Here is a 115,343-nt window from a genome sequence, read left to right as displayed (position 1 = left end):
CCATTTGCCTGCTCAGCATTGTCGGTCCAACCAAGCCCAGCATCAAACGAAGGCGTCAGGCGCAGCGATCCTAGCTGAATACCAACAGGTCGGTCCTGAACAGTCTCACCATCAAAGATGCCTTCATCAGCATTCCCACCTCCACCAACCGGTCGTGAAAGACGCGAGACAGCTGCGACTCTCTCCGAAAACTTGGCCGCCCTACTACTGCGACTAGCACCAGTGAGTTGCTGGTTAACAGTAGAAACGGGAGGCTGAGTTGCGGTGTGTGATCGCCCTTCTTCAATCAATTGTTCAAAGGGCGCAGCATCCGTTTCAGAAGGATTTTCAAAGTCCGCATTCGATTCATTCTCAAAAGCGAGACTATCCCTGAACTCCAGATCAATGGTTTGCGCAACTGCAGAACACCAAGGAAATGCACCCAGCATCAAAATACAGATCAGAATTGACCTGTTTTGAATACTCTTCAAAACGTCAGGGCACAACCACATAAAATATTCCAGCAATCCACCTTCAAATGAAGGAAATTCAACAAGCCCCACACTCGCCGAACATGGTTAACGTTTCCTTGCAAAGAGGTACTCTACTTCTGATTGTTTTCTCGACTAAGATTTGGTAGAGGGGAAACCAAGTCTTGCCCCAGAGTGTTCACAATGCACTCTTATCTAGTGCAGGAATCTTGCTGCAAAAGCGTCATTGTGCTCCCGAGAGCAAAGCTAAGAAGTAGTGCCAAATGCATATGCCATCATTTCTAACGCATGAAGACCGTCCTCTGCGTCCGGCTGAAGAGTGGATACACTCTGCTACAAAGACGATCGAAACTGAGGTTGCTGCGCTCAATGCGTTACAGGCAAGTCTTTCCAACGGCTTGGCAGAACCTTTCACAAAAGCCGTAGAGACAATCGCTCACTCAAAAGGCCGCGTAATCGTCTCTGGAATTGGCAAGAGCGGTATCATTGGTACCAAACTGGCTGCGACGCTAGCATCCACCGGGACACCCGCTTTCTTCGTACACGCAAGCGAAGCAAGCCACGGTGACCTTGGCATGATCACCGAAGATGATGTGGTCATTGCACTGTCTTGGTCTGGCGAAACCCAGGAACTTGCAAGTCTGCTCGGCTTCACACGCCGCTTTAAGGTTCCGTTGATTGCTCTCACCCGCAACGCAGCTAGCGCACTTGGTCAAGCCTCTGATATCTGCCTGACATTGCCTAAAGTACCAGAAGCCTGTCCTCATGGATTGGCTCCGACATCCAGCACGTTGATTCAGCTGGCCCTCGGAGATGCGCTCGCCATTGCTCTTTTAGAAGCAAAAGGCTTTACGGCTCAAGACTTTAAGGTATATCATCCGGGTGGCAAACTAGGTGCGAGCCTGATGCATGTAAAAGATGTCATGCACACGGGGGATCATTTGCCAGTTGCTCAAAACGGTATGCTCATGAAAGAAGCTCTCGTCTTGATGACCCAAAAAGGGTTTGGCGTTCTTGGCATCACCAATAATGACGGAGTACTCATTGGCGTCATCACGGATGGTGACTTACGCCGTCATATCAGCCCGAACTTTCTCGATATGAAAGTTGAGGATGTCATGACACATAATCCAAAAACAATCGAAGAAACGCTTTTGGCTCCGTCAGCACTGGAAGTGATGAACTCACTCAAGATCAGCTCGCTCTTCATTGTCAGCAATGGCAAGCCGGTTGGGATCATACGCACACTCGACCTTCTGAAAATCGGCGCGGCCTGATTCGTTCTTAGAACAAACTCTTCAATGCCCGAGAGATCCCCATCCTCGGGCATTTTGTTTCTCAAGGCCATCGTTGGTTCACATCTTCCAACAGCCCCACCCTATTTTTCCCATTTATTAGGATTTGGTTAGCCTTAATACCCCAAATTAACACTAGTTAAATTGCCTCATCATAGGCGCACATTCGGGTAAGCTAAATGGATCTAGCCACGATAATCGGAGTTATCGCTGCTTGCGTAACTGTGCTGATAGCTATCTTTCTGGGTGGAAGCTTCAGTCAGTTCGTTGACCTTCCTTCCATCTTGATCGTGGTTGGTGGCGGTCTCGCAGCCACACTCGTCAGATTCCCTCTAAATGGGTTGCTCAGTGCTTTTGGTATGGGAGCAAAACTCGCTTTCACCCATAAGAAAATTGAACCTCGCGAGCTTGTCGAGAATATCGCTCATCTTGCAGAAACGGCTCGTAAGGAAGGTCCTCTCGGTCTGGAAAATGTCGAGATTGAGGAACCGACCCTCGCCAAAGGCATGCAATATGTGGCTGATGGTTACGACTACAATCTCATTCGCGACTCCATGGAGAAAGAGCGAGACCTCTACCTGACCCGCTTGAATGAAGGCGCACGCGTATACCGCGCGCTTGGCGACTCAGCTCCTGCCTTTGGCATGATCGGGACACTTGTCGGTCTGGTACAGATGCTTGCGACTATGGATGATCCATCCACAATCGGCCCCTCCATGGCAATTGCGCTTCTGACAACGCTGTACGGCTCACTCATCGCAAACGTTGTGTGCATCCCGGTTGCCGATAAACTGGACTCCAAATTTGAGCAGGAAGAGCTAAACCAAACCCTCGTCATCGACGGCGTTTTGCAGATTCGTGAAAGCAAAAGCCCATCGCTGATCCGCGAAATGTTGCTCGCTTACATCCCAGAAAAAGGCCGCAGCGATATGATCGAAGCGGCAGCTTAGTCCTTCGGGCAAGGGAGAAACACAATGGCAGGCAGAAAAAAATCAGCTCCCGCAGGCGCACCCGCATGGATGCTTACGTTTGCTGACTTGATGTCTCTTCTTGTGTGCTTCTTTGTTTTGATTATCTCGTTTTCCGTACAGGACAAGCAGAAACTACAAGTCGTTGCAGGTTCTATCAAAGACGCATTCGGCATCAAACAGGTGACCAAACGCGCAGGCGTTCTTGAAATCGAAGGCGTACCACTACGCGATTTCATGAAAGACATCACCTACGAGAAGCAAATTACAGACGCTGATTTTGCAACTGAGAGCCATCCGGAAAAACGCAAACAAGGCCCGGAAGCAAACACTCACACCACCAAGAAGGCAGATATCGAAAAGCCGAGGCAGTTTGCAACCGCAGTTGTTTCACTCCGTCAGGCATTTCAGGAGATGCCCGAGATCACAGAGATCTCTAACAACATCATTCTTGAGGAAACTGACGAAGGCCTTAACATTCTGATCGTGGATCAGGAAGGCCGTTCAATGTATCCGGAAGGGTCGAAATACCCTTATGAGATCACAAGACGCCTTCTCGCTAAAATGGCGCCTGTCCTGGCAAAAATGCCAAACCGTGTCCGCATTACCGGGCACACAACAACTGGACAGCTCATCACAGCTCCAAGTGAAACCGGCTGGGAGTTGTCAGCAGATCGCGCAAACACAGCGCGACAGATTCTCTCCGAGTATGGCCTGCCTTCAAACAACATTCATTCTGTCGTGGGAAAAGCTGATTCTGAGCCCCTCTTCCCAAATGATCCATATCTTGCAGCAAACCGTCGCATATCAGTTCTGCTGATGGCAGAAGAGCCGCCGCTGCCACCAGATTTCAACCCATACCAATAGATCTTAAGCTTCTTCACCTTCAGAAGCAGCTTCCACGATGAGTGTTGTGCCGTCTTGGCCGACAACTTTCACATGGGCACCTGCCGGTAAATCCGGGCCGTTTACACGCCATATGGAATCACCGATCTCAAGTGTGCCTTTGCCATGAGCGAGTGCTTGCTTCAATACAAACACACGCCCTTGATATCGGCTCCCTCTTTTATTGAGATGCGGATCACCTTCTTTGTCATCGTCTTTAACAGTCAAACGACGACCGATAAGGAGGAAGCTGACGGACAAGACGCCCCACAGCACAAGCTGCCAACGCCAGTCCATATCAAAGTATGCAACCAAAGCACCAACAACGAGAGCCGCTGCCCCAAACCAGATCAGAAATGAGCCTGGAACAGCCAACTCAAGCCCAATAAGAACAAGCCCGGAAGCAAACCAAACCCAAGGTTCGATACTGTTTTGGAACAGCTCAATCAGCATATCGATCAGCCCTCTGAATTACCGGTGTTTGGAATGCGGCTGGAACGTCGGTGTTCGTTGTCCCTCAGTACTTCTTTGCTTATTTCAGCAATACCGGCGAGGCTTCCAATCATCCCAGTTGCTTCCATAGGCAGAATGAGAGTTTTCTGGTTTGGAGACTTTGCAAGTTCACCAAACGCTTCAACATATTTGTTTGCAACAAAGTAGTTGATCGCGCCCATGTCACCTTTGGCAATCGCCTCAGAAACCATCATGGTAGCCTTAGCTTCAGCTTGTGCCAGACGCTCACGCGCTTCAGCATCGCGCATAGCAGCTTGCTGGCGGCCTTCCGCTTCCAAAATGAGTGACTGCTTCACACCTTCAGCCTTTGCGATCTCAGCCTGCCGAGCGCCTTCTGCTTCCAGGATAGAAGCACGCTTTTCACGCTCAGCTTTCATCTGACGACCCATCGCATTAACCAGATCATTTGGAGGGTTAATGTCTTTGATCTCAATGCGGGTGATCTTCACGCCCCAAGGCTCACAGGCTGCATCAACAACACGCAGCAAACGAGCATTAATTTCATCACGATTGGAGAGCAGTTCATCCAGGTCCATCGAACCCATAACACTACGAATGTTGGTCATGGTCAGATTTAGAATCGCATTCTGTAGACCAAGAACTTCGTAGGCTGCCTGAGAGGCGCTCAACACCTGATAGAAGGTCACACCATCAGCAGTAATCGTTGCGTTGTCTTTGGTGATCACTTCCTGTGCAGGAACATCAAGCACCTGCTCCATCATATTCAATTTGTGACCAATCTGGTCAATAAATGGGATGATGATGTTCAGACCCGGGTGCAGTGTCTTCCTGTATTTTCCAAAGCGTTCAACCGTGTAGTTATAGCCTTGTGGGACCATCTTCGCGCCGGCAAATACAACAAAAATGATCACGGCCACTAAAATGAGGACGGTAATCGAACTACCTGTCAAAATATCCATATCTATTAGTCCTTTGGAGGAATTTGCCTAAACTATCGTAGCTTTGTCCCATTAAAACCAGAGAAAACTGCACGAATAAATGCCAAAGAGCACCGCTTCCCAAAAGAAACGAGTGCTCTTCTTTACATAGTAAATTAAAACTTAATTTCTAGATCCAGCCCTGAAGCTCACGGCGAACCACATTCTCCAGCACGGCCATACCTTCAGGAGCATCATTGAGACATGGAATATGCGTAAACTGCTCCCCTCCATGTTCCTCAAAGATCTCCGCTGCTTCACCAGCGATTTCTTCCAGAGTTTCAAGGCAGTCAGCAACGAAACCTGGGGTCAAAACAGCAATCCGTTTGACACCTTCTTTTGCCAGTTTCTCAACTGTCTTGTCGGTGTAAGGCTGTAACCATTCTTCCGGTCCAAAACGAGATTGGAAGGTGATCTGAAGCTTCGTCGCATCCCACCCCAACTTCTCTTGCAACAAGCGAGTCGTTTTCTGACAATGGCAGTGGTACGGATCGCCCTTATCGAAGTAACTCTGCGGAATACCGTGGAAAGACGCCAGAACCATCTCCGGCTCTTCATCCAGCTCACTGATCTTGTTCTTGATCGAAGCAGCAAGCGAGTCGATGTAGGTCTCATCATCATGATAAGGCGGTACAATCCGGATGGTCGGCTGCCAGCGCATTTTCAAAAGCGCGCGGAAAACCTCATCATTTACGGTCGCTGTCGTCGAAGCTGAGTATTGCGGGTAAAGCGGGAAGACGAGAATACGATCGCATCCCTTTGCCTTTAGCGCATCAAGACGGCTCGCAATGGATGGATTGCCATAACGCATGGCCCAATCGACAACAACATTTTCGCCCAGACCCGAGAGCATCTCAGAAAGCTTGTCCGACTGGCCACGCGTAATGGTGCGCAGAGGGCTTTCATCCAGCTCGTTGTTCCAGATCTCTTTGTAAGCCGCACCAGATTTCTGCGGGCGCTTACTTAACACGATACCATGGAGAATTGGCAGCCAGAGAAAGCGCGACCATTCAATGACGCGGCGGTCCGAAAGGAACTCTGCCAGATAGCGACGCATGGACCAGTAATCTGTCCCGTCTGGTGTCCCAAGATTGACGAGAAGCACACCCACTTTCCCGAAGGAGACCGGAGGGTGGTTTTCTTGCTTTGTTGCGTTACCGCTTGTGCTCTGGTTCATGAGACCCCTATGCGCATCAGATCCAATCCAATTGCTAAATAGAGTTTCCCAATGCTCGCGCCAAGGTCAAACCCTATGATTTTCTGATTATTACCGTGAAACTACCCAAAATAGAAAAATGCCAGCCCACATACGCAGACTGGCATTCTCAAAATCGATCAAATCAAAAGCTGCTATGCAGTCACTTCACGTTCGTCAGAAATCACTTTACCATCGTTTGGCAAGGTATTTGGAGCAACCAGCTCCACATCACCATTCAAGCCAGTGTGCTCTTTCAGAGACTTTTTCAGGGCTGCGATAAAATCGTCACTCGCAGCTTCAGTCTCCACCTTCAGGATCATGTGGTCCTGCTCACCCTGACGCACGACTGAGAGGCGTGCACGCCCTGCTTCATCGCCAGCATTTTTGCGAAGGCGCTCAATCTGTGCCGGGTCAACAAACATACCCTTCACTTTGGTGCGCTGATCTGCTCGTCCCATCCACCCTTTCAGGCGCATGTTCGTACGACCACACGGCGAAATACCCGGCAACACTGCAGACAAGTCACCCGTTGCAAAACGAATAAGCGGATAGGTTGGCGAGAATGTCGTCACGACCAACTCACCAACCTCACCCGGCGCAACAGGCTCTCCTGTTCCTGGACGAACGATTTCAATAATGAAATCTTCGTTGGCAATCAGGCCTTCCATGGCTTCACTTTCATAAGCCACGATACCTAGATCAGCCGTCGCATAGGCTTGCAGAACCTTCACGCCGCGATTTGCGTATTCCTCACGCAAGCTCGGATAAAGGGCGCCACCGGAAACAAGACCATGCTTGATGGAGCTTACATCCGCCCCCAACTCGGCAGCACGGTCTAGAATAACCTTCAGATAGTCCGGAGTACCGGCATAAGCCGTTGGGCGCAGGCTCGAGATCGCAGAAACCTGCATATCCGTATTACCGATACCAGCAGGAAACACCACACAACCATATGCACGTGCACCCTGATCCAGAATGAACCCACCCGGTGTCATGTGATAGGACAGCGCATTGTGAACGATATCGCCCGGACGAATTCCAGTCGCATGGAACGCGCGAGCTGATTTCCATGGATCAGCTTCAGATCCCTGCGGTTCCCAGATTGGTCCCGGAGACATAAAGATGCGTTTGTATGTAGAGAAATCGCCAGCAGCAAACCCGCCAAGTGGGGGCTCTTCAGCCTGAGCAGCAAGAAGGTCCGACTTTCGGAGAACAGGGAGCTTAGCCAAAGCTTCACGGCTCGTGACTTCAGCTGGATCAACATCTGCCAGATGTTTCGCCCAACCAGATGCCTCACTCTTTGCCATGGCAATCTGCCCTGGCAACCGAGCCATCAAATCGGCTTCACGTTCCTCTGGAGACCGGATCTCCAATTCGTCAAAATATTGGTGTCCCATAGAAGCCCTCCCATGGCCTCAAACATTTTCCCAGCAGGAGACGAAAGCCTCCCGCGAATTTATTGGACAGGTACTCTAGTTAAACCCGACAGGATCAACACGGCCCTGACAATCAGATTGCACTGGCTTCGCGGCCAACAGTAACTCACTCATCGGGGTATCCGGCTCAATTCGGCCCTTTAGATTGATAAAGAGCTCGGTAATTAAGCCACCCTTGCAACGCACCTGAACGCGGTTCCCTGCGCCCGCACCAAACGTTTCATCAAACGCCGCACGCACCTGCGCTGTGGTCAGAACCTCACCGATATTGGCAGCAAACAGATCACGGACAGCTGAGCTATTCAATTGCTCCATGAGGTCGAGAGATTCAGCGTAATACTCTTCTGGACTATCGCTGTAACAAGTGCCGTGTTTGACCCATTCATAACGATCCAGATAGGACTGCGCCCCTGGCATGACTTTGTTCAGTTCTGCTCTCGTCTGATCGCTTAAGCGGATTGAGTTCAACCGATGACGATTTTCACGGTCCGTCAGGTTTTTCTGGGCTTCAGTAACCCCACACCAGAAATTCCCCCGCGGCTGCGGCCACAGCCCGTGAAGAGCAAAATGGTCCGCGTCATAACGCTCACCGGTCTGGTTGATACATTCCGGCAGATTTTGGTGTGTCTGACAAAAAGCAGGCTGCCAGCTCGCGGCAAGCAGGAATTCCGCATCCGCAGAAGGCCCCTGTACAGCTGGGCGAATAACTTTCGATCCCGAAGAATCGTCAGAGCCGTTGTCAGCACCTTGTCCGCTACCATCGACTTCGACCATATGCAGACCACAGGAAACATCCACCCAACGCTCAGTCGGATTTACGCCATTCATGCGAATGAAGTAATGAGATGCCTGCAACTTGTTCTTCCCAAGCAATTCATAGGCACGCATGCGCTCCACATAAACACTTCCCGGATTTGTCTGCTTACGGAAGGATTGAAACGCTGGACAGGCCTCCTCGGCAAGAAAGAAGCCCTCCAGTTTCACCTGAGAAGCAGCAGGCAAAACAGAGGCCGCGCTCAAAAACGCAGCCCCGACAATCACTTTAGAAAGAAAATGCATGTGGTCCTCCAAAATACCTTTTGCAGCAATAAGCAGCATGCAGATTATTCAAAACCAGATACATTGACTTCCTGTGACAGTTCACCCCCATGTTTTGAGGGGCAAGTTCTCAATTAATGTAGATTACGCCAACCACCGTTTGCGGCGTTTGTAGTGTTTGCCATCACGGAAGGATTTACGCCCTTCTCCGCCGACACCTAGATAGAACTCTTTCACGTCTTCGTTTTCACGCAGAGAATCTGCATCACCATCCAGCACAATACGGCCAGCTTCCATAATGTACCCATAGGTCGCGTATTTAAGCGCAACGTTGGTATTCTGCTCAGCAAGTAGGAAGGACACACCTTCATTCTTGTTCAGCTTCTTCACAATCTCAAAGATTTCTTCCTGCAACTGAGGAGCAAGGCCCATGCTTGGCTCATCCAGCAAAATCATGTCCGGGCGGCTCATCAAGGCACGACCCACTGCACACATCTGCTGCTCACCACCAGAGGTGTAACCTGCTTGGGAGCCCCGACGCTCACGCAAACGCGGGAAGTAGTCATACACCATTTCCAGATCGCGCTTGATCTCGGCATTACCATCTTTGCGGGTGTAAGCGCCTGTCATCAGGTTGTCTTCAATGGAAAGGTGACCAAAACAACGACGGCCTTCCATGACCTGAATGCATCCGCGCTGAACCAGTTCGTTCGGAGAAAGCGCCTGAACTTGCTTTCCTTGAAAAACAATATTGCCCTTCGTCACTTCTCCACGTTCTGCTTGCAGCAGGTTGGAGATTGCTTTCAGGGTCGTTGTCTTACCGGCACCGTTCGCACCCAGCAGAGCAACAATACCACCCTTAGGCACGGTCAAAGAAACACCTTTGAGAACCAGAACCACGTGGTCGTAAATGACTTCGATGTTGTTGATAGACAAAATGTCTTCGGCAACCTGCAGGTTAGCGGCTGGTGCCTTGGATTTTGATGTCTGTTCTGCAATTGCGTTCATGAGATCAGCCTTAACCTGCGAACATTCCGATTGTTTGAATTAGATAGGTTGGTCGGGCACCACCGCGCCCAACCAAAAACAACAAGGCTTAGTTACAAGCAAGGTCGCCACGACCTGGCCAAGGAGCATTGTTTTTCGCGTAGTCAGCAGCTTTTTCCAGCTCAAGCGGCTTGATCAGTTCACGGTTTGGAGTCAGCAGGTCACTTGCCTGTACAAACTCTTCGCCGTTCCACTCAAGCATCCATGCACCGGAGTGACCAGTGTGGTTGTCACAAGCCATCTTCAATGGAGGTGTCATGCCCTTCATGCCCAGCTCTTCAAGGCGAGCCGCAGTGATGTCCAGATTTTCAAGGCCCCAGCGCAGCTGTTCAGCATTGATATTCTTTTCACCAAAGTTGTCCTGAGCAGTTTTCGCTGCTTCAGCAAGGATCATGGAGATGATGATACCGCGCTGATAGAAGATGGTGTCCATGTCAGCTTCAGATTTGATTTCTGAGTTGCCTTTGGAAACAACATGCTTACGGATGTCTTCAAGCACCGGGAAGTTACCTGGAGCGTTAAAGCTGACAGACTTGTAACCCTTCGCTTTTGCACCAACGTTCTGCAGGTCAGCATCAGAGCCAGACCACCAGATGCCAATGAAGTTTTCCATCGGGTAACGTGTCTTAACCGCTTCGGTGATCGCACCGGCGTTCATAGCACCCCAACCCCACATAACGACGTTGTCTGGACGCTCACGACGGATCTGCAGCCACTGTGCAGACTGGTTCTGCATTTCTTTCAGACCAACCGGGATCGGAACCAGCTTGAAGTCATGCATTTCAGCAAGCTTTTCCAGAAGCGGAATTGGCTCTTTTCCGAACGGGTGGTCAAGGTGAAGAAGAACGATCTTCTTACCTTTCAGCGAAGACATGTCACCACTAGCAATGTAGTCGAGGATCATGTACGCGCCGTCCCAGTAAGACACTGGTGGGTTAAACGCCCAGGCAAATGTATCACCGTCTGACATTGGCGAGAAACCGTAACCAGGTGCCAGAATTGGAATACGGTCCACGTTCGTACGCGGCATAACCTGCAAAGTGATACCGGTTGACCATGGCTGTGTTACGAGAGCTTCTCCCTTAGTCTTCTCGTAGCACTCAACGCCTTTGTTGGTGTTGTAACCGGTTTCACACTCGATGTAATCGATTGGCACACCACCGATACCGCCATCACGCTCGTTCAGCATAAGCATATAGTCACGCTGGCCGTTCATGATTGGCGTACCAGTACCCGCAAATGGGCCGGTACGGTATGTCAGGTTTGGAAAGTTAAGGCCGTCTGCTGCCATTGCAGCAGTGCTCATGGCAACTGCAAGGGCACCAGCTGCAACAGCCTTACCTAAGTTCGTAAAGTGTTTCATATTTTCCTCCGCGTTTGCGGCTCCCGCCGCGGACCATTTCCTCTATTCCCCAGCTGCTCCCGCAGTTCTTTATTAGTGAGGGAATGGCCAAATGATGAGCTTTTCACGAATAAGCGCCCAGAACCGCGCAAGACCGTGAGGCTCGACAATCAAGAACATGATAATGAGAGAACCAACCACCATAACGTTGACGTGTTCCATGGTGGCAGAACCAATGCTCAGACCAAGCATTTCTGGCAGCAGGTTCAGCACAACCGGCAGCGCCACAATCAGGATCGCTCCAAGGAAGTTCCCCATCACACTGCCAAGGCCACCAATGATCGCGATAAAGACGATCTGGAAACTCATTGGAATATCAAAGAGATTTGGCTCAGCAGCACCTTTCCAGAAAAACACCATCAGCGCGCCGGCAATACCCACGATATAGGAGCTGACAGCAAAGGCAGAAAGCTTTGCACGCATCAAGTTGATGCCCACCAGTTCCGCAGCGATATCCATGTCGCGAACAGCCTTCCACGTACGGCCATAACGACCACGTGTCAGGTTGATCATCGCAAAGGTCACGACGGAAACAATGCCAAGAACAAAGTAGTACTGAACCATAGGTGACGCATTCGGGCCTGTTACAACAAGACCGAAGATGTCCATGGTGCGCACTTCAATCGCGCCGGATGCATTGTAGTTGTAAAGCCACGCCCACTTCTCAAAGAGCCACACCAGGAAGAACTGCGAAGCAAGCGTCGCAATCGCAAGGTAGAAACCTTTAATGCGCAGCGACGGCAAACCAAACGCAACCCCAACCGCAGCAGAGAAGAAGCCAGAAAGGAACAACGCAACAATGATGTTCATTTCTGGGAAGATCGTAGTGATCTTGTAGCAAGCATAAGCGCCAACGCCCATGAAACCCGCAGTACCCAGCGAAAGCTGCCCGGCATAACCGGTCAGAATATTCAGGCCAAGCGAGGCCAGAGAATAAATCAGCACTGGCACAAGCAGAGCCTTGTAGGTGAACTCCGATGCGAACATCGGAAAGACCACATACATAGCGGCAAGGATCACAACCAGCAGGACCATATCCTGCTTGATTGGGAAGAGCGCCTGATCACTTTCATAGGTCGTTTTGAACTGACCAGAAGTTCTGTAAAACACGTCAGGCCTCCCTTACACGCGCTCGATGATTTTCTCACCGAACAGCCCTTGCGGACGGAACAGCAGAACAATCAAAGCAAAGATAAAGGCGAACCAGGTTTCGGTGTTGCCACCAAACAGAGGCTGACCCCAGTAAATTTCGAAGACTTTTTCCAGAAGGCCGATGGCAATACCGCCGATAATCGCGCCGGATACAGATTCCAGACCACCAAGCATCAGCACTGGCAAAGCCTTGTACGCAATCACTTCAAGAGCGAAAGACACCCCTGCACGAGCACCCCAGACGACACCGGTAGCAAGAGCAATCACGCCTGCAATAAACCAGACCAGAACCCAGATAGTGCTGAGGGAGATACCAACAGACAACGCTGCAGTATGATCATCACCCAGCGCACGGATCGCACGACCCATCGCGGATTTGTTCAGGAACACCAGCAGGCTGATAACCAGCACAATCGCCATGACAACCGCGAACACATCTTTTTCTTCCAGAAGAAGGAAGCCGCCGAACGGTTCAAACTCAATAGCACCCGTTGGAATACCAAGCGCTTCGGTAATCATCACCTTGTTCTCACCACCGAACACAAACTCACCAAAACCGATGAGGAACATGGTGATACCAATAGTCGCCATGAACAGAATGATGTCTGGCTGTCCTACAAGCGGACGAAGCACAACACGCTCAACGCTCATTGCCAACGCATACATAATGCCAAGAGTAAGCGGCATCGCAATTGCAGCAGCAACAAACTCGTTGCCAACAAACGGAACCAGGAAGGTATGCAGGCCGACCAAAGACAGCGCAGCAAACACAACCATGATGCCTTGCGCAAAGTTAAAGATGCGCGAGGACTTAAAGATAAGAACGAAACCAAGTGCAATCAGCGCATAAAGAACACCAGAGACGAGACCTTCCCACAACACCTGTAGAAAGAAGTCCGGCATTCCGTACATCTGAACAAATGGATCAATTAGTACATTATAAAACGTTTCCATGGGGTGCTCCCTAGTGTGACACGCCCAGATAGGCATCAATAACTTCTGGGTTGCTCTGCACTTCTTCTGGCACGCCATCAGCGATTTTGCGGCCATAGTCCAAAACAACGACACGGTCGGAAAGGTCCATCACAACACCCATGTCATGCTCAATCAGAGCAATCGTAGTGCCGAGCTGATCATTCACATCCAGAATGAAACGGCTCATGTCCTCTTTCTCTTCCAGGTTCATCCCTGCCATCGGCTCATCAAGCAGCAGCAGTTCTGGCTCCATCGCCAACGCGCGGGCAAGCTCAACACGCTTCTGCAAGCCGTAAGGAAGCGTTCCCACTGGTGTGCGACGGATATGCTGGATTTCAAGAAAGTCGATGATTTCCTCAACCTTCTTTCGATGCTCGATTTCTTCCTGCTGAGCAGGGCCCCAATAGAGCATCTGCCAAAACATGTTCCGCTTCATCCGCGTTGCACGTCCCGCCATGATGTTATCCAGCGTGGACATGCCCTTAAACAAAGCAACGTTCTGGAAAGTTCGAGCGATACCCTGACTAACCGCAAGGTGCGGTTTCATAGACTTGCGCTTCTCACCATTGAAGGTGATCACACCTTCCTGAGGCTGATAAAAACCATTGATCACGTTGAGCATGGACGTTTTGCCAGCACCATTGGGACCAATGATCGCCCGAATTTCCCCCTTCTTGATATTGAAAGAGATATTCGTGATTGCCTTAACGCCGCCAAAGGAGAGAGAAACGTTCTCAAGATCCAGCAGAACCTCGCGCTCCTCGGCCCTTTTTTTGACCTCTTCGAGCGTTGGATCCATTACAGTCATTCTGCCGCCTCCCGAGTCGCGGACATTGCTTTAGTGCTATGGGTGTCCATGTCACGGATCTCGACAGTGGCTTCGATCGTGCCTTGACGGCCATCTTCGAAGGTCACCTCGGTCACCACATGCTTGGAGGTCTCACCCGCATAGAATGCTTCAATCAGAGGCGCATAACGGTCAGCAACGAAGTTACGACGTACTTTCTGAGTACGCGTCAGCTCGCCATCATCCGGGTCCAGCTCTTTATGCAGAACAAGGAAACGTTTGATCTGGGCACCAGCCATCATTGGTTCTTCAGAAAGATCCTTGTTCACCTGATCCACATGGCTTTGGATTGTTTTGTAAACGTCAGGATGCGCAGCCAGTTCCTGATAGGAAGCGTATGCAATGTTGTTCCGCTCAGCCCAGTTACCAACTGCAACAAGGTCAATATTCACAAAGGCACAAACGTAGTCGCGCTCGTTTCCGAAGGTCACAGCTTCTTTGATGTTCGGGAAGAACTTCAGCTTGTTCTCAATGTACTTCGGCGCAAACATGGAGCCGTCAGTCAGCTTGCCCACGTCCTTCGCACGGTCGATGATCTTCAGGTGCCCATTCTCAAGGAACATGCCAGCATCACCAGTGTGAACCCAGCCATCCTCAGTCTTGGTATCTTTCGTTGCCTCATCGTTCTTGTAATAACCAAGGAACGCGCCCGGTGAGCGATACATGACCTCACCACTCTCAGCGATCTTCACCTCAACGTCTGGCATAGGAACGCCAACCGTATCAGCATAAATCTGCCCATCCGGCTGCGAGGTGATGAACACGGAAGATTCCGTCTGTCCATAAAGCTGCTTCAGGTTCAGGCCGATTGAGCGGTAGAACTTGAAGATCTCAGGACCAATCGCTTCACCTGCGGTGTAAGCCACACGAACACGAGAAAAACCCATCTCATTCTTCAGCGGCCCGTACACGCAGAATTCACCAACAGCATACTTAATGCGCTCAAACAGAGAGACTTTCTCTCCATTCAGAATGCGCTCGCCAACCTGGTTTGCGTAATTGAGGAAGTAGTCAAACAGCTTCTTCTTCATCTTGCCCGCATCTTCCATGCGAACTGTGATGTGCGTCAGCATACCCTCAAACACCCGCGGCGGTGCAAACATGTAAGTTGGGGCGATTTCCTTACGGTCAATCGAAACTGTTTCCGGACCTTCAGGACAGTTCACACAGTACCCGGCTGTCAGACACTGTGCGTAGGAGAACACATGGTCACCAACCCATGCCATCGGCAGGTACGCGACTGTGTCTGCATTCTCATCCAGATTATCGAACTTGTTCGCGTTCTGAACAGCAACAACGAGGTTATTGAAGGTCAGCATCACCCCTTTCGGACGACCAGTCGTACCGGAGGTGTAAAGGATCACAGCAATGTCTTCACTCTTGCCAACACTGACAGCATCAAACCAGTCATCTGCAAGCTTCTCATCGTTGTCGAGCAGAGTTTGCCCGGCTTCCTGAACGCTCAGGTAACGATGAAGGCTTGTGTGGTCGTAATCACGAAGGCCTTTAGGGTCTTCGTAAATGATGTGCTCGAGCAGCGGCAGCTTCTCGGACATCTCAAGCAGCTTATCAACCTGCTCCTGATCTTCAACAACCGCAAAGCGCACTTCTGCGTGGCCAAGAACGTAGGCGATCTCTTCTGCTACTGAGTCAGAATAGACTGGGATCGGAATACCACCCAACGCCTGCACTGCGGCAAAAACCCAATAAAGATGCGGACGGTTTGCACCAATCACCGCAACCTTGTCGCCCTCTTTGCACCCAAGGCTCTTGAGCCCCAGAGAAAGCTTGCGCACTTCTCCAAGGACCTCACGCCAGGTCCAGCTCTGCCAGATCCCGAGGTCCTTTTCGCGATACGCGGGACGATCCCCCCATTCCCGCGCATTCCGAATAAGCAACTGCGGAAATGTGTCCATACCCGCTGACGGAGGCACCTGCATCTTTGAATCACCTCTCACCAAAGGTCATCTTGTGCCTTTGGTCTGCCTGTTTACTCTGAGGAAATACGAAAGACTAATAGCCCCGCCTCGCAAGTCCTCCACCTGCGAGCTCCTCCCTGGACTTATTCTTAGCAAGATACGAAAGCTTTTTTAATGGGTTTTATTCATTGCGCGTTGCAACCTTGAGCACTTGTGCAATGCAAAACTGTGATATTTCAACGAGTTACATTCAAAAAAGTCTATACTAAGGTATACATGCATTATATTTGTCACGCATAAGCGAAATACTATAGGTAAATCAATGCCCAATACTTTTGATTAGGTTTCAATTCCTTTTTGTAGATCATTGGACTAAGTCAAAAAAGAATCACTACTTTGGGCTAGTGGCACTGCAACAAAAAAGGGGCGCGAATACTCGCGCCCCTTACATATACTAAGCGATTACTACTTTTAGCCGTAGATCACTTTCGGCAACCACGTCGCCATTTCCGGCAGGTACCACAGGATGATCAGCATCAGAACCTGAATGAGAACAAACGGGATGATACCGATGTAGATATCCGTGGTCTTAACTGACGGCGGAGCCACACCACGAAGGTAGAACAGCGCAAAACCGAACGGTGGTGTCAGGAACGACGTCTGCAGGTTCACAGCCATCATCACACCTAGCCATGCAGGGTGCATCGGTTCACCGTTAGGCATCTCAAGCTGCAGCAGAATTGGCGCAACAAGCGGAACCACAACGAACACGATTTCCAGGAAGTCCAGGAAGAAGCCAAGCACGAACATGACCAGCATCACAGCGATGATAGCGCCCAGTGCACCACCCGGCAGACCAGTCAGCGCTTCCTTCACCAACTCTTCACCACCCAGATCACGGAAAATCAGAGAGAAAAAGGTTGCACCGATCAGGATCACAAACACCATACAGGTAATCTGTGTGGTCGACTGCATCACTGGCATAAGCACTTTCTTTGCCATCACGCGGTAAAGCGAAACGAGCAGCCCATAAGCGAGCACCGCGCAGGAAAAACCAGCAACCCAGATACCAATCATATCACCGGTTGGGATCTCGTTACGTGCAACACGCAGATCCATGAAGGATGTCAGAACCAGCATCACAATAAGAGACAGCACAGCCAGATACACCGGCCAAGGCTTATCTTCTTGCATGCGGTATCCTGCAAGCAGCAACGCGCCAACAGCACCCACAGCAGCAGCTTCAGTTGGTGTCGCAATACCTACGAGGATTGAACCAAGCACCGCAATAATAAGCGCAATAGGCGGCACAAGAGCGTGAAGAACCTGACTGAGAGTTGGTCCAGCAGAGCCATCATCACGCATTGGAGGCGCTTTGTGCGGCTGTGTAAACGCTACAAACAGCTGATACACAATGTAAAGGCCAACAAGAGCAAAACCCGGAAGAAGCGCCCCTGCAAACAGATCCCCTACAGAGAATGGATCTGGAGCAAAGTTACCCATCTCACGCTGAGCGATCTGGTAGCCGTTAGAAAGCTGGTCAGCAAGAAACACAAGCACGATGGAAGGCGGAATAATCTGCCCCAACGTACCGGAGGCTGCAATCGAACCACAGGCAAGGCGCGGGCTGTAACCGTTACGCAGCATGGTAGGCAGAGACAAAAGCCCCATGGTCACCACGGTAGCACCCACAATACCGGTTGAGGCAGCAAGCAAAGCACCCACAATCGTTACAGAAAGCCCCAGACCGCCGGGCATACGCCCAAACAACCGGCCCATGGTTTCCAGCAGTTCTTCCGCAACCTTGGAGCGTTCCAGCATCACACCCATAAAGATGAAAAGCGGAACCGCAATCAGGGTTTCGTTAGACATGGTGCCGAAAATTCGGCTCGGAATAGCACCAAGCGTCACGCTACCGCCAAAGAACGAGGCGATCAGAGCGAAAATCAGTGCAACACCAGCAAGAGTAAATGCAACAGGGAAGCCCGCCAGCAAACAAATACAGGCAACCGCAAACATCAAAATATCAAGAGTATGAAGAAGTCCATCCATCTCCGATTACTCCTGGATCTGACGGAATGAGTCGAGTGCCTTCTTGTCACCGCGAAGGGCAAGAACACTTCGAAGAATAATGGCGACACCCTGTAGGGAAACGAGAACGGCAAAGGCAATGATCGCACTCTTCAGGAGATACCGTCCTTGAATGCCGGAAGCCTCCTGAGATCCTTCCCAGATTGCCCAGGAACTGGCCACATAGCCCCATGACCAGTAGATAATCACCGCACACATCGGAAGAAGGAAGAACACCGAGCCGAGCAGATCAACCATCGCTTTGATGCGCGGACGTGCATCACGATAAAAGATATCAACCCGCACGTGTCCATCTACGCTGAGCGTATAAGCAGCAGCCAGCATAAACAGGAAGCCGTGCATGTAGGTGATGGATTCTTGCATCCAGATGGAACCGATACCGAAAACGTATCTCATCACCACCACTGTAAACTGGACAAGCACAATGCCCAGAGACAGCCAGGCGCAGCTTTTGCCGATGCCGCCATTGACTGAGGTAATCAGGTTCATTAGGGCGCGCATGCCCGCCTCTTCGTCTTGGTCTAAACCAAGCCTCTAGGATTATTATTGGGCCCCAAAGGCCTGAATAGAACTTTTTGAAAGAAAAGCTCCCCGCAAGGAATGCGGAGAGCTTGTGCAGCAATAGGTAAAATTAGCCCAGGATACGATCGCGAGCTGTCAGGTAGTTACGCTCAGCAAGGCTGGACCATGCAGAAGTTTCCTTACGAGACTTAATGTAGCTTTCGTAGATGCGCTTGGAGATGTCATCTGTCTCAGCCACTTCAGCAACAACTTCTTCAGCTTTACGGCCAATTGCATCAAACACGTCGTCAGAGAAGTCACGAACCTGAACGTTGTGCTTGGTCAGGAGAGTTTCCAGAGCAGCACCGTTGTTGTGGTTGTACTCAGCGAACATGTAGTTGTTCTCTGCCATACATGCAGAACGGATCAGTTCCTGCTGACCAGGTGTGAAGCTTTCCCAAACACCTTTGTTCATGCCGAAGGACAGGCCAGCACCTGGCTCATGGAAGCCTTTGGTGTAGTAGTACTTAGCAACTTTATAGAAACCGAATGCCATGTCGTTCCATGCACCAACCCACTCAGTCGCATCGATCGCGCCAGACTGCAGTGCAGGGAAGATTTCAGAACCAGGCAGCGCAACAGCAGATGCACCCAGACGGCGAAGAACTTCACCACCCAGACCAGGCATACGCATTTTCAGACCTTTGAGGTCTTCAAGAGAGTTAATCTCTTTGTTGAACCAGCCGCCTGCCTGCAGACCGGTGTTACCAGCCAGGAAGGATTTAACGTTGAACTGACCAGCCAGCTCATCCCAGAGCTGTTGACCGCCACCGAAGTGCATCCATGCTTCCAGCTCAGCAGCTGTCATGCCCATTGGAACGGCAGTGAAGAAGCCGAATGCTTTGTGCTTGCCGAGCCAGTAGTAGTCAGCAGCGTGGTACATGTCAGCTGTACCATTGGAAACAGCGTCGAAGCTCTCAAATGCAGGAACGAGTTCACCCGCAGCAAACAGCTTTACAGTCAGCTGACCTTCACTAGCAGCAGTGATGCGGTCAGCGATGCGCTGTGCGCCGGTACCAAGACCCGGGAAGTTCTTAGGCCAGGTGGTGACCATTTTCAGTTCGCGCTTACCAGCTGCGAGTGCTGGAGCTGCAAGAGTAGCTGCGCCAGCGGTTGCACCTGCCAAACCAGCATTTTTCAGAAAACTACGGCGGTCCATAAAAACTCCTCCCAAGAGCTTCTTAAATCAAATCTCTTTATGCCTCCGCAGAATTGAACCTCTTCCATTGAGATCTCTGCGACAACATGACCAACTTCTTATAACCCTAAAACTACGTGAAAATACAAGGAAATCTGCACCCTATTGGACAAATTAATTATTCTTGGATCAACTGAGCGTACCTCATCTATGCGTTATCAACCGAAACCAGCCGCAACGTAACTATCGAAACATTTTTAGGAATCTCCGCCCTTAAGGGCTAACAATCAACCTTCAAAATTGAAATTCATAGCCTTTTATTTCAATGTTAATAAGTCAGTCTACATGACCTAACTGACTTGAGCGTTGCTCCATTATTTTTTGGGCGAATGAAGCCACACAAATGGTAGATGCTTTAAAATACAATAATTTAGAGGAATCTAATCTACAGTTTCAGCTGAAACCGAGCAGAAGCGCGCAGACGCGATGCTACCCGATAAATCCGAGGCTTTAGCTTCAATCAGGTCAGCATGGAAAAGCGAAGACAGCTAACATTCAAAGATGCGCTCAGATGTGCAAACAGCTATCCACACGAAGGTGTAGTTTTCTACACGTTCGCGCATTAACGATAGCGCGAATTTCTTCGAAAACACCCATACGAAATTGCTTGAAAACAAATTTTTCAGGCATTTCGAGAGCGATTCTTCCAAAAATTGCCGTAATCTAGAACAGACCTGCCGTAGCGCCACCATTCAACCCGACAATCAGCATCAATGTTCCCATCAGCAAAATAGTCAGAGCACCAACCACCTCAAAACCGCGTAGAATAACCATACCAGCCTGACTGTCGGCACCCCAGATCCGCAAGGCAACTTCACGTGACAGAACTGCGAGACTCGCCAGAACAGACACCGTAATGCCTGTCCCCAATGCCATCACAAGTGTGGAGGCCACACCTGCCCAAATCATGCCCTGAGAAAACGCAAACGCAAGCACGATCAAAGCACCGGTACAGGGGCGAAGGCCGACAGCTAGAATAATCGACCAGATGCTTGTGAGTGTCATAGCCGAGTTCTGAACCATCTTCGGATCAGGCGCATGCGCATGCCCACAACTGGAACAAACTTCACCATGCCCTGCGTGCTCATGGTCATGGTGGTGATGGTCGTGATCGTGGTCATGAGAATGCCCGCAGCTGGAAGCAGGTTTCTTGCCAAACCATGGTTTCAAAACACGTTGCCAAACAAGGTAGAGACCAAGCACGAAGACCAGCACATAAGAGCCAAGTTCAAACCAGCGCGCCGTCGCATTAATCGCAGTACTGGTCAGGTGCAAGAGAACCCCTGCTCCACCGACCAACGCAATCGCTGTCACCGCCTGCGCAAAGGCAGAGGCAAAGGACAGCGCGATCCCTTTCTTCAAGGTCTGCTCATCCGCAATCACATAAGATGAAATCACCGCCTTACCATGCCCCGGCCCTGCAGCATGAAACACGCCATAAGCAAAACTGATCAACATCAGAAGCCAGCCAGCAGAAGGGTTGTTGCGGAAGTTTCTCAGCGCACTTGTCAGCTTTAGATAAAACTCATTCTGCAAACGGGTAATCGTCGCCATACCCTGCTGAAAGATATTCATATCCGGGCCGCGCAGGTCAGCATCAGCAGCGCCCACATTCTCACGCTCAGAAACGGAAGATAACGCCATTGCATCACCACCTTGCGCAAGAACAGCCACCGCATCCTCTGCAGTTGCAGGAGCGCTCTCAACCGGCTTAGGCGTGATCTCAGAGATGAACTTGGTATTGCCTGTAGTCGCAGCTGCTGTCACAGCGCCATCGCAAGACACAATCACCTGATTGACAAGAGCAGAGGTGTAACTTTGCAGAGCTTCAGGAACATTACGCTGATCTGCCCCAATAGTTGCCAACTGAGCAGCAATTTGCCCATCCAGCTCCGGCGGATGAACCAGTTCAACGGAGCATTTGCCTGGGGCATTGCTCAGTGAAACAGCCGTATCCCCCTTAGGCCACTTAAAATCGATGTAATAAGTTGGATCATATACGTCGAGCGTGATCGGCTTATCAGCTTTGATCTTCTTTTTAAGCGGCAAGGAAAAGCTCAGCTCCACCAAGGACACAGGGCTCGTGTCTGGCTGGCTGCGCCCAGCAGCAACCTCTTCCGCAATTGCCTGCTTGTCCTCTTCGCTGATCAGCCAATAATCATCAAAAGCCACATTGACCATCTTCATCGAAGGCTCAAACGGCTGAGAAAAATCTATCTCTGTTTGACTGTCATCACCGAACGTGAAGTAACCATACTCGCTGAGACCTTGAATATTGATCTCGGCAAGCTCAGCCAGCTCATCCTTTTCGAAAAATCCATTCTGATTGACGTCCAGCCCCTGCACTGCATAGGCTGTATACAGATCATCAAACAGCCATTTGTGCCGGATGTGAGTCAGATACCCGTCATCATCAAACACCAGCTCAGCGCGCGCCTGCACAAACATGTGCGGATGTGCTGCAACCTGTTGAGAAGGCAATAGAAATACCAACAGCATGCAGAATGCGGTCAAAAACCGTAGGAGCTTATGAGACATGGTGCCTTAACAATATGTGAGAACCCAGTACGACAAGTGTAATAAAATAACGGCAAATTCAAGACCCATTTATTGAAGGTCGTGAGATACGTTTTTCCCGTAATTTAGAACCATTCGGATAATTCTTCCGAATTTGATGCCCATCACCTACGAAATAAACCGGATATTGCTTTAAGAATAAACCAATATCCCCGCAACGCTTCTTGTTCAATTTCGTTTGGGAGGGCTGAATGAACGTGCCATTGCATAATAAAATAACGATCGATACCTACATGACCCCATTGGATCATCCAGAATTCGCTGGCCACGAGCAAATCGTATTTGCAACAGACAACGAAACGGGCTTGAAAGCGATCATCGCGGTTCACAATACCAACCGCGGTCCCGGTCTCGGTGGATGCCGCATGTGGAACTATGCAAGCGCGAATGAAGCTCTGACTGATGTTCTCCGCCTATCAAAAGGCATGACCTATAAAAACGCGTTGGCTGACCTTGCTTTGGGAGGAGGAAAGTCAGTCATCATCGCAAACCCACGCACTGACAAGACCCCAGAACTTCTCAGAGCATTTGGCAGACACATCAACCGTCTGTCCGGCAGCTACATCACGGCAGAAGATGTAGGCATCAGCTCAGACGACATGGAAATCATTGGCAGCGAAACTCAGTTCGCTCGCGGAACTGACGCAACTGGCTTTGGCGATCCATCTCCGTACACTGCATTAGGAACCTTCGTCGGCATCAAGGCAGCCGCCAAGCATAAATTCGGCTCAGAAGACCTATCCGGCCTGACTGTTTCCCTGAAAGGGCTAGGTCATGTGGGATACGACGTTGCTCGCCAACTGCATGAAGCAGGCGCCCGTTTGATCGTCTCCGACATCTATGATCCGGCAGTAACACGCGCCATTGAAGAGCTCGGCGCATCCAGCGTATCTCCAGACGACGCACATCTCGTCAAAGCAGACATCTTTGCTCCGTGCGCGCTTGGCGGTGGCCTGAATGCTGCGACCATCCCAGAGCTGAAAGTTGCTGTCGTCGCAGGCGCAGCCAACAACCAGCTAGAAACTCAAGAAGACGGCGCTGCTCTCATGAAGCGCGGCATCCTGTACGCACCAGACTATGCAATCAATGCAGGCGGCGTAATCTCTGTTGCTCTGGGTGAGCCTGGTGCATCAGATTCAATCGTACGCCAGAAGACCCTCGCTATCGGTGGCACGCTTGCTCAGATCTTTGATCGAGCCGATGCAGAAAAACGCCCAACCAACATCATCGCAGATGAGTTGGCAGAAGAGCGTTTCCAGCATCACCACAATCCGGCTTAAAACAGAGGGTCGCTCTAATCCTCTTTGGGTACAGGCCCATCAAGCATTTTGGGGCAGTCACCATACTGCTCCAATTGCTTGTGCCAGTTGACCATGTAGTCAACAAAGGCGCGCACCTTCGCTGACAGATGCCTGCGATGCGGATAAACCGCGTACATCGCAGGCCCAGGCACTTCGTAGTCTTCCAATGCTGGTATCAGCGTGCCTGCCATCAACTCTTCCAGCACATAAAAGATCGGCAAACGCACAACGCCAAGGCCTGCCAGCGCCGCTGCAACCGCAGTCTTCGCACTGTTCACATGCATCGGTCCTTTAACGGGAACAGAAAATCGCTCCCCATTTGCCAGAAACATCCAGTTGGTCTTGTGCTTGTAGTTGGTATCAATAATGCACGGCATATTCGCCAGATCACTTGCCTTCTCAGGCATGCCATGCGCTTCCCAATACGCAGGAGAGGCACAAACCACGACACGAACGTCACGGATCTTCCGCGCAATCAGGCTGGAATCCTCAAGCTCGGCCACACGGATAGCAACATCATATCCTTCCTCGACAATATCGACGAAGCGATCTTCCATCTCAATATCCAACTCAACACGCGGATGTTCTTGCAAAAACGAGGCAAGCACTCTGCCCAGCGTCGCTTCAGAGAACGAACGCGGAGCACTAAGCCGCAGCCGACCTCGCACTTCCCGGTGATCTTGCTGGACAGCATCCTTCAGGTCATCAAACCGTTGCAACAGCTCACCAGCTTCACGAAAATAGGCTTCACCAACCTGTGTCAGAGAAATTTGACGGGTCGTCCTGTTCAACAAACGCACGCCCAGTTCATCTTCCAGCTCGCTCACATACTTGGAAATAAGCGCCTTGGAGCGTCCCATATCACGTGCTGCAGCCGAAAACCCGCCGCTTTCTACCACCTGCAAAAAACATCTAATTCGTGTGATGGAATCCATCGATCAAACCTCTTACAGCGTATCTCCGGAAAGTGGACGCCGGTTTTTGAATAAAGATACGCACAAACAAAGGCTAAAGCAGCTCATCTAGACTTATTTGGAATGCAAACCGCTTTAGGTGGTCGTCGTCACTGTGTGCCAACCTGCTGCTTTTCGCGATGCTTTCGGCGGCGCCTTACACGTCCACCAAGCCCGGCCAGACGCAACATAAATAAACCAATCGCAAAACCAATCCCAGCCAATACGCCGCCTTCAACCGTCACAGGCACCGCAGGCTCAAAATCTTCCCAGGTTGCTTTGGAGATCTTGGTGTCTGGTTCTCTCAGAAAGATCCAGACCCGCTCAAAGGCCGCAGCACTCGTCATAGCCAACTGCTGCTCTTTCAGAGCATCCAGACGATCCAGTGACCGTTCAACACTCTCACCGCGCAACTGTACAAACTGGTCAGCACTCTGAGCCATATGCTGTAGGGCTGCAGAAACGCTCCTGTTGGTAGCAACCGCATCCGCAACAAAGTCGGCTTTCACTTCTTCCAGCGCATCAATGGCTCCACCAATGCGCTGACGATATTGCTGAGCAAACTCAGGAAGCTGAGAGGTCACAGTGCCGCTTACAAGCGCAACGCCAAGCGTCAAAACTCTTGCAAACATCATAGCAAACCTCCCACACTCGAGTTAATCCACCAGCGTGATGACTCCAGCAGCCCCTTCTTCCGTACCAAAGGCCAACCGGTTGCCCTTCTTATCCCATGCAAGGGCAGAAACAGGGCCAGCACCCGGACGGCGCAACAGCACCTCAGCATTGTCATGGAAACGCACAGCCATCACCATTCCGTCCTGATAGCCAATCGCCACCATCTCTTCAGTCGGATGACAGCAAACGGTCGTAACCATGCTGTCACCACGTACGCCAAGTTCCAACGGTGCCTGCCCCATAGGCCCACTCTTGCCCATAAACGGCCAGAGGATCGCAGCCTGAGCGCCAGAGGTCGCCAGATACTTACCCTTGGCAGACCAACTCACAGACTTCACCTTGCCCGGATAACCGGTCATGCGCATGTCCTGACTATCCGCCAGACGCCACCCATGCAGAGCGTTCTCCTGCATCGTGGTCACAAGGTACTTCCCCTCAGGCGAATACGTGACAAGACTATGCGCCCCCTTCCAGCTCAACTCTTGGGGATCACCAGCGGCATTCACCCAAAACAAAGTCACGCCATCATAACGAGAAGCAGCAAGACGCATGCCTTTCGGCGCAAAAGCCAGACCAGCAAACGCACGCGGCAGCTGAAACTCTTTGATCTCGCCGCTTTTCAAGCGAACCCAAGCCGTACGACCAGATGCATAGGCCACACTGTCCTGCGGGCCAGCAGCAATAATGTCGATCCATTTGCGTGGCTGCTCAGCAAGTTCTTCAACACGGCCATCACTATGGACCTTGCAGATCCGGCCATCGCCACCGCCAGTAATCAAAGATTTGCCATCCAGAGATGGCGTTGCACAAAGCAAACCGTTTTTGTGAACCGGCGTTTGTGTTTCCGGCCCACCAGCAAAAAAGACAGAACCTTCACCACTGGCAAAGGCAGCAACATCACCAAGAAAGCTTGCAGAAACAACAAAGCCATCAGTATCAAGAGGAGCAGTTACAGGCACCAGAACTTACTCCGCAACACAAGCTTCAAACGCAGTTTTCAGCGCAGCGCCATCCAGCTCACGACCGATGAAGACGATGCGGCTTTCACGCTTCTCATCATCCCGCCAATCTCGCTGATGGTTGCCCTCCACAATCATATGAATGCCCTGCACCACATAGCGCTGCGGATCATCCTTGAACGACAGGATTCCCTTCATACGCAAAATGTTCGGCCCCTGAAGCTGTGTCACCTGATTGATCCAGTCAAAGAAGACTTTCGGATCCAGATCGCCAACAGTAAAGGAGAAAGACTTCACAGAATGCGTGTCTTCATGGTCGTGATCACAGTCAGGCCCGCATTCATGGTCAGCGTGGCCATGATCATGATCGTGGCCATGATGGTGATGATCGTGATCATGGTCGCAATCAGGACCACACTCATGATCGTGCGCGAGTTCAGCTTTTTTCAGGAACTCCGGATCCAGATCGAGAATACGATCCAACTCAAAGGCCCCACGATCCAGAACATCCGAAATCGCAATCTGACAACGCTCTGTATGATGGATCTTCGCATATGGGTTGATCTTACGGATCGCCGCTTCAACACCAGTCAGTTCTTCTGCTGAAACAAGATCGGTCTTGTTCAGCAAAATCACATCAGAAAACGCAATCTGATCTTCAGCTTCTTTGGTATCCTTCAAACGCTGCTGAACATGGCGGGCATCAACAACCGCAACAACAGCATCCAACTTGGCGGCTTCACGTACGTCATCATCCATGAAGAATGTTTGCGCAACAGGAGCCGGATCTGCAACGCCGGTGGTCTCCACGATGATCGCGTCAAACGCACCCTTGCGTTTCATTAGGTTTTCAACAGTACGGATCAAATCACCACGAACAGTACAGCAAATACAGCCGTTGTTCATTTCATAAACTTCCTCGTCAGACTCAACGAGAAGGTCATTGTCGATACCGATTTCGCCGAATTCGTTGACGATCACAGCATAACGCGTGCCATGGTTTTCGCTCAAAATACGGTTCAACAAGGTGGTTTTACCTGCGCCCAGATATCCGGTCAGCACGGTAACAGGAATACGGCTATCAGCAGCCTCGGACATTTACGTCTCCTTGGATGGGTGCGCGCTTGCTTAGTGCCGGCGCATAAATCTCGTGCCCTCAATATAGACAGTTGCTCTGCCAGCAAAAGACCCTAGCTGCTGATTAGCTGTTATCGCCCCTTCTGTCCCCCAGGAATTGGCGAGTAACTCTCAACCAGCATCACAATCCAAGTTTGCGCCGAAGCTCCAGAACAAGCAGAAAACCGATGCAAAAGATGATGAAGAACACCACAAAGCTAATGGCAACCGGCATACTGCTGTTCAGCAAGGGAGAGAAGAAAAACATATAAATCAAAATCATCATCGCCATTGTCACAACAATGCGCGCCGGGCTTCTCGTTACAAACTGAAAAACACCCATAGACCTGATCTTCTCAGGTACACGAAGACCACTCATAAAAATCTCCAATCAAAATACATAATGATCCTAGGCGCGTTATTTGACAGAAGCAAGAAGCCAACACCGATGGCTTAAACGGGACCGCCCCACCTCCAGCACTCAACCCACTCAACTAATTTCCGTTTGCATTCAATCGTTTCCATCCCCTACCATCCAGCCAATTGTTTTGGGGAACTGGGAGGCCAACCATAATGCTGAAAACCGTAGAGGCATTTGACCGCATCGGGGACGAGAACGCATTCGCCGTTTTGGCACGTGCAACTGAGCTTGCTCAGCAGGGCCGCGATATCATCAATCTCGGCATCGGCCAGCCAGACTTAAAAACGCCGGCACACATCGTAGAGGCAGCCGTCAAAGCCTTGCGCGATGGCCACCACGGCTACACGGGTGCAACGGGCATTCTCCCACTCCGCGAAACCATCGCATCAAGCCTGCATGCGGAAACAGGCACGCATATCTCGCCAGACAACGTCATGGTCGTTCCCGGCGGCAAAGTGACTATGTTCATGGCAATCCTGATGTTTGGTGAGCCAGGCAAAGAGATCCTCTATCCTGATCCCGGCTTCCCGATCTACCGCTCCATGATTGAGTTCACTGGAGCAACCCCAATCCCAGTGCCAATCCGTGAAGAAAACGACTTCGCTTTTTCTGCGGAAGAAACCCTCAATCTGATCAATAAGCGCACAGCACTGCTTATTCTCAACTCCCCAGCCAACCCAACTGGCGGCGTCACCCCGCGGGCAGAGATAGAGAAGCTGGTGAAGGGATTAGAAAACCATCCAAACCTGCCAGTCCTATCTGACGAGATTTACTCCCGCATGACCTATGATGGGCTCAAGCACACATCCTTGATGGAGTTCGAGCAACTCAAAGACCAACTCATCCTGCTCAATGGCTGGTCCAAGACTTGGGCTATGACAGGCTGGCGCATGGGATATTCCGTCTGGCCAGCTTCTCTCATTGATAAAGCCTGCAAGCTTGCCGTGAACTGCTGGTCATGCGTCAACACACCCAGCCAATACGCAGGCATTGCCGCCATCGAAGGCCCACAGGATGCAGTTGATCAGATGATGTTGGCTTTTGACCGCCGACGTAAGCTCGTAGTGGAGGGATTAAACGCCCTGCACGGCATCTCCTGCAATACACCCAAAGGCGCCTTCTACGCATTCCCGAATATCAAAGAAACAGGATGGCAAGCCAAACCCTTAGCTTCAGCACTCTTGGAGGAAGCAGGAGTCGCGCTCATCGGCGGACCTGATTTTGGTGTCTTGGGAGAAGGATATCTGCGTTTCTCCTACGCCAACTCAGAGGAGAACATCAGCCGTGCATTGAGCCGTGTGGGGGATTTCCTAAGCACCCACACCAAATAGACAGATCAGGAAAACTCTAACGCTGCGCCGTCACCACTATGGCCTTTTCGATCAGGCCGGAAAGGTCCGAGGCCTTACTGTCCTGTTTCACAGGCTGCATGATGAGAAATAGAGAGGAAGGCCCAATTGAGGTCAATCCATCAAGCTCATCAATATCAAACTGAAGCACGACTTTCCCGTCTGCATCCATCAGCGACAAGCCATCATCATAGCTCCACTGCCATGCTGTGGCTTTGGAGATCGGCGCATAAAGCCTCTGACAGTTCTTTGTCTCAAACGCATTGCCATATCCGCTCACAGCAGGCTCAGACCCGAGCTGCGCAGAGCAGGTTTTAGACGACAACACATCAGAAATAGACCAGTGGCCAGAAATGACACTGGCTTGACTGGAAAGGGCACCAAAGCTTGCTAACGCCAGGGTTGCGCCAGCAGTTACTACTGTTTTTCTCAAAATCCCATGCATGCGAATAGCCTCCAGGATCTGTTTTATGTACAAATTCTGGGCGCAATCAGTTAACTCAAGGTTAACAGGAAATTAAATGTGAGATAACAGATCTAAAAACATAACTTATTCATGGATTTAACTCAAAAACAAATACACGCATTACTTGTTGAATACAGATACAATCTAAAATAAATCTAATTACATACTAGTTATTATTTACATTGAGTGCAAAACACGTCTGCTTTAGGTGATTTGCTTCACAAATCTCCGATCCCTTCGTCTTCTAAAGTCGGCGGCCCTTCCCGCAATCAAAACAACAACAAACAAGGAAGACGAAATGGCTTACGTTATGAACCAAGCCTGCAATCCTCAAGCATTGGCAGAACAGGAGTTTGCCACGCCCACAGGACTGCTAGATTATGCAATCACCACAACATTGAACTCCTGCATCGGCGTCGCGGTCCGCGTTGGCAATCGCTTCATGGTTGCGCATCTCGTCATGTACGGCCAACAAATCCCTTATGTTTCGCCAGCCAACCTGCAAATCTTCAACCCGGCAGATGCAGACACAGTGTTTGCTTACATCGACAGCCTGCGCCTGCAAGAAAACTCTGCCAACTTCGACGAAGCCATTTTATTCGGAGCAACGGATGAATGGAGGAACACCGGTGGAGCGCTCACCAACGGCTACAACCGCCTGCGCGACCTGATCAGGCAACGCAACAACAACCAGGCTCCTGTCAGCAATGATACAGGCGACGGCAAGCACATTATCCGCATTCAGGGCGGCAACTTGAATATCAGGAATATCGGCTAAGCACCAAGCCAGCATAAGGAGCGCTCAATGATGAGCGTTCCACCCTGTCAAACAAACTAGTCGCGTAAGGAACCTAGCCGACGAGAAGAACCATACATGTCATGGCGAGTGTAAAAAAACCAAACATCTTCAAGTCTTTATGATCTTCGATGCTTCCGCGAGAACTGACCATGACGAAACTCCAAACGCAATACAAGATGCCGCTTAGATAAGCGCGGCATAGTAAACATAGAGTTTCAATGCGGCAGTTTCACGATCACCTAACTGCCACTTGGCTTCAAATGGCAGTTACTCACGGGTCGCGCACAGCCCGTCCACTGACACCAACCGCTCACCCGGAGGCGGCGCACTCTCACGAATGCGAAGCTTGGGCTCAATTAACGTCAATTCGTTATTGAGCTTTTCGCCATTCATTTGCGAAAGCATGAGTTCTGCAGCATTTACGCCGATGGTTCCAGCCCCATTGTCCACAGTGGTCAGGGCAGGAGTCCGATTTTCCGTGCCCTCGGTGTCATCATAACCAACAATTGCCAGGTCAGGCCCCGGCTCAACGCCAAGTCGGCGAACAGCACTCATCACGCCCAGCGCCACAAGATCGTTGAAGCACACCACAGCTGTTGGCCGTGGATCCGTCTGCACAATCTGCTTGGCAATGGTGCGGCCATCATCCTGCGTCATCAACTCAGGAATATCCAGCTGCTCATCCGCATTGATCCCGGCATCCTCGAGTGCAGAGCGCCAGCCACGGTTCCGATCACGCCCGGCAGAGCTGCCACGCCGCCCACCAACCATCGCAATCTGGGTATGCCCTTGCTCAATCAGATGTTTTGTAATGCGGTAGGATCCAAGAAAATCATCCCCACGCACACAAGGTGCATCCGCGCCAGCCACATCGCGACAAACCAGCGTCACTGGCACCCCTTGCCGCACAATGGAGTTGATGTCCTTATCAGTCGTGCCAACCGAAGCGCACAGAATAAGCCCATCAACCCGATGCTGCAGCAGCGTATCGGTGAAATGTTTCTGCCGCTCGACAATATCGCGGTGATTACAAATCAGAATGGTCTTGTTGTGCAGCGCCAGAGTTTCTTCCAGCCCACGAAACACCTCAGCAAAATAAGGATTGAGAATATCGTGAACCGCCACCCCAATCATATTGGATTGAGATGTCCGCAAAGATGCAGCTGACCGATTATAGATATAGCCCACTTCCTCAGCATAGGCTTTCACCCGTGCTTTCGTGGCTTTGGCGATCAAAGGGGAATCTCTCAAGGCCAAAGAAACCGTAGCCGTCGAAACGCCCAGTTTCTCGGCAAGATCGCCTAATCTCAATGGTTTACCTGTGCCGCTCAATGCCGATGTCCTCGCATATCCAGCCGGATCCAGTTTGTATTCTTAAGCACTTATGCACAGCAACATTAGCAAATAGCAATACTCCACACAGCCAACAAAGAGAATTGATTACGAATTCTCAAGTTTTGACGCCTTGCCAAACCCATCAAACATGCTGATATTTTTCACTAAAATACATAACCAGATGACGGGTATCGAGAAAATGTATTCAGACTTCAAATTATTCGCCCAATACAATACCTGGATGAATGCACGGCTTTACGAGTGCGCGGAACAGCTGAGTGACGCACAACTAAAAGAAGACCGCGGCGCGTTCTTCAAATCAGCCTTCGCGACCTTCAATCACATAATGGTGGGGGACCTGACCTGGTTGCGCCGTTTCGCCAAGCACTCTCAATCCTATGAGAGCCTGCAACAGCTTGACCAGTTTCCAGTACCGACAGCGCTCACATCAATTCCATACGACAGCTGGTCAGACCTGAAAGCAGCACGGCAAAAGCTGGATGCGATCATTGAAGAATTTGCAGGGGACATCACCGCTGCCCAAGCGGAGAACGCTCTCACCTATGCCAACATGAAAGGTATACCTGCAACGAAAAACTTTGGGGATCTAGTGCTGCATTTCTTCAATCACCAAACCCATCACAGAGGGCAGATAACAACCCTGCTCACTCAGTTTGGACTGGAAACACCAGATACAGATCTGCTGTTTCTCTGCCAGGACGCTTAAATCAATAAATAAAATCATAGGCCTGTGTTCAACGCAGGCCTTGCGCCTTCAGCTTAATCAGCAGCTTCCAGCTCTACCTTGCTCGTAGCCTGCTCTTGCGCAGTCTTGTCTTCATTTTCCAGTTCATCTTCCAGATCCGGATCATCTTCAAAGCTGGCAGACAGGTTCTTTTCAACCTGGCGCAACAAGCGACGCAGCTTCTTGCGGTCTTTATCATCCATACCTGCAAGTGCTTCTTTCTCAAGACGCTTCCATGCACGATCTACCAGCAAAATTCGGTCGCGGCCTTCTTCACTCAAAAACACACGGGCAAGCCGACCGTCTGTCTCAGAAATGCGGCGAAACACAAGTCCCTGAGCTGTCAGGCGTGTCACCATTTTTGTCACGGTTGGCGGCTGAACACCAAGCGCCAGAGCCAACTGGCTCATGGTCTTGCCATCAGTCTCGCTCAAAACTTTCAGAACAGCTTCCTGCCCCGGATGCAATCCAATGCGCGAAAGATGTGCCCCAGAACGCGCCCGCTGCGCCTTCGCTGCCTGCGCAAGACGAAATGTCGTGCTTTTCTTAAAATTGAAACCCATGGTCTGGCTAATCTCGCTGCTGTCCTAATCAACGTAAAACGCCCGAAAAAGGCAAGTGCACAGCAGTGATAGCCGCCGAATATATAAGCCAGATGACAGTTCGACGATTAATTAGTGACCTAATGAGATTTCTTAGGTGTTTAAGCTCTTTAAGTTCTACTCAGTGGGATTTTGGAGGCATAGATCTGGAAAACTAATATTCGCTATTGAGGAGGGAAACGTGACATGAGCTAAACTGATTGGCATTCTAGCGTTTAAAGTTGCTTTCAAACGCAAACTTTGAGGTGTTATGTAAGCATTCTCGGTTGTTTTTATTGGTGATTGAAATGCTTCGTGTTGTGATTTTATTTGCTTTGCTTTCCGGATCAGTTGCGCAGGCAGAAACTGTCGATGTTCCTGTGCTAGCCGATGGCAAGGTTGACCTTGATGCTATCTATTCAACGTTCAAAGCAACCACCTATGCAGTAGAAAAAGGACGTATGCCAGAATTCACGGGATCATTTCTCGAGCAGTCCTTCTCTGCAATCTATGACAACTCCGACTTCACAAAACCTTTCGATCTGATCATCAAGTCCACAGACCTATCAGAAAATGCATACTTTATGTTAGCTGTTTTGCTAAACGACATTATTTGCTTGGAGCCCAAGCTCCCCCCCAACAAACTTCTTTGGCAAGAAACTGCTGTATCGTTTAGTGGTGGATGGAAAGTACAGCTCTCTTGTGCTGAAGCTGACTAATTGAAGCACATTTTAGTTGATCTTTCTACGCGGATACTTTTACCCGATGTCCCATCGCTCGCTCCAACGCATCCACCGCTTCACGGCAATACGAGGCGTACTGTGATTCCATACGATAGTTTAGCGAGCGTGGGTAAGAAGCATCCAATGCCATATCGTAGGTAATACGTCCCGGTCCCGCCGCCATCACAACGATGCGGGAAGACAAAAACACACTCTCATAAACAGAATGCGTCACGAACAGGATCGTCCAGTCATGGGCAGACTTCAGCTCAAGCAGATCATCATTGAGCTTATTACGGGTAATCTCGTCCAGTGCTGCAAACGGCTCATCCATCAGCAACAGCTTCGGCTTGGTGACAAGAGCACGAGCGATGGAAACCCGCATCTTCATACCACCGGAAAGCTCTGAGGGCATCTGCGTCACAAAATTGGAAAGTCCGACCATCTCCAACGCTTCTTCAACGCGATCCTTCGCATCATGCTTGGAAACACCCTTCACCTTCAACGGCCAGTAGACATTCTCAAAGGTATTGGCCCATGGCAGCAGCGTTGGTTCCTGAAAAACAAACCCAACCTCTTCCTGCCCGGATCGGATAATCTCACCTGAGCTAGGCTCCTCCAACCCAGAAATGAGCCGCAGAATAGTAGACTTCCCACATCCTGACGGCCCAAGAATACTCAAAAACTCCCCCGCCCGCACATCCAGATCAACCCCATCAATAGCAGTTGTGCCATTATCAAAGGTCTTAGAGATGTTGTTTAGGGAAAGGAGGGGGGAGTTCATACCAGTTCCTCAAGTTGAGTTATAGTGTCTAGTATATCAATCTCTGATTTTCAGAAATTGAGAAAGAGAGTTATCGACAGTTCACACCGACACCCGGACCACAGGTAATTTTATTATCAGCAGTACTCCGCAAGAGGCTACTCAAATATGCAAAAGAACGAATTGGATTACGTCTCGGATCAGCTGACAGAAATCTATTCCTTACTGATGAGTTAAACTCTTCAAACATCCGTTCTCGTTCATTATCAGTTAGAGTAGTAGCGCCAACTCTATTAAATGCCGACAACATATTTTCACATTGCGTTCTATAAGCATCCGAGTACACTCTGTTAGGCAACATCTCCAGTCGGACAACCTCACTCCTCCATCGATTAACAATTGTACTTGTTGTGAAAGTCAGATCAGCAGCATCACGTGGCTGTCTATAACTAATCGAGTCAGAATATTCCGCATTGGAAAGAACACCATCGCCGCCTGCTAAAACCACATTGCCAGGCCAGCCCGAAATTGTTGCGACGGGAGAAAGCCTAACATTGTCTTGCAGTTTGCGTAGTAAGCTTGAACCAAGTCCAGCGTAGGGTCTGGCTCCAGCTTGACAAGAGACTGTGATGATTTCATCAAGACGACCAGCACCACCTTGTGCATTTCGAATGTTCCGAGCAAACGTTGCATTTGCCATCTCACCTACAGAGCCACAAGCTCCGTGCGATGTAATAAATAATTTATCAATTTCATCAAAACCATTGTTGCCAAAAACCTTTACGACGGTTCCATTTGGTTTCATATAAAAGAGGTTTATATACATCCGATTATTGTCTGGTTGCCTTTGCATTTGTGCCCAAATCACATCACGTGGATTAGTAAACTTCGAGCAGTATGCCTTTGTAATAAGTATCCCACCTGCAGCCCCAGCCTCGCCAGCCATCAGCCCAGCCAGTGCCAGTGCAACGCCGCCGAGCAGTCCTTTTCGTGTTTTTCTGGAAAACATAATCGGCTTCTCCTTCTTATTGTTAGCCACCAAGAAGGACGGGGCATTGCTCCCCGCGTGAGCCATTAGCCTCAACAGCCAATCACCAGAGTAAACGCCTCCCTACCCACTACCTCTGAAAAACCAGAGCATCCCACGCCTTCCCCCATGACGTCCGCGCTCCAACGCGTTACTCTGCGCGCAAGACAACAAGCACCGGATAAGAGTATGAGCGCCCTGCCCCGCCGTTTTTGGCATGAGATGACAACGACTGACTTCTCTGAGAATGACACCAGCGAATGGATCGCAGTGTTGCCGATTGCGGCAATTGAGCAGCATGGCCCTCACCTGCCGGTCTACACGGACACCTGCATCGCGGAAGGGCAAGTCGCTCGCACGGTTGAGCTTTTGCCTGATGATCTGCCAGTCACATTCCTACCCGTTCAGGCCGTCGGCAAGTCAGACGAGCATCACTCATTCCCGGGTACACTCAGTCTTACATGGGAAACCGCAGTCAAAGCCTGGATTGAGATTGGGGAATGTGTTGCCAGAGCAGGCATCCGCAAACTGGTGCTTGCCAACTCCCACGGCGGCAACTCACCGCTAATGGACATCATCACCCGCGATCTGCGCCTAAAACACAACATGCTCGCCGTGGAATCCAGCTGGCTCCGCTTCGGGCAACCGGAAGGCCTCTTCTCCGAGGAGGAATTCACCTACGGCATTCATGGCGGCGACATCGAAACATCCATCATGCTGGCTCTTCGCCCGGATCTGGTGCGCATGGATCAGGCAACAGACTTCACCTCCACACAAACCAACCACATCAACAACGATGCTTACCTACGTGCCCATGGCCGCCATCAATATGGCTGGATGAGTGAGGACCTGAACAAGACCGGCGCTCTTGGCAACGCGGCTCTCGCGACAGCGGAAAAAGGCCAGGCATCCCTCACTCACGCCACTCAGGAGTTCATAAAACTCCTGCGCGATGTGGAACGTTTTGATATGTCGTCTTTCAACAATAACTAGAGCAAACCCTAAATTAACGACGTAATTTCAATGGGATAGATCTTCATAAAAATTCCTCTTGCTATAAATTGTCATTTATGACAATTTACTCCAAATAAACACATGAGGTTGGCAATGAAGATCTGTCTCATCAAAGCATCTGCACCGAGCTATTTTAAAGATTACAAGAAAGCGCGTGGAGGCCCGCCTCAGTCCATCTTCTCAGCTGCGGCAGCAACCCCCCGCCATTTTCAGCTGGAGATGCATGACGAAACCATCAGGATGGTCGATCCCCGTAAGGTGACCGCCGACCTCGTAGTGCTTTTCTTCGCAACCCCGGATGCCAACCGAGGCTACGAGCTCGCCTCAGCTTTCTCGGAAAAGGGCAGTCAGGTTGTGATTGGCGGTCTCCACGCCACCTTCATGCCAGAAGAAGCCAGCGAATATGCAGATGCGGTGATGACAGGCGAATGTGAAAATGTCTGGGATGAGTTGCTGCAGGATGCGCAAAACCGAAGCCTCAAACCAAGATACACCGGCACCTACGCCGACATGTCCAAGCTTAACCCATATCCGCGCAACCTCATCACCGCAGAACAGTATGGCTGGGAATGGTCAGTGCTTGTCAGTCGCGGCTGCAAACACAATTGCAGCTTCTGCCTCATCCCGGGCATGCTCGGAAAAACCCGCTATCGTCCGATCCCAGACATAATCAATGAGATTTCCGAAATGGAAACCGATTGGGTCGAACTTCACGCCGATCACCTGACTGAGGATCGTGAGTACGCTTTGGAATTATTCAAAGCATTAGAAACGCTCAAGATTAGATGGGCGGGCGAAACCACTATTCGCATAGCAGATGATCAGGAACTTCTGGAAGCCGCAGCAAGGTCCGGTGCGAAGTACTTGCTCATTGGAATAGAAACCCCATCGAAGGCAGCACTCAAACGTGCTGGCAAGGGTTTTGTGAAACCTGAAAACTTAAAATCTCAAATTTCTAACATTCATACACATGGAATTATTGTCGACACTACAGCTATTTTTGGCTTCGACGAGCATACACCAGAAATTTTCATCGAAACCGCCAAGTTCTACCATGACATAGGGGTAGATATTACCGCACCCGCCATCGCCATCCCCTTCCCCGGCTCTCGGTTCTACAAACAGCTGGAAGAGGAGGACAGATTGCTCTCTGACAACTGGGGAGAATTTGATGGGGCCCACGCGGTCTATCAGCCAAAAAACATGACCTGTGAAGAGCTTGAGGCAGGTGCAGAAGAATTCTCGCAGCATTTTTACTCAATGTCGCGGTCAGCTTCGAGAAAACTTCGTCAGATAAAAGATTTCGGGTTGGCAACCACGCTTCAGATTACGTGATTGCCAGCGCCTCATACCATAGGAAGGATGGCTAAGCCTAAAGGATCCCAACCCTTAAACTTTACCGTCCAAAAAAGGAGAGCTTAGAACAGTTCTACTGTCCCTACAGCTCTCCTTTTTCCAAAATTTCACCCCACAAAGACGCATCAAATCCAAGCAAAAGCTGCTTTCCACCAGTAATAAGTGGCCTTTTAATTAATGAAGTTTCCTGTGCCATCAAGGCGATAGCGCTGGCCTGGTCCGTCACACCAGCCTTGGTTTCATCATCCAATTTGCGCCATGTGGTACCCCGTTTATTCAAAACAGCGTCCCAACCGAATCGCTCGCAGGCCTCTATCAGCGCATTTTCATCTGCACCATTTTTCTTGTAATCGTGAAAATTGTACTCGACTTTTGATTCATCCAGAAGTTTACGAGCTTTGCGAACACTGTCGCAATTGCGAATACCATACATAATCAACAAGATCAGAACCCTTCATTTCCTCATCATTAGATGAAATATACTCATCTTAACGTTGGTGTGTCTCTCAACTGACACGCATTAAACCGCAAGAAATACATCCCTTAGCGCCTGAATACGCTATGAAATTGCGCTGCGCCCACATTAATTCCTCGTTTCAACTACGCAATGCCCCCTAGACGCATTCATTCATATGGGTAATATCACTAAGACGCTAGAATCCGCCTAATAAGTGGTCGGCGAAACCAGAGGGGCCCTGCAGAACAATTAATTTTCTGCATGAGGGGAAAAGGGGAGTTAATTTAGAATGCGTTTAAAGATTGCATCCGCTGCATTGGCAATGACGCTTGCTGCTGGAACTCAGGTAAATGCTGAAACGCTGAAGTTCGCATTTCAAGGGACTTACAATCAGCTAGATCCATACAGCTTGAACGAAACATTCACCATGGCCATGCACGGCAATGTGTATGAAGGTCTCGTACGCCGTACAGCTGATCTCCAGATCGAACCTGCACTTGCAGAGAGCTGGGAAGTTATTGAACCAACCCGCTGGCGCTTCCACCTGCGCAAGGGCGTCAAGTTCCACAACGGCAACGACTTCAATGCTGACGACGTGGTTTTCTCTGCAAACCGTGTTCGCGCTGAAGGCTCTGACCTGACAACCCGCATCGCTGCGGACGTTAAGGTTGAGAAAGTAGACGACTACACCGTTGATTTCGTCCTGACAGGCGTAAACCCTATCCTGCACTCCGAGTGGTCCACTTGGTACATCATGGATAAGGAATGGACTGAAGCAAACAACGCTGTAAAAGTGACAAGTGCTTCTGACACCAATCCAAACTATGCATCTTTGAACACAAACGGCACCGGCCCGTTCAAGATTGCAACGCATGAGCCAGGCGTTAAAACCACTTTCACCGTAAACGACGGTTGGTGGGACCAGAAAGTACACAACCTGACTGGCGTTGAGTTCACTCCAATCGGATCTGATGCAACCCGCGTTGCAGCTCTTCTCTCCGGTGAGCTGGACATGGCGTTCCCAATCCCGGTACAGGACATCAAGCGTGTGGACAGCAATGCAGGAACATCTGCACTGACCGGTCCTGAGCTGCGCACCATCTTCCTCGGTTTCGACCAGAAGCGTGATGAGCTGACCTACTCCAACATCAAAGGCAAGAACCCATTCAAGGACGTTCGCGTTCGTAAGGCGTTCTACCAGGCAATTGACGTTGATGCGATCAAAGCGAAAATCATGCGTGGTCTGTCCGAGCCAGCTGCTCTGATGATTTCACCATTCCTGTTCGCAAACTCCGGTGACTTCTCCCGCTACCCGTACGATCCAGCAGCTGCGAAAGCACTTCTCGCAGAAGCAGGTTATGCAGACGGCTTTGAAGTTGGCATGGACTGCCCGAATGATCGCTACGTCAACGATGAAGCAATCTGTCAGGCAACTGCAGCATTCCTTGCGCGCGTAGGCATCAAAGTAAACCTAAATGCACAGCCTAAAGCGAAGTACTTCGCCAAGATCCTGGCATCTGGCGGCTTTGACACTTCCTTCTACATGCTCGGTTGGACCCCAGGTTCATTCGACAGCTACAACGTTCTGCTCAACCTCAACAACTGTCGTGATGACAAAGGTGCTGGCGGACCATTCAACCTGGGTGGTTACTGTAACCCACGTGTTGATGAGCTGACAAAAATGGTTCTCTCCGAAAACGACGAAGAGAAGCGTAACAGCATGATCTCCGAAGCCTACACAATCCTGAACAACGAAGTATCTCACATTCCACTGCACCAGCAGGGTCTGGCTTGGGGTGTATCCGACAAGGTTACTCTGAAGCAGCGTGCGGATAACGAGTTCCACTTCAAGTTTGTAGTGAAGAACTAAGTTGACGGCTTAACCAACAAAATAATAACCCGGCGCCCTTGGCGCCGGGCGCCTCTATTTTCAGGAACAACTATAAAACACCATGTTTGGCTTTATTTCCCGGCGTATCGCCATGGCTCTCGTGGTCATGTTTGTCGTAGCCTTAATCTCCTTCCTGCTCTTCCGCTTTGTTGGAGATCCTGTAAACCAGATGGTGGGCATTGAGACCACCCCGGAACAGCGTGAAGCCCTGCGCCAGCGCCTCGGCCTGAATGACCCTGTTCTCGTTCAGTTTTTCCGTTATGTCCTGGGCGCAATCCAGTTTGACTTCGGTAACTCCTACCAGTTCAAGCAGCCTGTGGCAGACCTGATCGGTCGCCGTCTGCCTGCAACTTTGGAGCTGTCCTTCGCCTCTGCAATTTTTGCATTGCTGCTGGGCATTCCAATGGGCGTTTACACCGGTCTGAACCGCGATTCCTGGCTCTCAAAGATGTTCCTGTCGGTATCTCTTGTAGGTATCTCTCTGCCAACATTCTTTATCGGCATCCTATTTATCTTCTTCTTCTCGGTCACATTGCAGTGGCTGCCAAGCTTTGGCCGCGGTGAGGTCGTTGCACTGGGGTCTTTCTGGGACACAGGCTTCCTGACCATCAGCGGTCTGAAGGCCATCATCCTGCCAGCAATTACGCTTGGGCTGTACCAGATGACCCTCATCATGCGCCTGATCCGCGCTGAGATGCTGGAAGTAATGCGGACCGACCACATCAAGTTCGCCCGCGCTCGCGGTTTGCCGAACCGGTCTGTCTATTACATCCACGCCCTCAAAAACACGATGGTCCCTGTGATCACCATCACCGGTCTGCAGCTCGGCTCCATCATCGCCTTCGCGATTATCACCGAGACCGTGTTCCAGTGGCCGGGCATGGGCATCCTCTTCCTGCAAGCCGTGCAGAACGTGGATATTCCGATCATGGCAGCTTACCTGCTGCTCACCGCTTTCATCTTCGTGTTCATCAACCTCATCGTAGATATTCTCTACGTCGTGATTGATCCACGCCTGCGCACCGAACGCGGCCGCGCATAAGAAACGGTAAGGACAATAATCATGACAGATAACACACCAACCGTTTCCGGCAGTGAGGCTTCAGAAGCCCCGCGCTCCGCAATGGCCCGCTTCCTCGACAGCGACTTGCTGCACAGCTTCCTCAGCTCCAAGGTGACAGTCCTCGCGGCCTTCACCACGGTAGTGTTGATGCTCGCAGCCCTGTTTGCTCCGCTCATCGCTCCGTTCAACCCGTTCGATCTGGCTCAGATCAGCATTCTGGACGCCCGCATTCCGCCTATCGGCATGGAATGGTCTGACTCACGCTACCTCCTGGGCACAGATGATCAGGGCCGTGATCTGCTCTCTGGCATCCTGTACGGCATGCGTATCTCTCTGGCAGTGGGCTTCCTGTCTGTGGCATTCGCCGCAGTCCTCGGCATCTCTCTCGGCCTGATTTCCGGTTATGTCGGTGGCCGCACAGACGCGATCATCATGCGTATCGCTGAAGTTCAGCTCACCTTCCCGGCCATCTTGCTGGCGCTGCTCATCGACGGCATTGCAAACGGCATCTTTGGCAACATCGATCGTGAGACCTGGGCAATCTGGATTCTGACATTCTCCATCGGCCTGTCGTTCTGGGTGCAATACGCACGTACAGTTCGCGGTTCCACTCTGGTAGAGAAGAACAAAGAGTATGTTCAGGCCGCCCGCGTTATTGGCATTCCGGCATGGATCATCATGATCCGCCACGTGCTGCCAAACGTGCTTGGTCCGGTTCTGGTTATTGCAACCATCAACCTTGCTCTGGCGATCATCACAGAAGCAACCCTCTCCTTTCTTGGCGTTGGTGTTCCATCAACACAGCCATCTTTGGGCACCTTGATCCGCATCGGTAACGACTTCCTGTTCTCAGGTGAGTGGTGGATCGCGATCTTCCCAGGTCTGGCACTCGCGATCCTCGTTCTGGCAGTGAACCTGCTGGGCGACTGGCTCCGCGACGCATTGAACCCGAAACTGCGCTAGGGAGAGAGACCATGAGCATCTTAGATATTCGCGGCCTCACCGTTCAATTCCCGAGCCGCAAAGACGTCTTCACGGCGTCCCGTAATGTCAATCTCTCCGTAGACGCCGGTAAAATTCTCGGCGTGGTCGGAGAGAGTGGCGCCGGCAAGTCCACCGTCGGTAACGCCGTCATCGGTCTTCTGGAAAACCCGGGTCGCATTGCCGAAGGTGAAATCCACCTCGACGGCCAGCGTATCGATAACCTTGCAGCTGAAAGCATGCGCAAACTGCGCGGCAAGCGCATTGGCATGATCTTTCAGGATCCACTGACCTCTTTGGACCCACTCCAGACCATCGAGTTCCAGCTGGTCGAGACCATCCGCCTGCACCTGCCACTTTCCAAGTCAGAAGCCCGCGCCCATGCGGTTGATCTGCTGGATCAGGTTGGCATTCCAAATCCGGAAGAACGCATCGCGCAATACCCGCACCAGTTCTCCGGTGGCATGCGCCAGCGTGTGGTGATCGCTCTCGCTCTTTGTGCAGACCCGGAAGTCGTCATCGCAGATGAGCCAACAACCGCGCTCGACGTTTCCATTCAGGCTCAGATCCTGAAACTGATGAAGCGTCTGTGTGAAGAGAAAAACGTGGCGATGGTCGTCATCACCCACGACATGGGCGTGATCGCAGACCTCACCGACCACGTTGCGGTGATGTACCGTGGCGATCTGGTCGAATACGGCGAATCCAAGCAAGTACTGGGCGCTCCAAAGCACCCATACACCCAAAGCTTGATTGCCGCTGTTCCACGTCCGGACGTGAAAGTACACCGCTTCCCGCAGGTTGATTACATTGAAGGCTCCGCAAAGCCTTTCAAGCAGATCGACATCTCCACCCACTGGCTGGGTAAAGCACGTGACTACAAGTCTGTCGATGGTCCATTGCTGGATGTAAAAGACATCACCATGAAGTTCCTCACCAAGGACGCATGGATTTCTAAAAACAGGCAGTACTTCACCGCTCTGGATAAAGTCAGCTTTGACATCCACGCAGGCGAAACCTTCGGCCTCGTGGGCGAAAGTGGCTCCGGTAAATCAACGATGGCCCGCGTCATCACTGGTCTTTACCATCCTGCAGGCGGCACAGCCCACTTTGCAGGACAGGAACTGACCAGCCTGAAAGACAAGAAGCAGGTTCTGTCGATGCGTCGTCAGATGCAGATGATCTTCCAGGACCCATTCTCCTCGCTGAACTCCCGCATGCGTGTGCGTGATATTGTGGCTGAGCCAATCAAGTTCCACAAACTCGCCAGCACCAACAGCGAAGTGAACCAGATCGTTGATGACCTTCTGGAACACGTCGGCCTTGGTGTTGCAGCCGCTGCTAAGTTCCCGCATGAGTTCTCTGGCGGCCAACGTCAGCGTATCTCCATTGCCCGCGCCTTGGCGACACGCCCTCGCTTCCTGGTATGTGATGAGCCGACCTCTGCGCTGGACGTATCCATTCAGGCACAGATCCTCAACCTGCTCAAAGACTTGCAGGACGAGCTGGGCCTCACCATGCTGTTCATTAGCCACGACCTCGCAGTCATCCGCCAGATGTGTAACCGCACCGGTGTTATGCGCCACGGCCAGCTTTTGGAAGTTGCTGATACAGAGGAACTCTTCGACAGCCCAAAACATGCCTACACCAAAGAGCTCCTCTCGCTGATGCCAAGCATGGACGGTCTGTCGCGCCAAAATCTGGAAGAAGAGCTGGCCTAACACCACTCACATTCCCAATAATTTGCAAAGGGCCCCAAGTGGGCCCTTTTCTTTTGTCTGCAGAACCAACAATCCAGCCACTTAAATGTGATGCCCCAACCTACATCTCAGGCAAACTCGAACCTTGAGTTCCATCCAAAAATCAAATATGGAATATTATTCGAATTATATTCCAGAATCAAAAAACGATGGAACCAACCTCATGCAACCTTCTGGCAAGCAGCAAAAAACCAGAGTTCGCGAAGAAGCAATTTTGGAGAAGGCGCGAGAAATCGCTATTTCTGAAGGAATTGGCGCCCTGAAAATGCCGGAGCTTGCCAAGCTATCGCATGTCTCCGTCGGCACGCTCTATCGCCACTTCGAAAGCAAGCAGGACGTCATAGCCGCCCTGGCATCCCAAGCCCTTGATATCCGCCATCAAAAACTAAAATTAGTAATCGATCAATTTCAAGAGCCTGAAATGCGATGCCTCGGCGTCATCATGTTGGACTTTCTATTCAACATCGCCCATCCAGACGTGTTCCAAATAGAAATGCAATGTGCCTCACCTTCTTTCTGGCAGGAAACCCATAATATCAGGCGTCACAATCATCAGATTGTAGCCTCAGATCTCTCTTCTTTTCTGGAAAAGCTCTGCTCAGAAATCTCTGGAACCACCACCGACCCCAAACACCTGACAACCGGCCTCTGGGCCTTCGTTTCAGGCATCTCGTTGGTTTGGTATGGCATGCCCCACGATCAGCCAGACAATCTGGAAGACGCCCTCGCCTTTCTCAGACCTCACCTCATGAATTTCATCAAAGGGTACGGGCTGCAGTTCTCTAGCACCCCGCAACCCCTCAATCAGCTCGAAAAGCATTTTCTCGCAACAAAATCCCAATGGCTTTGGACTCTGAAAGGAACAACAACAAATGACGTTCATTAAGCAATGTATGATCGCCGTTCTGTCACTATTTGGCGCGCAGATCGCAGCTCAGGCAGAACCAACTCAGCCGGCCATTTACATGGTCACCCTGCACACAGCAAACTTCCCTGAGATGAAAGCTTTCTTCAAAGACAAAATGAAGATGAAAATAATCTCAGAAAATGGAGAGTTCGCGGAGTTCAAATCCAACGGCCTCAGACTGTCTCTCGCCAGCCATGAATACCTCAGTTCCTTCCTGAACGCTGAAACACTCAATGGAATCCGCACGGGTTCAGGACTGGGCATCGGCTTTAAATATGAAACCCCAGCGCAGGTCGATACCGCATACGATGCCCTTTTAGCCAACGGCGTTAAAAGCATCGCTGCACCTGCTCAACAGCCCTGGGGCGAATACACCGCCTTCTTTGCAGACCCCGACGGGAACGTTCACGAGCTGGTTGCCGACACCAAATAAAGCTAGCAATTCAGATACAAAGGGGCCCAATACGGCCCCTTTTCTTTTACCTGCACGCAACGTGATAAGTTAACACCACGACACAACCTCTAATTCAATAGCGTTTAAACTCCCCAACAACCACTTCAGCTTGCATTATCTTAGTAATGAAGCAGTCAGATACACGCGTAGTTTCATTAAGACTGCACCCATTAATCTCTGCGCGTCCGCAAGGACTCAAAGCTACAAATCTGAACTTTTTCCGATCAAAGCAGGCTCAAAAATGAAGAAAACAACTGCTACCATTGCTGGCCTTGGTGCACTGGCTCTTTTCATCTCACCAGTCTTGGCCGACAATCACGACACAGGCCAACCCAAAGTCGAGTTCACTGACCTGTCTCTGGTCGACGGATCTCCTGATGACGGCACCTGCAAAGCCCGTTACTCCAGTGGCTTCACCGCAACTCAAAAAGATAACAAATCCGACACAAGTCAGGATCAAGCAGCTTCCGACAAGGACAATGGCGTTCTCATCGAAGAATCTGATGGTGTGGTTGGTGAAGGCATCTTCACAATCTCAAACACCTACGACATCGTCTTCGACGACAGCGCAGACACCCCGTCTGTCGAAGTACAGATGTTTGCTTCAGGTCTGATCGGTGAAAATCCAATTATTGGCGTGTTCTCTGACGGAACTTGTCGCGGGCACATTACAGTCCAACATGCAGACAAATCCTGACACAACGCCCTCCTACTTATTCAAAGCCAAACAGAAGCTTTGGCCGGATAGGAAACCAAATTCTGATGCCACGCCATTCATAAATGGCGTGGCATTTCTTTTTAACTAGCGTCCTTGACACAAGCCCCTAACACACCAGAGATCATCCAAAAACCTAGGCTTTCCGCCAAATGATTGCGCTGTCAAACATTCGCCAAAGTTTCGACTATACATAACAGGTTCGCGCCTTCTAACCCCGTGAACGATGACTGTCATGTTCCTGCGCAACTTAATAATTGGAGTAACAATCTTACTCCTTATCTCTTTCCTAGGAATACTACACCCGGTCGGCGACAGCCTGTCAGTTGTCCGGTTGCCTCTTGCTATCTTGCTCGCGGTTCTCACACTCTTCAGCTATCGCCAACCCACCCTGATGATTGCAGGCTTCATAGTCGCGATAGTCAGCAGCGCAAGCGTATTATGGGCGTATCACGGACAAAGCATCCCCAAAAACTCGGACATGAGTGTCTATCAGAAGAACCTGAGTTTCCGCCCCGGAGATCGCTCGGACATCCTGAATGACATCCTCATGCTGAAACCTGATGTGATAACATTTCAGGAAGTCCATAAACGCCACCTGCCCCTCATCAACGCACTCAAAAAACACTATCCTCATCACATCGTTTGCCCGTTTGCGGCAGTCGGCGCGGTCGCTGTGCTCTCTCGCATGCCACTTGCCTCTGATGCGTATCGCTGTGAGATCGGGTTGGGTATAGCGGCGCTACACGTCCAAAGCCCGGAAGGGCCGCTCTGGGTCGTTTCCATCCACCAGCACTGGCCCTGGCCATTTCAGCAGGATGATCAGGCCGAACAGATCATTCCACTGCTCGCTGATCTGGATGGACTGAAGTTGATTGCGGGAGATTTTAACATGGTCCCGTGGTCACATAATCTGGATGAATACGCCGCCGCCACAAACACCCAACTGGCCGGCCCTTTCAAAGCAAGCTTCCTGTTCAAAGGCACCTATGCCATGCGCATTGACCACGTCCTTGCTCCAAAGGGCGGAAAGACCTTTCTCCGCCCCTACTATGGCTCCGACCACCACGGGTTATTTGCACGAGTAGACCTATAGGCGGCCTCACTGCTTGCGTGCGACGATGAAACGCCCCATTGGGGATGCGGGATAATTGCCAATCTCAACAATCTTGAAACCTGCCTGCTCAATCCGGCGCCCCAAGTCCAGCTGCTTGAAGTAGGTCACGTAAGGCGCATACCCCACAAAACGCATCACATTGATCAGCCAGCGCCAATAGAAGGCGGAATCACCCAGACATGGCGTTTTGGAAATGAGCAGCCCGCCGGGCTTCACAAGTCGCTGGACCTGATTGATTGCCTCCACCGGACCTTTGATCAGATGGATCACATTATACGCCATCACCACATCATAGGTCTTGCCATCAAGAGCAGGACCATCTGCTGAGGAATGTACAAAACTTACATTCTCAATGCCATCGTCCCACGCTTTTTCACGCCCGAACTCAATCATCTTTCCGGAAATATCGCTGGCGGTCACATGCTTGACATGCTTGGCTAAAAGCATCGCCGTCGCGCCACTGCCACACCCCAGCTCCAACACCTCTTGCTCCGGGGTGAGATAAGAACGCACACGGTCCATTGCCTTCTCATAGGAAGCAACATCTTTCATTGGTCGCGCCACATAACCCGGCGCATGTTTGTCCCAAAATCCTGCGGAATTCGCCATTGGAAACCCTCCATTTCCTGCAGTGTATCCATGCATATTCTCAAAACAAATTGCCAAAATTCGCAGTTGAGTTATACAAATATGCATGAATTGGCAGAGCGTCTCATTCGACTGGAATCAGGCCCGCGCTTTCCTCGTCACAGCAGAGGAAGGCTCCCTTTCGGCTGCGGCAAGAGCCCTCGGCCTCACACAGCCCACGTTGGGCAGACAGGTCTCCGCACTGGAAGAAGCCCTTGGCGTAACACTGTTTGAGCGTGTTGGCCGCTCTCTCACCCTCACACAGGCAGGCTTTGAACTGCTGGAGCATGTGAAATCCATGGGAGAGGCCGCCAACCGCATCTCACTGGCAGCTTCCGGCCAGTCTCAGGAGATCGACGGAACCGTCTGCATCAGCGCAAGTGACACCGCTTCTGCCTTCCTCCTCACGCCAATCTTAAAGCAATTGCGCGAGATCGCACCCGGCATTCACATGGAGATTATCGCCACCAACTCCGTCAGTGATTTGCAGCAACGCGAAGCAGACATCGCCATCCGCCATGTCCGCCCGGAGCAGCCAGACCTGACAGCAAGGCTGGTAAGAGAAACCACCGCACACTTCTACGCCAGCAAAACCTATCTGAACCGCAAGGGCCGTCCACAATCGGCCAATGACATGGCAAACCACGAATTCATCGCCTTCGATAGGCCAGACAAGTTCCTCAAGTACTTCACAGATTCAGGCCTGCCACTCACAGAAAGCAATTTCAAACTAACAACCGCAAGCGGGCTGGTGGGGTGGCAACTGGTCAGAAACGATCTCGGCATCATCGTCATGATCAAAGAGATTGCAGAAATGTTCCCGGAAATGGAACAGGTACTGCCAAGCTTTGAGCCATTCGTCGTGCCCTTCTGGCTGGCAACCCACCGCGAACTGCACACCTCAAAACGCATCCGCCTGGTCTTCGACCTCCTAGCGGACACACTCTCAAGCAAACAACTGCTAGGCTGACACCGGCTCTTCGGCTATCACATAATGCAGTTTCTTGAACTGCTGACGCCATGCAGAAACCTGAGGCAGATACTGCGCGGGCTGGTCCGAGCGCAGAGCAGCTGCAATCAATCGCGCCATCTCATTCGCATGGTTGGTACCAATACCCCAGCGCACTAGCTCAGGCGTCCCGATACGCAGCCCGTTCATGTCTCCCTCAACCTCAGCAATCGGCAAGCCAATGCCACAGGCAAGGAATCCAGCCTTACGGAGTTTCTTGGAAGCCGCCTGCCCTCCCCCAAACGAAGCTGCTTCAACAGCAAACTGATGTGACTGCGTAAAGCCCTGTGCCTTGGCAAACACAGGAATACCCTCCTCATCAAGCGCCTGTGCCAGAGCTTTTGAAAGAGCAATCATCTCAGCAGCATACACTTGCCCGTAATCTCGCCAATCCAGCATGGTCACCGCCAGCGCGGCAGACTTCGCTGCATCAAAGTTGGCAGTCATCCCCGGAAACGCGATAGCATCCATACGTTCAACCAACGCAGCGTCATTGGAGACGATCAATCCACCCGCAGGCCCACCAAGGCTCTTGTAGGTGCTCATGGTCATAAAATGAGCGCCTTCATCCAATGGGTTCGACCAGGCTTTGCCAGCAATGATCCCGCATTGATGCGCCGCATCAAACATCACCTTCGCACCCACTTCATCGGCGATCTCGCGAATAGCCCGCACAGGATGTTCAAAGAGGTTGAGACTGGACCCAACCGTGATCAGTTTCGGCTTTTCTGCTTTAGCAAGCTCACGCAGCCCCTCCACATCAATGGTGTAGCCATCCGCATTCACGGGCGCAGGCACAGTACGCAAACCATAAAGCCCGGCACATCCCGCAATGTGGTGGGTCACATGCCCTCCAATCGAGGCTGGAGGCGCAATAATGGTGTCCCCTGGCTGACAAGTCGCCATAAACCCATAAAGATTGGCGATAGCACCGGAAGGAACCCGGATCTCAGCATACTGCGCATCAAACACTTCCGCGCTCAGCTCAGCCGCGATCACCTCAATCTCTTCAATAGCTTCCAGCCCCATCTCGTATTTATCACCGGGGTAGCCGAGAGATGGGCGAGAACCGATGCCAGAAGCCAGAAGCGCTTCAGCCCTTGGGTTCATCACATTCGTAGCCGGGTTTAGGTTGAAGCACTGATCCTCATGAATTTCCCTGTTCTGAGATGCCAACGCATCCAACCGACCCAAAAGAACTGCAGAACTCTGAGCCTGCGTCCGCTGCGCAACCTCCTGCACCAGCCCTTCACATTCAGCCGGAACCCAATTTCGTTTCGCTAAAACCATCACAACCTCCCAATTGCTGAGAGGAGTGTGCGGACAGAACGCTTGAGAGCGCAAACCAGAATATGTAATTATTGGCCTAGAAAAACTAAGGCTAAGTCATGTCAGTCTCTCCTTCCCGTCCTAAAGGGCCGCCTCTCAACGCTCTCCGCGCGTTCGAAGCAGCCGCCCGCCTCGGTGGTTTTGCTAATGCAGCAGAAGAACTGAGCGTCACACCCGGCGCCGTCTCGCAGCATATCAAAGCACTGGAAGAATGGGTTGGCGCAGACCTGTTTGAGCGCCGCTCTCAAGGTGTCCACCTAACGGAACTGGGATTGGAAGTTGCTCCGCATTTCTCTAAGGCCTTCGATGAACTGGGCAACGCAGTCCGGCAAATACGCGCCAAAACCAGCCGCAAAACCATTCACATCGCCGCCCTGCCAAGCGTCGCCCAACTCTGGCTTTCCCCTCGCCTGCCCAAAATCAGAGAGGCTTTGCCAGAGACCAACATCTCCGTCATCGCACTGGAAACGCCGCCCAATCTGGACCGTGAGATCTACGACCTTTCCATCTTCATCGGTAAGCCCAAAGGCACAGCTCACGAACGCATCATCTCAGAAGATCTCATCACCCCGGTCTGTTCTCCTGCAACAGCAGTGAGTTTGAAAGAACCACAGGACCTTGAGACAAAAACCTTCCTCCACGATGTGATCTGGGCAGAGGACTGGCAGATCTGGGCCAGCACAAATGCACCAAGTCTGGACGGCTTGAGCGATGGCCCAAGTTATTCCCTCTACGCCATAGCATTGGAAGAAGCGAAGAACGGCGCAGGAATCCTCATGGGCCACAAAGTCCTTGTCGAACCGTCTTTGAACAAAGGCGACATCAAAGCCCCTTTCACCCAATGGCAACCAACCGAAAAATCCCTCATCCTGGAATGCGCCAGCCTGCCAACCCCATCAAAAGAGATCACCCAGATCATCTCACTCCTGCTGGCATAGCCTTCGATCAGACGCCGCTCGTTCCCATTACGTGACTATCCACAGAGCGTCTTTCCGCACCAAAGGAGCAAGGAGTGGTCAAACAGCGCAAAACCCTATGTGTTCTCTGCAAAAATGATCAGGCTGAGGTCTTGGCTGCGATCAGGATCACAACACGACTACATCACATAGGAGAGCTTGCGTATTTACCCTCTCTACAACCTCTTGACCCGCCCTCACCAATGGTAATAAGTCCTGAGGGTCTGAACTCGGCAACCGAAGATAGCTCTGATGAACGCACCCTCAGCCTCTGCAGCCCAAACCGTCAAACTCGACATCACCGGAATGACATGTGCAGGTTGCGCATCTCGCTTGGAGAAGACCCTCCAGGCAACCGAGGGTGTAGTCAAAGCCACGGTCAATTTCGCACTTGAAATGGCAGAGGTGGAACACCTGCCTCAGGTCGCCGCAAATGATCTGGTGGACGTGGTCTCAACAGCTGGTTTTGAGGCAAAGGAGCGCCGGGACGAGGCAGAGGCAGCAAAGAAGGCTTTTGAAGAGCGCGAAGCACATAGCGACGCAGAAGAACGCAAAACCTTTCAACTTTTCGCGCTTTCAACGCTTCTTGCGATTCCACTAGTCATTCCAATGGTTTTGATGGCGTTTGGCGTGCAGTTCGAGCTCTCTGGCGTACTGCAGTTTGCATTAGCAACGCCAATCCAACTTTTCGTCGGTGCGCGATTCTACAAAGGGGCATTTGCAGCGCTGCGCCATGGCGGCGCCAACATGGATGTCCTCGTCTCGCTAGGCACATCTGCCGCTTATCTATACAGCGTTTATAACGTCTTCTTCGCAGCGCAGGCTCAGGCGACAGACCTCTATTTTGAAGCATCCGCCGTCATCCTCACCCTCATCTTGATGGGTAAGTATCTGGAAATACGGGCGAAACGTTCCACTTCCGCGGCTGTTCGTTCTCTGATTGCTCTGCGCCCAACCACAGCCAACAAAATCGTTGGCGATAAGATTATCCCCGTCAGCATCTCAGATCTGCGCCTCGGCGATTACATTGTTATCAAACCCGGCGAGTGCGTTCCAACCGATGGCCTGATTGAAGAGGGCGAGAGCGAGCTGGATGAATCTATGCTCACCGGTGAGAACCTGCCCGTACACAAAAACAAGGGTGATCAGGTAACCGGTGGAACAATCAACGGAGCAGGTGCAATTTTTGTCCGCACCACTGCCCTTGGTGAATCAACACGCTTAGCTCAAATTATCCGCCTTGTAGAAGGCGCACAGGCCTCCAAGGCACCGCTGCAAAAATTAGTCGACAAAGTCGCAGCTATTTTTGTTCCCGTTATCGTGCTGATCGCCCTCGCAACCTTCGCTGGCTGGATGCTTTACTCCGGCGATGTCACAACAGCCGTCAGCGCATCGGTCGCCGTCCTCGTCATCGCCTGCCCATGCGCACTGGGACTTGCTACCCCAACAGCACTGGTCGCGGGCACCGGCGCTGCTGCGAAGGCGGGCATACTTATCCGCGATATCGAAGCGCTGGAACGCGCCCATAAGGTCGATACCATCCTCTTCGATAAGACCGGCACGCTGACCATCGGCAAGCCAGTTCTGACGGATGCTCAGGCGTTTGATCGCAATGACGACCGCCTGCTCACAATCGCAGCCAGCATCCAGCTGGGCAGTGAGCATCCCCTTGCAAGCGCACTTATCCGCGCTGCGGAAGAGCGCAACCTTAAGCTCACCCGCCCACGCTCCATCAAAGCTATCCCCGGCAAAGGCCTGATTGCGGAGCTTACTGGTCAGCAGGTCTCCATCGGCAACACAGCCCTGATGAAAGACCTGAATGTCGCCCCATCCATGATGGGTGACGGCCTTGTAAAGACTTATGAATCCTCAGGTAAAACCGCAGTCACAGTCGCTCTTGGTGATCGTGCAATCGGTGTTCTCGCCTTTGTTGATCAAGCACGGGACTCCGCTCGTGAGGCTGTAGAATCCCTTAAGAAACAAGGCATTCGCACAGTGATGATCACCGGCGACACCGAACTCGCGGCAAAGAACATCGCAGATCAGGTCGGCGTTGACGAATTCCAGGCACGCGTTCAGCCAGAAGGTAAGAACGAAGTCGTAAATGACTTGAAAGAACAAGGCTATAGAGTTGCCATGGTCGGCGACGGCATCAACGACGCCCCTGCTCTGGCAGCTGCAGACCTTGGCATCGCAATGGGCTCCGGCGCTGATGTTGCATTGGAAACCGCAGGCGTCACACTCATGCGTTCCGAGCCGAAGATGATCCCGGCAGCGCTGGACATCTCCAAGGCAACCCTCAGAAAAATCAGACAAAACCTGTTCTGGGCCTTCATCTACAACATCATCGGCATTCCGCTGGCAGCACTGGGATTGCTCTCCCCTGTCATCGCAGGAGCTGCCATGGCCATGAGTTCTGTCTCCGTGGTTACCAACGCCATGCTGCTGCGGCGCTGGAAACCGAAAAACATGAGCTGATATCACCAATCCAGCCCCTGAATGACAAGTTCAGGGGCTTTTTTGTACCTTCTGGTCTTATGGTTGACCAATACAACCATTTCTTAGAAGAACTCCGACCAATCATACGAGAGCAAAAGTGAAAAATAATGCTTCTATTCTCCTATCAAGCTGATCCATTACAAATAATTCGGTTAGACGGAAAACAAATAAGCTCTTTATAAGGTCAACCAATATATAAAATGGTTTGACAACTCCTCAAATCCATCCAATTCTTTCCATTACATATCGCAGCCTCAGCATTCTATAGTTTCATCTCACGAATACATTCGCTGCGATCACTCGGGGGGAAGTGTATGTTTACGAGAAAGATTGCCAAAGCCACAGTTCTGTGTGCAGCTCTGCTTGCAACAACTTCATTCGGCTACGCGAAGACATTGAAACTCAGCCATAATCAGGGACCAGAGCATCCTCTGCACATCTCCATGCAGCACATGGCAGACAAAGTTGCAGAAGCCACTGATGGCTCTCTCAAAATCCGCATCTACGGCAACGGCGCACTGGGAACGCAAAGGGAATCCATGGAGTTAGTGCAAGAAGGCACCCTCGCAATGGCCAAAACCAATGCCAGCGAACTAGAAGCCTTTGAAGAGTCCTACTCAGCACTGAACCTGCCTTACATCTTTGTAGACGAGAACCATTATTTCGATGTTCTCAGCGGCCCAATCGGTGATGACATCCTTGCAGCATCGGCAGACAAAGGCTTCATTGGTCTGACCTTTTACGTGGAAGGCGCCCGCTCCTTCTACGCCAACAAGGAAATCCACTCACCAGCTGATCTCAAAGGCATGAAGATCCGCGTCCAGCCGTCACCCTCCGCAATCCGCATGGTAGAACTGCTCGGCGGCAGCCCAACGCCGATATCCTGGGGCGAATTGTACAGCGCACTTCAGCAGGGCGTGGTTGATGGTGCAGAGAATAACCCACTGGCGCTGACCACGGCCCGTCATGGTGAAGTCTCCAAGGTTTACTCCGATGACGGCCACACAATGATCCCGTCCATCGTGGTCATTTCAACTACTGTCTGGAATTCATTAAACTCCGATGAGCAAACAGCAATTCGTGCTGCTGCCAAGTCCTCCATGCACTTCCATCGTGCGCAATGGAACGAGATGACCAAGAAGCATATAGAGCAGGCAAAGTCCGAGCTTAATGTGAAGTTTATTGAGGTGGATAAAGCACCATTCATTGAAGCTGTTCTACCGATGCATGCAGAAGCAGCGGAAAAGTCTGAAAGAGTTGGCTCTCTGATCACACGCATCAAAGCATTGACCCAATAAGCCTTCTAATGGAATAAGAAAGGTCAGAGTACCAAGGCAAATCTCTGGCCTTTTGTCTCGCTTGCAAATCTGCTTTATTTAGTATCTTAAGCGTGCAGCAATCACTAAAAATCCGCCAAACCGCGCAGGCATGGGAGAATGAGCGAAATGGATGGTCAGCGTCGCCGCTATCAGGAAGTAGCTGAGGTCTTGCGCAAAGAGTTAGGCAACGGAACGTTCAAGGTTGGGGATCGCTTGCGCCCGGAGCGCCAGATTGCTGAAGAAATGAACGTTAGCCGCTCACTCCTGCGCGAAGCTATGATCATGCTTGAGATTGAGGGCTTGATTGATGTACGCAAAGGATCAGGCACTTACGTTGTGCGCCTACCGGATGCGGAGCAAGTTACTCCCACTTCAAATCTGGAAGACATTGGCCCATTTGAGCTCCTTCAGGCACGCCAGCTTATGGAGAGCAACATCGCCGCCTTCGCAGCCTCCATGGTCACCAAAGCAGATATCTTGCGTATGCGTGATGCTCTGGAACGTGAACGCGAAGACCTTGCAAAAGGCTCCGGCGGGTATGAAGCGGACGAAGAGTTCCACCTGCTCATAGCAGAGGCCACGCAGAACTCTGTGCTGGTCGACATGGTCAGAAACCTCTGGCAACAACGCACCCGCTCCAGAATGTGGGATAAGTTGCACGAACGCATCTTTGACAATACCTATCGCGAAGAATGGCTCAACGACCATCAAGACATCCTTGACGCCCTGCAGCGAAGAGACCCGCAAGCAGCAAAACAAGCGATGTGGCAACACCTTGAGAACGTCAAGAAACGCCTGATGGATTTATCAGACGTCGATGATCCTGCTTTTGATGCCTACCTGTTCCAGCAGGATCCACTCACGCCCGCATAACCCACCAACGGGCATTAATCTGGCACATTTCATAATACCATTGCCAAATAGGGATTATATCTTTGATAAATTCCCATAGACGTTTTGCACCCTTTACAGGGGGGTGCGTTCGCGAGATGTTTACTACGTAAAATCAACAAGAGTGGGATGGAACAAGCTTCCACTTCGCACGCTGTGCATAGGGTGGCCCGGCAATCATGCACGAGATTGAGCTTAAGCTTTCTGTAGACGAAACAACTCTGGAGCAACTGGCTAAAGCAAAACCGCCAAAAGGCTTTGCAGTCAGTGAGCAATCCGTAAAACGTCTCCGTTCCGTGTATTATGACACGCCAGATCACACGCTCAAGAAAGCCCGTATCTCACTACGAACACGCCATAACGGCACCAATTGGCTGCAAACCATCAAACAAGGTGGTGGCATGCAGTCCGGGCTCTCCAAAAGGATCGAGCTGGAACTGCCAATTGAAGGAATTGAGCCAGACTTCAGCGTGATTTCTGATAATGAAATCAAGCAACAGCTCATATCTCTGCTGGAAGGTAAAGAATGGGGAGTTCTGTTCGAAACCGCCATCACGCGCACTTTGGCCTATTATACGGACAAAGCAGGTGCGAAGATTGAAGTGGCGTTGGATTCCGGCATAGCCAAAACAACCTCCGAAGAACATCCGATCCATGAAGTAGAGCTGGAACTCATGGAAGGCCCGGTCGAAAGCTTGTACAAGCTGGCAAGCGCCCTCATGAAAGATCGACCAATTCTGTTTTCCAACAGCAACAAAGCAGGCATTGGCTACCGACTGGCAAGTGGTGAACCACCTGAGCTCCCATCAGAAGCGCTCCACTCCAACTACATAGAGTTAGAGCCAGAAGATAACGCAGGCTCAGCCTTCCAAAAAATCCTCAACGAATGCCTCAACCAAATCGTCGCCAACCGCTCTTGCGTCCTTCAACAAAATATCTCTGAAGGCCCACATCAGTTACGTGTCGGACTGCGCAGATTAAGAAGTGCGTTCAACATCTACAAAGCGGCGTTTCCGAACAATAACACCATCGCTGAACTCGATGCCTCCGCAAAGCAACTGGCAACAACTGCAGGAAATCAAAGGGATATCGATGTGCTGGTGGAAGATATCATCACACCCGTCATTCCGTTATTGCCAGACACACATTCTGTAGAGCCTCTCTTTGAGGCCATTCAATTGGCGCATGTGGAAGCACAAGTCGAACTGAGACAAGAACTGATCGATCCAAAACTCAACAACTTCCTACTCCAATTGGGAGAGCTCGCACACAGCCCAGCCTGGAAAGAGAACCTGGGACTAAGTGAGTTCAAGAAATTGGACTTACCAATCGAAGTTTTCGCCCAGCACGCATTATCCAAGCGCTGGAAGGCCTGCGAAAAGCGCGCAGAGAACTTGCAGGACCTCACCATTGAGCAACGACACGATCTCCGCAAAGCGCTCAAAAAACTGCGTTATACGGTTGAATTCTTCCGCTCTCTCTATGAACCAGAAGACCTGCGCATCTTCCTCAAGTGCCTGAAACGCCTGCAAAATACCTTCGGCTACCTGAACGATGTTGCCATGGCAGATCGTCTGGTCGCGATGAAACTTCCGCAATCCTTGCAAAACAACGAGGTTTCAACGGTCATCGGCTTTGTCGCTGGCTGGCATCAGGCCCGCACCGACAACGCATGGCTGGAAGCTCAAGAACGTTGGAACGCCGCCGTAGAAGCACCCAAGTACTGGCTCTAAGCAAAAGCCTAGTCATTTCTGACTGTTAAATGCATCCGGTCAGCAGCCACATAGGCACGACCAATTTGTATAGGCTCACCACTGGCAGTCACATTGATAGATTCCATCACAAGCACAGGCGCCCCCTCGGAAATCTTAAGCAATTCAGCATTCTGCGCACTACAAAGCGCTGCCGTAATCCGGGTTTCCTGACGCCGATAATCGCCAAAACCATACTTCTCCATGATCTTGGTGATCGAGTTGGTCTCATTCAAATCTGAAGGCAGATTGGGAAAACGAGAGACCTCAAACCAGCGCGTTCCTGCAATAACCGGCGTGCCATCTGCATAACTTACGGATTCGCATTTAAACAACGCAGTGCCCGGTTCAACCTCCAACAACTCCGATGTGTACGCATCTGCAGCCACTTCGGTTATGCGGAAGATATCCCCATAAACCTCCTGCGCCTGACCAGACAAGTTCTCCGAAAACCGCGTACGCGGCCCGATTGGATAGACCAATGGCGCCTTTGCGACAAATGTTCCACGTCCTTGATCTGAGCGCAAAAAACCTTCTTCAATCAGAGTGGAAATCGCACGTCTAACAGTATGGCGGTTGACCTCGAAACTATGAGCAAGCTCTTGTTCTGTTGGGATTTTCTCCCCCTCAGAAACCTCAGCTCGAGAAAGCTCAGAGCGCAGTACTTCAGCAATCTGCTTCCACATGGCAACGCCCGCACGTCGCTCAACAGGAGAAAAATCAAATTTCATCGCATTCGTCATGCCTTCGTCATGAAACAACACTAATCAGTTGGCGAGCAAAATATTTGTCTATACAACTAGACAACATTAGTTCTAGCTTAGCAACCAAATTCAGGCGCCCAGACACAGTTCTCCGTGAAACCACAGGGCGTCACCACACAATGCCAGAGAACCAGTGTGTTCCTGAAAGTTAAAGGGGCTGAAATGACGGCAAGTTCGCTCAAAGAGCAATCACCGGAAATTGCAGCTAGGCAGAGTGCCATGGGCATTCTGGCAAAGGCCTCAGCGCAAGACCTTGCAGAAACGTGGAAAAACCTCAGCTTAGAACCGAACTATACCGTTATCCGCCCGGCGGAAATCGGACTTGTGATGGTTCGTGGCCGCGCCGGTGGCACAGGTGCCCCCTTCAACATGTGCGAGGCAACCGTCACACGATGCGTCATCGCTCTGGACGATGGCACCACCGGATTTGGTCAGGCTCTTGGTCGCGACAAGCAAAAGGTTCTACAGGCCGCCTTGGTAGACGCGCTCTGGCAGCAATCAGAACACCGTGATCTCATTGAGACGAAGGTTCTGCAGCCTCTGGCCAGCACTCAGGAACAAGCGGAAAACGAAACACGCGCTGAAGTCGCTGCCACCAAAGTTGATTTCTTCACCATGGTACGGGGAGAGTAATATGAGCACGCAAACAGCCTCCTCAATCTTTGCTAAAGCGCCCGCTCCGGGCCTGGCAGATCCAGTCCACGACGCACAGTCCGTATTCCGCTCCGCTATGAACGCACTGGCTCAACCAGGCACTGTGCAGCAACTGGACGATCTCAAGCTGAACCCACCGGCTCCGCTGTCTATAGCTGCAACTGCGCTCGTATTGACACTTTGCGATTATGACACGCCACTCTGGCTGGATCCTGCGCTGGCAGCGAGCGAAACTGTCAAGAATTACATCCGTTTCCACACTGCAGCACCCTTCGTTGAAAGCCCGGCAGAAGCTGCTTTTGCGCTGGTCTCGGACGCAAAACTACTCCCAGCGGTCGCAAGTTTTTCCGCTGGCACTGCCGAATATCCAGACCGTTCAACCACAATTATCCTAATGGTCGATGAGCTCACTGAGGACGACGGCATCACGTTAAAAGGCCCGGGTATCAAAACAGAGCAGCAGTTCAACGTCGCTCCCACACCTGCAATGTTCTGGCAGCAGATGCAAGACAACAGCGCGCTCTATCCCCTCGGCATCGACGTCATTTTCGCCGGAGCCAATCAGGTCGCAGGCCTGCCCCGCTCCATTAAAATCACCGGTTTGGAGGCTTAACTCATGTATGTTGCTGTGAAAGGTGGCGAGAAAGCCATCCGTAACGCTCACAAGCTCATGGCACGGGATCGTCGCGGCGACACCAGTGTACCATCACTCGGGCTTAAGCAAATCTCCGAACAGCTTTACCTCTCTGTCTCCCGTGTGATGGCAGAAGGATCTCTCTTTGACGCAGAACTGGCAGCACTCGGTATCAAGCAATCTCGCGGCGATCTCATCGAAGCTGCTTTCCTGATGCGCGCTTATAGGACTACGCTGCCACGCTTCGGATACTCCAAACCAATCGACACTGCCAAGATGCTGATCCGCCGCCGAATTTCCGCGACTTATAAGGACCTCCCCGGCGGACAGTTGCTTGGCCCAACCTTCGATTACACCCAGCGCCTTCTCGATTTTAAGCTGGCTGCTGATGGGGAAGCACCAGCACCAGAAACACAGGAGTTCGAGAAGGAAGAGGTGGTTCCCCGTGTCACTGACCTTCTCAATGATGAAGGTCTGATCGAGCCGGATGAGCCAATCGCACCCGATACTCCAGTAGGAGACATCACCCGCGAACCGCTCACCTTCCCAGCTGATCGTGACCTACGCTTGCAGAACCTCGCTCGCGGCGACGAAGGCTTTCTGTTGGCACTTGGTTACTCCACCCAGCGCGGTTTTGGCAGAACGCACCCGTTCGCAGGCGAAATCCGTCTTGGGGAAGTCGAAGTTGACTTCTTCATGGAAGAGCTGGGTTTCGAAGTTCCTCTTGGCACAATGACAGTCACCGAATGCCAGATGATCAACCAGTTCCAGGGCTCCGCTTCCGCACCACCGCAGTTCACTCGCGGTTACGGTCTGGTCCCCGGTCAGGGAGAACGCAAAGTCATGGCAATGGCTCTGGTGGATCGATCTTTGCGAGCTGAAGAGCTGGGCGAAGAAATCGACTCCCCGACACAAGATCAGGAGTTCGTCCTGTCTCACTCAGACAACGTGCAGGCCACTGGCTTCGTAGAACACCTCAAGCTCCCGCACTACGTCGACTTCCAGTCAGAACTGGAGCTGATCCGCAAGGTGCGAAAAGAGTGGCAAGAGAAACGCGAAGCAGCTGAACAGGAACTCGTAGCGGAGGCAGCACAATGACCGAGCGCGTTGAAACACAAGGCATCTCCGGCGAGCATTACAACTTCGCTTATCTGGATGAGCAAACCAAACGCATGATCCGCCGCACAATCCTCAAAGGCATTGCGGTCCCTGGCTATCAGGTTCCTTTCGCTGCCCGCGAAATGCCAATGCCGTACGGCTGGGGAACCGGCGGTGTACAAGTGACTGCCGCAGTCATCGGCAAGAACGATTGCCTGAAGATGATCGATCAAGGCTCAGACGACACGACAAACGCGGTCGCCCTGCGCAACTTCTTTGTCGAAACAACTGGCGTAGACACCACCACAAAGACAAAAGACGCCAGCATCATCCAGACTCGCCACCGCATCCCGGAAGAAACTCTCACAAAGGATCAAGTGCTCGTCTATCAGGTTCCAATCCCTGAACCACTCCGCTTTCTGGAACCACGTGAAACCGAGACCCGCAAGATGCACGCGCTGGAAGAATACGGCCTTATGCATGTGAAGCTCTACGAGGACATCGCAAAGTTCGGTCACATCGCAACGGCTTACGCCTACCCGGTCATGGTGCAGGACCGCTATGTGATGGACCCTTCTCCAACACCAAAGTTCGACAATCCGAAGATGGACCAGATGGAAGCACTTCAACTGTTCGGAGCAGGCCGCGAAAAGCGCATCTACGCCATCCCGCCACACACCAAAGTGGTGAGCCTCGATTTTGAGGACCATCCATTTGAAGTGACTAAGTTCGAACAACCCTGCGCAATCTGTGGCGCAGAAGAGGTCTATCTGGATGAAGTCATTCTGGATGACGATGGCAACCGCATGTTCGTGTGCTCCGACAGTGATTTCTGCGAGGAACGCCGCGATGCCGGTCATGTCGGCCACCTTGGAACCAATCCTCTGGAAGCAGAAGGAAACGACTAATGTCCATGGATATTCAAAGTTCTGAAGACCTTCCACTGCTTCAGGTCAGTAACACGACAAAGCTCTATGGCGGTCGCATCGGCTGTAAAGACGTCAGTTTCGATCTCTATCCGGGTGAGGTGCTTGCAATTGTAGGCGAGAGTGGCTCGGGCAAAACAACGCTGCTCAACAGCCTTGCAACGCGCCTCACCCCGACCTCAGGTTCGGTCAACTATCGCAACCGCATGGGCCAGATGCGCAACCTTTATGAAATGAGCGAAGCCGAGAGACGCATGCTCATGCGCACCGATTGGGGTTTTGTCCACCAGCATCCAGCAGACGGATTGCGCATGACTGTCTCTGCAGGGGCCAATGTGGGTGAACGCCTGATGGCAGTTGGTGCTCGGCACTACGGTAACATCCGCGACACTGCAACCGATTGGCTCGGCCGCGTTGAGATTGCAGAAGACCGCATTGACGATGACCCACGCGCATTCTCCGGCGGAATGCGCCAACGTCTCCAGATCGCCCGCAACCTCGTCACCGCCCCACAGCTGGTCTTCATGGACGAACCAACTGGCGGCTTGGATGTGTCTGTTCAGGCACGCTTGCTGGACCTCCTGCGCGGTCTTGTCGCCGACCTCGGTCTCTCCGTGATCATCGTAACTCATGATCTCGCAGTAGCCCGCCTGCTCTCTCACCGTATTCTGGTGATGCGCCACGGTCACGTGATCGAAAGCGGATTGACAGACCAAGTGCTGGATGACCCGCAAGAGAGCTACACCCAGCTCCTCGTCTCCTCCATCTTGCAGCCATAAGGACAAGACAATGACAAACACTCCTAAAACCAAGGTGCTTGTTTCTGACCTTGCCAAGTCCTTCAAGATGCACTTGCGAGATGGCTTGGAAATCCCGGTCGTCTCCGGTGTAAACTTCTCCGTTTCAGCAGGAGAATGTGTGGTTCTTGGCGGTCCGTCAGGTTCGGGTAAAAGCTCAATTCTGAAAATGATCTACGCCAACTACCGTTGCCAAAAAGGGCAGATCCTGATCACGGATGGTGATGAGATTGTCAACGTAGCCGACGCAACTCCGCGCCGCATTATCCGCCTGCGCGAAACCACAATCGGTTACGTCTCACAGTTCCTCCGCGCAATCCCACGCGTCCCAGCACTCACGCTGGTTGCCGAACCTCTCATGGCGCAAGGCGTTGCAGAAGACGAAGCGTTTGAGCGCGCTGGCAACTTGCTTTCCCGCCTCAATGTGCCAGAGCGCCTCTGGCAGTTACCACCAGCAACTTTCTCGGGCGGAGAACAGCAACGCGTCAACATCGCCCGCGGTTTCATCGCGCACTACCCGATCCTTCTTCTCGACGAACCAACCGCCTCACTTGATGCAGCAAACCGAGCCGTTGTCGTTGAGCTGGTGGAAGAGAAGAAAACGCAAGGTGTAGCAATGGTCGGCATTCTTCACGATCATGACGTTCGTGATGCCATTGCGGACCGGATCATCGACGTAACTTCATTCGCGTCGGCTGCATAAAGCATATCCGAAAGCGATATGCAGAGAAGGGAAACTCGCTCCATGACAAAGCCCCCCAAAATTGCGGAGACGGTCATCGAGTCAACCGTCACCCATCGAGAGGCTGCGATTGGCAAGCAATGCGAAGTGCTTGGTCCAACCTATCTGGAATATTGTGAGATCGGCGACTACTCCTACATTGGCCCGAACTCGACGGTTGCGGACACCACAATCGGCAAGTTCACGGCCATTGCATCCAATGTTCGCCTTGGTCCTCCCAATCATCCCTTGGAGCGGGTTTCCCAACATCGCTTTACCTACACACCAGAATACTACCGGGAAGATAAAGAACGGGATCACCAGTTCTTTGCTGACCGCAGAGCTGCGCGTGTCACTATCGGCAATGATGTTTGGATCGGACACGGCGTAACCGTGCTACCCGGCGTAAAAATTGGCGACGGCGCGATCCTCGCAGCAGGCGCAGTGGTTGCAAAAAACGTGGAACCCTACACCATCGTGGGCGGAGTTCCGGCTAAACCGATCAAACGAAGATTCTCCAAGGAAGCTGCTGATCGACTGATCAAACTCAAATGGTGGGATTGGCCAGAGGATAAAATCTTCGAGCGCCTCCCTCTGTTTCAATCGATGGCTGTGGAAAGGTTTCTGGAACACTTCGAACCAGCCTGAGGTGTCATAGGACTGACACCGTTTGCCCGGTAATTCGAAGCCTAAGGATATTCTGGATATGCGTTACTCAATCTATTTCACACACCCACAATCAGCCAAACTCACAGAATTAGGGAGCCAATGGCTCGGGCGCTCGGCGTTTTCCAATGACAGCCTCGCGCACCCGCACTTGAACGAGTTTGAGCCTGCGCACTTGCACTCAATTACCGAAGATGCACGTCGCTATGGCTTCCACGCCACTATGAAACCGCCATTTCATTTGGCCGAAGGCAAATCACAGGAAGATGCGAAAGCGGCTTTCAGTGCGTTCGCCAAACAAACATCTGCCTTCACCATCGAAGGATTGGCGCCAAACTTCCTCGGCAAATTTCTGGCTCTGACACCGACACAGCCATCAGACCAGCTCAACGGGCTGGCAGCGCAATGTATCAAACAGTTCGATCATCTTCGCGCACCTTTAAGCGAACAAGACATTGAACGACGCCGCAAGGCAAACCTGACACCACAGCAGGATGCCTATATGCTGGAGTGGGGTTACCCCTACATTTTCAAGCATTTCCATTTCCACATGACCCTGTCAAAACGGCTGGAAGAAGAAGCGGAACGCAAAGCGCTCCAAGCTGCCGCAGAAGACCACTTCAAGCCTGTCATTCATCAACCAATCTCCATTTCGCACCTCGCCCTCTGCGTAGAACCAGAGGCTGGCGCGCCATTTCAAGTCATTGAAATAAGACCATTGGAAGGACAAGTAGCATGAGCGATGTATTAGTCGGCGAAGCGCCACATCAGACATCAACAATGGTCGAGCCGCATACACCAATGACCTTCACCAACGCAAAACTGATCCTGCCTGATCAGATGTTGGAAGGCACACTGGCAGTCGAAAATGGCATGATCAGCGATTTAAGCGACGGCACCACATCCAACGCATTGGACTGTGAAGGCGACTACCTCATCCCCGGTCTCGTCGAACTGCATACCGATCATCTCGAAAACCACTACAAGCCACGCCCTGGCGTCACATGGAATGCAGTCTCTGCCGTGCAGGCCCACGACGCACAGATTGCCTGCTCCGGCATCACCACCGTGTTCGATGCCCTGCGCGTTGGAATGGAAGATGATGCAGACCTGACAGCACAAGACATGCGAGCCATGGCCGATGCAATCGAGATCGGCCAGCAGGAAGGCCGCCTGCGCGCTGACCACTACATCCATCTACGCTGCGAAGTTTCCGCCGACAATTGTGTGGAAGGCTTTGAACTGTTCAACGACGATCCACGCGTTCGATTAGCCTCACTTATGGACCACACGCCAGGACAACGCCAGTTCACCTCTCTGGATCAGTTCGAGCTTTACTACAAAACCAAGAAGGGTTTCTCGGACGAGCAAATGCAGGAGTTCATGCTGCAAATGCAGGCCCGTGCAGATCGCAACTCCGATAAGAACCGCCTTGCGATCGCAGACCGCGCCAAAGCTGCAGGCATGATGCTGGCCAGCCATGACGACGCGACCCTTGCCCACGTTGAGGAAGCAAACAAGTTTGGCATCAACGTCGCTGAGTTCCCAACCACCATGGAAGCGGCAAAGGCCTCACACGAAGCTGGTATGGCTGTGCTGATGGGTGCTCCAAACGTGGTACGCGGCAAATCTCATTCCGGTAACATCTCTGCACGAGAGCTGGCTGAGGCAGGCTATCTGGACGTTCTGTCTTCTGACTACGTGCCAGTCTCCCTTCTGCAAGCAGCCTTCTTGCTGGCCCAGCAAATTGAGCGCATCTCCATTCCCGAAGCCGTACAAAAGGTAACCAAGATCCCGTCAGAGGCTGTCGGCCTTACAGATCGCGGCGCACTGGAAGTTGGTCGCCGCGCGGACCTTGTGCAAGTGCGAATGGTTGGCGACGTGCCAATCGTCCGTGGTGTCTGGCGCGAAGGATATCGCGTCGCATAGCACAGCTGATGAGAGGGGGATCTATCGTGACGGTTTTAGATACAGCTCAGGAGCAAGCAAAAAAACTTGGCCCTGGCGCACTGATCATGGTCGTTGGGCCAAGTGGCGCAGGCAAAGATACACTGATTTACGGCTATAAAGAGCAGTGTGAAGGCGATGCAAACATCATGTTCGCCCGTCGCCTGATCACCCGCCCTGCGGATGCTGGTTCCGAACCGCACGAAGCAGTCTGCCACGAAGACATGTCGGAGCTCATAGATCAGGGACGAGTAGCATTATCGTGGCCTGCTCATGGATTGACCTACGCTCTGCCGGAATGCGTCGATCACCACATCGCCAAGGGCGGGATTGCCATTGCAAATGGCTCACGAAAAGCCTTGGCAGAAGCCGTTGGCAAGTATGAGAAACTGCTGGTCGTACATATCACAGCACCAATCCACGTGCTCGCGCAACGCCTGTCCATGAGAGGCCGCGAAACCACAGAGGATATCGAGCAACGTCTGAGGCGCGCAGATCTTTCGCTACCGGAACTACCGCATCTGGTGGAAATACAAAACACAAACGACCCTCAGGACGGCATCAAGCAACTGGAACAAGCAATCACGGCATTTATGCGCTGAGCTTTTTCATTGCCTCTAAGCCCAGCAGGTGCGCGGTGATCATGCCGAACAAAGCCGGAGCAAATTCGTACTTGAGTGGAGCAAACTCAGGCTCTTCGTAGAGTGTCACCAGAACTGGCGGTGGATTAGTCACTGGCCATAGTCCGGCAACGAACACATGAATGCTGAAGAAGACACTCATCGCCTCTTCAGCCTCAAGCCACGGCAACCCTTTTTGCAAAGCACTCGTTGCCCGGGCAGCCTCAGCCAGCAATGCGCGTTTGAAATCACGCACACAATCAATGGAGATATTCTTCTCCATTGTCGGAGCAATTTCACTCATCAGCTCACATAACACCTGACGAGAGGCAAACATCTCAGCCAGAAGCTTCGCCATATCAGCAGGAGCCATCTCACCCGGAACTTCCTGCTCCAGATCTTCAATCAGCTTCACAAAATCACGCAGCAGCAACTCAACCAGAATGGCTTCCCGCGTTTCAAAATACCGGTAAATGTTGGATTTCACGATACCTGCACGGCTGGCAATCGCCTGCAAGGTCAGTCCATCTACGCCGTCCTGCTCAAGCACGCAAGTTGCGGCACGTATAAGATCATTATGGCGCTGTGCCTTCGCTTCGGCAGATCTGGCGCGCTGAAAACTCTGGTTGGTCATAGTTTGGTGATAGGTCTCATTCCAATCCATGTCAATTAAACTTGGCAGGGTCCATTGACAAACATCCGTCAGACCATAAGTTAAGAGAACAAAAGTCTCCTAACTATAAATTTACGGGATCGCCAGACAAATGTACCCGAAAATACCTCTGACCGTGAATGGTCAAAAACAAGAGATTGAAGCCGACCCGGAAATGCCACTTCTGTGGGCGCTTCGGGACATAATGGATATCAAAGGCCCTAAATTCGGATGCGGCATCGCAGCTTGCGGCGCATGCACTGTTTTGATTGATGGGGAGGCCGTGCGCTCTTGCTCTCAGCCTGTTGGAGAAGTCGAAGGTGAGATCACCACCATCGAAGGCATTTCCCAAGGCGATGAGCTGCATGCTGTTCAGCAAGCATGGATGAAACACTCCGTCCCTCAATGTGGTTACTGCCAATCGGGTCAGATCATGGCTGCTGTCGCTCTGTTGGAAGAAAATCCGGACCCGACAGATGAAGATATCAGCGATGCTATGACCAACCTATGTCGCTGTGGCACCTATCCGAAAATCAAAGCCGCGATCAAAGACGCAGCACAAACGCTGGGAGCTTGAAGATGAGCCGATTGGGAAAATACACCCGCCGTGCCTTTCTCGGCCTTGGCGTTGCAGCCGCCGGTGGCCTTGCCGTGGGCTTCTATTTCTACCAGAAGCCCTACGCAAACCCGCTGGATGCCAAGAAGGCTGAGGGGGAAACACCGTTCAATCCTTATGTGATGATTGATGAAGACAACACCATCACTATCATCGCGCCACGTGCTGAGATGGGTCAGGGCGTCCACACAACACTGGCAGCTCTGGTCGCCGAAGAGCTGGAAGTCCCTCTGGAACAGGTAGTTGTCGAGCACGGCCCATCCAGCCCCGCTTACTTCAATGCAGCAATGCTGGAAGAATCTACGCCCTTCCCGTTCTATGATGAAAGTGTCTTGGCTGAACTTGCGCGCGGCTCTATGAAAATCGTCGCCAAGTTCCTCGGCCTGAACATGACGGGCGGCTCCTCCTCCACGACGGATGCCTTCGTGAAGATGCGCGAAGCTGGATATGCCGCAAAGTTCGTCCTACTGAAAGCAGCAGCAGAACACTTCGGCACCTCAGAAGACAATCTCACACTTGCAGATGGCACCATCACAGACAAAGCTTCCGGCAAGTCCGTCACTTATGGAGAGCTGGCAAGCAAAGCAGCCGCGGTCTCGCCACCAAGCGAAATGAAGCTTAAGAAGGCCAGTGACTGGAAGATCCTTGGCAAAACCCAAAAGCGTGTTGAGCTGAAAGACAAAGTCACCGGAGGCCGAATTTTCGGCATCGACGTACAACTACCGGACATGCTCTACGGCACTGTAAGAATGGCCCCGCGCAAAGGTGTCAGCCTCAAGAACTACGACAAGACTGCAACACTCGCCATTCCTGGCGTCAAAGATGTAGTCGAAATCAGAACAATCACTGGCGAAGGTCTTGGCGTTATTGCTGACAACACCTGGGCAGCGTTCAAAGGTGCTGAAGCCTTGGAGGTCGAGTGGGATGATCCACTCTCACTTCAAAACTCCGATCAGATGTGGTCCGTCCTTGAAAACGCACTGACGCAAGAAGCCACATTCGAGTTAGGCGGTACCGGATCTGATGCAGAGGTGTTCACATCCATTCCGGAAAGCGAAGCTGTATCAGCACAATACCGTGCCCCATTTCTGGCCCATGCCACCATGGAGCCGATGAATGCAACTGCCCAGCACGACGGAAGCACAATCCGTGTCTGGACCGGAACACAGGCTCCCGGCCTCATTCAGTCTGTTGTCTCCAGTCATTTCGACATGGACAGCGCGGACATCAACGTCACCACCACTCGTCTCGGTGGGGGGTTCGGCCGTCGTCTGGAAGTCGACTTTGCGCTCTATGCTGCCGTCATTGCCAAAGCAACTGCGCCAAATCCTGTAAAAGTGACTTGGACACGCGAAGAAGACACCCAGCACGACACTTACCGCCCTATGGCGATTGGTGAATTCAAAGGTCAGGTGACACCGGACGGCACTTTGAAGACCATGGACATGCAGGTGGCGTCCCCATCCATCATCCAGAGCGTAATGCCAAGGATCTTCCCGGGTATCAGCCCTATGGGCCCAGATAACACCGTGCTCGATGGTGCCTTTAATCAACCGCTGGACGTTGAAAACATCCGTTGTCAGGCCCACGTGGCAGATCTTCAGGTGCCTATTGGCTTCTGGCGTTCAGTCGGCAACTCCGTCAACGGCTTCTTCCATGAGAGCTTTATGGATGAAGCAGCACATAAAGCTGGTAAAGATCCCCTTGAGTTCCGCTTGGCACATCTGACCAGCGATGAGTTCCGACCAGCACGGGAAGCCTTAAAGCGTGTGGCCGAAATGTCAGGTTGGGGTACACCGCTGCCCGCTGGCAAAGGTCGTGGCATTGCCCACGTTCTCTCCTTCGGAACATGGACCGCGCAGGTGGTTCAGGTGGACGTCACAGATAACACCGTCACCATAGAGGAAGTTTGGGCTGTTGCCGATCCAGGTATCGTTCTTGATCCGGGTATGTTCAAAGATCAAATCATGTCTGGCATCAACTTCGGGCTCAGTCAGGCACTGGGACAGGAAATCACATGGGCTGATGGCAAGGTCGAGCAAGCCAACTTCGACACCTTCGATGCCATGCGCATGTATCAAGCCCCCAAGATCACCATCGAGCTGCTGGAGAACTCTCCACGCATGGGCGGCGCAGGCGAACCCGGCACACCACCATCAACGCCAGCATTGGCAAATGCGATCTTCGCAGCAACGGGCAAGCGCATCAGACAGATGCCACTCAGCAACGAGATCGACTTCATCTAACAACAAAAAAGCCCGGAGCATTCCCTGCTCCGGGCTTTTTAATTTGCTTGTACGCCGGTTAGTCAGTCAGGAAACCAGCTGGCATCCCAAATGCCTCCTCCAGAGAGGTCAACGTTGCATCCGTATCCGCTGTTCCATCTGCAACAGCTTCCACATTCACATTCCCCGGCCCACGCGGCACCACATCACGTCGCTTCAGATCACGCTTGGGTGCCGCGATCACCCGTGACTTCTTCGGTGTTGTAGCCGCAACCGCAGGCGCTGATGCTTCACCCGGCTTAGCCACAGGCATGACAATCTTGGAGGTATCAGTGTTCGCGACAGCACCTTCAGCAAGAGGAGGCAGATCGCCGCCTCCAACCGAAGCTGTAGTCACATCACCATCTTTCGCAGTCGGCTGAGCAAGAACGGTTGGCTCCACTACTGCATTCGCGGTAGTTGAAGGTGAAGCAACAGCCGCATCTTTTGCAGCAGCAGCTCTCAAACGCTGTGCCTCTTCAACTGTCTTTGCAGTTTCAAGGTCCTTCGCCAATTTCTCAGAAAGCTTTTGTGTCTGCTTCACATCACCAAAGGAAGCACTCGCATATTCCTGAATGCCGACAGGTTCAAAGCTCGGCAGGTTGATCGATCCACGGATCTTCAACGGCGCCATATCCGCGGTCTGCGTTGTTGCAGCTGCCTCATCATCCAACTTAGATTGGTCCAGCAGGCTTGGCTGCAAATACCAGAGCACCTCACCATCTTTGATGTTGATCGCACCACGCCCTTCAATCAGCGCGGTTTTGCTCTGCAACGTCAGTGCTTGAAACTCTGCGGTGCCCTGATCAAAGATCACATCTGCACCCCAGCTGGAAAACTCAGTCTGATCACTGTCTGTAAACGGCCAACCTGTAATGCCTTTGCCTTCGACAGAAGCAACCAACCGATCCACATCCAGTTCATGCAACATACCATTGCCAAGCTGGAAGCTGAGTGCACCGCCCATATTGACCCAGAGATCACTAGGCGTCTTGCCGGAGGTGCTCACATCCATTTCTGCATACAGATTGCCATCAACACGCGGCATATCTCCAAGTGAAGCAAGGAATGGAGCTGCATCAATACCTTTCAGCGAAAACTCAGCAGCAACGCCCGGTTTAACTGTTGCACCGTTTAAAAGAAGCTTGCCAGCGCCCTCACCCTGATAAAGACCAACACGGGCAACATCCAAAGCCAGTCGGCCATCAGACAGCGCAGCTTTCAGCTCTGCATTCTGCCCACGAAGCGCACCAAGCTTCAGGTCCTGAATGGAAAGCGCCAGGTCCAGATCAAAGCTGCGCAGGACGGAGAAATCATAAGCGCCTTCGCCCTTGGCATTCTTTTCATCACTGCGAGAGAACATCTTGTCGAAAGACGCGTGCGCAACTTCCAGCTCTCCGCTCAGCTTAGGAACTTCGCCTGTATCCAGACGACCGGTTCCTTTGAGGCTTGTATCATCCAGTACAAACCGCGCATTTTTAAAGGCAACACCACTGTCATCTGCTTCAAACTGGCCAGAAAGCTCCAGCTTCTGACCACGCAGATAGCGAGGCAGAGGTCGGCCATACCAACGGGCAAAATTACTGAAGTCATCCGTTTGGAAAGCAAAGATCCCGTCAAAACCATCACGCAAAGAATACGGACCAGTCAAACTCCCGGAGAACATCTCACTGGAGAACGCAAGATCGATATTCGCATCAGAACGGAGGCCACCTTGCAAAACAATCGGCTCACCATGCCAGCGCGCGGTGCTTTGCAGCTGCAACGGTTGTGATAGGCCGGAGAAGACAAACGTAAGATCCATGTCATCGAGAGCTTCATCACGCCCTTCAACCGCCAGCATATTTGGCAGTCGAATATCCGCGACACGCCCCTTCCGTAGGATTGCGCCACCATCAACTTCCAGTGCAGCAATCAACTCATCGTAGGATTGGCCAACGCCGTAGAACGAAGCATCTACATTAGCAAAACCGGATGCAGGAACATCCAGCCCAACCAAGCGCAGAAGCTGCTCAAAATTCAATGACTGTCCGCTGACCTGCCCCTTCAACTCATAACCGTCTTCAAGGTAGTTCAGCGCAATGTTGCCGCCAAAGCCAACAGAACCTGCTGTGATGGAAAGGCCTTTTGTACGAACACCACGTTGACGGAACTGCAGCTCACTTGTCAGAGCACCGCTGCCAACACCTTCTGGCAAGTTCGCATCCTGTTGTGCAGCAACAGCAGCTAGACTTGGCAGCTCAACAGAAACTTGCAGGGTGCCAACAGGCCGCGCACCAAAGGCAAGCTGGCCATTAAAACCAACTTTCTCTTGAGCAGGTCCAGTTACATGAGCCTCAATAGACGTCGCACGAGCCTCGCTCAGCGCTGTAACTGATCCAACGCGTCCACCAACAATGTAACGCTCGTCACTCTGATTAAACGCACCTTCCGCCGTCAGGCCATCACCGCCATGCTCAAAGTTAAGTACGAGATCAATCTCAGAAAGAACTAATGGTGCTTCTTGCTCAGGCTCGCTGTAGGAAACCACACCTTTTTGAATGCTAACAGAATCCAGATCCAGCTGCTGCATAAAGGAAGCAACGCGGCCAGCAATATTTGCAGCAACCAGAGAGGGCTCCCCTTTTGCACCCTCAGAAAGCTGTGGCTGCCAGGAGGCGCCGCCTTTCTGATCAAATTCTAGCGTCCACTTTGGCTGAACAAGCTCAATGTTGCGGATGATATTGCCACCAGTCAGCAAACGCAGAGAGTTCAACTCGAACCGGGCTTTCTCAATCCGTGCAAACTCAATCCCGTCAGCTCGCGCAACACCTGCAACGCCAACATTATCGACTTCAATCGCCAGTGTCGGAAACAGATCCACACTCGTGCGCCCGTCAAGACGCAACTTCCATCCGGTTGCTGTCTCAAAAGACTCTGCAATTTGGGCTTTCAGCTGTTTCTGCGGAACGAGAAGCGGTGCAAGCACCAGACCACAAACCACAAGAGCGGCAAGAGCTCCAAAAATAAGAAGAGAGCGTTTCATTTAGTCTTAGTATCCTAGTGGACGATTTCGTGAGGCCCGAAAAAGGACTCTCATGTAAGCAGCTTGTACTCAACAAATACAGGGCAAAAAGCCCGTAGAAAACGTCTAAATTATGATTGGTTAAAGCCTTTCAAGACCCAGAACAAAAGCACAACCTATCCTCAACCATTGCGTTCTATCATATTTGCTCCCAATTGTCGCAGTATCACGTGGCTTCAAATTGGCGTATTTCTGTCCTTTTCCTTGGCATTTGTAATTGTTTTTGCGTATCAATAGTAATCCATTCGGATCTGAATCATCTTTAAGCACAACAGAAAAGCACTATTTAAAAGTGCAAGAAAACCAATAGTTGCACGGAGCACATGAATGCTGGACGCCCTGAAAAAGTTCTTCAAAGACCTGTCAAACGAGCAGGAAGAAGCTGACCGCTTTTCTGAAGACGATGAACGGCTGGCGGTCGCAGCGCTCATGTTCCATATCATCGCTGTAGATGGCGAGATTGAACAGCAGGAGCTGGACCAGTTAAAACGCGTCTTACAGCAGCAGTATGAGCTGAATGAGGAAGACACAAAAGAGCTGATGGACCTCGCCAAAGTGCGGGATGAAGATGCAGTCGATCTCTACGGCTTCACATCAGTCCTCAAGCGCAAGCTAGAGCCGGAGCAGCGTCTGACAGTCATCGAGGCTCTCTGGGAAATGGTCTACGCTGATGGGTCCGTCCATGAATTTGAAGACAACACAATTTGGCGCGTTGCCGAGCTATTAGGCGTGTCCTCCAGAGACCGCATGCAGCTTAAGCAAAAAGTAGCCAAGCGACAGAGTGGCAATAGCCCGTCTTCGACCTGAAGGTTTTGATTTACAATGTTAGAGCGGAATAATCAGCACCCAGCCAAAGTTTTGGTGGTGCTGCATCAGGAAACATCAAATCCCGGCCGCGTCGGGCAGCAATTGGTCAAACGCGGGTTCGAGTTGGATATTCGCCGCCCTCGTTTTGGCGACCCACTACCGGGCACACTTGCTGACCACGCGGGCTCTGTCATTTTTGGTGGCCCGATGAGCGCCAATGATACTGATGATTTCGTGAAGCAAGAGATCGACTGGATCAGCGTTCCTCTCAAAGAAAACAAACCCTTCTTGGGCATCTGCCTTGGTGCACAAATGCTCTCCAAAAACCTTGGTGGCCAAGTCACAGGCCATGATGATGGATTGGTTGAAATAGGCTATTATCCGCTGGAAGCAACTCAGTCCGGCACTGACCTTATGAAATGGCCACAGCAGGTCTATCAATGGCACCGGGAAGGCTTCTCTCTTCCCACCGGCGCTGAGCTTCTGGCTTCAAGCCCGACCTACAAAAATCAGGCTATCCGCGTGGGAGATAATGCATTCGGCATCCAGTTTCACCCGGAACTCACCTACGCCATGATGAGCCGCTGGACCACTCGCGCAGCAAGTCGTCTTGTATTGCCTGGAGCCAAAAAGCGCGGCGAACACTTCCGCGAGCGTTTTGTGTACGATCCGGCAGTTCTGCATTGGCTAGACAACTTTATGGACAACTGGATCGGCTACGCATCTGAACCCGCCAGTCATTGGTCATCCCATTCAGCTAAATAACAAAAAGGCCCGGTCATTGCCGGGCCTTTTCATATAGGTTCGCACTTTGATTACTCAGCTGCAACAGCCTCTGCGCCAGACATCTTTTCGCCCGGCTGCAGGATTGGAGAACCAACTGGCAGAACATCACGACCACAAACATCTTTGTAGATGATGTGCGCCATAACGTACCAAGCGCAGAATGAACACAGGATCAGCACGTAACCAGCAATCACGTTGAAGAACGCCGGACCGAAATGACCCAGAACCAACAGAATGAAACCGAGCAGCAGGCTGCCAAAGATGGAAGCTTCTGCAGTGTGAATGTGCAGAGCGCCGTAGAACATAATGCCAGTGTAGATGGTGAATGGCAGAAGGAAGAAGCCGATGTCAGAATGGGAAGATGTATAAAAGCCCAGTTTGTTGCCAACAAGAATGCCTGCAAACGCCAGCCAGAATGCACCGTAAATGGTGAAAGCGCTGTAGCCGAAATTATTGCCAGTCTTACCTGTCTGGAAACCTGCTACCAACTGCGCAAGACCGCCAACAAAAACACCAAGCCAAAGCACTGGGCCCATGTTTTCCAGAAGACCAATGTTCACCATTTGCAGAACAAAGGTCGTCATACCAAATCCAGCAAGGCCGATAACTGCTGGGTTTCCTGTTTTAGTTTGCACGGTTGCACCCTCAATAAAAAACCCAACTCTGGCCCGGTAGGAAGGCAGTTCCTAAAGATCAGAAATTGGGAAACACACTGTTGAATTAATTGGAGCGCTGAATACAGAAGGGCTTGGACAGGAACAACCGCACTACTACGGAACGTAGCAATACCTAACGTCATGCGCCACCCAAACGAACACATAAAACATTGATACTTATATATATTTTACGCTCAAAAACAAAAAAACCAGCAATGCATAGTGCTCATGCACCAAACGCATTGCTGGTTAATCCAGACTAGCAAATACCTTCAGGGCTTATCCCTTAAAGGTAACAATCAGATCTTTCGCATCAAGCTGATCACCCGGAGCCACACAGACTTCGCTGATCTCGCCATCACGCTCGGCATGAACAGATGTTTCCATCTTCATTGCTTCAATAGAGACAAGCAGATCGCCAGCTTTCACAGCCTGACCAGCCTTTACAGCTAGCGTGGAGATAACACCTGGTACCGGCGCACCCACCTGAAGCTCATTATCATCATCAACTTTACGGCGTGCAGGCGTGTTTGCCGCACTGTGTGTACGGTCGATAATACGGATGTTCCGCGGCTGACCGTTCAGCTCAAAGAACACACGCTTTTCACCGTGCTCATCAGTTTCACCAATCGCAAGACAAGAGATAACCATTGTCTTACCTGGCTCTAGCTCAGCCATGATCTCATCGCCGACCTTCAAACCGTAGAAATAGGTCGGCGTTGGAAGCACACTGGTCGGACCATACTTGTCCTGAGCTTTGGCAAATTCAGTATAAACCTTCGGGTACATGAGCATAGAGGACAGTTCTTGCTCTGAGCCTTTGCGGCCAAGAATGCCTGTCAGCTCATTACGCTTCGCATCCATGTCCTCAGCTTCAAGCAAAGACCCCGGACGAACCGTGATTGGCTCTTGTCCCTTCAGAACTTTCTTCTGCAGTTCAACAGGCCAGCCACCCGGAGGAATACCAAGATCACCATGCATCATGTTGACGACGGATTCTGGGAAGGAAACTTCCTTGTTCGGATCAATAACATCTTCCGGTGTGATGCCCTGAGACACCATCATCACCGCCATGTCACCAACAACCTTGGAACTTGGCGTCACTTTCACGATGTCACCAAACATCATGTTCACGTCCGCATAAGCCTTCGCCACTTCGTGCCAACGCATTTCAAGGCCAAGCGAACGCGCCTGTTCTTTCAGGTTGGTGAACTGGCCACCTGGCATCTCGTGCAGATAAACCTCAGAAGCCCCAAAGCGCAGATCACTCTCAAATGCACGATACTGAGTACGAACAGCTTCCCAATAGAAGGAAATCTGCTGGATACGGTCGGTGTCCAAACCACTGTCGCGAGAAGTTCCCTTCAAAGCTTCAACAACAGAGCCCATACATGGCTGAGATGTCAGACCTGATAGGGAATCCATCGCCAGATCAACAATGTCGGCACCGCTCTCAACAGCTGCCAAAACTGTAGAGGCTGCAATGCCGGAGGTGTCGTGGGTGTGGAAGTGAATCGGAATATCGATCTCATCTTTCAGCGCCTTGATGAGAACCTTCGCAGCCTGCGGCTTCAACACACCGCCCATATCCTTAATACCAAGAATATGCGCACCTGCAGTTTCAAGCTCTTTCGCCAGATTGACGTAGTACTTCAGATCATACTTCGGACGTGCACTGTTCAAAATGTCGCCAGTATAGCAAAGCGCTGCTTCACACAGCTTGCCTTGTTCCTGAACCGCATCCAGAGACACACGCATGTTCTCAACCCAGTTGAGGCAATCAAACACACGGAAAACATCAACACCAGACTCTGCTGCCTGACGCACGAAATGCTGAACAACGTTATCTGGATAGTTTGCGTAACCCACACCGTTGGATCCGCGAAGCAACATCTGCATCAGCAGGTTAGGTGCTTTCTCACGGACAAGACACAGACGCTCCCACGGATCTTCAGTCAGGAAGCGCATGGACACATCAAAGGTCGCACCACCCCAACATTCCAGAGAGAACAGCTCAGGCAAACCCTGCGCATAGCTATCAGCAACCTGTGCCAAATCGTAGGTACGCATGCGTGTAGCAAGCAAAGATTGGTGCGCATCACGCATCGTTGTGTCGGTAACAAGCACTTGCGGCTGAGCTTTTACCCACTTGGCAAACTCTTTAGGTCCAAGCTGCTCCAGCTTCTGACGCGTCCCATCCATTACTGGCAGCTTGAACTTCGGCGCCACAGGTGCCGGTGCATCAGCTGGTGGTTTCGGACGTCCCTTTGTTTCAGGGTGGCCGTTTACAGTGACATCAGCAATGTAGTTCAGCAGTTTCGTCGCGCGGTCTGCTGTTTTAATGTTCTCAAACAGCTCAGGCGTGTCATCAATAAAGCGCGTTGTATAAGAATTGTCCTGGAAGGACGCATGTCCAATGATCCGCTCAAGGAAAATAAGGTTGGTCGCAACGCCGCGAATACGGAATTCGCGCAGTGCACGATCCATTCGAGCGCATACTTCCTCAGGCGTTGGCGCCCAGGCGGTCACTTTCTCAAGCAGTGGATCGTAGAAGCGTGTGATTACCGCACCGGCATAAGCCGTGCCACCATCAAGACGAATACCAAACCCTGTCGCACCACGATAAGCACTCAGGCGGCCATAATCCGGAATGAAGTTGTGCTCAGGATCTTCAGTCGTAATACGACACTGAAGCGCGTGACCATTCAGCTCAATCGCATTCTGCTCCGGAACACCGGTAACCGTTTTATCACCAATGCGACCACCTTCCGCAATGCGGATCTGTGCCCGAACAACATCAATGCCAGTGACTTCTTCAGTAACAGTATGCTCTACCTGAATGCGTGGGTTTACTTCAATGAAGTAAACCTTGCCGGTATCTGCATCCATGAGGAACTCAACGGTGCCCGCACCGCAGTAATCCACTTCGCGGCCAATCTTCAGTCCATTCTCACAAAGCTCACGGCGCTTTTCTTTATCAAGGTAAGGCGCAGGTGCACGCTCAACCACTTTCTGGTGACGGCGCTGAATAGAACAATCGCGTTCAAACAGATGTACGAGATTGCCATGCTGATCACCAAGGATCTGAACTTCAACGTGACGGGCGCGCTCAACAAGCTTCTCGAGGTAAACCTCATCCTTGCCAAACGCAGCTCTCGCTTCACGTTTCGCTTCAACAACTTCGCGAAGAAGCGTCTCTTCATCTCGAATAACGCGCATGCCGCGGCCACCACCGCCCCATGATGCCTTGAGCATCACCGGATAGCCGATCTCCAAAGCAAGACGCTTCACTTCTTCCATGTCTTCAGGAAGTGGATCAGTCGCAGGCATAACGGGAACACCAGCTTTAATCGCCAGTTCACGTGCTGCTACTTTGTTACCCAAGCGGCGCATAGTGTCCGGCGATGGGCCGATAAAAATAATTCCGTTTTCAGCGCATGCTTCAGCAAACTCTGGACTCTCGGAAAGGAAGCCATAACCTGGGTGGATTGCATCAACGCGTTGCTCTTTCGCTACGCGGATAATCTCGTCGATAGACAAGTAGGCCTCAATTGGGCCCAGGCCTTTACCAACCTGATATGCTTCATCAGCCTTAAAGCGATGCAGAGCTAGCTTGTCTTCTTCGGCAAAGACAGCAACTGTCTGGAGACCAAGTTCGTTCGCAGCTCGAAAAACTCGAATTGCAATCTCTGAGCGGTTAGCAACCAATATTCGTTGAATAGCCAAAGTAGGTCCCCCAGTCTCTATGTATTTTGGGGCTTTATAGTCGAGCAAATCCCTCCATGGAAAGATTAATTTATAGTCACTTGAGCCATTACTATATTTAGCGGGTCACAAAACATTAAGAAAACGGGGAAATTCTAAGGAATTTATCGTACAATTGAGAAAAACTAAACACGTAAAAATATATACACAAACACCGTAAATTTTGACTTCTCTAATATATCTCAGAGAAAATTTTCTACTTTTACGACTAAAGGTGCAACTTTTATCCGATCGCTCATGTGCAAACAGCAGGATTCGCGATGCGAACCCTGCCGAGAGCATAGGTCGGTGTCATTTTGGCTTAACGAATTAGGCCTAGCCGGAAACCCTCGGCCACCGCATGTGTTCTATTTGCAGCATGTAGTTTTCTGGCAGCGGAAGCCAGGTACCAATCTGCCGTATGCTGAGAGATGTTCAGAATCTGACTAATCTCCCAACTTGTCTTACCAGCAGCAGACCATTTCAGGCATTCAAGTTCACGAGGAGTAAGACGGTGACGAGGACGATTGGTGTTAGCCCCAACCAACTCGCGGATCTTATTGCTCGCATAAATGCCAACCAGATGAAGAACACTGATTTCGCGTTCATTCAGACGGACTTCCGGCCCACCAAAAATCAACATGCCTTGATAGCCTTGAAGGCCATGTACTGGCACGCAGACGCCGTCATACATTCCATAGTCACGCGCTTCGGACAGAACTTGCTGTGCAGCAGCAGTAATATTGCGATCACGAGCAACGCTTGACCATAAGAATGGACGACTTGCAGTGCGCGCCTTCGCAACAATCGGATCGTTTTGTACGTAATCACGGTCGAGATAACGTTGTTGCCACTCAGGGCGCCAACCACTCAACATAATTGACCCATCAAAGGATGCGCCAGCTTCGGGGATCGCAGCGAGACAGAAGCTTGTAAAGCCAAAAGACTGGCCAAGTTCAGCAATGCGCTTAGAAACACCTTCGGATGTTTCTTCATTATTAATAGATTCAACAAATTCTAGTGCAGCAGTCAACGGATTCATTTTATACACCCCTACATATTATGCCTCCAACAACCTTACTCTACGCAATATCCACTCAATATAGAAGGTGTATCTATCACCCATCTTCTATTCGAGGCTCATTGTTTTCATATTGGGAAAGAAATCTATTCAATTTAACTTCTATACCAATAGAATTACGTCCATATATATTGACATTGTTAAATTGCACTATGTCTTTTTCGAAAAGCTCTGACGGAAAAACTTTAAACTTAAAGATCGAATTAGTATTTCTTTGAAAAAAGCTATTGTTAGGAGCAGGTTAATAAAACGTTAACCTTAGATTGTGCACTCACCAATACGGATGCGTATGTAATATAGGAAAAATATTCCAGCAATTAGCTAGGTATCGCAGTTAGATTCCGTGTTTCTTTTCATTCTGCATAGATGCAAAAAACTTAACGATACAGCTGAGGGGAAAGCGGGGATAACTCCTCCCCGATGAAACTCACTGGTTAAAACAGAAGTGGCAACAAGCCTTATCTAACACTTATCCGCAGCATGTCTGGGGGCAATTAGAACTGGCAAAATTTATGCTAATACAAGACATTTACTAATGAAATCGGCTAGTAACAACGGCGAATGTGTTACACATAACTCGCACAACCTCAGGCTTCTTGTAACCATTTAACACGATGTAACCTACCCAAAACGGCATATGCTGCACGTTATAGTCATGCATCTTATTCAGCGAAAGCAACACGCGGACGATAACGTATACGCAAAAAACCCTTTTATGCCGGTATGAAACTGAAACTTCATTCCAGCGCTCATCGTCAGCATTTTTCGTCTTTATTCATTCCAGAGCTTTACAGCGATTTTCTCTGCCATATAAATGCCACTTCATTGGGTGAGGCACCGCACGGGCATTTTCAGTATCCCAGCCAAAGAATTGGGTACCGAGATACGTTTGGCCACAGACTACGGAATTGCACTTCTAGATGAACAAGAACACGATGCACCGAACAACAAGATCACGGTCTGTCACTGCGATTTTGGGGCCAACGAACACTGGTAAGACCCATCTGGCTATCGAGCGGATGAGCGCGTACTCGTCTGGCCTCATCGGATTACCACTCCGTCTGTTGGCCAGAGAAGTCTACGGTCGCCTTGTAGAGAAGAAGGGACCCGATCTTGTCGCGCTGATTACAGGCGAAGAAAAGATCATCCCGAAGAACCCACGCTTCTGGGTCTCTACAGTCGAGGCAATGCCAAAAGATCTCGACGTGGATTTCGTCGCCATAGATGAAGTGCAGCTGGCTGGTGATCTGGAACGTGGTCATGTCTTCACAGACCGCATCCTGAATTTGCGCGGCAGAGAAGAAACTCTGCTGCTTGGCTCTTCGACAATCCGCCCCCTGCTCGAAAAGCTGATGCCGGGCTTGAATGTGATCACTCGTCCGCGCATGTCCATTTTGACATACGCAGGATCCAAGAAGATCACCCGCCTCCCGCGTCGCTCTGCAATCGTCGCATTCTCTTCTGATGAAGTGTACGCCATCGCAGAACTGGTTCGCCGTCAACGCGGCGGTGCAGCAGTTGTCCTCGGCTCCCTTTCTCCACGAACGCGCAACGCACAAGTTGACCTGTTCCAAAACGGCGACGTTGACTGGCTCATTGCCACCGACGCTGTAGGCATGGGTCTCAATCTGGATGTGGACCACATCGCGTTTGCTGGACACCGCAAGTTTGATGGCTATCAGTACCGTCAATTGACTCCGTCAGAGACTGGCCAGATCGCCGGACGAGCAGGCCGACACTTGCGAGATGGTACTTTTGGTGTAACGGGCCGGGTACCCGGTTTTGACGATGAACTTGTCTATCAGCTCGAATCTCACGAGTTTGAGCCCCTCAAAGTGCTGCAATGGCGCAACCCAAATCTCGATTTTTCCTCGATTCGCGCACTTTTGCGCAGTTTGGAGCATTCTCCGCGAGAAGAGGGCTTGACCAAAGCCCCTCCGGCGGAGGATATCGGTGTTCTCGAACTTGCTAATCGTGACAGGGACATTCTTTCCCTCGCGACGACGCAAGAAAGAGTTTCATTACTGTGGGATACCTGTCAGGTTCCAGACTATCGCAAGATAGCTCCGGCAAACCATGCAGATCTCGTAACAGGGATTTATTCCCATCTGATCCGGGATGGAGCCATTCCGGATGATTGGTTTAACAGTCAGATAAAACTGGCAGACAAAACCGATGGGGATATCGACACACTGGCGAACCGGATAGCACATATCCGTACGTGGACCTTTGTGGCAAACCGTGCCGACTGGCTGAACGACCCTGCTCATTGGCAGGAAGTGACGCGCGGCATAGAAGATCGATTATCAGATGCCCTTCACGAACGGCTTACACAGCGGTTTGTGGATCGGCGAACCAGCGTATTGATGCGACGTCTGAGAGAGAACAAAATGCTCGAAGCGGAGATCACCGCAACCGGAGATGTCCTTGTAGAAGGACAGCACATTGGCCAGCTTCACGGCTTCCGCTTTGCTCCGGATGCAACGGCAGAAGGACAGGAAGAAAAAGCTGTCCGTGCTGCGGCCCAAAAAGCACTAGCTAGCGAGATTGAAAACCGTGCAGAACGGTTATCCCGCGCGCCCAACGAAGAGTTCATCCTCTCCGCAGACGGCACATTAAGATGGCAGGGTGAATCTATCGCCCGCCTGATAGCTGGTGAACAGACCCTGCGCCCATCCCTGATCATTCTTGCTGATGAGCAGTTGACGGGACCTGCACGCGATATGGTGCAGGAGCGCCTTGATCTATGGATCAAGACACACATCGAAACACTCCTGAAGCCACTTTTCGACCTGGAACAGGGCGAAGAGATTGAAGGCATCGCTCGTGGCGTGGCATACCGCCTGACCGAGAGCCTTGGCATCCTTGAGCGTCAGGAAATTTCTGATGACATTCGTCAGCTTGACCAGCAGATGCGCGGTTCACTCCGCAAGCTTGGTGTTCGCTTTGGCGCCTATCACATCTATGTCCCTGCTCTTTTGAAACCAGCACCAAGCCAGTTGCTCGCGCAGCTCTGGGCGCTGAAAGAAGGCAAAGGCGAGATCAAGGGCCTAACTGAACTCCCTCAGCTGTCCGCATCTGGCCGTACATCCGTTCCTGTAGATCCGGAGATCGAAGGCGCACTGTATCGCGTCGTAGGCTTCCGCGTTTGTGGTCCACGTGCTGTACGCGTCGATATTCTGGAGCGCCTGGCAGACATTATCCGTCCACTGGTCGCCTGGAAACCTCTGGAAGAAGGCGTTGAGCCACCAGAAGGTGCTTTGGCAGAAGGCGGCGCATTCACTGTCACTGTTTCCATGACCTCCCTGCTCGGTTGTGCAGGCGAAGACTTCACAAACATCCTGAAGTCTCTCGGTTACCGTTTGGAAACACGCGAAGAACAGCGCCCTGTCGCCAAGAAACCTGAAGCTCCAGTTGAAGCACCAGAAAGTGCAGAAGTTGAGCAGAGTGAAGGCGAAACTGTAGCACCGGTAGCAGAAGAAACTGCAGCCGAAGAGACCCCAGCTGAACCAGTAGAAGAAGCAGCACCAGCTGAAGCTTCTGAAGAAGAAGCTGCCGAACCAGAGATGGAAACAGTTACTGTTGAAATCTGGCGCCCGGGTCGTTTCGGTGGACGCCGCAACAACAACGAACGTCAGCGCAATACACGCGGTGGCAACGAACGTCGTGGCGGTCCTCGCAGCAACAACGCTCAGCAGCGTCGCAATCCTGGTAAGCCTGGTGGTAAAGGCCGTGGCTTTAACAAAGACCAGAACCGCGGCCAGCAAGGTAAGCCTGCTCCACGCAAAGACAAGCCGTTGGATCCGGATTCCCCGTTTGCAGCGCTGATGTCCTTAAAACAGAACTTGGAAAAGGGCGACAAATAGTCGCCCCTTCGGGCTAACTGATATGGCAACACCAGAAGCACAAGAGTCTCTTCGCGTCGACAAATGGCTCTGGTATGCCCGCATAACAAAATCTCGGACACTGGCACAAAAGCTGGCAGTGTCCGGGCATGTTAGATTGAACAAAGATAAGATTGCGGCAGCCAAAATAGCTGTAAAGCCCGGTGATGTACTGACCATCACAATGCCGCGACGTCTTTTGATCCTTAAAGTGTTAAAACTAGGCACCCGGCGAGGTCCTGCCCCTGAAGCACAGTTGCTTTATGAGGACATGTCTCCCCCTCCACCGCCCAAGGAAACACAGGTCCAGGTTGCCAAGCGCGAGGCCGGTGCAGGACGTCCAACTAAACGAGATCGACGCCAAATCGCCCGGATTCGGGGCTTCAACGAAATTGATCCTTTTTAGCGACCACTTTAGGCAAATTTTGCCCCAATATTGCAATCTCTTCGCCTATGACAGCGCTTGCACTACCCACTGAAAACCGGTAGCAAAGAGCACAAGTTTAAAGGACGAGAAAATCGTCAGGGCCACGAGAGCCCGTGCCATTTGTCTTCAGACAAATTTGCAGCGCCAGAGACTAAGAGGATTGCGATGACATACGTCGTCACAGACAATTGCATCAAATGCAAATACACCGACTGTGTTGAAGTTTGCCCGGTCGATTGCTTTTACGAAGGCGAGAATATGCTCGTCATTCATCCAGACGAATGTATCGATTGCGGTGTATGTGAACCGGAATGTCCAGCAGATGCAATTCTCCCAGATACTGAGCCAGGCTTGGAAAAATGGGTTGAGCTTAATGCTGAGTATGCAGAGAAGTGGCCGAATCTAACCGTTAAGAAAGATCAGCTTCCAGAAGCTGCTGAATTTGACGGTGTTGCAGAAAAACTCGAAAAGTATTTCTCTGATAAGCCAGGCACTGGTGACTAGAGCGCGTTCCGTTTGATTGGCTTCAATCAAACGACAAGAATTCGCTCAACGAAAGATATTAGATTACGATGCGTGAATGTAAATGAGCGCAGCGTGTTCTAGAGTCCCAAAAGTTTAGAGCTACCAAATATTTATTATTTGCCAGACAGTATCCGCGGATGTCTTAATTCCTCTCTTGCTTGAGAGAGGTTGGAAATCCGTGGATAATGTGCTATACAGTTTTTTACAGTCATTTGGCAGTCTGGTTGCACCCTCCCCATTCGGAGGTTTTTTTATGGTCGCAGTTCCACTGAAGTGCGCACAATAATTTACTCCAGCATTCGCCGAAGTAGCCACAACATAGAATTCGACTGATCACATTTGAACGCGGAACCAATTGATGCGAGAAGTAGCTTTCCGCATACATTGGACTTTTCACGTTTTTCCAAAGAGAAAGATGCGGCGAACGCGCTGCATCTAGGTTGGTTGCGTCTCCCAGACAGCAAACAACCACTGCGCAGGAGAAGTATAGCGTATGGCCACACCCGCAAAAAAGACCGCGCAGCGTCAGGGGTTTAAAACAGGTGAGCACATCATTTATCCATCTCACGGCGTTGGATTGATTACTGCAATTGAAGAGCAGACCGTAGCTGGATACTCTCTTGAACTCCTCGTAATTGACTTCGAACAGGATAAGATGACGCTCCGTGTTCCAGTTGCAAAAATTGCTTCTGTTGGAATGCGTAAACTGTCTGACGCATCTACCGTAAAGAAATCTCTTGAGACCATCGCAGGTAAACCTCGCGTGAAGCGTACCATGTGGAGTCGCCGCGCACAGGAATACGAAGCAAAGATCAACTCTGGCGATCTCATTTCAACCGCTGAAGTTGTTCGTGACCTTTATCGCTCTGATTCTCAGCCTGAACAGTCTTACTCCGAACGTCAGCTTTACGAAGCCGCATTAGACCGTATGGCACGTGAAATCGCAGCTGTTCAGAAACAGACTGACACAGAAGCAATCAGACAGATCGAAGGCGTTCTTTCCACGTCTCCAGGTCGTGCTGCCAAAGTTGCTCCAGCAACTGATGGTGAAGGCGGAGGTCAGGAAGAGGCAGCTTAATCAACCTCTCCTAATCTAACTGATTAAAAGAAAGCCCTGCTCCAAGCGGGGCTTTCTTTTTTTGTCAAAGATCCAAATGAGCTTCAGCGCCGTATCTCAGTTAAATCGAGGGAGGCGTAAGTGGCATATTATGAAAGAGATCAGAGTGTCGGCCCTCTTGCCCGTTTAGCAAGAAAAGCCCCGTATCTGTCAAAAGAAGAAGAATACAAGCTTTTGGAAGGCTGGATTGTAAAAGGCGACCACAGATCACTCGATAAGTTGTCCCTATCTCACTCCCGCTTGGTCATAGCTCAAGCACTCCGCTTCAAGTCATACGGTGTCCCGCTCTCTGATTTAATTCAGGAAGGCCACATCGGCCTCATGGAAGCGGCCAACAGGTTTCAGCTCTCTAAAGACGTCCGTTTCGCCACCTATGCATCCTGGTGGATCAAGTCATTCATTCAGGACTACGTGCTCCGCAACCAATCAATTGTTCGCGGAGGAACCTCATCTCGTCAGAAAATGTTGTTTTTCGGCTTCAAGCGCTTGCGAGCAGAACTCTCAAGCAAGAATCCAGATCTGAATGAAGAACAGCTGCATCAGCGTATCTCTGAAAAGACAGGAGCAAAACTGCGAGACATCAGAATGATGTCTTCCAGACTAAGCCGGAGTGATACATCCCTCAACGCCAGCCTGAAAGGCAGCGAAACAAACCTTCAGCTACAAGATACCCTTGCAGCTGACGAGCCTCTTCCAGATGAACTTGTCGAGATGCATTTAGACCAGGAGCGCGCAAAGCACCGCCTATCCAATGCAATCAAAACACTGCTGCCACGTGAGCAACGGGTCATTAAAGACCGTAAACTTGCAGATGAAAGCGTTACGTTGGAAGCACTTGGTAAGAAACTCGGCGTCTCAAAAGAGCGCGTTCGACAAATTGAATCGCGCGCAATGCAAAAATTGAAAGACGCCCTTGTGCACTCGGATGGTTATGACGCCAGCAGCTCATAAAATACATCGTCAAAAACTAAAGTGAATTAGCTAGCCCTGCTTAAAAACGGGCTACTTCAATCAGTGATGACTTTGAGCAACTCACCTGGCTTGAAGCGTTGGTTCGCCTTAACCTGGTTGAGGATCGTGAACAGCTCCAAACGACGCGACGGCTCAATACCGCTCATACCAACAGCAAGCTTACGAGCTGTCTCGCCACCCTTAGCCTGAATGATCTTAACTCGAAGCGGGTTAAGGCGAGCTTGTTCCGTTGGGCTCAACTGTCGGAAGCTACCCAGAGATTTTTCAAAATCGCGAGTAAAAACAGCGGTTGGAGAACGATTTGCAAAAATGAACCGATATCCGGTTAAACCAATACGAACAACACCAATGCGGAATGACCAACCATCTGTAATTGCAGAGCCAATAACAGCTGGCAGACCATTGATCGTGGTCGGACGTACACTGTTATCAATCAGACCGTTGATCCAGCCAGATAACATATAATCGGTTAAGCTCGCATATCCCGTCAAATCAGCGCCATCAAAACGCATCGCTGTACCGGAGTTATTACTCGCCAACACAGCCTCGGCAGAGTTCTCAAGCACAAACCCCTTTGGAACGCTGAAGGAAATGCCAAGACCTTTGTGAAGGAACTGCCGCGCACGAACGTATCCTTCCAGCGGATCATCACCAAACAGCATGCCATCCAAGCTGGTCAGATAATCCTCACGGCCACTCAGACCAATCCCCGGCGCACCAATCTGTCGCGCACTACGAACAGCGCGTTGAATACGATCAGGCGTGTTCGGATGAGAAGAAAGAAAGTCTGGCGCAGAACTACTTTGCCCACCAAGCTGCTGATAGCGCGCAAATTGCCCCATCGTGTTCAGGAAGCGCGCTGCGGCGTAAGGGTCATACCCAGCACCAGCAAGTGTTCTCACACCCACATCATCGGCTTCAAGCTCTTGCTCCTGAGAAAAGCGCGCGAACTGAACCTGCTTTTCCTTGACTGCGGCATCAATGGTCTGCTGATCTTTGCCGATATTGGTCATCACTTTGGTGACGAACTCAGCCTCTTCAGCCTGACGTTGGCGCTTGATCGCATGGCGTGCTGTCACATGTGCCATTTCGTGAGCAAGCACAGCAGCAAGCTCTGACGTATCATTGGCAAGCGCCAACAAACCGCGCGTCACATAAAGATAACCTCCAGGAAGAGCAAAGGCATTGACTGCAGGGCTGTTGAGCAAAGTGATACGGTAGTGCGCTTCTGGGTCTTCCGAAGCTGCAACAAGACCACCAACAACACGCGCAATAGCTGCTTCAGCCTTACCATCCTTATAGACACCGCCATAAGTCGCGACGACACGCGGATGCTCTCTCGCCCCAACGTCGCTTCCAAGCCCAGTTCGCAAGCTACCTGGTTTTTGAGCGCCTTGATTGGCAGAGCCGGTCAGCTGACACGCAACAAGAGCTACGGTCACTGCAGATATCACTAGCATTCTCAGGCTTGTCTGAAGTCCAGACAATGCACTACTCAAAGTCATTCGCGTTTCCGGCTCTTTGCCTTAGTCCAGAAGCTCCAACTGCGCTGGGTGCTTTAGCTCTATTAATGGTCCTTGGTTCAGTTGCATAACGCCCCTGAGGCGAACTCGCTTACCTTTCATCACTGAAAGATCATGCCCGAACTCCGAAAAATCCGCCAGCGTTCCCCTTTGAATAATCCCGGTTAAATCCTCTGTCCAGCGCCCACCAAAATTCAAGTATGTTTTGGATCGTGTTTGCCCAACAGAAATCAGCTTGGCTTCCACAATTCCGTAATGACCGATTTGCTCGTAGCTAATTGACTTATAATCATTAATTACATTTTTAATGACCCATAATCCAACATTTTTCTCGCGAGCCACACTCTCCAAATTAATAAGGAATTTCAAGCAATTGAAAGCTCTTAATTGTGGCCTAACAATGGCCATTCCGGCTTTGACCAGCCTGACCGACAAGTCGCCCAATTCAGGATCAAGCAGAATCGCAGGGCGGCGTCCCCACCGATCCTTTTGCGCCTTCAACGCTTTTATCCTGACCTCCCGTTCCTCAAAAAAGTCATCAATCAACAACAGGCCCTGCTCTGGCACTGTTAAATCTGCGAGATAATAAAACTCACCATCACTCGCGGCAAATCTCAAAGGATTTGCGAGAACCTCACTCATCCTGATAGTCGGCAAGCTCTCATCAAGAAACAAACCCTCATCACACGGCGCCGCTAACACGGCTCCCATATGGCCCAACAAGAAGTAGAAAAGTGCAACAGATCGCCTAAACACAACAACCCACCCGCAAAGTCATAATTGGGAATTATATCAGGTCGACGTAGCCAGAACGCCCCCGAGAACTCTCAGAGAGCAAACACAGAAGACACCCAGTGAGTAAATTCTCTTGTTTGAACTGATACCTAGCTTGTTCACAGAGAAGCAATCTATCTCGCCTACAGCCAAGTTTCATGATATTTGAGAACCCGCTGCATCTTCAACGGATGACAACATCTTATGCGTATAGATCCGGTTTCCGGATAACACACGCCTAAGGCCCCGTAGCTCAGCTGGATAGAGCGGCCGCCTCCTAAGCGGCAGGTCAGTGGTTCGAATCCACTCGGGGTCACCATCCAAACTTAAAGCTTGAAGCAGTTCTTTCATTTGCATTTAGCTAATTGAGCCCACCATTGAGGCATCCCAAATTGCACATGGAAGGTAAGCCATGAACTATATATCCAATGTGCTCAAACGGTGCGGAGATAACCTTCGGAACTGGTTTTACAATTGGATGGCCTGGATCAGTCGGCAGAAGAAATAAGAGCACAAAGCCTCCCTGATCCTCCCATACATATACTAAAAATGGGAAGCTGCACCTCTGCTTCCCACCGTCTCAGCTGCGCAAAATCAGAAGACCCATCGCCCGGATTGCTCAACGAGACGGCAAGGCCAGCACTCACTGCCAACGCCCCTCTTTTATTGCATCGCCTCTCTTATCTACATTCGCTCTTACATGAAATTTCAGGTCCCCACCCCACCAACACGCATCGACAAGCTACGTATTTTCACTCACCGAATCTATTTTTTAGGCATCAGCAAAGTGAGCCTATGTCGCTTTTTTGAGATATATTTCAGTTACATATCACAAATAGTACCTAGGCAAGATGAAGTCTCGACCAGACACTCGCCAAACGTTTATGCAAACAAACAAAACAAGCAAATTCAGATAGTTATTTGACCGTTACGCTTTAGTCAGGACTGACAATTCAAAGATATTTCAGAGTACTTACGGCATTCATAGATGAATGCGAATAACGTTTTTCCCAATACTGGTAGACTGAAGTCGTATACATGTAATGTTGACATATCACCGATACGTGCAATCCCTCTATACATAAAAACTAATGTTTCGGGGGGAGGCCCGTACATGGCACCAATACTAGAAATCAGTGACCTCAAAGAGCGTGCTCGCAGACGCGTTCCAAAGATGTTCTTCGACTATGCCGACTCTGGTTCTTGGACCGAGAGCACTTATCAGGCAAACGAGAGTGACTTCGCGAAGATCAAGCTGCGTCAGCGCATCGCGGTCGACATGACAGACCGCACACTTGCCACCAAGATGGTCGGGCAGGATGTCTCCATGCCGGTCGCGCTGGCACCAACCGGTCTAACCGGAATGCAGCACGCCAATGGCGAAATTCTCGCCGCACAGGCAGCTGAAGAATTCGGCGTACCTTTCACGCTTTCAACCATGAGCATCTGCTCTATTGAAGCTGTTGCGGCAAAAACCACGAAGCCATTCTGGTTCCAGCTTTACGTGATGAAGGATCGAGACTTCATCAATGCCCTGATCGACCGCGCAAAGAACGCGGGCTGTTCTGCACTGGTTCTCACATTTGACCTGCAAATCCTGGGTCAACGCCATAAAGATTTGCGCAACGGCCTGTCTGCCCCGCCAAAGTTTACACCAAAACACATCTGGCAGATGGCAACACGCCCAATGTGGTGCATGAAAATGCTCACAACGCCAAACCGCACCTTCGGCAACATTGTTGGCCATGCAAAAGGGGTTGGCGATCTCTCCTCCCTGTCCTCATGGACAGCTGAGCAGTTTGACCCGCGTCTGAGCTGGGATGACATTGAGTGGATCAAGAAACAGTGGGGCGGCCCGCTGATCCTCAAAGGCATTCTGGACAAAGAGGATGCACGCCACGCAGTCGACTCTGGCTGTGATGCGATTATCGTCTCTAACCACGGCGGACGTCAGCTCGACGGCGCACCGTCCTCCATCGAGATCCTACCGGAAATCGTGGACGAGGTCGGTGATAAGGTGGAAATCCATATCGATGGCGGCATTCGCTCAGGTCAGGATGTACTGAAAGCCATCTGTCTTGGCGCAAAGGGCACCTACATCGGCAGACCATTCCTGTACGGTCTGGGCGCAGGCGGAAAGCAAGGCGTGACACAGTCATTGGAAATCATCCAGAAGGAACTGGATACCACCATGGCGCTGTGTGGCCGTCGCGATCTCAATACACTCAATCGCGACAACCTGTATTCCATCAGAGGTGAAAAAGTCTAGAGCGCGTTCCGTTTGATTGTATCCAATCAAGCGACAAGAATTCGCTCAAAATAAAGAAGTTAGGGCATGAGGCGTGAATGCAAATGAGCGCAACATGCCCTAACACCCGCAAGACATTCAGTCGGGAGACCCAACAGTCTCCCAGCTGTCATTGCGTTCAGAACGAACAATCGCATCAATGATTTCCATGTTCTGGATCGCGTCAGCAACGCCATAAGGCAACTCTTCTTCACCTTTGACCACACGAGAGAACAGCTCTCCCTGCAGTGTATACTGATCGCAGGCAGCAACGCGCTCCACTTCAATCGCACCATCCCCCGGCAAACTGCCAGAATCGAGACGTAAGATCGTCTCTTCACCAGCAGGTGCATTGAACGGGATGAGGATTTCCAGACGCTTGGCTGTCCCCACCAGATTGATACGCTGATACGGTGCAGACTGGGTTGAGACCGTAAACTGAGCCTGACGCCCCTCACCAAAATCCATCATCACAGACGTCAAACGGTCCGTGCCAAAGTTCTTGTCACGATCAACAAGGCTCACAACACGCTCTGGTTCAGCATCAAAGAAATAGCGCGACGCCACAATCGGGTAGCAGCCAATATCCATCAGCCCACCACCGCCAAGCTCTGCTTTATTGCGAATGTTCTGCGGATCCTGATTGCTGTAACCAAAGAACGCCTGAATGCTCTGCAGCTTGCCCAGCTCACCGGATTCAACAATCTCAAGCGCTCGCTGCCATTGCGGGTGCGCGCGCACCATAAAGGCTTCCATAACGAAGCGGTTGTCCGGCATTTCCAGTAGAAGACGCGCTTCATCTGCATCAAGCGCAATCGGCTTTTCGCAAAGCACGTGCTTTCCGGCCTTCACAGCCTCAATCGTCATTGGCACATGCATGTGGTTTGGCAGTGGATTGTAGATCACATCAATATCAGGATCAGCCAGTAAAGCCTCGTAAGAGCCGTAGGCTTTCTCAATACCTAATTCAGCAGCAACCTTCTTCGCATTCTCCTCATTACGAGAAGCAATCGCGACAACCTCAACGCCCTTGGCTTTTTGAAGTGCAGGAATAACCTTGTCGCGGCCAATCCGTGCAGTCGAGAGCACGCCCCATTTAACCATCATAATTCTCCCAATCTATACTGCAGGAACCGCTATTTAGTGCTCTCACAAACAACCACTTTCTGCCCAACCTCAGTTTTTGAAAAACGGTCGAGTTCAGAAATAGCCGAGATGATGTGATAGAGTGAGCTGGCCGGCGCCGCTTCCTTCACAAAGCTACCATCCGGCAAAAACTTGTCTTTCCAGAGACCTGCTGGCACATCCTCAAAGAACAGCTCCAACGCCTTCAGCGCATCCTGCATGGATTGGCGATACCGAGGCCACTCACTCTCAGGAGTACTCTCCAGCATGGCGATAGAGCCTTTAAGCCACTCAGCCTGAGACCACAGACGCGCCAGTGGATCACGCATGGAGAAGTCATCATTGATGCCCATCACCGCCACACCGCGCTCACGGTCCACACCGTAGACCTCCGCAATCTCAAAGAGACGTGCAGCAGCAGCTTTGGCACGCCCATCACCACGCAGCTTGTTCCATCGGCTCAGCAACCAAGCCCACTCAAAGTGGTGCCCCGGCTCAAGCGCCCTGCCCTCATCACCCGGCATCGGAGACCAGTCCAGCGCAAAAAACTCCCGCAAACCGCCCGTTTTCTCGCAGATGAAGTGTTTGAGGCAAAGCTCGCCCAGCTCATCTGCCAGCGCGGACCAGACAGCTTTCTGTTCAGCGCTCAGATTCTCAGAGCGCTCCCACTCAAGGCACATTTCAAACAGATGCATATGCGGGTTGGCACCCAGTGGTGCACGCGCAGGCTCAGCTTCCTGAAAACCAGCAACAGGGTGCTTGAAGCGGTTCTTCAACACATCAAGCAAAGCGCCAGCTTTCGCACACGCTTCCTCACGCTGTTCACTGTTCACATCAGCAATGCTGGAAAGAGCCAGTAGCGCAAAGGCCTGATTGTAAAGATCAAACGAAGTGTCGAGCAGCTCACCATCGGGTGTCGCAAGCGCACCGATATATCCATCAGCAGTACCGTATACCCGCTCCACATAGGCTTGCGTGCGCAGCGCAACATCCATCCAGGGGCCGTCCCAGCCCAGACGTCCGGCTTCACAATACACAAACACCATACGAGGGTTGACGCGACCACGTCTGTTATCCGCGCTGCCTTCACAATCCAGTGTGATGGTCTCAGCAAAACCACCATTTGCAGCGTCTTCGCCAGCCTTCAACCAAAGCGGCAATGCATCTTCAAACAACCACGCGCGCAACTTATTCAGGTGATCGACAATCACTTCCGGTACTCCACACCATCCGCAGCCCGCTCCCACGAAACCCAGATGGCCTCCATATATGCAAATGAAATCATCGTGCTGAAAGGTTCGACTAAAGGACCAAAAAACACAAATCCGAACCTACGACGAGTAGGCGATAAGACAAAGCCAAACGAGCAAGTTTTTGGGGGATTATGAAGTATCAGAGAGTTAGTGGTGCCGCTGAAAGGACTCGAACCTTCGACCCCATCATTACGAATGACGTGCTCTACCATCTGAGCTACAGCGGCGTTCCAACTGGCACAAGGGGTGTGCCGGAAAGTGGAAGTTTGATACCCAAGCTCCCAATAAGATGCAAGTATGATTTGCATTGGCAGAGAATGCATCCACCAACAATCTACAAAGGCAAGAGACGCGAAAAGAGACGCGCGCCTTGCCTATGCATTTTTCTTAGCGGAAGAACCTAAAACTCTGATCTTTTGGCGTTTTCGGATCTTCATCGTCTGGTTCAGGCCCTGGGTCATCAGGAAGCTGAGAAAGCGGGAACTCCACCAGCTTCTCATCTTTCTTCTCAGGCTTTTCATAGGATGAGCTCGCGCCTTCCTCCTCAGTCTTGGAAGGCTCCTCGACCTTTTCCTCGGCCTTTTCATTGGCTTTGGTCGGCGCCCAGCTTGAAGATTCCACAGGTACGACAGTGGCACGTGGCTCTTCAGCCTTGGCTTTCTCATCCGGCTTTTTCTCAGCGGATGTCTCTTTCGCCGTTTCTGTCACAACAACAGGCTCTGCGGCGTCAGGCATTGCGGCTGGGGCTGCCACAGGCTCGTCCTTCACTGCAGTGGGTTTTTCTGCCTCCCGCGGTTTAGGCACAACGATATCCGCCTCCACCGGTTCCTTCAGAACCTGTACAGGGGCAGCCAGTTCAGGCGGCTCAAACAGCTTGTCATCGATAACCTCAATCAACGGTTCCTGATCCACGGCACCTTCCGGTGCTGCCCACTCATAGGCATCCACACGGCCTGTTTTTGGAGAAACAGGCGCCCAGTTGGCGGAAACAACACCGTCCGCGGTCCAGACCTTATCGCTTGGCGCACGCACAGCGCGGGACAACCACTCACGAATGCGGCCCTGATCACCATGCTCACGCTCTTCAAGATCAGCCATCAGCAAGAACGCACGTTGCGTTGGCTCAGAGCGCAGAACGCGCTTGAGTTGATCGCGCGCTTCATCAAACTTCTTGGCTTCAATCGCAGCAACAGCAATCGCAATCGCCCCCTCAGAAGAGTAAGCACGCATGCTTGCCAGTGTTCTGACGCGGCTCAGTCGATCAGTGACGGAATCACCAGGACGAACATGGGCGTAAGCATCAGCAAGATCTGGGTGCGGGCTCAACTTCCACGTCGCCTCAAGGATCTTACTTGCTTTGCGAACATCACCTGTCCGCGTCCGCAGACGGGCCGCAACAATCGCGGCAGGCACCAGCGAGGGCGCAAGGCCATGCGCTTCAACAGCAAGCGTACGCGCACGATCCGGATTTTCGTTCTCCAGCTCAAGAGCACGCGCAGTCAGCAGAACAGCTTTCTGGCGACGAAGGGTTTTCTTATCCAGCATGCGAGCAGCATAGTTGCGCTCAAGCGTTGCAATGGCTTCTTCCCAATCACCGGAAACGGCCTGATACCCAAGTACCGCATTGCCTGCCCAACGCAGACCCGGAACCAGATTAAAGGCTTCCTCAGCAAAGTGGCGCGCTGCTGCAGGCTCACTTTCCCGCTCCGCTTCAATGTAAAGGCCGTGCAAGCCCACAGCCATGGAGCGATCATCTTCCAACATCGCCTCAAACCGGCGACGGCTTTCTGCATGATCACCATCCAGTTGCGAAGTCTGCGCCAAGAGAAGACGTGCAGCAGGCTCGTTACCGTCCAGCAGTTTGTCTGCCTTCAGACCAAACTTGCGCGCATGCAGCGTATCGCCAGAACCAAGAGCCAACAGTCCCTGAGACAAGGCATCATAGCCTTTGTCTTTGCGGCGGCTCTGCATGAAATGGGAGACCAGCGTCGGTGATTTCCAGATCAACCGGAAGAACCCCCAAGCCACAATCGACGCCACAATGGAAGCACCAAACGCAACAACAGCTGTCAGCAAGCTTGCCTGAACAACATACCCTTGCCATTCAAGCGTAACGACGCCCGGACGATCTGCCATCCAGGCTCCGCCAAGAGCCAGTAAAAATACAAACGCGAAAAAGATGAGAACGCGGACCATGTCCTTCGCTCCTTTCCGATACTACTTGTTTTCAGAAACAAGCGACTTCAAAACTTGAGCGGTGATTTTTTTCACCAATTCATCTGCTGCCAAACGGGCTTTCACCTGCTCAGCCCACGCTGCACCAACCTGTTGCATCGGTTCTGGCAAAGCATCATAAGCCTTAATCGCTCCGGCAAGATCACCCGCAGAAACCCGGGATTCCATCGTGCCAAGCAGCTCGCTGGAACTCGTCCCATCACTGTCAGTCGGCGTGCGGACAGAAACGAGAGACTTGGCGCTTGAGAACAGACGATCAACCACATCATCATTCTCACTCGTCAACGACACAGCACTCATATCACGCGCGACCTTACCAAATCCGGCAATCAACGCCGCAGAGGAAGGAATACCACTCGCAGCGCTTGCCTTCAGTGGCGCGAGCTCAGCAGCATCCCCTGGCAGCACAGCTTCAACAGCAGCCAGTTCCGCTTCATAGGTCTCACCAGAGTCCACAGCATTGCGCAAAGAGGCAATCGCGATGGCACGTGCGGCGCGTTCCTGAGCACTTGCAGTGCCCAGGGCCTTCTCCAACCGGTCAACACGTGCAGTAATCTGCTGTGTTGTCTCGGCATTCGCCTGCGTCAGCGCTTCAATTTTGCCTTCAAGAACTTTCTGCTCAGCCGTCAACTTACCAATCTGCGCAAGCGCTTCATCCACCTTGGAACCTGTCACAGCCAACTGTGAACCAAGGTCCTTCAGCTGTGTCGGCGCCTCTTTCAAAGCTTGAAACTGCTTCTGCAAATCTGTCAGATTGCCTTGCATGCCTTTCAGAACCTGCTCAGCATTCTTTCGGGTCGCAGCGGTCAGATCAGCAACCTGCTTCGCCAGCTGATCCTGCGTCTTCTTCATGCTCGCAACAGCAGCACCATCACCAGCAGCCCCATTTGAAATGAGCTCGTTCAGTTCCTTAATTTCTGCACCAAGCGTAGAAACCTGCTCTTGCACCTTCGCAGTTACACCAGCAGTCGCATCACTCAACTTAGTACTGGTTTCCTTCTGGATCGCGTCCAGCTGATCAGTCAGGTTCTGAATGGTTTCCTTGGCAGCGAAACTACCTGCCGCATGATCTTTCAGCGCCGTAATTTCCTGGCTCAGCTGCGAATAGCGGTTCTTGGAGCTTTCCAACAGGGCCTGAACTTCAGTCGCATTCTGACCAGAGCCAGCGCCAATCATCTGGAGCATGCCAACCTGATGCAGACCAACCCCAGCACCGGCAACAATCAATGCACCAATAACGCCAGCGGCAAGCATCGCGCCAAATCCAGCGCCTTGCTTGGGCGGATGCGGAGGCTTATCAGCAGGCCCGCCGGGGCCTTTACCGGAAGGCGGAGGCGGTGGTGGAGGCGTATCCTTACCGCCCGAGCCAGCCTTTTCGTCTTTACTCTTCACAGGCTCTTTTGCAGCAGAAGCGGTTGAGGTTTTGCTGGCAGCAGCCGTCTTCGCAGTAGAAGACTTAGCAGCGCTGGATGCAGCAGCGCTCTTCTTCTCGTCCGCTGCCGCTTTTGTCGCGTCTGCAGCGGCCTTTGCGCTTGCAGCAGCAGTAGGCTTGGCTGGTGTTGAAGAAGACTGAGCACCCGCAGCTGGTTTAGCGCCCGCCGCAGGCTTGGCAGCAGCTGCCTTGGTCGCTTCAGTATTTTCAGTCTTCGCAGAAGATTGTGATTGTTGTTTACCGGTTGGCGGCACAGAGCCTGCCTTGGTAGAAGTCGCTTTGCTCGCAGCAGGCTTGGCCGCAGGACCAGCGCTCGCGGCAGGTTTATCAGTCTTGGAAACGTCTTTCGCGGGCAGGTCAATCGTGACAGGCTTTCGGGATCCACTGGAGAGCGGAGATTTCCGTGATGATGTTCCACCACCCGAGCCTGCCCCGGTGGACGCACCACCCTTTTTGTCATCAGCAGCCATCAAAACCTCCTAGAATGGCGCGTTTCAAGCAGTTTCCAGCCGCGCCAATTTTCATAGTCACGCAATCTCAACAAGGCCTCCTAAGAGGCCTCTTTCTTAACATAAGCATCCCTTTAGCAAACTGCTATCAGGGAGAATTAGCACCTTGCCAAACAAACTACGACTTCTCCATAGGGCCCAGAGAAGTTCAAATCACTTCCTCTCAACTTATCGAACCAGAGAGAAGTTCAAACAAGCTATCCTCACGCGGCGTTTTCGCAGTAAAAACCTCGCCAAACGCCCCGGCCTGCTCTGCAACCCGCTTTGAAACACATAATGCTTTCATAGAGTTAAGAAACACTATGGTTTTTTCAAGATTTGAAAGGCTGAGAAAAACTTGAATTGTTCGTGGAGAATAAAACAACGCACAATCCAACGCTTTTGCTTCTATCAGTCCTCGGGTTTTCTCAGAAAAGCCAGTCGCAGCAGCCATTTGGTAGACCTCCACCATACGGCAGGCAATGCCCTGTTGCTCCAGTTGTCCGGCCAGGTCACCACTGCGGTCAATCGCTGCAGGGTAAAAGACAGGCCCCGCCTGTTTGCTATCCGCAATCAGTCCGCCAAGGGAATCAACATCCCCATCCGCACATATGATCTCTTGGAAACCGGAAGCCTCTGCAGCTTTGGCTGTCGCCTCACCCACAGAATAGAGAGGAAGGTGCTGTAGCTGTGCAACAAGACCATTGAAGACAAGGGCTTCAATGGCATTCGCGCTCGTCACAGCAATCGCTTTGGCGTCCCCAGCCACATCTCCGCGAACGGTCAGCGGCTGGAAACTCAACATCGGCTCAACAATCACCTCGTGTCCCATAGCAATCAGCTTCTGTGCAGTTTTATCCGCTTGAGGCTGAGGACGGGTCACGAGTATTTTCATTAGAGCTCCAAAAAGTTCGGGCCAGACTTCGCTTTCAGTTCTTTGCCAAGCTCGCGGCCAATCTCTTCAGCATCGCTTAACGGGCCTTCGCCTTCAACTGTGTGCGTCTGGCTGCCATCGGGCTTGATCACCTCACCGCGGAAACGGATGCGATCACCTTCCACATGGGAAAGACCGGCAATCGGCGTCCGGCAGGAGCCATCCATCTCAGCCAGATAAGCACGCTCCAGCAATAGGCGGCTTTCAGTCTCTGCGTGATGGATCGGCGCAAGAATGCGTGCCGTCTCTTCATCACCAAGACGTGCCTCAATACCAATCGCGCCCTGCCCGACAGCAGGAAGGAAGTGCTCTACATCCATCAAAGACGTCACCAGATCACCTTGTCCCAGACGACGCAGACCAGCGTAAGCAAGGAAGGTTGCGTCAACCACACCTTCACCCAGCTTGCGCAAACGGGTCTGAAGGTTACCGCGATACATCACTACATCAAGATCAGGGCGCAGACGCTTGATCTGTGCCTGACGACGCAAACTGGAAGACCCAACCACAGCACCCTGTGGAAGATCTGTCAGCTTTTCCACCTTTGGAGAAATGAAAGCATCGCGCACATCTTCACGTGGAAGGTAAGCGGTCATACCCAGACCATCCGGCAGAACTGTCGGCATATCCTTGGAAGAGTGAACTGCCAGATCAATGGACTTATCCAGCAAAGCTTCCTCAATTTCCTTGGTGAACAAGCCTTTGCCGCCTGCTTCGGAAAGAGGCCTATCTTGAATTTGGTCTCCCGTTGTTTTTATAACAACAATCTCGAAGTCATCATCGGTTAACCCGTGTGCCTTCGCGAGACGAGCGCGTGTTTCATACGCCTGGGCCAGTGCCAGGGCGCTTCCACGTGTACCAATTCTTATAGGTTTTGTTTGCAAGGATCACATTCCCAATGCTAGGGGCTCATGTTAGATGAGCGACATAAAATCATCGGCCCGCGAAATCAACCATGCTTTGCGCATGAGAGAACGACAAAAACCAAGCGGCCAAAGGAGACCAAACGTGCTGACCATCCTCGGCATAGAAACGAGTTGTGACGAAACTGCCGCTGCTGTCCTTGAGATTGATCAAGATGGCAAATGCGTAATTTTGTCCAACGTGGTGCATTCTCAAATCGATGAGCACACACCGTTCGGCGGTGTTGTACCAGAGATTGCGGCGCGCGCCCACATTCAGTTGCTGGATGGTATCGTAGATCAGGCGATGAAAACAGCAAATGTGAAGTACTCTAATCTATCCGCAGTTGCTGCAACCGCTGGCCCCGGCCTCATTGGCGGCGTCATCGTAGGCTTGATGACAGCAAAATCCATTGCCATGGCAATCGATAAACCATTGATTGCAGTGAATCATTTGGAAGGTCACGCTCTCACCGCACGTATGACGGATCAGGTTGAGTTCCCATTCCTGTTGCTCCTCGTCTCCGGTGGTCACACCCAGTATCTCCTCGTAAAAGCTCTTGGGGAATACGAAAGATTGGGCACAACCATTGATGACGCGATTGGTGAAGCGTTTGACAAAACAGCCAAACTGCTAGGTCTGCCTTATCCCGGTGGTCCGGCTGTAGAAAAAGCTGCAAAACTTGGTGATCCAACCGTCTACAAACTGCCACGCCCACTTTTGGACCGCCCCGGCCTCGACATGTCTTTTGCCGGGTTGAAGACCGCAGTGCGCACCGCAGCCTTAAAAGAAGAGCCTGTCAGCGAGCAAACCGTCAACAACCTGTGCGCCTCCTTCCAGGAAGCTGTCGCGGATGTCCTCGGAAAACGCAGTGCACGAGCCTTCGAGTTATTCAAAGAGCGCTATCCGGATACGCCTGTCAAAATGGTTATCGCGGGCGGTGTTGCAGCAAACGAAGCAATTAGGATTCGTCTAAACGAGGTTGCCGCAGAACATAGTGCAGAATTAATCGCACCGCCGCACAAACTGTGCACAGACAACGCCGCAATGATTGCATGGGCGGGAGCAGAGCGTCTGAGAAAACTCGTTGCCGAAGACCCTTCCATTCTGGAGCAAAACGGCAAGGGCGACGACATGAACGAAGCCCCACGCCCACGCTGGCCGCTAGACAAAATCTCCGAAAGCGTCGTTGGTTTCGGTCGCAAAGGCGCGAAGGTTTAATCAACCTACGAAAGCAATCAGCATGCATACCTCTCAGGATCTCGCAGTAACTGCGGGATTTTTTAGGATTGGAACATTGAAAACTTATCCCCCTGCCCTCAACCGCGCTTATTCTCAGTGTTGTGCTCACGTATTCGGGCAGCTGGTGGACCGTCCATCAGTGCGGCGTGGGCTGGGCGGGGCTACCGGGTGAAGTAACGCATCACCCGGCGGGTTCGTTGAAACACCCCTTGAAAGTCTTTAGTGCAGGGACCAAGCGGAAGCTGGTCACCCGATGGGCGTCTACACTGGCAGGCGTTTAGCTTTCACCGACAATCACATTTGCCTCTGGCAAGTGTGTGCATCGTTGACAGTGCCTGCTCCCAATGCCTTTCGGAGGAGATCTTGTTTCATACAAAAACGCCCGGGCAAGGCGAGCAGCCAATGCCGAAGAAACTAATTTACTCACAATGCGCAGGCTCTGCCTGCTCGCCTTGCTCACTCCCGAACTTTCGGGGCATTCAGTTCCACGCTGCAGGCAAAGCCATGCGGCGCTAAAGCGCGTGTCATACTGCTATTTATGTGCAAACTGCTATAACGCCTTGCTTGCAACAAACTCCTGCAAATAACATCTGCCAAATTCAAACAACATCGATTTGATTGATTCATGGTGGAAACGACATTGCAGCCTCGGCACAAAGCCTACGTCTATATGACCTGCGGCACACACCTTCTCGTTTTTGATGAACCGGAAACCGACATCGCAGGCACATTGCAGGTGCCAGGTGGAACACTGGATCCGGGTGAAAGCTATCTGCAAGCTGCCAAACGCGAGTTTGAAGAAGAAACAGGCCTCAGTGTTTCCGGCGCACTTGAGCAATTCACTGGCCATGACTTCCTGTATGACGATGCCCTCACTTCAGGTCCAGAGCTACACCGCCGCAAATTTTTCCATCTCAAAATTCAGGAAAAAGCAAAGCAGACTTGGGATCATTACGAAATGAGCCCAAATGACGGTGGAGATCCTATCCTCTTTCGCTTCTTCTGGGTTGATTTGGCAGACAACGAAACTAAGTCCAAGCTAACAATGCACGGAGGGTTCGATATCCCTCTTGAGCAACTGTGTGAACGACTGAACATCACCCAATAAGGAAAACAACATGACCACTGCTCTAAACAAGATCGCTGTAATTGGCGGAGGATCTTGGGGAACTGCGCTCGCCTTGGCAGCCGCAAGAGCAGGTCGGGAAGTCTCCTTATGGGCCCGCGATGCAGAAACCATCGCCGCAATCAATGCCAACAAACAGAACCCGAAATACCTGCCCGGCATTGAGTGGACAGAGCAAATCACCGCTACCGGCATCCTCAAGCATGCTGTCAGCGGTGCCGATGCCCTCTTGCTTGTAACACCAGCGCAGACAACCCGGGCGATGACAGAAGCGATCAAGCCGTTTCTAAAGCCAGCGACACCAATCGTTCTCTGCGCAAAAGGCATCGAGCAATCAACCGGTCAGCTCCTTTCTGAGGTGATCAAGTCCGTCGCGCCAGATGCCATTCCCGCAGCGCTGTCTGGCCCAAGCTTCGCGCATGACGTGGCAAAGGGCTTGCCAACAGCCGTCACAATTGCAGCTGAAGACGGCGCAGTAGCAGATCAGCTTTCCGCAGCACTCGCCTCAAAAAGCTTCCGCCCTTACGCAACTGATGACCTCATCGGCGTACAAATTGGTGGCGCTCTCAAAAACGTGCTCGCAATCGCTTGTGGCGCAGCCGTCGGCTACGGCCTCGGTGCCAGCGCACAGGCAGCACTGACAGCCCGCGGCTTCGCAGAACTGAGCCGCCTCGGCATGGCACTCAATGCCAGAAGCGAAACGCTCACAGGTCTGTCTGGTCTTGGCGACTTGGTCCTCACATGTTCCTCAACTCAATCACGAAATTTTGCCTTCGGCTTAAAGATCGGACAGGGTAGAACTCCGCAGGAATTGGTTGCACCGGGACAAAAGCTTGCAGAAGGCGCTCACTCCGCTAATATCGCGGTCGCCTTGGCAACCGAACATGGTGTCGACATGCCAATTGCAAACACCGTGTCACAAATCGTAGCTGGGAAAATCGACGTCGCACAGGCATTGAGCGACTTAATGACGCGCCCCCTCAAACGAGAGACACACCCCTAGTAGAATCCTTTTAAGCTAGGAATTGCCTGGTTGTATATCAGGGATCAAATGGTTAGGTTGAAAACCTGCTACTGGAGTATCCAATATGCTGTACGCTCTCATCTGCACTGATAAGGCGCATTCTGAAGACCTTCGCCAAAAAACACGTCAAGATCATCTCGATTTCCTCAAAGGTCTTGGTGATCGTTTGAAGGCAGCGGGACCTTTCATGTGTGATGACCTCGTATCTCCGACAGGTTCGCTGGTCATGATTGAAGCCGCGAACAGGGACGAAGCATTGGCAGTAGCTAATGAAGATCCTTATTCACTGGCAGGTCTCTTTGAATCTGTTGAGATCCGTCCTTGGAACTGGGTAATTAAGAACCCGGAAGCCTAATTTTGTTGTAAGTATTACAACACGTCAATTTTGGAGCACCAGTCTCTCATTGTAGGCAGGTGCTCTTTTTAATGGAGGCAAAGTTGCAATACTGGCTGTTCAAATCCGAACCTAACAAGTGGTCCTGGGATCATCAAAAAGCCAAGGGTGAAGAAGGCGAAGAGTGGGACGGCGTACGCAACTATCAGGCCCGCAACTTCATGCGCGACATGAAAATCGGTGACCGTGGCTTCTTCTACCATTCCAACATCGGCAAAGAAGTTGTCGGCATCGTAGAGGTCTGCGCGCTCGCACATCCAGATTCCACGACAGATGATCCACGCTGGGAATGCGTAGACATCAAAGCCGTCAAAGACCTTCCGCAGACAGTAACGCTGGCGCAAGTGAAGGCCGAAGAACGTCTTTCCGACATGGCTCTCGTAACGTCCATGCGTCTTTCTGTTCAGCCGGTAAAGCCGGAAGAATGGGCCGTTGTTCTGGAAATGGCAGGCATGGACCCATCAGAGGTCTAAGTACCGATGACAATTACGGACCGGCGCGCATTTATTTTGGAGCAGACACGAAGTCATCCTGTTCCTCATGCGCCGTCCATACTTCTTCACCTGGCAGACGAAAGCGTCGATCTCTGGCGCATGGGTGAAGAGGAGCTGGAAGAGCTGGGAGTCCCTTCCCCGTTCTGGGCATTTGCATGGGCGGGTGGACAAGCACTGGCCCGCTACATTCTCGACAATCCCGAGACTGTTAAAGACAAACACATCCTCGATTTCGCCAGCGGCTCAGGCCTCGTTGCCATCGCCGCAATGAAAGCCGGAGCAGCCTCAGCTATCGCAGCAGACATAGATCTCTTCGCTGCAGATGCCGCACTTATCAACGCAAACCTGAATCAGGTTACAATTCAAGTCAGCACTAAAGATCTTCTGGGAAGCTCTCTTGGTAATTACGACCTGATTTGCTGCGGCGATGTCTTTTACGACCCGGATATGACCATAAGGGTTCTTAGTTGGCTAGACACCAATCCTAAGGAAAAACCAATTCCGGTTTTAGTCGGAGATCCTCAACGCTCCTACTTTCCAACTTCACGTCTCACCCACCTGAAAACCTATGAAATTCCGGTGCAACGAGAGCTCGAAGACAACGAGACTAAAAAGACATCCGTCTACGCATTTGCCTGAAGCAAGAGTGCCAATCACCGACTAGGCCTGCTCATTTCCTCAAAGAACCGTGCAAGCGACTCCACATTCGCATCCGCTTTATAGGGAGACGTCAAAGCACACTCGACAGTCACAGTGCGCTTATCGATCTGAAGCGAGAAATCACTCGTCAACGGCCACATGCTCCAACTGTCACGCAAGGAGTTGTAGCGCAAAGAGGTTCCAAACAGACCACCATTTACGAGAAGATTGATAGAGACATTGCGTCGAAAATCAAAAGGACCAGTTTCAAACTCGGCTTTGGCAGGTAAAAGGCTGGTGTATCGATTGGCTTTGTTGAGAAACATCCATTGCTGTTTCTCCTCTGTGACATTCCGAAAAACACTCCGATAGATCGCCATACTGCCTCACTGCTGCTGAAGTTGAACAAACTGCAATATGTGACCTGACGTCAGCAATAACTTAGCGTGATTAAGCGGTCCTCGGGTTAGTTAAGGAGCCACATTGGCAGTTCATTTAATTTTACTCAACTGACCCTTTTGCGATTGATTTGCTCTTGCAATATTTCACTGCACTGGGCCAAAGTGAGGTTCATTTTCTAATCTCAATAAGAATCCGAAGTATTTGAGGGAGCACTCCGATGCCAACCATTAATCGTCTTGCAGAAATGCACGATGAAATCACCGCTTGGCGCCGTGATTTTCATGAACATCCTGAAGTTCTTTATGAGACACACCGCACATCAGCAAAAGTAGCCGAAATCTTGAAAGAGATCGGCGTTGATGAAATCACCACAGGTGTGGGTCGCACAGGCGTCGTTGGTGTTATCAAAGGCCGCAACGGCGGCGCAGGTAAATCCATCGCTCTTCGTGCTGACATGGATGCTCTTCCAATGGCCGAAGAAACCGGCAAGGAATACGCATCCAAAAACGAAGGCGCCATGCACGCATGTGGTCACGACGGCCACACCGCAATGCTGCTGGGCACAGCAAAATACCTTGCTGAAACCCGCAACTTCGACGGCACAGTTATTCTCGTGTTCCAGCCAGCTGAAGAAGGCGGAGCCGGCGCAAAAGCAATGATGGACGATGGCCTGTTTACCCGTTGGAATGTGGACGAGATATACGGCCTGCACAACCAGCCAGGCACTCCAATCGACCACTTCGCGACCCGCTCTGGTCCACTAATGGCATCAACCGATGAGTTCACCATCACCGTGAAAGGCGTCGGCGGCCACGCAGCATACCCACACAATACAATCGACCCGGTTGTTGTTGGCTCACAGATCGTATCTGCTCTGCAGTCCATCGCATCCCGTAATGTTGGACCACTGCAGTCTATCGTAATTTCCGTGACCTTCTTCCAAGCTGGCACTGCATACAACATCATCCCAGACACAGCAAAACTGGGTGGCACCATCCGTACGCTGGATCAGGATGTTCGCAAGCAGGCTGCTCAACGCGTAAAGCAGGTTGTTGAAGGCGTTTGCGCAGCAAACGGTGCTGGCGTGGACTTTGACTTTGCAGATGGGTACCCATCTACATCAAACCATCCAGACCAGACTAAGTTCGCGACGCAAATTGCAGCCGAAATCGCAGGCAGCTCAGACAAGGTCGACGAAAACATCGACCCAACCATGGGCGGCGAGGACTTTGCGTATTACCTCGAAGAAAAGCCGGGTGCTTTCATCTTCCTTGGAAACGGAGAGTCTGCGGGACTGCACCATCCGAAATATGACTTCAATGACGAAGCTATTCCATATGGCTGTTCCTATTTCATTAAACTGGTTGAAACTGCGATGCCTGCAACCTAAAATGCACATTGCAATTTTCGAAGCCTCGGATTTTTCCGGGGCTTCTCTATATTAAAAATATTCAGGCCATTACCGTGCAAATATCTAAACAAGCTATTGAAGTTGCTCACAAACGAATTCAGAAATACATTCGCAAAACTCCATCTATTGTGAGCGGTAACGGCACTTTTGGCCTGAAGTACTCCATTTCTTTGAAACTAGAACACCTGCAGCATTCAGGTTCCTTCAAAGCGCGTGGAGCATTCAACTCATTACTAAACAACTCAATTCCAGAAGCTGGTATAGCAGCAGCCTCAGGTGGCAATCACGGTGCTGCCGTTGCCTGTGCAGCTCATGCTCTCGGCAAGAAAGCCAAGATCTTCGTCCCTGAGATTTCCAACCCAGCGAAGATCGATAAGATCCGCAGCTTCGGCGCAGACGTCCATGTCGAAGGCTCCGCCTATGCGGATGCTGCAGCTCTGTGCACTGAATACCAGAAGCAAACCGGCGCAATTGATATTCACCCATTCGACGCCATAGATACAATCAACGGCCAGGGCACCGTAGCATTGGAATGGGCGGAACAAAGTCCTGATCTGGATACCATCCTTGTGGCTGTCGGTGGCGGCGGCCTCGCAGCAGGTGTTGCAAGCTACTATGCAAACAGCCCCACCAAAGTCATTGCCATAGAGCCATTTGGCTCCTGCTCCATGAACGCAGCGCTTAAAGCCGGTGAGCCAGTTGATGTCGAACTGGACAGCATCGCAGCCAACGCACTGGGTGCAAAACGATGCGGCACCTTCCCGTTTGAGGTCGCACGAAACCACATTGCGCAATCCATCCTTGTCGAGGATGACGCTATTCTCGCCGCGCAACGTCGGCTCTGGAGAGAAATGCAGCTCGTCGTCGAACCAGGCGGCGCAACAGCCCTGGCAGCTCTGATCTCCGGTGCATACAAGCCAGAAGAAGGCGAGCGCATCGGCGTCTTATTGTGTGGTGGTAACGCTGAACTCATTCAGGTCAACAACACCCTGTCCGGTCGATAAAAGAAAAGCGGTACATCCATAAGAAGGTACCGCTCTCGAAACTCTCTAAAGAACTTTCCGCAAGAAACTGCGCGTTCTTGGATCATCTGGGCTCGTGAAGATCTTCTCAGGTGGGCCTTGCTCAACAATGCGCCCGCCTTCCATAAACAGAACGCGATCCGCAATCTCTTTTGCAAATGCCATCTCATGGGTCACGATCAACATCGTCTGATGAGCCTGCGCAACGCGGGTAAGCAGCTGCAGCACCTCATCAACCCATTCAGGATCAAGCGCAGAAGTCGGCTCATCAACCAGCATCAGCTCCGAGTTGCTCGCCATCGCACGGCCAATACCAACGCGCTGCTGCTGACCACCAGAAAGAGACGCAGGATAGGCATCAGTCTTATCTGCCAAACCGATATCCCGTAGGATCTCATCGGCCCGCTCAAACGCAGTCTCTTTGGCTTCACCACGAACGGTGATCAAGCCTTCAGCAATATTCTCACGCGCTGTTTTGTTGGCAAACAAGGCGTAATTCTGGAACACAAAGGCCGTTCTCAGACGCATCTCTTTAATCTGCGCGGCATTTGCTTTGCGAACGTCGATGCTCTTGCCATCAAGAACATACTCGCCCTCTTCTGGCGTCTCAAGAAAGTTGAGACAACGCAGCAAAGTAGATTTACCAGTCCCGGACGGACCAATAATAGCGATACGTTCGCCTTTTTTGATATCCAGGTCGATCCCGTTCAACACAGGGACACCATTATAGATTTTTGTGAGCCCGCGGATCTGGATCATCTGGAAACAGCCTTTGAAAGTCGGTTTTCAATTTGGGTCTGAACGAAAGCAAGGCTCTCAACCACAGCCCAATAAATAACGGCAACGACAATAAACGTCTCGAAGTACAGGAAGCTTCCTGCTGCTTCTTTCTGCGCAGCACCCATCAATTCAGTCACACCAAGCGTAAAGGCCAGACTGGTGCTTTTGATCAGATCGATGAAGTAGTTAATCAGCGTTGGCGCAGCAACACGCGCTGCTTGCGGCAGAATAATCCGGCGCATCATCTGACCAGTAGACATACCAATCGACTTTGCTGCTTCCCATTGGCTACGGTCAACACCCAGGATCGCCGCACGAATACTCTCTGCCATATAAGCGGAAAAATGCAGAGTCAGACCGATAATCGCAGCAGAAACCCCATCAATCGCTGTGAGGAACGAAAAGAGCTGCGGCAAACCGTAGTAGAACAAAAACAGCTGCACCAGCAGCGGCGTTCCACGAAAGAAGCTGATAAAGAGCCGCGTGATTGCATCCAAGACAGGAAAGCGCACCACGCGGATAATTGCAAACAGCGATGCAAGTATAAGCGCCAAAATCATGGACACACTTGCCATACCCAAAGTTAGGGGTAAGTACTTTAAAAGGATCGGCAAAAGGCCGAGCATGTAGTCCAGATCTAAGGCGCGCATAATCAGTTCTTATTATTAGAGCATGCCCTCGAACGACGGGAGTAAATTCCCGAAGGCATGAAAAAGGAAAAGCAGTTCCACCAAAGATTCTTAGATGTGAACTGCTTTACTAATTCTGAACGGACAGCTTAGTCAGCTTTGGTGATGTCCGCTCCAAACCATTTGTCGGAGATCTCAGCCAGCTTGCCTGAAGCCTTCAGTTCGTCGATTGCAACATCTACCTTAGCAGCCAAAGCTTTACCATCTTCATCAGTACGGAACGGCATTGCGTTGCGAATTTCAGAGAATGGAGCACCAGCCAGCGCCAGCGGCAGCGGAGTTTCTTTGATCACCTGTGTTGCACTGATGCGGTCATGAATAAACGCATCAACACGACCAAGAGCAGTATCCTGAGCCAGGTTGCTTTCGTAGGTGCGGATGTCGATTTCATCAGCAAATGGCAAACCGCGCAGAAGCTCTTCAAAATTGGAACCGAGGTTTACAGCAACGCTCTTGCCTTTAAGGTCTTCAACGCCGCCGATTTCTTCGTTGCCAGCTTTCACAACAACCTGCGCACCGTCATAAACGTATGGCTGGGAGAAGGTGAACTTGGCTTCACGCTCAGGCGTAATGGTGATCTGGTTCGCAATAGTGTCAATGCGGCCAGCTTCCAGAGCGCCAATCAGGCCGGAGAAGCTCATGGTAACGAATTCAACTTCATCACCAGTCTGCTTAGCAATCGCACGAGCAACGTCAACTTCAAAGCCCTGCAGAACGTCCTGCTTGACAAATGTGAATGGGAAATACCCACCAGACATGCCCACACGGATTGTTTCAGCCTGAGCAGGAACAGCCACGAGAAGGGCAAGTGCAGCAACAGTAGAACGAGAGAACATAATCTATTCCTGATTACTATTATTTTGTTGAGCTCGTTCTATCAGAATGAGGAAAATTTTCTACAATTAGCGGAGCTGTGAGCTTATTTAAATCAAATAAACTACCAATACTGGAATTTATTAGAACCAGTTACCACAAAGTCTCACATGCATAAAAAATACTTCCTATAAGGCACTCGGAGACAAAATCTCATTTGAGAACATCTTGTCATTTCCTGCAATTTTCCAGCAATATCACGGAGATGTTACAGGTAAAACGTGCAGTTACCCCTAGTTTTTAGCCAATACGTATAACTAGGGACCTACCCCTTTGAAAAAAAATGCTCCCCGCAAAACAGAGAGCATTTCTGGTTCAGATTTGAAGCCTTTTGTCAGCTCACCATGTCGAAGAACTCAGCTTCAAGCTCACACATATGAGTAAAACTCTCTGAGATCTCGCTTTGGCGCTTCACACGTTCTTCTTCGCCAATCGAGTTCACTTCCCGCTTGATCCACTCAATGAACTCACCAAACTCATCGGTCGCCAGAAACTCAACCCACTCAGCAAGGTATAACCGCTCAGGTCGTGGCTTGGCAGCTTCCCGATGGCCCCATTCACGATAGATCCACTCAGAAGCCAGCAATGTTGCCATGCCATCAACGTAGTGACCTTTGCCAGCTGTCGACAACAGCGTTGCGCCAATTGCCCGAGTAATCGTATTGGGCTTTGCTGCCTCATAAACCTCAGGCGCGATGCCCAGTTCTTTAAAGGTGCGTTGAAAATATCCCAGTTCATTGGAAGTCAGCTGTTGTGCAAAGCCAGCCAAACGCGTCTTGGCAGCCATTGTCGGCGCTTTGGCAATCAAGAATCCCAACGCGGATGCCAGATCCTGAATGTAGTGGTAATCCTCCAACAAATAACGGGTGAACACCTCAGCACTCACTGTGTCGTTGCCAACAGCACTGGTAAACGGGTGATTGATCGCCTTATTCCAAGCAGGTCCTGCAGATTTCACAAGCCAATCCGTAAAGGTCTCATCCGTATGGGTGATCTTGTAGTTGGCATAACTTGCAGTGTTCAGCATTCTCGTGTGCCTCCCAACACATTGTCCTAAAGCGCATCCTCCTAATAGTGGTTCGGATATTCCCAAAAGGACACGCATGGCAAAAACGCTAAGAGCAGGAAGCGTCAATCTTGAACAACGCAAAGTGCTCTGGCTTACATCTACTTCGAACAATGCCACTCAGAGTTACGCTGCACTAGACGGAAATCACCGTATATGCCCCCTGCAATTTTAGGGGTATCATCTCGCGCCCGTCGTACTGCACCACAATTCACCCTCTATTTTGCCGGGAAAACTAAGCCTTCCACTCATACAAAATATCGGGCGCACCTTCTTCATTCTCTGAACCGCTTGTCCGCTTCACTTCCTTAAACCCATGCGCTTCGTAAAATGCTCTCGCATCCACATTCCTGACAAAGCACATAAGCTTCAGATTTCCGGGAGAGTGAGCTTTTGCTTGGTTTAAGAGCCTTGTACCAACGCCCTTCCGCAGGTGCCGCGGATCCAGATAAAGCTGTTCTACCCAGTCATCTTTGGTGGCCATCATACCTATGATTTGCTCATCTCCCATGACTATTGTCAGTTCATTCTCTTTAAAAACAATATTCTGAAAGAACCAAAGATCTTCTTCTGGTGTGTGCAGTCTAGGTATAAATGAAAGGCATCTGTCTCGCGAATACCGGTACATACGAGCGACCTCAGGCAACTCATCATACTGCGCAGCTCTAATTTCAAGTGTCTGCATATTCCCCCCCATAATTTGGCAAAACTTAGCATAACCTTAGCGTAAAGTACCCCTGCAAACACCAGTAGCACCACATGGCGTCCCATGCGGTGGTAGAGTTGGGTTTCCCGAAGATCGGGAGGAGCAAGGCGGCAGGTGGTGCCTGCGCAGTGTGAGTAAGTTAGTTTCTTCGGCATCAGCTATCGCCTTGCCCGGGCTTTCTTGTAATGAACAACGTCGCCTCTTTTGCCTATAAGGCACGATAGCCGGTTTCCCGGAAAGAAAGTGGCTTATCCAGACACGTTTCCATGCCCAAACAGTTCCTCCGTCTTTGATAGACACTTTCGCAAAAGCAGGTTTTACTGCCGGTGCTCTTGGATCTATCACCGCGTGATACCCTATAGTCCTGGGCCCTTCCCCTCAAACCATGCGGCCACGTTTGAAGTTCGGTTCACCGGACCACTGAAAGGTGCGTTACGTCTTCCAACAGCCCAACCCAGCCTACGACAAACTGACGGTCGCTCCGCCAGCAGCCCGTTACGTAGGCATAGGTTCAGAATATGGGAGGAAAACACGAGGGGAATAAGTTTTTCAGCAAGCGCCCACCACCGTCATGCCCTCCCGAGCCGGGGCCCATACGATAATTGCGATATACCGCGAGTGAAACGTTGCCGTGAGGCATTCATGGGTCCCGGATCTTCGCTACGTACCGCGCAGGATGTTCATGGGAGAACGTGGTGGCCTCTAACAAAAAAGGGCACCTAAAAGGTGCCCTTCCTAATCTCAGCAATTGCTGAAAAGCTTATGCAACAGCTTCTGCTTTTGGCTTGATAAGGCCGCGATTCACCAGAACCTCTGCAATCTGAACGGTGTTCAGCGCTGCGCCCTTACGCAGGTTATCGGAAACAACCCACATGTTCAGGCCGTTCTCAACGGTCGCGTCTTCACGAATACGGGAAACGTAAGTCGCATCTTCGCCAGCACACTCGTAAGGAGTGACATAGCCGCCGTCTTCACGCTTATCGACAACCAGAATACCCGGCGCTTCGCGCAGCAGGTCCTGAGCTTCTTCAGGAGAAAGTGGGCTATCCAGTTCCATGTTCACGGACTCGGCATGACCAACAAACACAGGCACGCGAACAGCAGTACAGGTTACCTTGATGGTTGGATCGAGCATCTTCTTGGTCTCAGCCAGAACCTTCCACTCTTCCTTGGTGTAACCATCTTCCATGAACTCATCGATGTGCGGGATCACATTAAACGCAATGCGCTTGGTGAACTGCTGAGGCTCAATCGGGTCGTTTACGAAAACAGCGCGGGTCTGGTTGAACAGCTCATCCATCGCGTCTTTACCACCACCAGAAACAGACTGGTAAGTGGAAACAACGAGGCGCTTGATGCCAGCTTTTTCGTGAATTGGCTTAAGTGCAACAACCAGCTGTGCTGTGGAACAGTTCGGGTTCGCGATGATGTTCTTCTTCTTGAAGTCAACAATATCATCAGCGTTCACTTCAGGCACGATCAGCGGAACATCCTGATCATAGCGCCATGCAGAAGAGTTATCGATGACAACACAGCCCTTGGCAGCAATCTTTGGTGCCCACTCTTTCGCAATAGAGCCACCGGCAGACATGAGACAGATATCAACATCGGAGAAATCAAAATTCTCCATCGCTTTAACTTTCAGCGTCTTGTCACCAAAGGAGATTTCTTTGCCCTGAGAGCGGCGAGATGCCAATGCAATCACTTCATCAGCCGGGAAACCACGCTCTGCCAGAATATCCAGCATTTCCGCACCCACATTGCCGGTAGCACCTGCAATTGCAATCTTATAACCCATTGGTTTTGTCCTCTTCGTCTCCCCCGCTGGCTTCCGGAGGCTAACTGCGCCCGGTGAGCCCTCTGGCGCCCTCCGTCCCGGGGAGAGCGCGGGAAAGAGAGGCACCTTAGACGGTGGTCTTTGTCGTTTTCGTGGTGATTGTCTTGGTAGTTGTTTTAAGCGCAACAGAAGCCATGCGCGCGGTCATCGCACGTTTCATGGTTTTCTTCATGTTGGTCATCGCAAACATCATGCTGCTAAACACTACCTTCAAAATTGATCGCGCAGAACCTGCCTATAACCACATCATTTGTCAACAGGCATATCTCACGCAATTTAAAGTGCGCAACGATCAGTCACCCCAGCGCACCGGGAAACCGCGGATTTCAGTCAGTTTTCAGAGAAACACTTAACAATCACCGAAGTAAGGCTGACATAATCTCAAAAATAAGCGTCATCTGCGCCGCAGATGTAATCTGGAGCTGTCCTAAAAGTCGCATCAACCATGACTTGCATGCATCATATGCAGCAACTAGTAATATTTTAAACGCAATTTAATCTTCCGGATCACTGCTCTTGAGCTGCATGGTCATGAGCAAACCCAAACTACAACTGGCGACGCAGAATACACAATGAAGTACTCTAAGATATTATCAGCCTTGATTATTGGCCTGACCGTAACCGCGTGTAACTACGAGACTGAAGTTAGCCTATATGCGAGTGACTTGACGAAAGACACAGAAGGCAAACCGATCCTCGCTCCGGTCACGCTCGTGGGCAAAGGAACATTCTCAGAAGACGACTGTGAGAAAATTCGCGGCAAGGTCGAACCAGCTGTCCAACGCTCATTTCAAAACGCAGAGTTCAAAGGTTGCGCAAAAGCTCCGGACGGTATCGATCGCACAGTTTCATTCAGTGCAAGGGTACCTGTTTATGTCGGCTCATGGGAAGACAAAATCGGTTCAAGCGAGTTTAAGGGAGCATATGGGCTGCTCGTGGCTTACGAGCAGGAAATCCCAAATATAAAGAAGGTCATGTTCATCAAAGGCGCAAGCTACGACTACTTTGCAAAAGAACTCGACAATGCACTCCCTGGCTCAAAAATGTCCAAAGACGGTGCAGGAATCACACTCGAACTTCATAATGATATGTCTCAACAGATCACGTTTAGTGGCAGCAACTTCTTCGTAAACGGAACTCCATATGGAAATGTTTTAGTAAATCTTGCGATGACGAAACGCGCTAACATCAAGGTAAAACTTTCAGATGCTGGTGCTCAATATCTCTTCACAAAGGGCTCTGATGTAATCGGCACAATCAACTTCGAGTCCAAATAGAAGTTCCATTCATCCGCTAGCTTTAGAGGCATCCACGGATGCCTCTAAAGCACATCCCCAAACGCAGTCACGAGCTTCCCACCAAGCGCAACTTGCCGCAGTTCTGGCACGCAGCTTTCCGAATCCAGATCAGCGGCCCACTCCACATCAACTGTGTAACCACGGTG

The 115,343-nt window shown here is 51.3% G+C and carries 105 protein-coding genes and 2 tRNA genes (2 of these 107 cut by a window edge); 55 read left to right on the top strand and 52 right to left on the bottom strand.

The genetic code is table 11. From position 1 onward, the window contains the following. Positions 1-428: the beginning of an outer membrane beta-barrel protein gene (locus BM231_RS13045; RefSeq protein WP_208860330.1), read on the bottom strand. 1,021 nt of this gene lie to the left of the window's left edge; 428 of the gene's 1,449 nt are visible here — the first part of the coding sequence; the start codon lies at positions 426-428; its stop codon lies off the left edge, out of view. A 305-nt stretch (positions 429-733) separates the two neighbouring features. Here BM231_RS13045 and BM231_RS13040 point away from each other — a divergent pair, with 305 nt between their 5' ends. The 3 genes from BM231_RS13040 to BM231_RS13030 all read left to right on the top strand — a co-directional run bounded on the left by BM231_RS13040 (position 734) and on the right by BM231_RS13030 (position 3,600). Next, on the top strand, positions 734-1,747 hold the full coding sequence (locus BM231_RS13040) for a KpsF/GutQ family sugar-phosphate isomerase (RefSeq protein WP_093519998.1): 1,014 nt from the start codon (positions 734-736) through the stop codon (positions 1,745-1,747). Positions 1,748-1,944: 197 nt separating this feature from the next. Continuing rightward, the gene (locus tag BM231_RS13035; RefSeq protein WP_008551696.1) at positions 1,945-2,715 is read left to right on the top strand and encodes a motility protein A; all 771 of its coding nucleotides are present in this window, start codon (positions 1,945-1,947) and stop codon (positions 2,713-2,715) included. 24 nt (positions 2,716-2,739) lie between these two features. Further along, positions 2,740-3,600, top strand: coding sequence for an OmpA/MotB family protein (locus BM231_RS13030; RefSeq protein ID WP_093519996.1), 861 nt, complete (start codon positions 2,740-2,742; stop codon positions 3,598-3,600). Between the two features lie 3 nt (positions 3,601-3,603). Here the strand turns inward: BM231_RS13030 and BM231_RS13025 are convergent, their stop codons facing one another. The 15 genes from BM231_RS13025 to BM231_RS12955 form a co-directional block, all read right to left on the bottom strand. After that, positions 3,604-4,071 carry an NfeD family protein gene (locus tag BM231_RS13025; protein WP_063290285.1) on the bottom strand — a complete coding sequence of 156 codons (468 nt, stop codon included), beginning with the start codon at positions 4,069-4,071 and terminating at the stop codon, positions 3,604-3,606. Positions 4,072-4,076: 5 nt separating this feature from the next. Beyond that, a complete protein-coding gene (locus BM231_RS13020; protein ID WP_063298559.1) occupies positions 4,077-5,051 on the bottom strand; it encodes an SPFH domain-containing protein in 975 nt (324 codons plus the stop codon). Between the two features lie 148 nt (positions 5,052-5,199). After that, positions 5,200-6,246 carry a ferrochelatase gene (gene hemH / locus BM231_RS13015; protein WP_093519994.1) on the bottom strand — a complete coding sequence of 349 codons (1,047 nt, stop codon included), beginning with the start codon at positions 6,244-6,246 and terminating at the stop codon, positions 5,200-5,202. Between the two features lie 173 nt (positions 6,247-6,419). Then, entirely contained in the window at positions 6,420-7,664 is a 1,245-nt protein-coding gene (locus BM231_RS13010; RefSeq protein WP_093519991.1) for a phenylacetate--CoA ligase family protein, read from the bottom strand. 75 nt (positions 7,665-7,739) lie between these two features. After that, positions 7,740-8,762: a ribonuclease T2 family protein gene (locus tag BM231_RS13005; RefSeq protein WP_208860328.1), complete on the bottom strand. Its 1,023-nt coding sequence runs from the start codon at positions 8,760-8,762 to the stop codon at positions 7,740-7,742. 123 nt (positions 8,763-8,885) lie between these two features. Continuing rightward, positions 8,886-9,749, bottom strand: a complete 864-nt coding sequence (locus BM231_RS13000) for an ABC transporter ATP-binding protein (RefSeq protein WP_063300987.1) — start codon at positions 9,747-9,749, stop codon at positions 8,886-8,888. A gap of 88 nt (positions 9,750-9,837) precedes the next feature. Beyond that, on the bottom strand, positions 9,838-11,151 hold the full coding sequence (locus tag BM231_RS12995) for an ABC transporter substrate-binding protein (RefSeq protein WP_093519987.1): 1,314 nt from the start codon (positions 11,149-11,151) through the stop codon (positions 9,838-9,840). Between the two features lie 72 nt (positions 11,152-11,223). Further along, on the bottom strand, positions 11,224-12,300 hold the full coding sequence (locus tag BM231_RS12990) for a branched-chain amino acid ABC transporter permease (protein ID WP_063291081.1): 1,077 nt from the start codon (positions 12,298-12,300) through the stop codon (positions 11,224-11,226). A gap of 12 nt (positions 12,301-12,312) precedes the next feature. Next, a complete protein-coding gene (locus BM231_RS12985) occupies positions 12,313-13,296 on the bottom strand; it encodes a branched-chain amino acid ABC transporter permease (protein ID WP_093519985.1) in 984 nt (327 codons plus the stop codon). 10 nt (positions 13,297-13,306) lie between these two features. Next, complete coding sequence (locus BM231_RS12980) at positions 13,307-14,116, bottom strand: ABC transporter ATP-binding protein (protein ID WP_181952012.1); 810 nt, start codon at positions 14,114-14,116, stop codon at positions 13,307-13,309. 5 nt (positions 14,117-14,121) lie between these two features. Further along, a complete protein-coding gene (locus tag BM231_RS12975; protein WP_208860327.1) occupies positions 14,122-16,104 on the bottom strand; it encodes an AMP-dependent synthetase/ligase in 1,983 nt (660 codons plus the stop codon). Positions 16,105-16,554: 450 nt separating this feature from the next. After that, the gene (locus tag BM231_RS12970; protein WP_093519981.1) at positions 16,555-18,135 is read right to left on the bottom strand and encodes a TRAP transporter large permease; all 1,581 of its coding nucleotides are present in this window, start codon (positions 18,133-18,135) and stop codon (positions 16,555-16,557) included. Between the two features lie 6 nt (positions 18,136-18,141). Then, positions 18,142-18,675 (bottom strand): TRAP transporter small permease subunit, encoded by a 534-nt coding sequence (locus tag BM231_RS12965; protein WP_093519979.1) that lies wholly within the window; start codon positions 18,673-18,675, stop codon positions 18,142-18,144. A 130-nt stretch (positions 18,676-18,805) separates the two neighbouring features. Next, on the bottom strand, positions 18,806-19,894 hold the full coding sequence (locus BM231_RS12960) for a TRAP transporter substrate-binding protein (protein WP_093519977.1): 1,089 nt from the start codon (positions 19,892-19,894) through the stop codon (positions 18,806-18,808). A 702-nt stretch (positions 19,895-20,596) separates the two neighbouring features. Next, positions 20,597-22,471 carry a HoxN/HupN/NixA family nickel/cobalt transporter gene (locus BM231_RS12955; protein WP_093519975.1) on the bottom strand — a complete coding sequence of 625 codons (1,875 nt, stop codon included), beginning with the start codon at positions 22,469-22,471 and terminating at the stop codon, positions 20,597-20,599. Positions 22,472-22,701: 230 nt separating this feature from the next. Between BM231_RS12955 and BM231_RS12950 the strand changes: the two genes are divergently transcribed. Then, positions 22,702-23,790 carry a Glu/Leu/Phe/Val family dehydrogenase gene (locus tag BM231_RS12950; RefSeq protein ID WP_093519973.1) on the top strand — a complete coding sequence of 363 codons (1,089 nt, stop codon included), beginning with the start codon at positions 22,702-22,704 and terminating at the stop codon, positions 23,788-23,790. Positions 23,791-23,804: 14 nt separating this feature from the next. Here BM231_RS12950 and BM231_RS12945 read toward each other — a convergent pair whose 3' ends face one another. The 5 genes from BM231_RS12945 to BM231_RS12925 form a co-directional block, all read right to left on the bottom strand. After that, the gene (locus BM231_RS12945; protein WP_093519971.1) at positions 23,805-24,746 is read right to left on the bottom strand and encodes a LysR family transcriptional regulator; all 942 of its coding nucleotides are present in this window, start codon (positions 24,744-24,746) and stop codon (positions 23,805-23,807) included. Between the two features lie 128 nt (positions 24,747-24,874). Further along, the gene (locus tag BM231_RS12940; RefSeq protein ID WP_093519969.1) at positions 24,875-25,399 is read right to left on the bottom strand and encodes a DUF2937 family protein; all 525 of its coding nucleotides are present in this window, start codon (positions 25,397-25,399) and stop codon (positions 24,875-24,877) included. Between the two features lie 21 nt (positions 25,400-25,420). Further along, positions 25,421-26,398 (bottom strand): WD40 repeat domain-containing protein, encoded by a 978-nt coding sequence (locus tag BM231_RS12935; protein ID WP_093519967.1) that lies wholly within the window; start codon positions 26,396-26,398, stop codon positions 25,421-25,423. Positions 26,399-26,404: 6 nt separating this feature from the next. After that, positions 26,405-27,496: a CobW family GTP-binding protein gene (locus tag BM231_RS12930; RefSeq protein WP_093519965.1), complete on the bottom strand. Its 1,092-nt coding sequence runs from the start codon at positions 27,494-27,496 to the stop codon at positions 26,405-26,407. Between the two features lie 160 nt (positions 27,497-27,656). Continuing rightward, a complete protein-coding gene (locus BM231_RS12925) occupies positions 27,657-27,893 on the bottom strand; it encodes a hypothetical protein (RefSeq protein ID WP_208860326.1) in 237 nt (78 codons plus the stop codon). Positions 27,894-28,087: 194 nt separating this feature from the next. Between BM231_RS12925 and BM231_RS12920 the strand changes: the two genes are divergently transcribed. Then, positions 28,088-29,266 carry a pyridoxal phosphate-dependent aminotransferase gene (locus tag BM231_RS12920; protein WP_093519963.1) on the top strand — a complete coding sequence of 393 codons (1,179 nt, stop codon included), beginning with the start codon at positions 28,088-28,090 and terminating at the stop codon, positions 29,264-29,266. A 16-nt stretch (positions 29,267-29,282) separates the two neighbouring features. Here the strand turns inward: BM231_RS12920 and BM231_RS12915 are convergent, their stop codons facing one another. Then, a complete protein-coding gene (locus BM231_RS12915; protein WP_093519961.1) occupies positions 29,283-29,729 on the bottom strand; it encodes an AprI/Inh family metalloprotease inhibitor in 447 nt (148 codons plus the stop codon). A 319-nt stretch (positions 29,730-30,048) separates the two neighbouring features. On the opposite strand from BM231_RS12915, the gene BM231_RS12910 reads away from it, so the two are divergent. Continuing rightward, positions 30,049-30,528: a hypothetical protein gene (locus tag BM231_RS12910; RefSeq protein ID WP_208860325.1), complete on the top strand. Its 480-nt coding sequence runs from the start codon at positions 30,049-30,051 to the stop codon at positions 30,526-30,528. 288 nt (positions 30,529-30,816) lie between these two features. Here the strand turns inward: BM231_RS12910 and BM231_RS12905 are convergent, their stop codons facing one another. Next, positions 30,817-31,881, bottom strand: coding sequence for a LacI family DNA-binding transcriptional regulator (locus BM231_RS12905; RefSeq protein WP_093519959.1), 1,065 nt, complete (start codon positions 31,879-31,881; stop codon positions 30,817-30,819). 184 nt (positions 31,882-32,065) lie between these two features. Between BM231_RS12905 and BM231_RS12900 the strand changes: the two genes are divergently transcribed. Continuing rightward, positions 32,066-32,611, top strand: a complete 546-nt coding sequence (locus tag BM231_RS12900) for a DinB family protein (protein ID WP_208860324.1) — start codon at positions 32,066-32,068, stop codon at positions 32,609-32,611. A 53-nt stretch (positions 32,612-32,664) separates the two neighbouring features. Here BM231_RS12900 and BM231_RS12895 read toward each other — a convergent pair whose 3' ends face one another. Further along, entirely contained in the window at positions 32,665-33,192 is a 528-nt protein-coding gene (locus BM231_RS12895; RefSeq protein WP_093519957.1) for a MarR family winged helix-turn-helix transcriptional regulator, read from the bottom strand. Positions 33,193-33,518: 326 nt separating this feature from the next. Here BM231_RS12895 and BM231_RS12890 point away from each other — a divergent pair, with 326 nt between their 5' ends. After that, positions 33,519-33,929 carry a hypothetical protein gene (locus BM231_RS12890; RefSeq protein WP_139226354.1) on the top strand — a complete coding sequence of 137 codons (411 nt, stop codon included), beginning with the start codon at positions 33,519-33,521 and terminating at the stop codon, positions 33,927-33,929. 25 nt (positions 33,930-33,954) lie between these two features. On the opposite strand, the gene BM231_RS12885 is transcribed toward BM231_RS12890, so the two are convergent. Both BM231_RS12885 and BM231_RS12880 read right to left on the bottom strand, forming a co-directional pair. Further along, on the bottom strand, positions 33,955-34,716 hold the full coding sequence (locus BM231_RS12885) for an ABC transporter ATP-binding protein (protein WP_093519953.1): 762 nt from the start codon (positions 34,714-34,716) through the stop codon (positions 33,955-33,957). Between the two features lie 70 nt (positions 34,717-34,786). Next, the gene (locus BM231_RS12880) at positions 34,787-35,704 is read right to left on the bottom strand and encodes a hypothetical protein (RefSeq protein WP_139226353.1); all 918 of its coding nucleotides are present in this window, start codon (positions 35,702-35,704) and stop codon (positions 34,787-34,789) included. Positions 35,705-35,911: 207 nt separating this feature from the next. On the opposite strand from BM231_RS12880, the gene BM231_RS12875 reads away from it, so the two are divergent. After that, on the top strand, positions 35,912-36,715 hold the full coding sequence (locus BM231_RS12875) for a creatininase family protein (protein ID WP_093520240.1): 804 nt from the start codon (positions 35,912-35,914) through the stop codon (positions 36,713-36,715). 114 nt (positions 36,716-36,829) lie between these two features. Continuing rightward, a complete protein-coding gene (locus tag BM231_RS12870; RefSeq protein ID WP_093519949.1) occupies positions 36,830-38,071 on the top strand; it encodes a B12-binding domain-containing radical SAM protein in 1,242 nt (413 codons plus the stop codon). A gap of 103 nt (positions 38,072-38,174) precedes the next feature. Here the strand turns inward: BM231_RS12870 and BM231_RS12865 are convergent, their stop codons facing one another. Beyond that, a complete protein-coding gene (locus tag BM231_RS12865) occupies positions 38,175-38,525 on the bottom strand; it encodes an ArsC family reductase (RefSeq protein ID WP_093519947.1) in 351 nt (116 codons plus the stop codon). Between the two features lie 313 nt (positions 38,526-38,838). Between BM231_RS12865 and BM231_RS12860 the strand changes: the two genes are divergently transcribed. The 8 genes from BM231_RS12860 (at position 38,839) to BM231_RS12825 (ending at position 47,416) form a co-directional block, all read left to right on the top strand. Then, positions 38,839-40,419, top strand: coding sequence for an ABC transporter substrate-binding protein (locus tag BM231_RS12860; protein ID WP_057461861.1), 1,581 nt, complete (start codon positions 38,839-38,841; stop codon positions 40,417-40,419). A gap of 82 nt (positions 40,420-40,501) precedes the next feature. Further along, entirely contained in the window at positions 40,502-41,482 is a 981-nt protein-coding gene (locus BM231_RS12855) for an ABC transporter permease (RefSeq protein ID WP_057461862.1), read from the top strand. A gap of 21 nt (positions 41,483-41,503) precedes the next feature. Next, the gene (locus BM231_RS12850; protein WP_093519945.1) at positions 41,504-42,466 is read left to right on the top strand and encodes an ABC transporter permease; all 963 of its coding nucleotides are present in this window, start codon (positions 41,504-41,506) and stop codon (positions 42,464-42,466) included. Between the two features lie 11 nt (positions 42,467-42,477). Continuing rightward, the gene (locus BM231_RS12845; RefSeq protein ID WP_093519943.1) at positions 42,478-44,205 is read left to right on the top strand and encodes an ABC transporter ATP-binding protein; all 1,728 of its coding nucleotides are present in this window, start codon (positions 42,478-42,480) and stop codon (positions 44,203-44,205) included. A gap of 148 nt (positions 44,206-44,353) precedes the next feature. Then, complete coding sequence (locus BM231_RS12840) at positions 44,354-45,130, top strand: TetR/AcrR family transcriptional regulator (RefSeq protein WP_093519941.1); 777 nt, start codon at positions 44,354-44,356, stop codon at positions 45,128-45,130. After that, positions 45,117-45,584, top strand: coding sequence for a VOC family protein (locus BM231_RS12835; protein WP_093519939.1), 468 nt, complete (start codon positions 45,117-45,119; stop codon positions 45,582-45,584). Before BM231_RS12840 ends, BM231_RS12835 begins: the two co-directional genes overlap by 14 nt. A gap of 262 nt (positions 45,585-45,846) precedes the next feature. Further along, positions 45,847-46,302, top strand: coding sequence for a hypothetical protein (locus BM231_RS12830; RefSeq protein WP_093519937.1), 456 nt, complete (start codon positions 45,847-45,849; stop codon positions 46,300-46,302). Between the two features lie 499 nt (positions 46,303-46,801). Next, a complete protein-coding gene (locus BM231_RS12825; protein ID WP_208860323.1) occupies positions 46,802-47,416 on the top strand; it encodes an endonuclease/exonuclease/phosphatase family protein in 615 nt (204 codons plus the stop codon). A 6-nt stretch (positions 47,417-47,422) separates the two neighbouring features. Here BM231_RS12825 and BM231_RS12820 read toward each other — a convergent pair whose 3' ends face one another. After that, positions 47,423-48,046 carry a class I SAM-dependent methyltransferase gene (locus tag BM231_RS12820; protein WP_093519933.1) on the bottom strand — a complete coding sequence of 208 codons (624 nt, stop codon included), beginning with the start codon at positions 48,044-48,046 and terminating at the stop codon, positions 47,423-47,425. 85 nt (positions 48,047-48,131) lie between these two features. Here BM231_RS12820 and BM231_RS12815 point away from each other — a divergent pair, with 85 nt between their 5' ends. Next, positions 48,132-49,034, top strand: coding sequence for a LysR family transcriptional regulator (locus BM231_RS12815; RefSeq protein WP_093519931.1), 903 nt, complete (start codon positions 48,132-48,134; stop codon positions 49,032-49,034). Here the strand turns inward: BM231_RS12815 and BM231_RS12810 are convergent. Continuing rightward, positions 49,026-50,363, bottom strand: coding sequence for a serine hydroxymethyltransferase (locus BM231_RS12810; RefSeq protein WP_093519929.1), 1,338 nt, complete (start codon positions 50,361-50,363; stop codon positions 49,026-49,028). The two genes, BM231_RS12815 and BM231_RS12810, sit on opposite strands and share 9 nt — an antisense overlap. A gap of 98 nt (positions 50,364-50,461) precedes the next feature. Here BM231_RS12810 and BM231_RS12805 point away from each other — a divergent pair, with 98 nt between their 5' ends. The 5 genes from BM231_RS12805 (at position 50,462) to BM231_RS12785 (ending at position 57,800) form a co-directional block, all read left to right on the top strand. After that, a complete protein-coding gene (locus BM231_RS12805; RefSeq protein WP_093519927.1) occupies positions 50,462-51,340 on the top strand; it encodes a LysR family transcriptional regulator in 879 nt (292 codons plus the stop codon). Between the two features lie 270 nt (positions 51,341-51,610). Next, positions 51,611-53,836: a heavy metal translocating P-type ATPase gene (locus tag BM231_RS12800; RefSeq protein ID WP_093519925.1), complete on the top strand. Its 2,226-nt coding sequence runs from the start codon at positions 51,611-51,613 to the stop codon at positions 53,834-53,836. Between the two features lie 335 nt (positions 53,837-54,171). Continuing rightward, positions 54,172-55,155, top strand: coding sequence for a TRAP transporter substrate-binding protein (locus BM231_RS12795; protein WP_093519923.1), 984 nt, complete (start codon positions 54,172-54,174; stop codon positions 55,153-55,155). A gap of 147 nt (positions 55,156-55,302) precedes the next feature. Beyond that, positions 55,303-56,049 (top strand): FCD domain-containing protein, encoded by a 747-nt coding sequence (locus BM231_RS12790; RefSeq protein WP_063312914.1) that lies wholly within the window; start codon positions 55,303-55,305, stop codon positions 56,047-56,049. 197 nt (positions 56,050-56,246) lie between these two features. After that, positions 56,247-57,800, top strand: coding sequence for a CYTH and CHAD domain-containing protein (locus BM231_RS12785; RefSeq protein WP_093519921.1), 1,554 nt, complete (start codon positions 56,247-56,249; stop codon positions 57,798-57,800). A gap of 8 nt (positions 57,801-57,808) precedes the next feature. Here BM231_RS12785 and phnF read toward each other — a convergent pair whose 3' ends face one another. Beyond that, positions 57,809-58,549 (bottom strand): phosphonate metabolism transcriptional regulator PhnF, encoded by a 741-nt coding sequence (gene phnF / locus BM231_RS12780; protein WP_208860321.1) that lies wholly within the window; start codon positions 58,547-58,549, stop codon positions 57,809-57,811. 195 nt (positions 58,550-58,744) lie between these two features. On the opposite strand from phnF, the gene phnG reads away from it, so the two are divergent. The 10 genes from phnG to phnN are packed head-to-tail and all read left to right on the top strand — an operon-like array spanning position 58,745 to position 66,627. Continuing rightward, entirely contained in the window at positions 58,745-59,215 is a 471-nt protein-coding gene (gene phnG, locus BM231_RS12775) for a phosphonate C-P lyase system protein PhnG (protein WP_167550300.1), read from the top strand. Position 59,216: 1 nt separating this feature from the next. After that, positions 59,217-59,849 (top strand): phosphonate C-P lyase system protein PhnH, encoded by a 633-nt coding sequence (gene phnH, locus BM231_RS12770; protein WP_093519915.1) that lies wholly within the window; start codon positions 59,217-59,219, stop codon positions 59,847-59,849. A 3-nt stretch (positions 59,850-59,852) separates the two neighbouring features. Then, positions 59,853-60,968, top strand: a complete 1,116-nt coding sequence (locus BM231_RS12765; RefSeq protein WP_093519913.1) for a carbon-phosphorus lyase complex subunit — start codon at positions 59,853-59,855, stop codon at positions 60,966-60,968. Then, positions 60,965-61,876, top strand: coding sequence for an alpha-D-ribose 1-methylphosphonate 5-phosphate C-P-lyase PhnJ (locus BM231_RS12760; RefSeq protein WP_093519910.1), 912 nt, complete (start codon positions 60,965-60,967; stop codon positions 61,874-61,876). The genes BM231_RS12765 and BM231_RS12760 overlap by 4 nt, the downstream gene beginning before the upstream one ends. Then, entirely contained in the window at positions 61,876-62,673 is a 798-nt protein-coding gene (gene phnK / locus BM231_RS12755) for a phosphonate C-P lyase system protein PhnK (protein ID WP_093519908.1), read from the top strand. Before BM231_RS12760 ends, phnK begins: the two co-directional genes overlap by 1 nt. Positions 62,674-62,683: 10 nt before the next feature. Beyond that, positions 62,684-63,394, top strand: coding sequence for a phosphonate C-P lyase system protein PhnL (phnL, locus tag BM231_RS12750; protein WP_093519906.1), 711 nt, complete (start codon positions 62,684-62,686; stop codon positions 63,392-63,394). A gap of 42 nt (positions 63,395-63,436) precedes the next feature. Continuing rightward, on the top strand, positions 63,437-64,060 hold the full coding sequence (locus BM231_RS12745; protein WP_208860320.1) for a DapH/DapD/GlmU-related protein: 624 nt from the start codon (positions 63,437-63,439) through the stop codon (positions 64,058-64,060). 58 nt (positions 64,061-64,118) lie between these two features. Next, entirely contained in the window at positions 64,119-64,817 is a 699-nt protein-coding gene (locus tag BM231_RS12740; RefSeq protein ID WP_093519902.1) for a DUF1045 domain-containing protein, read from the top strand. A gap of 41 nt (positions 64,818-64,858) precedes the next feature. Next, on the top strand, positions 64,859-66,007 hold the full coding sequence (locus BM231_RS12735; protein ID WP_093520238.1) for an alpha-D-ribose 1-methylphosphonate 5-triphosphate diphosphatase: 1,149 nt from the start codon (positions 64,859-64,861) through the stop codon (positions 66,005-66,007). Between the two features lie 26 nt (positions 66,008-66,033). Then, positions 66,034-66,627 carry a phosphonate metabolism protein/1,5-bisphosphokinase (PRPP-forming) PhnN gene (gene phnN / locus BM231_RS12730; RefSeq protein ID WP_093519900.1) on the top strand — a complete coding sequence of 198 codons (594 nt, stop codon included), beginning with the start codon at positions 66,034-66,036 and terminating at the stop codon, positions 66,625-66,627. Here the strand turns inward: phnN and BM231_RS12725 are convergent. Then, positions 66,617-67,309 carry a TetR/AcrR family transcriptional regulator gene (locus tag BM231_RS12725; protein ID WP_208860319.1) on the bottom strand — a complete coding sequence of 231 codons (693 nt, stop codon included), beginning with the start codon at positions 67,307-67,309 and terminating at the stop codon, positions 66,617-66,619. The two genes, phnN and BM231_RS12725, sit on opposite strands and share 11 nt — an antisense overlap. Before the next feature lie 100 nt (positions 67,310-67,409). Between BM231_RS12725 and BM231_RS12720 the strand changes: the two genes are divergently transcribed. Beyond that, positions 67,410-67,874, top strand: coding sequence for a (2Fe-2S)-binding protein (locus BM231_RS12720; RefSeq protein WP_082827038.1), 465 nt, complete (start codon positions 67,410-67,412; stop codon positions 67,872-67,874). Between the two features lie 2 nt (positions 67,875-67,876). Further along, positions 67,877-70,159: a xanthine dehydrogenase family protein molybdopterin-binding subunit gene (locus BM231_RS12715; protein ID WP_093519896.1), complete on the top strand. Its 2,283-nt coding sequence runs from the start codon at positions 67,877-67,879 to the stop codon at positions 70,157-70,159. 58 nt (positions 70,160-70,217) lie between these two features. Here BM231_RS12715 and BM231_RS12710 read toward each other — a convergent pair whose 3' ends face one another. After that, the gene (locus BM231_RS12710) at positions 70,218-73,202 is read right to left on the bottom strand and encodes an AsmA family protein (RefSeq protein ID WP_093519894.1); all 2,985 of its coding nucleotides are present in this window, start codon (positions 73,200-73,202) and stop codon (positions 70,218-70,220) included. A gap of 366 nt (positions 73,203-73,568) precedes the next feature. Here BM231_RS12710 and BM231_RS12705 point away from each other — a divergent pair, with 366 nt between their 5' ends. Beyond that, a complete protein-coding gene (locus BM231_RS12705) occupies positions 73,569-74,048 on the top strand; it encodes a tellurite resistance TerB family protein (protein WP_093519892.1) in 480 nt (159 codons plus the stop codon). A 15-nt stretch (positions 74,049-74,063) separates the two neighbouring features. Further along, positions 74,064-74,813 (top strand): glutamine amidotransferase, encoded by a 750-nt coding sequence (locus BM231_RS12700; RefSeq protein WP_093519890.1) that lies wholly within the window; start codon positions 74,064-74,066, stop codon positions 74,811-74,813. Between the two features lie 50 nt (positions 74,814-74,863). On the opposite strand, the gene BM231_RS12695 is transcribed toward BM231_RS12700, so the two are convergent. The 3 genes from BM231_RS12695 to BM231_RS12685 all read right to left on the bottom strand — a co-directional run bounded on the left by BM231_RS12695 (position 74,864) and on the right by BM231_RS12685 (position 80,276). After that, on the bottom strand, positions 74,864-75,469 hold the full coding sequence (locus tag BM231_RS12695) for an acetate uptake transporter (protein ID WP_063312930.1): 606 nt from the start codon (positions 75,467-75,469) through the stop codon (positions 74,864-74,866). A gap of 300 nt (positions 75,470-75,769) precedes the next feature. Then, entirely contained in the window at positions 75,770-79,216 is a 3,447-nt protein-coding gene (gene pyc, locus BM231_RS12690; protein ID WP_093519888.1) for a pyruvate carboxylase, read from the bottom strand. A 340-nt stretch (positions 79,217-79,556) separates the two neighbouring features. Next, complete coding sequence (locus tag BM231_RS12685) at positions 79,557-80,276, bottom strand: LuxR family transcriptional regulator (protein ID WP_093519886.1); 720 nt, start codon at positions 80,274-80,276, stop codon at positions 79,557-79,559. 959 nt (positions 80,277-81,235) lie between these two features. On the opposite strand from BM231_RS12685, the gene BM231_RS12680 reads away from it, so the two are divergent. The 5 genes from BM231_RS12680 (at position 81,236) to BM231_RS12660 (ending at position 87,219) form a co-directional block, all read left to right on the top strand. Beyond that, positions 81,236-84,181, top strand: a complete 2,946-nt coding sequence (locus tag BM231_RS12680) for a helicase-related protein (protein ID WP_093519884.1) — start codon at positions 81,236-81,238, stop codon at positions 84,179-84,181. 22 nt (positions 84,182-84,203) lie between these two features. Then, positions 84,204-84,605 (top strand): RNA-binding S4 domain-containing protein, encoded by a 402-nt coding sequence (locus tag BM231_RS12675; protein ID WP_093519882.1) that lies wholly within the window; start codon positions 84,204-84,206, stop codon positions 84,603-84,605. A gap of 186 nt (positions 84,606-84,791) precedes the next feature. Further along, positions 84,792-85,130, top strand: coding sequence for a ferredoxin FdxA (fdxA, locus tag BM231_RS12670; RefSeq protein ID WP_057461898.1), 339 nt, complete (start codon positions 84,792-84,794; stop codon positions 85,128-85,130). 514 nt (positions 85,131-85,644) lie between these two features. Further along, on the top strand, positions 85,645-86,229 hold the full coding sequence (locus tag BM231_RS12665; RefSeq protein ID WP_057461899.1) for a CarD family transcriptional regulator: 585 nt from the start codon (positions 85,645-85,647) through the stop codon (positions 86,227-86,229). A 120-nt stretch (positions 86,230-86,349) separates the two neighbouring features. After that, a complete protein-coding gene (locus BM231_RS12660) occupies positions 86,350-87,219 on the top strand; it encodes an RNA polymerase factor sigma-32 (protein ID WP_093519880.1) in 870 nt (289 codons plus the stop codon). A 56-nt stretch (positions 87,220-87,275) separates the two neighbouring features. Here BM231_RS12660 and BM231_RS12655 read toward each other — a convergent pair whose 3' ends face one another. Together BM231_RS12655 and BM231_RS12650 are read right to left on the bottom strand one after the other, a co-directional pair. Then, positions 87,276-88,745, bottom strand: coding sequence for a M48 family metalloprotease (locus BM231_RS12655; protein WP_208860318.1), 1,470 nt, complete (start codon positions 88,743-88,745; stop codon positions 87,276-87,278). A 21-nt stretch (positions 88,746-88,766) separates the two neighbouring features. Continuing rightward, positions 88,767-89,405 (bottom strand): thermonuclease family protein, encoded by a 639-nt coding sequence (locus tag BM231_RS12650; RefSeq protein ID WP_208860317.1) that lies wholly within the window; start codon positions 89,403-89,405, stop codon positions 88,767-88,769. A 374-nt stretch (positions 89,406-89,779) separates the two neighbouring features. Between BM231_RS12650 and BM231_RS12645 the strand changes: the two genes are divergently transcribed. After that, positions 89,780-89,856, top strand: a tRNA-Arg gene (locus BM231_RS12645). Positions 89,857-90,651: 795 nt separating this feature from the next. Next, positions 90,652-91,806, top strand: a complete 1,155-nt coding sequence (locus tag BM231_RS12640; protein WP_057461904.1) for an alpha-hydroxy acid oxidase — start codon at positions 90,652-90,654, stop codon at positions 91,804-91,806. A 117-nt stretch (positions 91,807-91,923) separates the two neighbouring features. Here the strand turns inward: BM231_RS12640 and BM231_RS12635 are convergent, their stop codons facing one another. The 7 genes from BM231_RS12635 to hemC form a co-directional block, all read right to left on the bottom strand. Further along, on the bottom strand, positions 91,924-92,931 hold the full coding sequence (locus BM231_RS12635; RefSeq protein ID WP_093519878.1) for a Gfo/Idh/MocA family protein: 1,008 nt from the start codon (positions 92,929-92,931) through the stop codon (positions 91,924-91,926). 29 nt (positions 92,932-92,960) lie between these two features. Further along, positions 92,961-94,160, bottom strand: coding sequence for an AGE family epimerase/isomerase (locus BM231_RS12630; RefSeq protein ID WP_093519876.1), 1,200 nt, complete (start codon positions 94,158-94,160; stop codon positions 92,961-92,963). A 193-nt stretch (positions 94,161-94,353) separates the two neighbouring features. Continuing rightward, positions 94,354-94,429: transfer RNA gene (locus tag BM231_RS12625), tRNA-Thr, on the bottom strand. 160 nt (positions 94,430-94,589) lie between these two features. Continuing rightward, positions 94,590-96,398, bottom strand: coding sequence for a heme biosynthesis protein HemY (locus BM231_RS12620; RefSeq protein ID WP_093519874.1), 1,809 nt, complete (start codon positions 96,396-96,398; stop codon positions 94,590-94,592). 21 nt (positions 96,399-96,419) lie between these two features. Beyond that, positions 96,420-98,339: a COG4223 family protein gene (locus tag BM231_RS12615; RefSeq protein ID WP_093519872.1), complete on the bottom strand. Its 1,920-nt coding sequence runs from the start codon at positions 98,337-98,339 to the stop codon at positions 96,420-96,422. Positions 98,340-98,541: 202 nt separating this feature from the next. After that, positions 98,542-99,252 carry a uroporphyrinogen-III synthase gene (locus BM231_RS12610; protein WP_093519871.1) on the bottom strand — a complete coding sequence of 237 codons (711 nt, stop codon included), beginning with the start codon at positions 99,250-99,252 and terminating at the stop codon, positions 98,542-98,544. Then, positions 99,252-100,175 carry a hydroxymethylbilane synthase gene (gene hemC, locus BM231_RS12605; RefSeq protein WP_063291779.1) on the bottom strand — a complete coding sequence of 308 codons (924 nt, stop codon included), beginning with the start codon at positions 100,173-100,175 and terminating at the stop codon, positions 99,252-99,254. Before hemC ends, BM231_RS12610 begins: the two co-directional genes overlap by 1 nt. A gap of 127 nt (positions 100,176-100,302) precedes the next feature. On the opposite strand from hemC, the gene tsaD reads away from it, so the two are divergent. The 6 genes from tsaD to BM231_RS12575 all read left to right on the top strand — a co-directional run bounded on the left by tsaD (position 100,303) and on the right by BM231_RS12575 (position 105,113). Beyond that, entirely contained in the window at positions 100,303-101,415 is a 1,113-nt protein-coding gene (tsaD, locus tag BM231_RS12600; RefSeq protein WP_063308267.1) for a tRNA (adenosine(37)-N6)-threonylcarbamoyltransferase complex transferase subunit TsaD, read from the top strand. Between the two features lie 646 nt (positions 101,416-102,061). Then, the gene (locus BM231_RS12595; RefSeq protein ID WP_244271790.1) at positions 102,062-102,544 is read left to right on the top strand and encodes an NUDIX hydrolase; all 483 of its coding nucleotides are present in this window, start codon (positions 102,062-102,064) and stop codon (positions 102,542-102,544) included. A gap of 10 nt (positions 102,545-102,554) precedes the next feature. After that, entirely contained in the window at positions 102,555-103,565 is a 1,011-nt protein-coding gene (locus tag BM231_RS12590; RefSeq protein WP_093519869.1) for an NAD(P)H-dependent glycerol-3-phosphate dehydrogenase, read from the top strand. An 85-nt stretch (positions 103,566-103,650) separates the two neighbouring features. Next, positions 103,651-103,941 carry a YciI family protein gene (locus tag BM231_RS12585; protein ID WP_093519867.1) on the top strand — a complete coding sequence of 97 codons (291 nt, stop codon included), beginning with the start codon at positions 103,651-103,653 and terminating at the stop codon, positions 103,939-103,941. 83 nt (positions 103,942-104,024) lie between these two features. Then, positions 104,025-104,453, top strand: a complete 429-nt coding sequence (locus BM231_RS12580; RefSeq protein ID WP_057461924.1) for an EVE domain-containing protein — start codon at positions 104,025-104,027, stop codon at positions 104,451-104,453. A 6-nt stretch (positions 104,454-104,459) separates the two neighbouring features. Then, positions 104,460-105,113, top strand: a complete 654-nt coding sequence (locus BM231_RS12575; protein ID WP_093519865.1) for a class I SAM-dependent methyltransferase — start codon at positions 104,460-104,462, stop codon at positions 105,111-105,113. A gap of 14 nt (positions 105,114-105,127) precedes the next feature. Here the strand turns inward: BM231_RS12575 and BM231_RS12570 are convergent, their stop codons facing one another. Continuing rightward, complete coding sequence (locus tag BM231_RS12570; RefSeq protein WP_063312943.1) at positions 105,128-105,493, bottom strand: hypothetical protein; 366 nt, start codon at positions 105,491-105,493, stop codon at positions 105,128-105,130. A 239-nt stretch (positions 105,494-105,732) separates the two neighbouring features. On the opposite strand from BM231_RS12570, the gene BM231_RS12565 reads away from it, so the two are divergent. After that, positions 105,733-106,905, top strand: a complete 1,173-nt coding sequence (locus tag BM231_RS12565) for a M20 aminoacylase family protein (protein WP_093519863.1) — start codon at positions 105,733-105,735, stop codon at positions 106,903-106,905. A 74-nt stretch (positions 106,906-106,979) separates the two neighbouring features. Next, a complete protein-coding gene (locus tag BM231_RS12560; protein ID WP_093519861.1) occupies positions 106,980-107,930 on the top strand; it encodes a threonine/serine dehydratase in 951 nt (316 codons plus the stop codon). Positions 107,931-107,975: 45 nt separating this feature from the next. Here BM231_RS12560 and BM231_RS12555 read toward each other — a convergent pair whose 3' ends face one another. From BM231_RS12555 to BM231_RS12530, 6 genes are all read right to left on the bottom strand, one after another. Next, positions 107,976-108,707, bottom strand: a complete 732-nt coding sequence (locus tag BM231_RS12555) for an amino acid ABC transporter ATP-binding protein (protein ID WP_063298633.1) — start codon at positions 108,705-108,707, stop codon at positions 107,976-107,978. After that, positions 108,704-109,378, bottom strand: a complete 675-nt coding sequence (locus tag BM231_RS12550; RefSeq protein WP_057465115.1) for an amino acid ABC transporter permease — start codon at positions 109,376-109,378, stop codon at positions 108,704-108,706. Before BM231_RS12550 ends, BM231_RS12555 begins: the two co-directional genes overlap by 4 nt. Positions 109,379-109,506: 128 nt before the next feature. Next, complete coding sequence (locus BM231_RS12545) at positions 109,507-110,253, bottom strand: amino acid ABC transporter substrate-binding protein (protein ID WP_057465114.1); 747 nt, start codon at positions 110,251-110,253, stop codon at positions 109,507-109,509. Positions 110,254-110,624: 371 nt separating this feature from the next. After that, on the bottom strand, positions 110,625-111,317 hold the full coding sequence (locus BM231_RS12540) for a TenA family protein (protein WP_093519859.1): 693 nt from the start codon (positions 111,315-111,317) through the stop codon (positions 110,625-110,627). A gap of 274 nt (positions 111,318-111,591) precedes the next feature. Beyond that, positions 111,592-112,041 carry a GNAT family N-acetyltransferase gene (locus BM231_RS12535; RefSeq protein ID WP_208860316.1) on the bottom strand — a complete coding sequence of 150 codons (450 nt, stop codon included), beginning with the start codon at positions 112,039-112,041 and terminating at the stop codon, positions 111,592-111,594. A 781-nt stretch (positions 112,042-112,822) separates the two neighbouring features. Next, positions 112,823-113,860 (bottom strand): aspartate-semialdehyde dehydrogenase, encoded by a 1,038-nt coding sequence (locus BM231_RS12530; RefSeq protein WP_063290352.1) that lies wholly within the window; start codon positions 113,858-113,860, stop codon positions 112,823-112,825. A 113-nt stretch (positions 113,861-113,973) separates the two neighbouring features. Here BM231_RS12530 and BM231_RS12525 point away from each other — a divergent pair, with 113 nt between their 5' ends. Continuing rightward, positions 113,974-114,252, top strand: a complete 279-nt coding sequence (locus BM231_RS12525) for a hypothetical protein (protein ID WP_063290353.1) — start codon at positions 113,974-113,976, stop codon at positions 114,250-114,252. Positions 114,253-114,471: 219 nt separating this feature from the next. Then, positions 114,472-115,176, top strand: coding sequence for a DUF7424 family protein (locus tag BM231_RS12520; RefSeq protein ID WP_093519857.1), 705 nt, complete (start codon positions 114,472-114,474; stop codon positions 115,174-115,176). A 44-nt stretch (positions 115,177-115,220) separates the two neighbouring features. Here BM231_RS12520 and BM231_RS12515 read toward each other — a convergent pair whose 3' ends face one another. After that, positions 115,221-115,343, bottom strand: partial view of a 2-phosphosulfolactate phosphatase gene (locus BM231_RS12515; protein ID WP_093519855.1) — the 3' portion only. It continues 588 nt past the right edge of the window; only the last 123 of its 711 coding nucleotides appear in the window; its start codon lies beyond the right edge, outside the window — the gene reads right to left on this strand; it ends in the stop codon at positions 115,221-115,223.

Source organism: Pseudovibrio ascidiaceicola (assembly GCF_900114245.1).
In the GTDB taxonomy this organism is placed as follows: domain Bacteria; phylum Pseudomonadota; class Alphaproteobacteria; order Rhizobiales; family Stappiaceae; genus Pseudovibrio; species Pseudovibrio ascidiaceicola.
Note: the sequence above shows the minus strand (reverse complement) of the source record. Positions and strands in the feature narration are given on the sequence as shown.

Coding starts and splice junctions, on each gene's coding strand:
- BM231_RS13010 (WP_093519991.1), bottom strand. CDS start 7,664: ATGGGACACCAATATTTTGACGAATTGGAGATCCGGTCTCCAGAGGAA.
- BM231_RS12830 (WP_093519937.1), top strand. CDS start 45,847: ATGAAGAAAACAACTGCTACCATTGCTGGCCTTGGTGCACTGGCTCTT.
- BM231_RS12855 (WP_057461862.1), top strand. CDS start 40,502: ATGTTTGGCTTTATTTCCCGGCGTATCGCCATGGCTCTCGTGGTCATG.
- BM231_RS12640 (WP_057461904.1), top strand. CDS start 90,652: ATGGCACCAATACTAGAAATCAGTGACCTCAAAGAGCGTGCTCGCAGA.
- BM231_RS12815 (WP_093519931.1), top strand. CDS start 48,132: ATGAATTGGCAGAGCGTCTCATTCGACTGGAATCAGGCCCGCGCTTTC.
- BM231_RS12655 (WP_208860318.1), bottom strand. CDS start 88,745: ATGACTTTGAGTAGTGCATTGTCTGGACTTCAGACAAGCCTGAGAATG.
- BM231_RS13020 (WP_063298559.1), bottom strand. CDS start 5,051: ATGGATATTTTGACAGGTAGTTCGATTACCGTCCTCATTTTAGTGGCC.
- BM231_RS12520 (WP_093519857.1), top strand. CDS start 114,472: ATGAAGTACTCTAAGATATTATCAGCCTTGATTATTGGCCTGACCGTA.
- BM231_RS12875 (WP_093520240.1), top strand. CDS start 35,912: ATGAGCGCCCTGCCCCGCCGTTTTTGGCATGAGATGACAACGACTGAC.
- BM231_RS12965 (WP_093519979.1), bottom strand. CDS start 18,675: ATGCGCGCCCTAATGAACCTGATTACCTCAGTCAATGGCGGCATCGGC.
- phnK (WP_093519908.1), top strand. CDS start 61,876: ATGTCCATGGATATTCAAAGTTCTGAAGACCTTCCACTGCTTCAGGTC.
- BM231_RS12795 (WP_093519923.1), top strand. CDS start 54,172: ATGTTTACGAGAAAGATTGCCAAAGCCACAGTTCTGTGTGCAGCTCTG.
- BM231_RS12955 (WP_093519975.1), bottom strand. CDS start 22,471: ATGTCTCATAAGCTCCTACGGTTTTTGACCGCATTCTGCATGCTGTTG.
- BM231_RS12840 (WP_093519941.1), top strand. CDS start 44,354: ATGGAATATTATTCGAATTATATTCCAGAATCAAAAAACGATGGAACC.
- BM231_RS12735 (WP_093520238.1), top strand. CDS start 64,859: ATGGTCGAGCCGCATACACCAATGACCTTCACCAACGCAAAACTGATC.
- BM231_RS12555 (WP_063298633.1), bottom strand. CDS start 108,707: ATGATCCAGATCCGCGGGCTCACAAAAATCTATAATGGTGTCCCTGTG.
- phnG (WP_167550300.1), top strand. CDS start 58,745: ATGACGGCAAGTTCGCTCAAAGAGCAATCACCGGAAATTGCAGCTAGG.
- BM231_RS12910 (WP_208860325.1), top strand. CDS start 30,049: ATGGCTTACGTTATGAACCAAGCCTGCAATCCTCAAGCATTGGCAGAA.
- BM231_RS12705 (WP_093519892.1), top strand. CDS start 73,569: ATGCTGGACGCCCTGAAAAAGTTCTTCAAAGACCTGTCAAACGAGCAG.
- BM231_RS12570 (WP_063312943.1), bottom strand. CDS start 105,493: ATGGCGATCTATCGGAGTGTTTTTCGGAATGTCACAGAGGAGAAACAG.
- BM231_RS12785 (WP_093519921.1), top strand. CDS start 56,247: ATGCACGAGATTGAGCTTAAGCTTTCTGTAGACGAAACAACTCTGGAG.
- BM231_RS12995 (WP_093519987.1), bottom strand. CDS start 11,151: ATGAAACACTTTACGAACTTAGGTAAGGCTGTTGCAGCTGGTGCCCTT.
- BM231_RS12890 (WP_139226354.1), top strand. CDS start 33,519: ATGCTTCGTGTTGTGATTTTATTTGCTTTGCTTTCCGGATCAGTTGCG.
- BM231_RS12610 (WP_093519871.1), bottom strand. CDS start 99,252: ATGAAAATACTCGTGACCCGTCCTCAGCCTCAAGCGGATAAAACTGCA.
- BM231_RS12930 (WP_093519965.1), bottom strand. CDS start 27,496: ATGTCCGAGGCTGCTGATAGCCGTATTCCTGTTACCGTGCTGACCGGA.
- BM231_RS12825 (WP_208860323.1), top strand. CDS start 46,802: ATGAGTGTCTATCAGAAGAACCTGAGTTTCCGCCCCGGAGATCGCTCG.
- fdxA (WP_057461898.1), top strand. CDS start 84,792: ATGACATACGTCGTCACAGACAATTGCATCAAATGCAAATACACCGAC.
- phnF (WP_208860321.1), bottom strand. CDS start 58,549: ATGAAATTTGATTTTTCTCCTGTTGAGCGACGTGCGGGCGTTGCCATG.
- BM231_RS12895 (WP_093519957.1), bottom strand. CDS start 33,192: ATGGGTTTCAATTTTAAGAAAAGCACGACATTTCGTCTTGCGCAGGCA.
- BM231_RS12635 (WP_093519878.1), bottom strand. CDS start 92,931: ATGATGGTTAAATGGGGCGTGCTCTCGACTGCACGGATTGGCCGCGAC.
- BM231_RS12870 (WP_093519949.1), top strand. CDS start 36,830: ATGAAGATCTGTCTCATCAAAGCATCTGCACCGAGCTATTTTAAAGAT.
- BM231_RS12550 (WP_057465115.1), bottom strand. CDS start 109,378: ATGCGCGCCTTAGATCTGGACTACATGCTCGGCCTTTTGCCGATCCTT.
- BM231_RS12665 (WP_057461899.1), top strand. CDS start 85,645: ATGGCCACACCCGCAAAAAAGACCGCGCAGCGTCAGGGGTTTAAAACA.
- BM231_RS12945 (WP_093519971.1), bottom strand. CDS start 24,746: ATGGATTCCATCACACGAATTAGATGTTTTTTGCAGGTGGTAGAAAGC.
- BM231_RS13040 (WP_093519998.1), top strand. CDS start 734: ATGCATATGCCATCATTTCTAACGCATGAAGACCGTCCTCTGCGTCCG.
- BM231_RS12980 (WP_181952012.1), bottom strand. CDS start 14,116: ATGGATCCAACGCTCGAAGAGGTCAAAAAAAGGGCCGAGGAGCGCGAG.
- BM231_RS13000 (WP_063300987.1), bottom strand. CDS start 9,749: ATGAACGCAATTGCAGAACAGACATCAAAATCCAAGGCACCAGCCGCT.
- BM231_RS12535 (WP_208860316.1), bottom strand. CDS start 112,041: ATGCAGACACTTGAAATTAGAGCTGCGCAGTATGATGAGTTGCCTGAG.
- BM231_RS12595 (WP_244271790.1), top strand. CDS start 102,062: ATGGTGGAAACGACATTGCAGCCTCGGCACAAAGCCTACGTCTATATG.
- BM231_RS12800 (WP_093519925.1), top strand. CDS start 51,611: ATGAACGCACCCTCAGCCTCTGCAGCCCAAACCGTCAAACTCGACATC.
- BM231_RS12620 (WP_093519874.1), bottom strand. CDS start 96,398: ATGGTCCGCGTTCTCATCTTTTTCGCGTTTGTATTTTTACTGGCTCTT.
- BM231_RS12850 (WP_093519945.1), top strand. CDS start 41,504: ATGACAGATAACACACCAACCGTTTCCGGCAGTGAGGCTTCAGAAGCC.
- hemH (WP_093519994.1), bottom strand. CDS start 6,246: ATGAACCAGAGCACAAGCGGTAACGCAACAAAGCAAGAAAACCACCCT.
- BM231_RS12950 (WP_093519973.1), top strand. CDS start 22,702: ATGAACGTGCCATTGCATAATAAAATAACGATCGATACCTACATGACC.
- BM231_RS12590 (WP_093519869.1), top strand. CDS start 102,555: ATGACCACTGCTCTAAACAAGATCGCTGTAATTGGCGGAGGATCTTGG.
- BM231_RS12810 (WP_093519929.1), bottom strand. CDS start 50,363: ATGGTTTTAGCGAAACGAAATTGGGTTCCGGCTGAATGTGAAGGGCTG.
- BM231_RS12540 (WP_093519859.1), bottom strand. CDS start 111,317: ATGCTGAACACTGCAAGTTATGCCAACTACAAGATCACCCATACGGAT.
- BM231_RS12920 (WP_093519963.1), top strand. CDS start 28,088: ATGCTGAAAACCGTAGAGGCATTTGACCGCATCGGGGACGAGAACGCA.
- BM231_RS12650 (WP_208860317.1), bottom strand. CDS start 89,405: ATGAGTGAGGTTCTCGCAAATCCTTTGAGATTTGCCGCGAGTGATGGT.
- BM231_RS12960 (WP_093519977.1), bottom strand. CDS start 19,894: ATGGACCGCCGTAGTTTTCTGAAAAATGCTGGTTTGGCAGGTGCAACC.
- BM231_RS12530 (WP_063290352.1), bottom strand. CDS start 113,860: ATGGGTTATAAGATTGCAATTGCAGGTGCTACCGGCAATGTGGGTGCG.
- BM231_RS12565 (WP_093519863.1), top strand. CDS start 105,733: ATGCCAACCATTAATCGTCTTGCAGAAATGCACGATGAAATCACCGCT.
- BM231_RS12880 (WP_139226353.1), bottom strand. CDS start 35,704: ATGTTTTCCAGAAAAACACGAAAAGGACTGCTCGGCGGCGTTGCACTG.
- BM231_RS12615 (WP_093519872.1), bottom strand. CDS start 98,339: ATGGCTGCTGATGACAAAAAGGGTGGTGCGTCCACCGGGGCAGGCTCG.
- BM231_RS13025 (WP_063290285.1), bottom strand. CDS start 4,071: ATGCTGATTGAGCTGTTCCAAAACAGTATCGAACCTTGGGTTTGGTTT.
- BM231_RS12765 (WP_093519913.1), top strand. CDS start 59,853: ATGTATGTTGCTGTGAAAGGTGGCGAGAAAGCCATCCGTAACGCTCAC.
- phnL (WP_093519906.1), top strand. CDS start 62,684: ATGACAAACACTCCTAAAACCAAGGTGCTTGTTTCTGACCTTGCCAAG.
- BM231_RS12985 (WP_093519985.1), bottom strand. CDS start 13,296: ATGGAAACGTTTTATAATGTACTAATTGATCCATTTGTTCAGATGTAC.
- BM231_RS12725 (WP_208860319.1), bottom strand. CDS start 67,309: ATGGATTGGAATGAGACCTATCACCAAACTATGACCAACCAGAGTTTT.
- BM231_RS12820 (WP_093519933.1), bottom strand. CDS start 48,046: ATGGCGAATTCCGCAGGATTTTGGGACAAACATGCGCCGGGTTATGTG.
- BM231_RS12940 (WP_093519969.1), bottom strand. CDS start 25,399: ATGATGTTTGCAAGAGTTTTGACGCTTGGCGTTGCGCTTGTAAGCGGC.
- BM231_RS12740 (WP_093519902.1), top strand. CDS start 64,119: ATGCGTTACTCAATCTATTTCACACACCCACAATCAGCCAAACTCACA.
- BM231_RS12900 (WP_208860324.1), top strand. CDS start 32,066: ATGACGGGTATCGAGAAAATGTATTCAGACTTCAAATTATTCGCCCAA.
- BM231_RS12575 (WP_093519865.1), top strand. CDS start 104,460: ATGACAATTACGGACCGGCGCGCATTTATTTTGGAGCAGACACGAAGT.
- BM231_RS12760 (WP_093519910.1), top strand. CDS start 60,965: ATGACCGAGCGCGTTGAAACACAAGGCATCTCCGGCGAGCATTACAAC.
- phnH (WP_093519915.1), top strand. CDS start 59,217: ATGAGCACGCAAACAGCCTCCTCAATCTTTGCTAAAGCGCCCGCTCCG.
- BM231_RS12680 (WP_093519884.1), top strand. CDS start 81,236: ATGAACAAGAACACGATGCACCGAACAACAAGATCACGGTCTGTCACT.
- BM231_RS12915 (WP_093519961.1), bottom strand. CDS start 29,729: ATGCATGGGATTTTGAGAAAAACAGTAGTAACTGCTGGCGCAACCCTG.
- BM231_RS12970 (WP_093519981.1), bottom strand. CDS start 18,135: ATGGATGGACTTCTTCATACTCTTGATATTTTGATGTTTGCGGTTGCC.
- BM231_RS12845 (WP_093519943.1), top strand. CDS start 42,478: ATGAGCATCTTAGATATTCGCGGCCTCACCGTTCAATTCCCGAGCCGC.
- BM231_RS12865 (WP_093519947.1), bottom strand. CDS start 38,525: ATGTATGGTATTCGCAATTGCGACAGTGTTCGCAAAGCTCGTAAACTT.
- BM231_RS13035 (WP_008551696.1), top strand. CDS start 1,945: ATGGATCTAGCCACGATAATCGGAGTTATCGCTGCTTGCGTAACTGTG.
- BM231_RS12745 (WP_208860320.1), top strand. CDS start 63,437: ATGACAAAGCCCCCCAAAATTGCGGAGACGGTCATCGAGTCAACCGTC.
- BM231_RS12675 (WP_093519882.1), top strand. CDS start 84,204: ATGGCAACACCAGAAGCACAAGAGTCTCTTCGCGTCGACAAATGGCTC.
- BM231_RS12975 (WP_208860327.1), bottom strand. CDS start 16,104: ATGCAGGTGCCTCCGTCAGCGGGTATGGACACATTTCCGCAGTTGCTT.
- BM231_RS12700 (WP_093519890.1), top strand. CDS start 74,064: ATGTTAGAGCGGAATAATCAGCACCCAGCCAAAGTTTTGGTGGTGCTG.
- BM231_RS12885 (WP_093519953.1), bottom strand. CDS start 34,716: ATGAACTCCCCCCTCCTTTCCCTAAACAACATCTCTAAGACCTTTGAT.
- BM231_RS12835 (WP_093519939.1), top strand. CDS start 45,117: ATGACGTTCATTAAGCAATGTATGATCGCCGTTCTGTCACTATTTGGC.
- BM231_RS12925 (WP_208860326.1), bottom strand. CDS start 27,893: ATGAGTGGTCTTCGTGTACCTGAGAAGATCAGGTCTATGGGTGTTTTT.
- BM231_RS12710 (WP_093519894.1), bottom strand. CDS start 73,202: ATGAAACGCTCTCTTCTTATTTTTGGAGCTCTTGCCGCTCTTGTGGTT.
- BM231_RS12545 (WP_057465114.1), bottom strand. CDS start 110,253: ATGTTCTCTCGTTCTACTGTTGCTGCACTTGCCCTTCTCGTGGCTGTT.
- BM231_RS13005 (WP_208860328.1), bottom strand. CDS start 8,762: ATGCATTTTCTTTCTAAAGTGATTGTCGGGGCTGCGTTTTTGAGCGCG.
- BM231_RS12805 (WP_093519927.1), top strand. CDS start 50,462: ATGTCAGTCTCTCCTTCCCGTCCTAAAGGGCCGCCTCTCAACGCTCTC.
- BM231_RS12790 (WP_063312914.1), top strand. CDS start 55,303: ATGGATGGTCAGCGTCGCCGCTATCAGGAAGTAGCTGAGGTCTTGCGC.
- BM231_RS12860 (WP_057461861.1), top strand. CDS start 38,839: ATGCGTTTAAAGATTGCATCCGCTGCATTGGCAATGACGCTTGCTGCT.
- BM231_RS13030 (WP_093519996.1), top strand. CDS start 2,740: ATGGCAGGCAGAAAAAAATCAGCTCCCGCAGGCGCACCCGCATGGATG.
- BM231_RS12685 (WP_093519886.1), bottom strand. CDS start 80,276: ATGAATCCGTTGACTGCTGCACTAGAATTTGTTGAATCTATTAATAAT.
- BM231_RS12715 (WP_093519896.1), top strand. CDS start 67,877: ATGAGCCGATTGGGAAAATACACCCGCCGTGCCTTTCTCGGCCTTGGC.
- BM231_RS12585 (WP_093519867.1), top strand. CDS start 103,651: ATGCTGTACGCTCTCATCTGCACTGATAAGGCGCATTCTGAAGACCTT.
- BM231_RS12720 (WP_082827038.1), top strand. CDS start 67,410: ATGTACCCGAAAATACCTCTGACCGTGAATGGTCAAAAACAAGAGATT.